The organism is Pseudomonas sp. c313, from assembly GCF_055407145.1.
Genome location: NZ_JBUZRD010000006.1, coordinates 1 through 112,348, shown reverse-complemented (window position 1 = coordinate 112,348; position 112,348 = coordinate 1). Strand labels below are relative to the sequence as shown.

Here is a 112,348-nt window from a genome sequence, read left to right as displayed (position 1 = left end):
CTTCCAGTTTGACCCCAAGGACCCGAATGCAGAGCCGTCCAACTGGGTGGTAGACATCGGCGCCATTGGTTTCGACAAGGGCCACGTTACCCTCGACGACCAAACCCTCAAGACCCAGCTCGATGTGTTGATCGACCTGCTGGGCAAACCGATTCCCTTCAGTGAAATCGTCGGTGATAGCGACACCAAAAAAGCCCAGGAGAAGGGCTCGGTGCCACAGGATTACGCCTTCGGCCTCAAGGTCAAAGGCCAATACCACGGTCAGAAACTAGCCGGCACTGGCAAGATCGGTGGCCTGCTGGCCTTGCAGGACGCGACCAAGCCGTTCCCGCTGCAAGCCCAGGTGAAGATCGCCGACACGAGCATTGCCCTGGCCGGCACCCTGACCGACCCGCGGAACCTCGGCGCCCTGGATCTACGCCTGAAACTGTCCGGCAGCAGCCTGGGCAACCTGTACCCGCTGACGGGCGTCACCCTGCCGGATTCGCCGGCCTATTCCACCGACGGCCACCTGATCGCCAAGCTGCATGAGGCGGGCGGTGCGTCGTTCCGCTACGAGAACTTCAACGGCAAGATCGGCAGCAGTGATATCCACGGCAACCTGGCGTACGTCGCCAGCCAGCCGCGGCCCAAGCTCAGCGGTGCGCTGGTGTCCAATCAACTGCTGCTGGCTGACCTTGCGCCCTTGATCGGCGCCGACTCCAACGCCAAGCAAAAAGCCCGGGGCGGGATGAGCAAGCAGCCGGCGACCAAGGTGCTGCCGGTGGAAGAGTTCCGCACCGAGCGCTGGCGCGACATGGACGCCGATGTTGAACTCACCGGCAAACGCATCGTCCACAGCGCCGACTTGCCGTTCACCGATCTCTACACGCATCTGGTGCTCAATGATGGCGAATTGAGCCTGGAACCCCTGCGTTTTGGCGTGGCCGGCGGCAAGCTCGACGCGCAGATTCGCCTCAATGGCCGCGTCACGCCTATGGACGGTCGGGCAAAACTGACGGCGCGCAACTTCAAGCTCAAGCAGCTGTTTCCCACTTTCGAACCGATGAAAACCAGCTTCGGTGAGCTCAACGGCGATGCCGATATCGCCGGGCGTGGTAACTCCGTGGCGGCGCTGCTGGGCAGTGCCAATGGCGATCTGAAGATGTTGATCAACGACGGCGCCATCAGTCGTAGCCTGATGGAAATCGCCGGGCTCAACGTGGGTAACTACGTGGTCGGCCGCCTGTTTGGCGACAAGGAAGTGAAGATCAACTGCGCGGCGGCGGACTTCGGCATCAAGACCGGCCTGGCCACCACTCGGCTGTTTGTGTTCGATACCGAGAACGCCATCATCTACGTTGATGGCACGGCGAATATGGCCAGCGAACAACTGGATCTGACCATTACACCCGAGTCCAAAGGCTTTCGGCTGTTTTCCCTGCGTTCGCCGCTGTACGTCGACGGGCCATTTATCAAGCCCAATGCCGGGGTGAAAGCGGTGCCGTTGATGTTGCGGGGGGCGGGGATGGTCGCACTGGGTGTGATCGCAGGTCCCGCTGCCGGCTTGCTGGCGCTGGTGGCGCCAAGTGGCGATGAGCCCAACCAGTGTGCACCGTTGCTGCAACAGATGAAGGAAGGCAAGGCCCCGAAGACGGTGAAAGGCTGAAGCGGTGGTGATCACTCCCACGCTCGGCGTGGGAATGATCGTGGGAAAGGTTTACAGGTCCTGCAGAATATCCGCCATGTCATCGGCGTGTTCTTCTTCCTGGGCCAGGATGTCTTCGAAGATCCGCCGGGTGGTCGGATCTTTATCGCCGATGTACTGGATGATCTCGCGGTAGCTGTCCACCGCGATCCGCTCGGCCACCAGGTCTTCGTAGACCATTTCCTTCAAGGTATTGCCCGCAACGTATTGCGCGTGGGAATTCTTCGACAGCAGGTCCGGGTTGAATTCCGGCTCGCCGCCCAACTGCACGATGCGCTCAGCCAGCTTGTCGGCGTGCTCCGCTTCCTGCTTGGCATGCTCCAGGAACTCCTCGGCGGCGACATGGGCTTTAATGCCGTTGGCCATAAAGTAATGACGCTTGTAGCGCAGCACGCAGACCAGTTCCGTGGCCAGCGACTCGTTGAGCAGGCGCAGGACTTCCTGGCGGTCGGCGTCGTAGCCTTCGGTTACGGCGCCGTTCTCGACGTTCTTGCGGGCGCGCGCTCGCAATGTGGCTACGTCAGACAAATGTGAGTCAGTCATCTCATTCTCCTCAGGGCGATATCCGGTTTGCGCCACGCTCTGACGGCGTGATCGCTCCAAGTTGTGAGTGCCGCGTCACACAAAAAGTTTTATCGGATGTCACTGCGCGTGCCCGGACAGCCGCGCCTCCTCCTGTAACCACTGGAAAAACGCCCTGACCGGTGGATGCCGCTCGCGTCCAGGTACGCACAGCGCGCTGTAACCCGCGCCGTCGACGCTGACCTGGGGCCTATAAGGCACCAGCAAACCGCTGGCCACGCTTTGTGAAACCAGGATGTTACTGGCCAACACCAGGCCCTGGCCGGCAATCGCCGCTTGAAGGGCGTAGTGCTCTTCGTCGTATTCGCGTATCGGTCTGGCTTGCTGCAGCCAATGCTCGCCGGCCTTGTCACACCAGGCTTGCCAGCCCAAGGCGTAGAGCTTGGAGTTGTGCCAGCGCACGCTGATCAGCGTCGGGGCCTGAGTGCTTGCCAATGCCACTTGTTCGGGTGAGCCATAGACCGCGAAACACTCATCGAACAGGCACAGGCTGTACAGGTTGAGGTAATTGTCGAGACTGTAGCGAATCACCAGGTCGATACTGGCGTCTTGTTGCAAATCCACCACGTCGCAGTGGGTGTCCAGGCGCAGGTTGATCCCCGGATGAGCGGCATAAAAACGCCCCAGCCGTGGCACCAGCCACAGGGCGGCGAAGGCCGGCGTCGTGGAAAGCGTGAGGTTGCCGACGCTGCGTTGCGGGCGCAGGGTGTCGACGCTTTGCGCTACCTCCAGCAGCGCGCCGTGCAGGCTGTGGAACAACCGCTCGCCACATTCGGTCAGCCTTACCTTGCGCGGCAGGCGTTCGAACAGCGCCACCCCCAGCCAGGTTTCCAGGGAGCGGATCTGATGGGACACCGCCGTCGGCGTCACTGACAGTTCCAGGGCTGCCGCCTTGAAGCTGAGCAGGCGCGATGCGGATTCAAAGGCGCGCAGGGCGGTGAGGGGCAGCGAGGCAAACATGGCGGGCTCCATGGATGATTTTATTTCATCCGGCGTAACTATTGCTCATTTGTTGGGTGGACTCGACAGCACTAGTTTGCTGGTAAGAAAGTCGACCATTCAGGTCGCCTGAGTCTATCCCGTGAAGGTCTTGCAGATGAATAGAATGCTTGCGATCCATGCCAGCCCCCGTGGCGAGCGCTCCCACTCCCGGCGCCTGGCGGAAGTGTTTCTCGACACCTGGCAAACCGCCAACCCTGATGCGCGGCTGACCCGACGCGAAGTCGGTCGGGCCTTTATCCCCCATGTCAGCGAAGCTTTCGTCGCGGCGAACTTCTACCCCGAACCCCATACGCGCCCCCTGGCCATGCAGGCAGACCTGCAATTGAGCGATGAACTGGTGGGCGAGTTGATCGGTCACGACCTGTTGGTGATTTCCACACCGATGTACAACTTCGGCCTGCCCAGCGGGCTCAAGGCCTGGATCGACCACATTGTGCGCATGGGTCTGACCTTCAACGTCACTCAGGACAGCCAGGGCATTGCCCAATACCAGCGTTTGCTGCTGGGCAAGAAGGCGCTGATCATCACCAGTCGCGGCGGCAGTGGGTTTGGCCCGGGGGGCGAGAACGAAGCGATGAATCACGCTGATCCACACCTGCGCACAGCCCTGGGCTTTGTTGGCATCGACGACATCACTGTGATTGCCGCCGAAGGTGAAGAGTCCGTCGTAGAGGCGTTCCGCCGCTCCAGTGATGAAGCCGAGCGCCAGTTGCGCGTGTTGGCGCGGGCGTTCTGAGGAGGCCTGGACTTTTCTACTGATCACCGCCGCAGTGGTGGGGCTCAAGTAATGTCATGAGTTGGTCGTTAATTCGTCATATTGGTTTGCCGGTGGTTCGTCTAGGATGGCGCTCATCGGCTCACTTTCAAGGACGTTCGCCCCATGCCACAGTCATTGGCAACACGTTATCCCCTGGTACTGGTGCCGGGCATGCTTGGGTTTGTGCGCCTGGTGGTGTACCCGTACTGGTACGGTATTGTCCCGGCGTTGCGCGCGGGCGGCGCGCAGGTCGTTGCGGTGCAGGTGGCGCCGCTCAACTCCAGCGAGGTGCGTGGCGAGCAGTTGCTGGCGCAGATCGAGACGATTCGCCGGGAGACTGGTGCCGATAAGGTCAACTTGATCGGCCATAGCCAGGGCTCGCTGACGGCGCGTTATGCGGCGGCAAAGCGTCCGGAGTGGGTGGCGTCGGTGACGTCGGTGGCCGGCCCCAATCATGGCTCGGAACTGGCGGATCACATCCATCGCCATTACCCGGCCAACAGCGCCAAGGGCCGAATCATGAGTGTGGTGCTACGGCTGATTGGTGCCGTGATGAGCCTGCTGGAAACCGGTTACCGCGGTCCGCGTTTTGCGGCGGATATCCACGCCTCTCATCAGTCGCTGACCAGTGAAGGCGTGGCCCTGTTCAATCGCCAGTATCCCCAGGGGCTGCCGGATACCTGGGGCGGGCAGGGCGCCGGGGAGGTCAACGGGGTGCGTTACTACTCCTGGTCCGGCACCTTGCAGCCGGGCAAGACCGATCGCGGGCGCAACCTGCTGGACGGCACGAACTGCAGTTGCCGGTTGTTTGCCCGCACATTTGTCCGGGAGAAAGGCCAGTGCGACGGCATGGTCGGGCGCTACAGTTCGCACCTGGGAACGGTGATCGGCGATAACTACCCGCTGGACCACTTCGATATCGTCAACCAGTCACTGGGGCTGGTGGGCAAGGGCGCGGAACCGATCCGGTTGTTTACCGAGCATGCCCAGCGGTTGAAGGCTGCCGGGATTTAGCCAGCAACCCTGACCTTGCCCCCAATCGGCGTGGTCCAGCGCTCCGACAAAATCACCCCACCCAAGGTCAGCACTCCGCCCACCAGGTGATACAGCGCCAACTGCTCCTTCAGCACCACCGCCGCAATCAGCGCGGTAATCAATGGCAATAGATTGAAAAACAATGTGGTGCGGCTTGGCCCCAGGGTCTTGACCGAATGCATCCAGGCCAAGGGCGCGATCATCGAGGCTAGCAGGCAGGCGTACAGCACCAGCGGGATATTCGACCAGCCCAGTCCGGTTTTTTCGGATACGAGGAATAGCGGAAACAGCACCACCACCGCCACCAGCACCTGCAAATACAGCAACACCAGCGGTGGCAGGCGCAACTGCCATTTTTTCAGCAGCGTGCTGTAGATCGCGTAGGCCAGTGTGGCCACCAGCATCATGCCGTCACCCAGGTTCAGCCCGTGTTGCAGGAGTGCGCCAAGGCTGCCGGACGAAACCACCACCAGCACCCCGGCGAACGACAGCACGGCACCGGTCAATGCACCCAATGTCAGGCGCTGGCCGAGGCTGATGATGGCGGCGGCGAGGGTCATCAGGGGCATCAGCGACAGGATGATGCCCATGTTGGTGGCCGTGGTCAGGGTTGCGGCGTAATACGCCAGGCTCTGATACACCGCCATGCCCAGCACACCGAGGATGAAAATCTTGCCCAGGTTGGGGCGAATCAACGGCCAGTTGGCAATGACCGGCTTGAGCATGAATGGGGTGAACAGAATTCCCGCCAGCAGCCAGCGGTAAAAGCCGATCTCGGCGGGGAAGATCGAACCCACCGCGAGCTTGTTGATCACGGTATTGCCAGCCCAGATAAAAATGGCCAGTAACGGATAAGCGTATTGCATCGAAAGGAACCAGAAACGTTAGTGAGCGATGATTATCCTTTGTCTGGATCGAAGCCTATACTTCGATCCGGCCATCCGACCTTTGAATCCAGACAATATGCGCAAGAAGTACATCAACCTTCCCGATTTCGCCGCGCTGCCGGCCCCGGTGTACTTCCGCTACTCCGAATTCGAGGCCGACACCCACGCCAGTGCTCACCAGCACGCCTGGGGCTCCCTGGATTACTCGGCCCGTGGCGTGATGCGCTTTGAAGTGGCCGGCAGCCGCTTCATGTCGCCGCCGCAATACGCAGTGTGGATTCCGCCGAACACCCAGCATAGTTCCTACAACGCCCAGGCAATTGTCTACCGCTCGGTGTATCTCGCGCCGGAACTCTGCGAACAACTGCCCAAAGCGCCGTGCACCTTGACCATCAGCGACATCCTCAAGGCGATCCTCAGTGATTTCGCCGAGCGCGACGTGAACATCCCTCAGAACGATGCCGACGTGCGCCTGGCCCAGGTTTTGGTGGATCAACTCAAGCAGGCGCCGGTGCATGATTGTTTCCTGCCTTACGCCAGCAACCCCGGCCTGCTCAGCGTGCTGGAAGGGATGCAGGCTGCGCCTGGCGACAACCGGCCGTTGGCGCAGTGGGCGGTCCAGGTGCATGTCAGTGAGCGCACCCTGGCCCGGCAATTTGTTCGCGAACTGGGCATGAGTTTCGGCGAGTGGCGCCAGCGCCTGCGTTTCCTGGCGGCCATCGAATTACTGGATAGCACCCGCAGCGTCCAGGAAGTGGCTTTTGACTTGGGCTACAGCACCGCGTCGGCCTTTATCGCCATGTTTCAGCGCCAGGCCGGCTGCACGCCGGAGCACTATCGACGGACGAATATACGTAGCAGGTGAAGGTGTAACAGGCTTTGTCTACACTGCAGGGGAGGCCGTGCTCCTCGGCACGGTAACAGGGAGAAAACTCCATGAAGATGTTGCGTATTCCGTTGTTGATGATGGGCTTGCTGATCTGTTCCCAGGGTTTTGCTGCAACTGCCCAGCAAAACAAAATGACCACCTGCAACGCCGAAGCCACCACCAAGACGCTCAAGGGTGATGAGCGCAAAGCCTACATGAGCACCTGCCTCAAGGCCGCCCCGGCTGCCAACGATGCCAAGACATTGACTCCCCAGCAGCAGAAGATGAAAGACTGCAATGCCACCGCCAAGACCAAAGCCCTGGCAGGTGATGCGCGCAAGACCTTTATGAGCACCTGCCTGAAGAAATAATAGCCTCGTGCCATAGAAGGCTGCGACACTCGCACACAGCCCTCTGTAGGCGCGAGCTTGCTCGCGATGAACGTAAGATCAGTGCGTTTATTCAGAATGAGCGCGTTATCGTTAACGCCCATCGCGAGCAAGCTCGCTCCTACAGCATCCTTTAATGCCGTTCGTTTTGAGGCTGTATGCCAACGTTTTCTCAGCGTCATGTGTTGTTACTGGCCAGCTACATCATCATTTTCGGCGGGTTATTGCTGGTACTGCCGTTGAAGCTGCTGCCCAGCCTCTTGGCCGGCCTGTTGGTCTTTGAACTGGTCAATATGCTCACCCCGCAGTTGCAGCGGTTGATCGAAGGTCGGCGCGCGCGCTGGCTGGCGGTGGCATTGCTGGGCACCTTGATCGTCAGCGTGCTGGCGCTGGTTTTTGCCGGCGCCATCAGTTTCCTGCTGCACGAAGCGGAAAATCCCGGGGCGTCCCTGGATAAATTCATGGGTGTGGTAGACCAGGCGCGTGGGCAACTGCCGCCGTTCCTCGATGCCTACCTGCCCGCCAGCGCCGCTGAATTTCGCATCGCCATCGGCGAATGGGTCAGTAAGCACCTGAGCGACTTGCAACTGGTGGGCAAGGACGCGGCGCACATGTTTGTGACGCTGCTGATCGGCATGGTCCTGGGGGCGATCATGGCCTTGCAGCGCGTGCCAGATCTGACCAAGCGCAAACCCCTGGCGGCGGCCTTGTTCGATCGCCTGCATTTGCTGGTCCAGGCCTTTCGCAACATCGTCTTCGCCCAGATCAAGATCGCCGCGCTCAACACGGTATTCACCGCCGTGTTCCTGGCCGTGGTCCTGCCGCTGTGCGGGATTCACCTGCCGCTGACCAAAACCTTGATCGTGCTGACCTTCCTGCTGGGCTTGCTGCCAGTGATTGGCAACCTGATGTCCAACACCCTGATCACCATCGTCGCGCTGTCGCTGTCGATTTGGGTCGCCGTGGCGGCGCTGGGTTACCTGATCGTGATCCACAAGGTGGAATACTTTCTCAACGCACGCATCGTCGGCGGGCAGATCAGTGCCAAGTCCTGGGAGTTGCTGTTGGCGATGCTGGTGTTCGAAGCAGCCTTCGGCCTGCCGGGGGTGGTGGCGGGGCCGATTTACTATGCGTACTTGAAGAGTGAGTTGAAGCTTGGGGGGATGGTTTAGGAGCAGCGGCACGCTGTAGGGGCGAGCTTGCTCGCGAAAAACTCGAGAGCGCCGCGGTTAACCAGCAAGCCCGCGTTAGCGTTCACCACCTTCGCGAGCAAGCTAGCTCCTACAGCTTGACGCTTGCTTCTAGTCAGTACCCGTAGCGCTTGCTCGCCTCAATCGCGAGACCACTGCCAATACTGCCAAAGATATTACCTTCCACATGCCGCGCGTTCGGCAGCATCGCCGACACACTGTGGCGCAGCGCCGGAATGCCGCTGGAACCGCCGGTAAAGAACACCGTGTCCACTTGGGCCACATCCACCGAGGCATCGTCCAGCAATTGGGTGACGCTGTTGCGGATGCGTTCGAGCAGGTTATCGATGGCCGACTCGAACAACGCCCGGCTCAATTCAACGCTCAGGCCCGGCTCGACCCGGTCGAGCAGCACATGGCGGCTCTCGTCGCGGGTCAGTTGGATCTTGGTTTCTTCCACTTCCATCGCCAGCCAGTGTCCTGCACGTTGCTCGATCAACTTGAACAGGCGGTCGATGCCGCCGGTGTCCTCGATGTCGTAGCGCATGCTGCCCAGGGCCAACTGGGTCTTTTGCGAGTACACCGAGTTGATGGTGTGCCAGGTCGCCAGGTTCATGTGATGGCTGGTGGGCATGTAGGCGCCGCTTTTCATGCGGCTGCCGTAGCCGAACAGCGGCATCATGCCCTGCAGGCTCAGTTGCTTGTCAAAGTCGGTACCGCCGATGTGCACGCCGCCGGTGGCGAGAATATCGTCGTGGCGGTTGTCCAGGTCGCGCCGCTCAGGCGACAGGCGCACCAGGGAGAAGTCAGAGGTACCGCCGCCGATATCGACAATCAGGACAAGCTCTTCTTTTTCGATGGTCGACTCATAGTCAAACGCAGCGGCAATCGGCTCGTACTGGAAGGAGACTTCCTTGAAACCGATCTTGCGGGCGACGTCCACCAGAGTGTCTTCGGCTTCCTTGTCGGCCATCGGGTCGTCGTCAACAAAAAACACCGGGCGGCCCAGCACCACTTCTTCGAACTCACGCCCGGCGGTGTTTTCGGCGCGCTGCTTCAACTGGCCGATAAACAGCGCCAACAGGTCCTTGAACGGCATGGCCGTGCCCAAAATGCTGGTGTCGTGTTTGATCAGCTTGGAACCCAGCAGGCTCTTGAGCGAGCGCATCAGGCGGCCTTCGTAACCTTCCAGGTACTCGTGCAGCGCAAGGCGGCCGTAGACAGGGCGGCGCTCTTCGAAGTTGAAGAACACCACCGAAGGCAGGGTGATTTTGTCGTCCTCCAGCGCGATAAGCGTTTCCATGCCGGGGCGGATCCAGCCGACAGTGGAGTTGGACGTGCCAAAGTCGATGCCACAGGCACGGGCTGGGGATAGGTTTTTCATGTCTTTCGGGTTCCGGTTGAAAAACGGCCGCGCAGTGTATGTCACCCACGTTCAGATGCGTAGGCCGACTATCCGCTAAATACAACGGACTTGTTACCTTGAAAGGTCAGCGTTTGCCCCCAAATCCCCTCCATACGGTTGGTGGCTGACGCATTTATCAAGATTGCTCGTCACGCCGCCGATAAACTTCTGACGCACCCCTCGGTCACAAGATTGAGATCGGCCAATCCAAACGCCGCAAACAGGCGCATGCTGTGCCGCTGGCAGTGCGATATCGATAACGGATGGTGATGCCCCCGATGGACTTCAAAGACTATTACAAGATTCTCGGCGTAGAGCCGACAGCGGACGACAAGGCGATCAAGGCGGCCTATCGCAAGCTGGCACGTAAATATCATCCCGACGTCAGCAAGGAAAAGGATGCCGAAGCCAAGTTCAAGGACGCGTCCGAAGCCTATGAAGCGCTGAAAAGCGCCGACAAGCGCGCCGAATACGACGATTTGCGCAAATACGGTCAGCATGGCCAGCCGTTCCAGGGCCCGCCAGGCTGGCAGAGCCGTGGCGGCTATGGCGGCAGTCAAGACACCGGCGATTTTTCGGATTTCTTCAGCTCGATCTTTGGCTCGCGTGGCAATGGTTTTGGTGGTGCCCAGGGCCATAGTGCCGGGCGTCGAGGACAAGATGTGGAAATGGAGTTGCCGATCTTCCTGGAAGAGACCCTGTCCAACGAGTCCAAGCCGATCAACTTCCAGGTGCCGCAGTACAACGCGGCGGGCCAGCACGTCAGCAACACCACCAAAAGCCTGAACGTGAAGATCCCGGCCGGTGTGGCCGACGGCGAACGCATCCGCCTCAAGGGCCAGGGCGCGCCGGGCATTGGCGGCGGTGCCAATGGCGATCTGTACTTGATCATCAAGTTTGCGCCTCATCCGAAATTCGATGTGGAAGGTGAAAACCTGATCATCACCCTGCCGCTGGCTCCGTGGGAGTTGGCGCTGGGCACGGAAGTCGCGGTACCGACCCTCACCGGCAAGATCAACCTGAAAGTGCCGGCCGGCAGCCAGAACGGCCAGCGCATGCGCGCCAAGGGCCACGGCTTGCTGAACAAGGCCGGGCAGCGCGGTTATCTGTTTGTGCAACTCAAGGCGGTCATGCCCAAAAGCGCCGACGACGAGGTCAAGGCGTTGTGGCAGGAACTGGCGAACAAGGCCGCTTTCGATCCGAGAGAATCATGGAGTAGCTAACGATGAGCAGTCCCCACGTGGTTCAAGTGAACATGACCGAGTTTTGTGAGGCCACCGATTTGTCGGTGGCCTATGTGATCGAGATCGTCGAGCACGGCATCCTTGAACCGGAGGGGGCGAGTCCCGAGTCCTGGCGTTTTACCGATTACGAGTTGGCCGTGGCCAAGCGAGCGTCGGCGTTGCGCAAGGATCTGGAACTGGAGTGGGAAGGCGTCGCCCTGGCGCTGGACCTGCTCGAAGAGGTCCAGCAACTGCGGTCCGAGAACCAGATGCTCAAGCAGCGGTTGGGGCGGTTGGTGCAAAACCCCTGACGCGGCTCACGTCTGCCGATGACCGGTCAGAACAGAAAATACCGCTGGGCCATCGGCAACACATCCGCCGGTTCACACCACAGCAGCACCCCGTCGGCCTTGACCTGATAGGTCTGCGGGTCGACTTCGATGTCTGGCAGGTAGTCGTTGTGGATCAGGTCGGTTTTCTGCACGTCCCGGCAGCCTTTGACCACCGCGATCTGCTTCTTCAATCCCAGTGCTTGTGGCAAGCCGTCCGCCAGTGCCGCCTGGCTGATAAAGGTCAGGCTGGTAGCGTGCAGCGAGCTGCCAAAGCTGGCGAACATCGGCCGGTAGTGAACCGGTTGCGGCGTGGGGATCGAGGCGTTGGCGTCGCCCATGAGGCTTGAGGCAATCGCTCCGCCCTTGAGGATCAGGGTCGGCTTGACGCCAAAAAACGCCGGGCGCCACAGCACAAGGTCGGCCCACTTGCCCACTTCGATGGAGCCCACTTCATGGCTGATACCGTGGGTGATCGCCGGGTTGATGGTGTACTTGGCGATGTAGCGCTTGGCGCGGAAGTTGTCGTTGCCCTCACCGTCGCCCGGCAGCGGGCCGCGCTGCTTTTTCATCTTGTCGGCGGTCTGCCAGGTTCGGGTGATGACCTCGCCGACGCGGCCCATGGCCTGGCTGTCGGAGCTGATCATCGAGAACGCGCCGAGGTCGTGGAGGATGTCTTCGGCGGCGATGGTTTCGCGGCGGATGCGGCTTTCGGCGAAGGCCACGTCTTCGGCAATGCTCGGGTCCAGGTGATGGCAGACCATCAACATGTCCAGGTGTTCGTCGATGGTGTTGCGGGTGAACGGCCGAGTCGGGTTGGTAGAGCTGGGCAGCACGTTGGGCAAGCCACAGGCCTTGATAATATCCGGCGCATGGCCGCCCCCGGCGCCTTCGGTGTGGTAGGTGTGAATGGTGCGGCCCTTGAAGGCGGCGAGGGTGGTTTCGACGAAGCCGGATTCGTTGAGGGTGTCGCTGTGGATCGCCACTTGCACGTCGTACTGGTCAGCGACCGTCAGGCAGTTGTCGATACTCGCCGGCGTCGTGCCCCAGTCTTCGTGCAGCTTCAAGCCAATGGCGCCGGCCTTGACCTGTTCGATCAATGGCTGCGGCAGGCTGGCGTTGCCCTTGCCGGTAAAACCGATGTTCATCGGGAACGAATCCGATGCCTGGAGCATCCGTGCCAGGTGCCACGGGCCCGAGGTGCAGGTGGTGGCATTGGTGCCGGTGGCTGGGCCAGTGCCGCCGCCGATCATCGTGGTGACGCCGCTGGTCAGCGCTTCCTCGATTTGCTGTGGGCAGATGAAGTGCACGTGGGTGTCGATACCGCCGGCGGTAAGGATCATGCCTTCGCCAGCAATCACCTCGGTGCTGGCGCCGACGCAGATGGTCACGCCGGGCTGGATATCCGGGTTGCCGGCCTTGCCGATGGCGGCGATGCGGCCGTTTTTCAGGCCAACGTCGGCCTTGACGATGCCCCAGTGGTCGATGATCAGCGCGTTGGTGATTAGGGTGTCGACCACTTCAGCGGCCAGCAGTTGGCTTTGGCCCATGCCATCGCGGATCACTTTGCCGCCGCCGAATTTCACTTCCTCGCCGTAGGTGGTGAAGTCTTTTTCCACTTCCACCCACAGCTCGGTGTCGGCCAGGCGGACCTTGTCACCGACGGTGGGGCCGAACATGTCTGCATAAGCTTGGCGGGAGATTTTCATTGGAAATCCTTGCGCATAGATGAGGTTCTACACTGATTTATTCTGGCAAACCGGCTTGTGTGGCGAACGGGCTTGCCACACAAGCCCGCTAGGCAAAACAAATCTGTTCAATCCAGGTCGCCCATGATCCGCCCGGCAAAGCCGTACACCCGGCGCAAGCCACTCAAGTCCACCAGCTCCACCTCGCGACTCTGCCCCGGCTCAAACCGCACCGCCGTGCCCGCCGCTATGTTCAGGCGCATGCCACGGCTGGCCGCACGATCAAATGTCAGCGCGTCGTTGGTCTCGAAAAAATGGTAATGCGAGCCAACCTGGATCGGCCGGTCGCCGCTGTTGGCCACACTCAGGCTGAGGGTGCGGCGGCCGACATTGAGTTCAATGTCGCCAGGCCGGATTCGGTATTCGCCAGGAATCATTCAGGTTGTCCCAGGGTCTTGAAGTAGATGGCGGTCGAGCTGTAGCGTCCGTCCGGGCTTTGGCAGTAGTTGGGCAGTTCCCCGATCTTGATGTAGGCCTGAGACTGGTAGAACGCTTCAGCCGGTGAGCCGACTTCGGTGTCCAGGTACAGCAGGCCGCGCTTGTACTGGCGGGCGCTTCGCTCCAGCGCATTCATCAATTGTTGGCCCAGGCCACGGCGTTGTGCCTCGTTGAGTACCAGCAACTTTTGCACCTCGGCGCGGTTCAGGCCGTTGGCTTTCTGGCACAGCGCCAGTTGCACGCTGGCCAGTACCTGTTCATCGCGAACCACCGCCCACAGCAACAGGCTGCCGTCTTCGATGCCGGCCTGCACGCTATTGAAATAGCTGCGGGCCTGGGCTTCGTCGAGGTCGGCCATGAAGCCGACCGATGCGCCGTGCTGCACGGCGTCCAGCAACAGCTCAATCAAGCCCTGGCGGTAATGGGCAAAACTTTCAGCATTGACGAGACGCAGGTGGGCGGCGTTCATCGGTTGTTACTCCTTGTCTACGGCTGGCGGCTCCGCGCCGGGGTTAAGCGTCAGTTGCATAAAGATCAGGTCCAGCCAGCGGCCGAATTTGGTGCCCACTTGCGGCATCTGCCCGGTGATGGTGAAGCCCTGGCGCTCATGCAGGCGGATCGACGCCTGGTTGCCGCTTTCGATGGCGGCGACCATTACGTGTTTGTTGCAGGTTTTCGCCCGCTCGATCAGGGTTTCCATCAGGCGTGGACCGAGGCCCTTGCCGCGCTGGTCGTTGCGCACGTACACCGAGTGCTCGACGGTGTGGCGAAATCCCTCGAAGGGCCGCCAATCGCCGAATGAAGCGTAGCCGAGCACCTGATTGTCTTCGACCGCCACCAGGATCGGGTAGAACTGCGCCTGGCGCGCACTGAACCAGGCCTGGCGATTGCTCAGGTCCACCAGTTGCTCGTTCCAGATCGCCATGGTGTTGAGCACGGCATCGTTGTAGATATCGCGGATTGCCGGGAGGTCGCTGTGTACTGCATCACGAATCAGCATAGACATGGCCGGGCCTCAGGCGATGGGCTGGTGGACGGTCACCAGTTTGGTGCCGTCGGGGAAGGTGGCTTCTACCTGGATATCCGGGATCATTTCCGGGATGCCTTCCATCACTTGCTCACGGCTGAGCAGGGTGGTGCCGAAATACATCAAGTCGGCCACGGTCCGGCCATCGCGGGCGCCTTCCAGCAGTGCTGCCGAGATATACGCCATGGCTTCCGGGTAGTTGAGCTTCACACCGCGCGCCAATCGCCGCTCGGCCACCAGGCCTGCGGTGAAGATCAGCAGTTTGTCTTTTTCCCGAGGGGTCAGGTCCATCGTTCGAAGTCCGTTTTTGGGCAATTTAAAGGATGCGTGTTGTTCATGTGTTCCAGATCCTCGGCTCCAACGCCTCATGCCCAAGCAATGCCGGGCGTAGCAAGCGCCACAACTCAATCAGCCAGCCCCGCGCCAGCAATGCTTCGCTGGCCAGGCAGCGTGCCACCAGCAAGCCGGGCAATTGCGTCAGGTCGCCGCGCACCGCATGGGGCAGCGAGCGACACTGTTCCAATAAGTCACTGTCAATTTCACCGGTCACCAACAACGTGGCAAACACCGATTTCCCATCCAGGCCAATCGGCGAGTCGAGCAAACCGTCGCCGCCCACAATGCGCTGGCGTTCGTGCCAGAGCAACTGGCCGTCGCGGCGGATATCCAGGTGGGACTGGAAGTGCCCAAGGTCGAAGCGCTCGCCGCTGGCCGGTCGCCCCAGCGCCACCACGTCCCAGTAGAACAGCCGGGCGTCGCCTTGCAGGGCAATGCGCGTGGTGAGTTCGGCCTGGGCGGCGCTGAACACGATAGTTTCCTGGGGTAGCCATTCCAGGGTAGCGCCGGCTTCGACCGATAATTCCAGCTGTTGATAGGCCGGGCCGCCAGCGCGGTACCACTTGGCGGCCCCGGGGCTGGTCAGTTGCGCCCAGGCGCCTTCGCCGACATGGACGCTGATGTCCAGCCGGTCACCCCCGGCAATTCCGCCCGGCGGGTGGACGATAATGTGCTGGCACACCTCGGGGCCTTCGGCGTACAGGTGCTTTTGCACCCGCAGTGGGCCCTTGTGGCGGCGCAGGACCGGGCGCGTAGTGTCGCCAAAGCGCGCGTAGGCCAGTGTAAGCTCGGCATGCCAGTTGGGGGTGAACAGGGCGGGGGAGACAGGCAGGTTCATGGTCAGTGCTTATCGTCAGGACGCTACAGATTAGATGGTAACCAGGCCGCGTACACCGTCGGCTTCCATATTTTCTCCACGGCCCTGTTGGACGATTTCACCCCGTGACATCACCAGATACTGATCAGCCAGTTCGGCGGCAAAATCGTAGAACTGCTCCACCAGCAGGATCGCCATGTCGCCACGGGCGGCGAGCTTTTTGATCACCACGCCGATTTCCTTGATCACCGACGGCTGGATGCCTTCGGTGGGCTCATCCAGAATCAACAGGCGCGGACGACTGGCCAGCGCTCGGCCAATCGCCAGTTGCTGTTGCTGGCCCCCAGACAAGTCGCCGCCCCGGCGTTGTTTCATTTGCAGCAGCACCGGGAACAATTCGTAGATAAAAGCCGGGACTTCCTTGGCTTCGGCGCCAGGGAAGCGGGACAGGCCCATCAACAGGTTTTCTTCCACGGTCAGTCGCCCGAAAATCTCCCGGCCCTGGGGTACGTAGGCGATCCCCGCGTGCACCCGTTGGTGCGGCTTGAAGCCGGTGATGGTCTTGCCTTCCCAGTTCACTGCGCCCTCTTTTGCCGGCAGCAGGCCCATCAGGCACTTGAGCAACGTGGTCTTGCCCACGCCGTTGCGGCCCAGTAGGCAGGTGACTTCGCCGACGTTCACGTCAAACGAAAGGCCCCGCAGGATATGGCTACCGCCGTAGTATTGGTGCAGCTTGTCGACTTGCAGCATGTTCAAAACCTCCTTAATTCCAGAGCCTATTGTGGCAAGCCCGCTCGCCACAAACAGCGCCGGTCAGCGACCGAGATACACCTCGATCACCCGCTCATTTTCCTGCACCTGTGCAAGCGACCCTTCGGCCAACACGCTGCCTTGGTGCAATACGGTGACGTGGTCGGCAATCGAGCCGACAAAGCCCATGTCGTGCTCCACCACCATCAACGAATGCTTGTCCGCCAGGCGCTTGAACAGTTCTGCGGTGAATTCGGTTTCGGCGTCGGTCATGCCCGCCACCGGTTCGTCCAGCAGCAACAGTTGCGGGTCTTGCATCAGCAACATGCCGATTTCCAGGAACTGCTTCTGACCGTGGGACAACAAGCCGGCCGGGCGATGGACCGAGGCGGTGAGGCGAATGGTGTCCAGCACTTCGTCGATGCGATCCTTCTGTTCACCACTCAGGCGCGCCCGCAGGCTGGCCCATACCGACTTGTCGGTCTTCTGCGCCAGCTCCAGGTTTTCGAAAACGCTCAGGGCTTCGAACACCGTAGGCTTTTGGAACTTGCGCCCGATCCCGGCCTGGGCGATCTGCACTTCGCTCAGCGCCGTCAGGTCCAGGGTTTCGCCAAACCAGGCCTTGCCGTGGCTGGGTCGGGTCTTGCCGGTGATCACGTCCATTAGCGTGGTCTTGCCCGCGCCATTGGGGCCGATAATGCAGCGCAGTTCACCGACGCCGATGTACAGGTTCAGGTCGTTGAGGGCCTTGAATCCGTCGAAGCTGACGCTGATATCTTCCAGGGTCAGGATGGTGCCGTGGCGGGTATTGAGGCCCTTGCCAGCCGCCTGGCCGAGGCCGATGGCGTCGCGGCTGGTGCCTTGGTCCTTGTTGGGTTCCAGGATCGGTTCGAGCATGAATTCAGCCGTTGCAGTGACTCTCATGATTCGCCCCTCTTCTTCAGCAGACCGATTACACCCTTGGGCAAGTACAGGGTCACGATGATGAACAGCGCTCCAAGGAAGAACAGCCAGTACTCGGGGAAGGCCACGGTAAACCAGCTCTTCATGCCGTTGACCACACCTGCGCCCAGCAGCGGACCGATCAGCGTGCCGCGCCCGCCCAGTGCCACCCACACGGCAGCTTCAATGGAGTTGGTCGGTGACATTTCGCTGGGGTTGATGATCCCCACTTGCGGCACATACAACGCACCCGCCAGGCCACACAGCACCGCACTCAAGACCCAGACAAACAACTTGAATCCGCGCGGGTCGTAGCCACAGAACATCAGGCGGTTCTCGGCATCGCGCAGCGCCGTCAGTACCCGGCCGAACTTGCTTTGCGCCAGGCGCCAGCCGATGTACAGGCTCGCTACCAGCAACAGCACGGTGGCGAAAAACAGCACTGCCCGCGTTCCCGGTTCGGTGATGCCAAAGCCAAGGATGCTGCGAAAATTGGTAAAGCCGTTATTGCCGCCAAATCCGGTCTCGTTGCGAAAGAACAGCAGCATTCCGGCGAAGGTCAAAGCCTGGGTCATGATCGAAAAATACACGCCCTTGATCCGCGAGCGGAAGGCGAAGAAACCGAACACCAGCGCCAACAACCCCGGCGCCAACACCACCAGGCACATCGCCCAGAGGAAGTGATTGGTACCGACCCAGTACCACGGCAACTCAGTCCATGACAGGAAGGTCATGAACGCCGGCAATTCATCACCAGAGGCCTGACGCATCAGGTACATGCCCATGGCGTAACCACCGAGGGCAAAGAACAAACCGTGGCCCAGGGACAACATCCCGGCGTAACCCCAGACTAGGTCCAGGGCCAGCGCGACGATGGCGTAGCAGAGGATCTTGCCCACCAGCGTCAGGGTATAAGCCGAGACGTGCAGCGGGTTTTCCGGCGACAGCAGGGAGCACAGCGGTAAGGCCAGCAGCAGGATCAGGATCACCACACCGACGGCAATCGTCACCTTGGGCCCGGCCTTTTGCGCGGCAGTCAGCATCAATGGCTGGTTCATCAGTCGATCACCCGTCCTTTCAGTGCGAAGAGTCCTTGCGGGCGTTTCTGGATAAACAGAATGATCAGCGCGAGGATCAGGATCTTGCCGAGCACGGCGCCGATCTGCGGCTCAAGAATCTTGTTGGCGATGCCCAAACCGAAAGCGGCCATGACGCTGCCGGCCAACTGGCCGACGCCGCCGAGCACCACCACCAGGAACGAGTCGATGATGTAGCTCTGGCCCAGGTCCGGGCCGACGTTGCCAATTTGACTCAAGGCCACGCCACCCAAGCCTGCGATGCCGGAACCGAGGCCAAAGGCGAGCATGTCGACGCGCCCGGTGGGCACGCCGCAGCAGGCGGCCATGTTGCGGTTCTGGGTCACCGCTCGCACATTGAGGCCCAGGCGGGTTTTGTTCAGCAGCAGCCAGGTCAGCACCACCACACACAGGGCGAAGGCGATGATGACGATGCGGTTGTACGGCAGCACCAGGTTGGGCAGCACTTGAATCCCGCCCGACAACCAGGCCGGGTTGGCCACTTCAACGTTCTGCGCACCGAACACCAGGCGCACCAGTTGGATCAGCATCAGGCTGATGCCCCAGGTGGCGAGCAGTGTTTCCAAGGGCCGGCCGTAGAGGTGACGAATCACCGTGCGCTCCAGGGCCATGCCGATGGCGGCGGTGACAAAAAACGCCACCGGCAGCGCGATCAGCGGATAGAACTCGATGGCCTGGGGCACGTAGCGCTGCATCAGCAACTGCACCACATAGGTGGAGTAAGCGCCGAGCATCAGCATCTCGCCGTGGGCCATGTTGATCACCCCGAGCAAACCGAAGGTGATCGCCAAACCGAGAGCCGCCAGCAGCAGGATCGAACCCAGTGACATGCCACTGAAGGCCTGGCCGAGGATCTCGCCCACCAGCAGTTTGCGCTTGACCTGGGCCAGGCTGGTTTCGGCGGCGGTGTGCACGGCAGAGTCGGTTTCCACGCCTGGGGCCAGCAGAGCTTCCAGGCGGGTGCGGGCCAGCGGGTCGCCGGTGTTGCCGAGTAGGCGCACGGCGGCCAGGCGTACAGCCGGGTCGGTGTCCACCAGTTGCAGATTGGCCAAGGCCAGGCTCAGGGCGGCGTGGACGTCGTCGTTGGTCTCAGCGGCGAGTTGCTGGTCGAGGAATTTCAGCTGCGCAGGTTGGGCGCTTTTTTGTAGGGTTTGCGCTGCTGCCTGGCGAATCCTGGGATCGGCGGCAAGCAGTTTCTGGCTAGCTTGCACGTTGTCGATCAGGCCGCGCAGGCGGTTGTTCAGGCGTACGGTTTTGGTTTCGCCATTGACCGTGAGTTGGCCTTGTTGCAGGGCGTTGACCAACTCGATGCGGGCCAGATCGGGCTGGGCGGCCCAGTCTTGCAGCAGCTTGGCTTGTTGGGTCGGGTTGGCGGCCAGGAAATCGTCGGCATCGCCTGCGTGTGCGGCCACGGGCAGCACAAGCAGGACGGCCAGGATGAAGCGGTAGAGGGCAGTAGGCATATCAGTGGGCCTTGCGCGGACAATGTGGGAGCCGGGCTGTTGTGGCGAGGGAGCAAGTGCCCTCGCCACAGGTTATTGACCAGCCTTCTTGGCTCAGTTGCTCTTCACGGCATAGTCAGGCTTCTTGTCATTGCCCTGAATGTACGGGCTCCACGGCTGGGCACGGACTGGCTCGCTGGTCTGCCACACCACAGAGAACTGACCGTCAGCCTGGATCTCGCCGATCATCACCGGCTTGTGCAGGTGGTGGTTGGTCTTGTCCATGGTCAGAGTGAAACCCGATGGTGCGGCGAAGGTCTGGCCGGCGAGGGCTTCGCGGACCTTGTCGACGTCGGTGGATTTGGCTTTTTCAGCAGCCTGGGCCCACATATGGATGCCGACGTAGGTGGCTTCCATCGGGTCGTTGGTCACGGCTTTGTCCGCGCCCGGCAGGTTGTGAGCCTTGGCGTAGGCTTTCCAATCAGCCACGAATTTCTTGTTCACCGGGTTTTCCACCGACTGGAAGTAGTTCCACGCCGCGAGGTTGCCCACCAACGGCTTGGTGTCGATGCCGCGCAACTCTTCTTCGCCCACGGAGAAGGCCACCACTGGAACGTCGGTGGCTTTCAGGCCCTGGTTGGCCAGTTCTTTATAGAACGGAACGTTGGAGTCGCCATTCACGGTGGAGATCACCGCAGTCTTGCCGCCGGCGGAGAACTTCTTGATGTTGGCGACGATGGTCTGGTAATCGGCATGACCGAACGGGGTGTAGACCTCTTCGATGTCCTTGTCGGCCACGCCTTTGGAATGCAGGAACGAACGCAGGATTTTATTGGTGGTGCGTGGGTACACATAGTCAGTGCCCAGCAGGAAGAAGCGCTTGGCGCTGCCACCTTCTTCGCTCATCAGGTATTCCACCGCAGGGATCGCCTGCTGGTTAGGCGCGGCACCGGTGTAGAACACGTTGGGCGACATTTCTTCGCCTTCGTATTGCACTGGGTAGAACAGCAGGCCGTTGAGTTCTTCGAACACCGGCAGTACCGATTTGCGCGACACCGAAGTCCAGCAACCAAACACCACCGCGACCTTGTCCTGGGTCAGCAACTGCCGGCCTTTCTCGGCGAACAGCGGCCAGTTCGATGCCGGGTCCACCACCACCGCTTCCAGCATCTTGCCGTTCACGCCACCCTTGGCGTTGATCTCGTCGATGGTCATCAACGCCATGTCCTTGAGGGACGTTTCGGAGATGGCCATGGTCCCGGACAGCGAGTGCAGGATACCGATCTTGATGGTCTCGGCGGCCTGGACAGTCCAGGTCATGCCCATGGCGGCGATGGATGCCGACAGAGTGAAAGCCTTGATCAAGCTGCGACGCTTCATTGTGCAATCTCCATGACTCAACGTTGTTATGTGGGGGCAGATACGGGCATTGAGTGGGTAGTTGCAAGGGGTGTGCCTAGTCGGCAAAAGGCAGGAAATAGTCGGTTTTGCACAGTGGCGGCCGGCAGCGGCGCACCATGAGCAGGCAGGGGAGGAGTGTTGGTGCGCAAGCGTGCGCTACAACGGGGCGGTAGCTGCCGGGTGTCAGCGCTTGCGCATCAACCCTATGAAAAACAGCCCGCCGATGGCCGCGGTGGCCACGCCAATGGGCAAGTCCTCCGGGGCAATCATTGTGCGTGCCGCGACATCGACCCACACCAGGAAGATGCTGCCCAGAAGCACGCACACCGGCAGCAAGCGCCGATGCTCGGCGCCTACAAGACGCCGGGCAATGTGCGGCACCATCAGCCCGACAAAACCGATGGAGCCGCTGATGGACACCAGCACGCCGGTCATCAGCGAGGCGATCAGGAACACCTTGAGCCGCACATTGCGTGCGTTCAAGCCCAGGGTCACGGCAGTCTGTTCGCCGGCCATCAGGGCATTCAGCGGGCGAGCCATCCCCAGCAGCAACACCAGCCCCAACAGTACGGTGGCGAAGGGAACCGCCAGCAACTCCCAGCGCGCCAGCCCCAGGCCGCCGAGCATCCAGAACATCACCGCCGACGCCGCGCGGTGATCGCCCATGAACAGCAGCAGGTTGGCCACCGCCATCATCACGAACGACACCGCCACTCCGCACAGCAGCAGGCGATCGCTTTCCAGGCGACCGTTGCGGCTGGCCACTGCCAGCACCACGATCATGCTTAGCAGCGCGCCGATAAAGGCGGCGATGGGCAGGGTCAGCAGGCCGACGATTTCACCGACATGCAGCACCACGATCACCGCGCCGAGGGTGGCGCCGGAGGTCACGCCCAGCAGGTGCGGGTCGGCCAGGGGGTTGCGCGTTACCGCCTGCAACACCGCGCCGATCAACGCCAGGCCGGCGCCCACCAACGCACCGAGCAACATGCGCGGCACCCGGATCAGCCAGACGATATGTTCCTGGCCGACGCTCCAGTTCATCTCACCGATACCGAAGGCCTTGTGCAGCAAAATCCGCCACACCACGTCCACCGGTACCCGCGCCGAGCCGAACCCCAGCGAGACCACGCAGGAGACCAGCAACAACGCACCAAGGGCACTGAGCAACAAGGCGTAGCGACGGTTGGTCATTCGCCGTGGAATCCCTTGGCCAGGGTTTCAACCGCCAGCACGTTGTCGATTCCCGGCGTGGCTTGCACGTAAGGGATGACGATAAAGCGCTGGTTCTTGATGGCGTCCACCGATTGCAGCGCCGGATTGTTCAGCAGGAATTGCTCTTTCTGCTCGGCGGTGGTTTCGCTGTAGTCGACGATCACGATGACCTGCGGATTGCGCTCCACCACGGTTTCCCAGTTGATGCGGGTCCAGCTGGCTTCGACGTCATCGAGGATATTGCGCCCACCGGCCGCATCGATCAGTGCTTGCGGCATGCCCAGGCGCCCGGAGGTCATGGCACGGTCTTCGCCGCTGTCGTAAAGGAAGACGCGAGGTTTGTCAGCGGGCAGGCTTTTTTGCACCTCGGCGACTTGCTCCTGCATCTGTGCGATTAGCGTGTTGGCGCGGTCTTGCACGTCGAAAATCTTGCCCAGGTTGCGCAGGTCGTTGTAGGTGTCTGCAAGAGTGGCCGCCGGGCGCTTCATGACAAATGCGCAGGATTCGGTCAGCTCATAGACGTTGATGCCCAAGGGTTGCAGGGTTTGCGGGGTGAGGTCACCGCCCACGCGCATACCGTAGTCCCAGCCAGCGAAGAAGAAATCGACGTTGGCGTTGAGCAGGGTTTCCACTGACGGATACTTGCTCGCCAGCTCCGGCAGGCCGTCGAGGATCTGCGCCATTTGTGGGGTTACCGACTTCCAGCCGGTGACGCCGCTGTAGCCGGCCATATGTGGCTTGAGGCCTAGGGCGAGCATCATCTGGGTCATGTTGATGTCGTGGCTGACCGCATGTTTGGGGGCTTCCTTGAAGGTCACTTCGCGGTTGCAACTCTGGATTTTCAGCGGGTAATGGATCGCTTCGGCGAAGGTCTGGGAAGCGCTGAACAACAAAGCGATGGACAGCAGGGAGCGCAGGATCATGGTTGGGTTATCCAGGTGATTCGGGGGTAGCCGGACAGGGGGTGAGTGTCGATCAGCGCCTCGACGCCGAATACCTCGCGCAACAGTTCGACGGTCAGCACTTCGTGAGGCGTGCCGCTGGCGACGATGCGCCCGTGGTTGATTACATACAGGCGATCACAAAACGCGGCGGCCAGGTTCAGGTCGTGAATACTGGCCAGGGTACCGATCTTCAGGCGTTTGACCAGCTTCAAAAGCTCAAGTTGGTAGCGCGGGTCGAGGTGGTTGGTCGGTTCGTCGAGGATCAGCAGTTGCGGTTGTTGGGCCAGGGCACGGGCGAGAATAACCCGTTGCTTTTCGCCGCCGGAGAGGGTGGCAAAGGCATGGTCTTCAAAGCCCAGCAGGCCAACGGATTCGAGGGCCTGTTGAATCAGTTTTTGGTCTTCAATGGTGTCGCTGTCGAACAATCCCTTATGGGGCGTGCGGCCCATGGCGACCACCTCGTCCACCCGCAAACCGAAGGCATCGGGAAACTCCTGAAGCACCACGGCGATGCGCTGGGCGCACCAGCGCGAGGATTGCTTCCAGACGTTCTGGTGGTCGAGCAGTACCTCGCCGCTTTCTGGTTTGCTGAACCGATAGGCGCAGCGCAACAAGCTGGTCTTGCCGCTGCCATTGGGGCCGATCAACCCGACAAACTCCCCGGCACCTACCTGCAAACTGGCGTCACGCAATTGGAACTGGTGATGACAGTGGCCGTGACCCAGAGGGGTCCAGGCGAGTTGGGTGAGGTTGAGTGAGGTCATTGGTTTCTTATCGGTTGTACACATTCAAGACAGATTTTTTTGGCGAACGGAGATCACGCAGCAAGTGTTATAAGTTAACACTTGTTGCGTAGGGGGCGAAAGCCTGCGTAAGGCTACACAGTGCTTCTATGTAGGACGTCTCGACTGCTTCATAGCGAAGGTGAAGCAGATTCACGCTGGCCAAAAAAACGCGCCAGCACCAGGCGATCCAACACCCAGACCACGATCAGAGACGCCCCCACCAGGGGAAAGACAATCGCCAGGCCCAGCATGATCACCATGGCGGCTTTCCACTTCGGCAGGTCATGGCGCAACGGCGGAACCCCGAGGCCGCCCTGTGGCCGGCGCTTCCACCAGATCACTACGCCGCTGACCGCGCTCAGCAGAATCATCAGGCAGATCAGCAGCACCAGGATCTGATTGACCACGCCGAACATCTTGCCTTCGTGGAGCATCACTCCGGTTTCAGTGGCCCGAGCTACGGTGTTGTAGTGTTCCCAGCGCACATCGGCCAGGACCTTGCCGGTGTATTGGTCGACATGCAGGGTGGCGTCGTTGCGCGGGTCGTTGGCGAACACCGCGATGGTGAATACGCCCTCGGCGGTGGTGGGGAAGGTGATGCTGTAGCCCGGTTCAACCTTGCGGGCGGTGGCCAGGTCCACGAGCTGTTGCAGGCGCAGGGTTGGCGCTGCCGGGCCGGTGCTCATGCCAGCGTGGTTCATGTGTTCGGCATGATCGCCGGACATCGGCATCGGCGTGTTTTCCATGGCCCAGGGCACGGTCTGTTGTGTGGCGGTATTGAGGATGCGCGCTTGTTGGTCGGACTGCGGCACGTTGTTCCACATCGCCGCCGGGAAGCGGTTCCACAGGTCGGCGTATTGCTTGCCCCAGAAGCCGGTCCAGGTCATGCCGCTAAGGATCATCACCAGCAAAAACGCTGCGCCCCAGAAACCGGTGACCGCATGCAGGTCGCGCCAGAACAGCCGCCCGCGACTGCCCAACCGTGGCCACAAGATCCCGGCTGGCGACTTGCCGCGCGGCCACCACAGGTACAGGCCAGAGACCACCAGCATCACACCCCAACCGGCCGCCAGCTCTACCAGGCGGTCGCCCACGGTGCCGATCATCAGCTCGCCGTGAAGCGCGCGGGCGATGGCTTGCAGGTTGCTTTTCGCGTCCTGCTCGCCCAGCACTGTCCCGCGATAAGGGTCGACGAATACCGTCACCTCGTGACCTTCGTTGAGCACGACAAATTGCGCGCTGCTGGTGGCGTCCACCGGCGGCAGGTATTTGCTGATGGTGCCCAGGGGATAGGCCGCCTTGGCTCGTTGCAGTTGTTCATCGGCGCTCAGTACATACTCGGCGCTTTGCACCTTGAGCAAGTCGCCATACATCAGTGGGTCGAGCTGGGGTTTGAACAGGTAGATGATGCCGGTTACAGCCAGCAGCACCATGAAGGGGGCGACAAACAGCCCGGCGTAGAAATGCCAGCGCCAGGCCAGGTTGTAGAAGGAAATCTTTGGAGGGTTCATCGGGGTTGCTCCGCAAGGCTTGTTATTTATCTGGCCGATCAAATTATTTGTTGTGGCAAGCAGGCTCGCCACAACAATGGTGTTCGCTGTCAGAAACTCATATCCACCTTGGTCCAGAGCGTGCGCCCCGGTTCGTTGATGGCTTGCGGGTCATTGGCTGGGTAGCCGAACCCGGCGTTGCCGGCGAGGTTCAGGTGCTCGGCGTAGGCTTTGCCGAACAGGTTGTCGACGCCGGTGCTGACCTTGAAGTTTTTATTGATGCGATACGCCGCGTTCAGGGAGAACACGCCAAAGCCCGAACTCTTGTCGAAGTCTTTGCCAACCACGTTGCCTTTGTTCTGGTCGATGCGGTTTTGCTCCGCGACCACTCGCCACAGAGCGCCGGCGCTCCAGTTGTCCTCGCTGTAGGTCAGGCCGAAGCGAGCATCCAGCGGTGGCATTTGCGGCAGAGCCTTGCCGTCGCTGCTGTTTTTACCCCAGGCATAGGCGAGAGTGGCGTCGGCTTTCCAGTTGGAGGTGAGTTTGTACGCCGCGCCCAATTCGCCGCCCATGATTCGTGCATCGATGTTCTGTGCCTGGGAAGTCGTGCCCATCATCCCTGGGGTGTAATTGAACAAAATATAGTCGCGCACCTGGCCGACATAGCCCGAAGCCCAGGCCTCCATATCAGCGGTTTTGTATTGCAGGCCGAAGTCCAGCTGGGTGGTTTTTTCCGGTTTGACCGCGTCGAAGGCATTCACCGAGCCCGACGGCCCTGATTTTGGGGAAAATAACTCCCAGTAATCGGGGAATCGTTCAGCGTGGCCGAGGCCTGCGTACAGCGTGGTGGGGCTGTCGGACAGGTCGTGTTCATAACGCACGAAGCCGGAAGGCAGCGTGTCGGCGCGGGTGTTGTTGGCGGTGGGGTTGGCCCGAGCCATCATCCCGGAGCCGGTGCGCTGGCGAAAATCCTTGGCCGAGGCGCGGTCCAGGCGGGCGCCGGTGATCACGCGGTCATTGTCGGCGGCGTACCAGGTCAGCTCGCCGAACACGCCGTAGTTGTGGAAGTCGGCGTCCTTGTTGCGCGGCACGTCCTTGTAGGTATCGATACCCATGCCGCTGCGCTGGCGATGCTCGTTGGTCTGCGCGTCGATGCCGCTGATCAGTTGCACATCAGCCCAGCGCCAGGTGGCCTTGATCCGCGCGCCGAGGGTGCGGCGGTCGACGTTGGAAGCCATGGGACCTGCCATCATCCCGGTGCCCGACGGGGTGCGCAGGCTGTAGTTGTCCATCACATGGTCGGCGTAGTTGTAGTAGACCTGGGCCTCGACCTTGTCCAACACCTCGCCGATGTTGGATTTCTCGAAGCGCAGGCCCAGGCTTTCGCGCAGGAATTGCGAGCCGTCCATGCCGCGCCCGGCGTAGCGAGCCTCGCCATCGCCACGGCCTGCGGTCAACTCCAGCAGGGTGTCGGCGTCCGGGGTCCAGCCGAGGGCGACGTCACCGTTCCACTTGTCGTAGCGCGAGGCGACGGTGTTGTTGTTGCCGTCCTTGTAGTCGTCGGCGTGGGCCTGGTTACCGATCACTCGGACATAGCCCAAAGAACCGCCAGCGGCAGCGTCGATGACTTTATCGAAACGCCCGTTGGAACCGGCCAGCACACTGGCGTTGACCCGCGTGCCCAACTCGCCGAACTGCTCCGGCTCGCGGTCGAACAGCACCGTGCCCGCCGAGGCGCCAGGTCCCCAGAGTACGGTTTGCGGGCCTTTGATCACCGTCAGCTTGTCGTAGGTTTCCGGGGAGATGTAGGAGGTTGGTGCGTCCATTCGCCCAGGGCAGGCGCCGAGCATCATGCTGCCGTTGGTGAGGATGTTCAGGCGCGAGCCGAACATGCCCCGCAGCACCGGGTCGCCGTTGGTACCGCCGTTGCGCACCAGGGCGAAGCCGGGGATGGTCTTGAGGTAATCGCCGCCATCACTGGCCGGCACCGGCTGGCGTGGGTCCTTGGGGTTGGTGATGATCGTCAGCGGCGAACTGGGGGCGATGGCGGTGATTACCGTCGGGCTCAGCTCATTGTTGTGCTCGGCGTGGTCGTCGGCGTGAGCCTGTGGCGCCAGTAGTGCGCCACACAGAACGGCAAGAACGGGGGTACATCCCATACGGGTGTCAGCAGAAAACCTGGACATGAAAAATTCCATCTATCAATCGTAAACAACACGGCCAGCAGCCTGTGGCTGTCTGTCTAAAGTCGGCCGGGCGTGGTTTCAGGGTGTGGGTATTTACGAAGCGATGGGCGGTGCGCGGCTGCGGGCGCCGGGGAAAATGCTCTGCCGGGCATGGCCCAGGCGCGGGGAAGGGGTGATGGCGTTAGCGGGTGACGGGGCGCTGAGGGCGACGAACGACACGCTGCCAGGCAGCGCCGGGCAACTGAACAGCAGGCTGCAATAGCCGCACTTTTCCCACAGCACAGGGTCGGCAGTGGGAGGCTTGCCGTGTTCGGGCGAGTGTTGACGTTCGCCATGGCAACTGGCGTCCATGCTCATCGGCATGGACATGCCGGCGTGATGATCCATCGGCATCGCTTGGGAAATCAGCGGTCCGATAAAGATCATCAGCATGGCAAACAGGCTGATCCAGCTGCCGCGAGCAAGGCTTACGGGCTTGGTGGATAACCTGTTGTCCGGAGCGCCCATGATGGGGCCGGTCTTGGGTGGTTACTGAGCGTGCATGTGCTCGTGGGTGACCATTGGCGGCACTTTTTGCACCGACACTTGTACGTTTACCGGCCCTGCGTTTTCGAAGTGCAGGGTCAGCGGGAAATGCTTGCCGTCTTGCAAGACACTGCGGTCCTTCAGGCCCAGCAGCATCACGTGGTAGGCCATGGGGGCGAACTTCAGGTCCCCGCCAGCCGGAACGGCGACACTGGGCACCAGTTGCATCTTCATCAAGTCACCCTGCATCACATGCTCATGCAGTTCGGCCTTGGCCGCCACTGGCGTATCGACGCTGAGCAGGCGATCAGGTTTGTCGCCCTGGTTATGAATCACAAAATACGCCGCGACGGTCGGCGCGTTGGGGGGCAGTTCCTGTGACCAGGGATCGCTTACCAGAAGGTCGCCGGCCTTGTAGTCATCGGCATTGGCGGCACACACCGGCAGCAACAACGCAGCCAGGAGCAGGGAAGATTTAAGCATGGCAGTTCTCCAGAACGGTTCAAAACGCAGGTCAATTGCGAAGTGATCAGGCCGTCGGAGAGGCGCGGGGATTAAGGCTCGGCCATTGCTGGCGCGGCGTGGGGGATTGCAGTGACGGCAGCGGCAGGCTCTGCGCGGCGTCGAATCGAGTGACATACAACTGCGGCACATGCCCCGGCAGCGCCACCAACGGCGCCGAGCCCGAACAGCACCAGCAATGCTGCATGGTGGAGTGCTCGTCCTGCTGCGGCTCCTCTTGCTCCAGCGTTCCCAGGGAAATCGCCACCAGCTTGGTACCGCTTGAGGAGCAGAAGCTGCCCCACAGCAATTGTTCGCCAGGGCTCTTGGCCTGCTGCATCGCCCCGGCCATCGGCATGGCAAACGCATTGAACAGCACTGCAAAACAGGCGATCCAGGCAAATGCAAAGCGTTGACGGGCCATGGCGGACAATCCGTAGGGTTTAAACGATCAGATGGGTATTTAGCCTGATCGGGGTGGATAAGTAAAAACCGGGTGTGCGGTTTGGTGTCGCAGGGCTATCAGGCTAGGCCGCAGGCACTCCATGAACTTGCATATCGACGCCTAGCGCCTTCCTGACCACTGCGAATATCGCAGCCAGGTTGTCCATGCTTGGATTGCCTTTGGCTGAAAGCATGCGATGAAGGCTTTTACTGGGTTTTGCTGTCTCTTTCGCCAAGCCTTCGAAGCCAACTGTGGCATTGACCAAATCACGCAGGATCACGCGCGAGATTTCTGGTTCGCCGTTGAGAAATAGCGTAGCAGCCTCATCCAGAAGAGCTTGGGCAAATTCAGGATCACGCTGTGCGCGTTCGGCAATGGTGTGTTTATAACTGCGGGTGAGCGCCATGTCGGCTACCTCTGGTGTTCCGATTTTTTGCAACGCTGATACTCGTTGATCAGCGACTTTGCTGCTTTGACATCTCTTTTTTGGCTGGACTTGTCGCCACCGCCAAACAGGATGATCAGCCGATGGCCTTCCTGTATCAGATAAATCCGGTAACCCGGCCCCCAGTTAATGCGGTATTCACCGAGCCCATCGAACCATTTGATATTGCTGGTATTGCCCATTTCAAGCCGAACCAATGCGTTTGAAACCTTAAGTGCCGCCTGCACACTCAAGGAAGAGAACCATTGACCGAATGGGCTGATCTGGTTTTCACGTTGGTATTCTTCGATCTCGATCATTGGCGACCCTGAAGGTAACAAATAGGTTACTGTTCAAGCAAGCGAATGATCCTGACTTATCGGGCGAAGTTTTCCAACGCAGCGAGTGTTTCTTCCAGCGACAAAAACTCCCGATCCACCCCCGCCAACACCGGCCGCTTCAACACCAACACCGGCACCCCACGCTCGCGCGCCACTTCCAGCTTCGGTTCGGTCGCACTGCTGCCGCTGTTCTTGCTGATCAGCACATCAATCTGCCTGCGTTCGAACAAGGCCCGTTCAGCCTCGATCAAAAACGGCCCCCGTGCGCCGATCACTTCGCAGCGTTTGTTGCCGGGATACCTATCCAGCGCCCGCAAGGTCCAGAACTGCTCGGCGGGGATTTCGTCGAGGTGTTGCAGCGGTTCGCGGCCCAGGGTGAACAGCGGGCGCTTGAAGGGCTTCAGCGCGACGATCAGCTCGGCCCAGTCGCCGACTTCCCTCCAGTCATCACCGGCCTGCGGCTGCCACGCCGGTCGGCGCAAGGCCCAGCAGGGAATAGCACACAGTTGCGCCGCACGAGCAGCGTTCTGGCTGATCTGCGCGGCGTAGGGATGGGTTGCGTCCAGCAGCAGGTCGATGCCTTGGTCGCGGATAAATTGCGCCAGGCCTTCAGCGCCGCCGTAGCCGCCGACGCGAACCTGGCAGGTGAGGTCGGTGGGCACCCGGCCGATGCCGGCCAGGCTGTAGATATGCTGAGGGCCGAGGGTGCGGGCGATGGCCAGGGCGTCAGTGACGCCGCCCAGCAGGAGGATGCGCTTCATTGTGGTTTGATCACTTCCAGCAAGGTGATCGGCAGTGCCTGGCGCCAGGTGTCGAAGTCACCCAAAGGCTGGGCCTGGGCAACATGGATGCGGGTCAGCTCACCGCCGTGTTGTTCGCGCCAGGCCATCAGGGTCATTTCGCTTTGCAGGGTGACGGCGTTGGCGACAAGCCGGCCACCGGGGCGCAGGTGTTGCCAGCAGGTGTCCAGCACGCCGGCGCGGGTCACGCCGCCGCCGATGAAGATGGCGTCGGGAGCTTCAAGGCCATCGAGGGCTTGAGGCGCGCTGCCGCGTATCAATTGCAGGCCCGGCACGCCGAGGGCATCGCGGTTATGTTCGATCAAAAGCTGACGGCCTTCGTCCGCTTCGATGGCCAGCGCCCGACAGCTGGTGTGCGCGCGCATCCATTCGATGCCGATGGAGCCGCTGCCGGCGCCGACGTCCCACAGCAGTTCGCCGGGAGTGGGCGCGAGACGGGCCAGGGTCATGGCGCGCACGTCGCGCTTGGTCAGTTGGCCGTCGTGCCTGAAAGCGGCGTCTGGCAACCCAGCCAACCGTGACAGACGTGCCGTACCCGGTGCAGCCAGGCAGTCGATGGCTACCAGGTTCAACGCGGCAAACGGCGAGTCTTGCCAATCCTCGGCAACGCCGTCGATGCGACGTTCAGCCGCGCCACCCAGGTGCTCGAACACACTTAAACGACTCGGGCCGAAACCACTTGAACACAACACGGCAGCGATGGCCGCCGGGCTCTGGCCGTCGTTGCTCAGCACCAGTACGCGCACTCCGCTGGACAGGTGGGCATTGAGCGTAGCCAACGGGCGGGCGACCACCGACAACGTCAGCACATCCTGTAATGGCCAACCCAGGCGCGCCGCCGCCAGCGAAACAGAGGAGGGCGCCGGCAGGATCAGCAGCTCATTGGCCGCCACTTGCCGTGCCAGACTGGCGCCGACGCCGTAGAACATTGGATCACCGCTGGCCAGCACACACACCGGTTCACCACGCCGGGCCAACAGCGGTTCGAGGGAAAACGGGCTGGGCCACAGCTCCCGGTCACCGCGAATGCACACCGGTAACAAGTCCAGCTGGCGCTGGCCGCCAATGATCCTGGAGGCGTGCAGCAGAGCGTGCCGGGCATTCCTGCCCAGGCCTTTGAAACCGTCTTCACCGATGCCTACTACCGTCAGCCAGGGCGACATATTGATTCCTTGAACGACATCCGACGGGCAGGCTTTTCATGCCGTCGGACAAAGCAGGCATAATACCGCGCCTTTACCTGTGAACCGGTAGCCCGTTGAGTAGCCCCGTGAAGCCATTCCCACTGTCCAGTACCCTACGCCCCTCGGCTTGTCCGGGGCTGCTGCGTATTGTCCAGGCACTGGATGGCGGGATCTGCCGGATCAAGTTGGCGGGCGGTTCTATTCGCGCCGAACAGGCGGTAGCCGTGGCGGACGCGGCCCGGACCTATGCCGGTGGAGTGATCGAGGCAACCAACCGCGCCAACTTGCAGATTCGCGGGATCGGCGCCGAACACGACGCGCTGATCGCCTGTCTGCTGGCTGTCGGCCTGGGACCGACCACCGCCGCCGGTGATGATGTGCGCAACGTGATGCTCAGCCCCAGCGCTGGCATCGACCGGGACATGCTGTTCGACACCCGGCCCTTGGCGGACCAGATACTCGCTACCCTGCAAACCCACCCGCGTTTCCATGAGCTATCGGCCAAGTTCGCCGTGCAACTGGATGGCGGCGAAGTGTTGGCAATGCTCGAACACCACCATGACCTGTGGTTGTCGGCCTGGGACGTTGACGGTCAGACGCTGCTGGCCTTCGGTCTGGCCGGCTGCCCTGGTCACGATGCGCCACTGGCCGCCGTACCGCTGTCCCAAGGGCATGCACTGGTGGTGGCGGTGTTGGAGCTATTTCTCGACCTGGCCCGCCCTGAACAGATCCGCATGCGTCACCTGCTGGCCGAAACGCCTGTGGATAACTTCATGGGGCAACTGGCGGCGCGTTTGAGTGTGCCTTTGCGGGCTGTCGACGGCTTTTCCCGCCGCCTCGGCCAGGCAGCGCTGCACGTGGGAACTTATCCACAGCGTCAAAAAAACCGGGTCCATGTCGTCGCCGTCGCACCTTTGGGGCGCCTGGATTCGAATATGCTCCAGGGCGCCGCGCAGTTGGCCGCTGCCTATGGCGATGGCAGCCTGCGTCTCACCCCGTGGCAAGGCGTGCTGCTGCCCAATCTGCGGGCACAAGATGCCGATGTTGTCAGCGAGAGCCTGGCGCAACTGGGCTTCCTCTGCTCGGCAGACCAGGCCCTGGCGCGGATGATCGCCTGTACCGGCTCCAGCGGCTGCGGCAAAGGACTGGCCGACACCAAGGCCGACGCCCTGTACCTGGCGACGCTGCTGCAAGCCAGTGGTCACGCGTTGAATGTTCACTTGTCAGGCTGCTCACGCTCCTGCGCTGCTGCCCATACCGCGCAGGTCACGTTGCTGGCGGTAAGCCCCGGTCACTACGACCTCTATTTTCGCGAAGCAGGCCAGCCGGGTTTCGGCCGTCTGCACGCGCGCACTCTTTCTATTGAAGCGACGGGCGCCCTGCTGCGCGCCCGCCCACGGAGCAACACCGATGATTGATTACATCCGCGACGGTCAGGAGATCTATCGCAACTCCTTTGCGATCATTCGCGCAGAGGCCAAGTTGGATCGCATCCCGGCCGACCTGGAAAAACTGGCCGTGAGGGTGATTCATGCCTGCGGCATGGTCGAGGCCATAGACGGTTTGCAGTTCTCCGAAGGTGCCGGCAAGGCTGGCCGCGAAGCCCTGGCCGCGGGTGCGCCGATCTTGTGTGATGCGCGGATGCTGTCCGAAGGCGTGACCCGTACCCGCCTGCCGGCCAACAACCAGGTGATCTGCACCCTGCGTGATGACAGCGTGCCGGCCCTGGCGCAGGAACTGGGTAACACCCGCTCCGCTGCCGCCCTTGAACTGTGGCGCCCGCACCTGGAAGGCAGCGTGGTGGTGATTGGCAATGCGCCCACCGCCTTGTTCTACCTGCTGGAAATGCTCGACGCCGGCGCACCAAAGCCGGCACTGATCCTCGGTTTTCCGGTGGGATTTGTCGGCGCCGCCGAGTCCAAAGCCATGCTTGCCGCTGACAGCCGTGGCGTGCCGTTTGTGATCATGCAAGGCCGTCTGGGCGGCAGCGCCATGGCTGCTGCTGCCGTCAACGCCCTGGCCACGGAGATCGAATAATGCAGGCACGCGGACGTTTGATTGGCCTGGGCGTTGGCCCCGGTGATCCGGAGCTGATTACCCTCAAGGCCCTGCGCCTGTTGCGCGAATCGCCGGTGGTGGCGTACTTCGTCGCCAAGGGCAAAAAGGGCAACGCCTTCGGCATTATCGAAGAGCACCTGGTGTCTGAGCAGACCCTGATGCCGCTGGTTTATCCCGTGACCACCGAAGCCTTGCCAGCACCGTTGTCCTACGAGCAAGTGATCAGCGACTTCTATGACGACGCCAGCGTTAAGGTAGCCGCGCACCTGGATGCGGGGCGCGACGTGGCGGTGATCTGTGAAGGGGACCCGTTCTTCTACGGCTCCTACATGTATTTGCACGACCGCCTTGCCGAGCGCTACGACGCCCAGGTTGTCCCGGGAGTGTGCTCGATGCTCGGTGGTGCGTCGGTGCTCGGCGCACCGTTGGTGTATCGCAATCAGAGCCTGTCGGTGCTCTCTGGCGTATTGCCCCATGACGAACTCAAGCGTCGCCTGGCGGATGCCGATGCGGCGGTGATCATGAAGCTGGGGCGCAACTTCACCAAGGTGCGTCAGGTGCTGGAAGAGTTGGGTCTGGCCGGGCGGGCGCTGTATGTCGAGCGTGCAACCATGGCCAACCAGAAAATCGTCGCCCTGGATCAGGTCGAGCCGATGTCTTCGCCGTACTTCTCGTTGATCATCGTTCCCGGTGAAAGGTGGCAAGGCTGATGACTCGTCCCGCGCCCGCGATTGTCATTCTGGGCAATGGCAGCCTCGCCACTGCTCGCAACATTCAGAAGTTGTACCCCGACGCGTTGATCCACGGCCTGGCCGAGCGGGTTGATGGCGCCGACCGGTTGTACAGCGAATTCGGCGCTACGCTGCGCCAGCTCTACCAGCGGGGCACGCCCATTATCGCCCTGTGCGCCGCCGGGATTGTCATCCGTACCCTGGCGCCGTTGTTGCTGGAAAAAGGCGAGGAACCGGCGGTGCTGGCCGTGGCCGAGGATGGCAGCGCCGTCGTGCCGCTGCTCGGCGGCCTGGGCGGGGTGAATGGGCTGGCGCGGGAAATCGCTGCGGCATTGGGTGTTGCCGCTGCGATCACCACCAGTGGTGAACTGCGTTTTGGTACGTGCCTGCTCAATCCGCCCAGCGGCTATCAGCTCGCTGATCTCGAGTTGGGCAAGCGTTTTGTCTCTGATCTGCTGGCCGGTGAAAGCGTACGCATCGAAGGCGTGGCGCCCTGGCTGGACCAGGCCAACCTGGCGCAGGATCAGCAGGCGCGCCTGGCGATTCATGTGGGCAGTGCCGAGCGCACGCCTGCGGCCAATGAGCTGCTGATCTACCCGAAGAGTGTGTGGGTAACGTGCCGTCCGGGAACGGGGTTGGCTTCGCGTATTCGTGTTGCCTTGCAAGAGGCCAGGATTGCCGTGCAGTCCCTGGCGTGCCTGCTGGCCAGTGACAGCGACATGGCCAATCCCGAACTGCATGAAGCGGCGATGGAACTTGCCGTGCCACTGCGCTTCGCCGACGTGGTGACGAATGCCGACATCGTCATCACGGTGGCCGACGAACCTTTGGACCTGTCGCGCATTGGCCGTCCCCGTGGCCGTCTGGCGGTGATCGGCCTGGGCCCCGGCGCTGCCGAGCTGATGGTGCCAGCGGTCAAGGCCGAGCTGGCCCGCTGCACCGATGTGCTGGGCTACGAAACCTACGTGCGCATGGCCGGGCCGTTTCGGGCCGACCAGATCCAGCACTGCACCGACAACCGTGAAGAAATGCAGCGCGCGCGCCATGCCTTTGAACTGGCGGCCCAGGGGCGCTCGGTGGTGGTGGTGTCGTCCGGCGACCCCGGCGTGTTCGCCATGGCCGCTGCGGTACTGGAAGCCTTGCACGAATCCAGCGACCCAGCATGGCAGCGTGTCGACCTGGAGATCCTGCCGGGCGTTTCGGCCTCGCTGGCCACGGCCGCTCAGGCGGGTGCGCCGCTGGGGCATGACTTCTGCGTGATGTCGCTGTCGGACAACCTCAAGCCTTGGTCGATCATCGAGAAACGCCTGGACCTGGCAGCCCAGGCCGACCTGGCCCTGGCGTTCTACAACCCGATCTCCCGTGCCCGGCCTTGGCAGTTGGGCCGTGCCCTGGAGATCGTCGCGCAGCATCGTACGGCCGAGACGCCTGTGGTGCTGGGCCGCGACATTGGTCGTCCGGGCCAGACCCTGCGCACCACCACCCTTGGGCAACTGACGCCAGACCAGGTGGACATGCGTACCATGGTGCTGATTGGCTCGTCCACTACGTGCACGTTCCCTCGGGCGGGTGGCGGCGAATGGGTGTACACGCCGCGCTGGTATGGCGAAAAACCGCTCTCCTGAAACAACGGCGGCCCCGCAATGGGGCCGCTGAAGTGCAAGCATGCCTGGTGCTGAATACATCTGTGGCCAACGAAGCCACGATCAAACTGCTGCGTGAGCGTGCGGGAGACAAAGTACTGATGTCCATCGCCAAATACAGAATCTGACGGGGTGCCCTAGGGCACCAGATAACCGCGCACGCCGGTAAAGATGATTTGCGCCGCCAGCGCGCATACAAACAAACCCATCAGCCGGCTGACAATCTGCAAGCCCTGATCGCCGAGGATGCTTTCGATACGGTTGGACAGGTAAAGCACCACGCCCACAGTGAGGCTGGCCAGGGCAATGCTGAGGATTGCTATGATCTTGTCATCCCAATGGGGTTGGCTGACGCCCATCACCAGCAACGCACCGATAGTGCCGGGGCCGACCGTCAGTGGGATGGTCAGCGGGACGATGGTCACGTCCTGCTGCACGTTATCGGTCTGCACTGCTGATTTACCCTGGGCCATGCCCAGGGCCGAGATGAACAGCACACTACCGGCGCCGATACGAAAGGCATCCACGGTGATGCCGAACACGCTGAAAATCACCCGCCCGAACAGATAGAGCAGGACACTCGACACCAGGGTTGCCAGCCCCACCTTCCAGGCCAGGCGCCGGCGCTCCTTGCTGGAATAACCACGGGTCAGACTGATAAAGCAGGACAGTACGAAGAAGGGGCTGTACAGCACCAGCATCTTCAAATAAACACTGAACAACACGTGGAGCATGGTGGGAGCTCACAACGAAGGAGGGCGAGCGTGAGTTTACCCGCGATGAAGGCTGCTTGTCCTGTGGCGATCTGACAAGCTCGCTCGCCACAAAAACAAACTCGCCAGGCCAATGGCGTCAGGAAGTAGGGACGTGCTCAGGCCGTTGTGCGCGCTGTGCCACCCAGTACTCCACCAGCTCGCGCAGTTGCGACAGCTCCACCGGCTTGGCCATGTGCCCGTCCATCCCGGCCTGGCGTGCGCGTTCCTTGTGTTCCGAAAGGATGTGCGCCGTGAGCGCCACCACCGGCGTGCGGATGCGCTGGTTGCTGACTTCCCAGACTCGCAATTGCTGGGTGGCGGAGAAACCGTCGAGGATCGGCATCTCACAGTCCATCAGCACCAGGTCATAACGCTGGGCCTTCATCGCTTGCAACGCTTCTTCGCCGTTGCTGGCCGTGTCCGGCTGCAGGTTGAGCTTGCCGAGCATGCCGCGAATCACCTTGGTGGAGATGCTGTTGTCTTCGGCCACCAGGATGCGGAAGTCGCTGGGCACCGTTACCGCTGCCGGTGCGCTCGGGGCCGCCTGGCGCGGTTGGGTGATGCCTTTGCTGCGCTGGGTCAGTTCGTCGGCCAAGGTGGTCTTGAGGGTATAGCCGGCCACTGGCTTGGCCAGGATGCGTTTGATCCCGCAGTTGCGCGCGATGATCTTGCTCGGTGCATTGCTGATGCCGGTGAGCATGATCAGCAGGATGTCGTGATTCAGGCTTGGGTCTTCCTTGATCTTCGCCGCCAACTGCATGCCGGTCATGCCGGGCATGTTCTGGTCCAGCAGGACCACGTCGAAGTAGTCCCGCAGGTGCGCCTTGGTGCGCAGCAGGGCCAGGGCTTCCTTGCCCGACGGTACGGCGCTGACATTCAGGCCCCAGGCCGTGCATTGCTGCACCAGCACCTTGCGGCAGGTGTCGTTGTCGTCTACCACCAGTACCCGTGCGCCCTGGAGCGGGCCATCGAGGTCCGAGGTCGGGTGTTCCAGGCGTTCCGGGTCCAGCGGCAAGGTCAGCCACAAGGTGCTGCCCTGTTGGCTGCCACTCTTGATACCGAACTCGCCGTGCATCAACAGGATCAACTGACGGGCGATAACCAGGCCCAGGTGGCCGCTCAAGCGCGTGGCAGAGAGGAAATTCTTGCTGTGCAGTTCGCTGTGCAGCAGGGCGTCGCGCTCGGCGGGCTCCATCGGCAGGCCGCTGTCCTGTACGGCAATGCGCAGGCGCGGTTTGCTGCTGCGTTCATCCAGGGCAACAACGATCAGTACTTCACCTTCATCGGTCTTGTGCAGGGCGTTTTCCAGCAGGCTCAACAGCGCCTGGCGCAGGCGTGTCGGATCGCCGCTGACGACCCGAGGTACCTGAGGCTGGATAAAACTGATCAGCTCGACGTTCTGCTGTTCGGCCTTGGCGCGGAAGATACTCAGGCAATCTTCGATCAGCGCGTTGAGGTCGAACTGCACGTCATCCAGTTCGATTTGCCCGGATTCGAGCTTGGAGATGTCGAGAATCTCGTTGATCAGGGTCAGCAGTTCGTTGCCGGCGGTGTGGATGGTCTGCACATAGTCGCGCTGCTTGACCGACAAGGGGGTGCCCAGCAGCAGCTCGGTCATGCCCAGCACGCCGTTCATGGGGGTGCGAATTTCGTGGCTGATTTTCGCCAGGAACTCGGCCTTGGCGGCGATTTCCGCGTTGCTGGCGGCCAGGTCGCGACTGAGGCTGAAGCGGTCTTCGATGATGCTGCGTTGGCGCTCGCCCAGGGCCAGGCTCATCAATAGGCCGCTGATACAGATAAAACCGAGCAGGGTGACGATCAACCCTTGCGGCGCCACCAGTGTCAGGCCCAGCAATGCTGGCAGGATAATCAGCGTGCCGATATTGAAAATCACCATGGCAAGCATGAACAGCCGCGCCGGCCGGTAGCCTTTCTGCCAGTGATACGCCGAGACGAACAACATGCTCAGGCCGGCCAGCGCCACCAGCGCGTAGGTAATGATGTTCAGCGGCAGGGTGTTGACGAACAGCAGCAACAACCCGCAGAGGATGATCAGCAGGATATCCCCCATCAGCAGCTTGTTCAGCGGATGGGGGCCCAGCGGCGCGAAGAAGCGATAGGCGAACATCAGCCCGCACGGTGCGGTCAGCAGCAAGGCCAGGTAGGCGCCGGGGGTTTGAGTCGCGTGCCAGTTCGGCAGCCACGGGCCGAGCAGGTTGAGCAACAGCATCAGGCTGAGCAACAACAACCCTTCGCACGCCGCCAGCCACAGGCTGCTGCGTGAGCGATGGTAGGCGTAGCGGGTCAGGTTGTGCAGGATCAGCATCACCAGGCAGCCGAAGAGCAGTCCATATACCAGCGTCTGGTTCTGGTTGGCGGCAGCAATGACCGCCGGTTCCAGGGTGATGTAAGGGCGCAGTTCATGTTCCGAGACCAGGCGCACGTAGACGTCCAGAGGCTTCTGGATTTGCGGCAGGGGTAGCATGAAGTCGCTGCTGGGTAGCGGGCGTTCGGCCTGGGGTTGGCGGGTGCCGGAGTTCAGTTGCTCCACCAGCGTATCGCCGTCCAGCACGTACAGGTTCAGGTGCGCCAGGTCCGGAGCGAAGACCCGCAGCACTTGCTCGTGCTTGCCGGGTTGCAGCTTGAAACGTATCCACAACGCACTGTTGGGCTCGGCTGCGGTGATCAGGTCCAGTTCGATGGGGCTGAATTGATTGGTGTAGCGGGGGGAGCGAATGTCGCTCAGTTGCAGATCGGCCTGTTCATCAAGCAATACGGCCCAGCCACTGCCTTGCGTGGCGGCCTGGGCCGAGAGCATGCAGAGCAGGGTCAGCAGACTGACAGTGAAACCTATGGCGATCCTGAGCCAGCGCACGGCGAAATCCCTTCGTAGGTTGATACACGGGTTTAACTATGCGCGGGGCCGCAATAGTACGGCAAGGGCCAAGGGCCCCTGCCTAACCGAACGGCTAGCTGGTTACTGATCTTCGCCACGCTCACGGGCAATGGCGCGATAGCCAATGTCCTTGCGGTAGAAGCAGCCCTGCCAGTTGATTTTAGCTGCCAATTTGTAAGCCTGCTGCTGGGCAGCATCGACACTGGCGCCCATTGCGGTGGCGCACAATACGCGTCCGCCTGCGGTCACCACGTTGCCATCCTTGAGCGCGGTGCCGGCGTGGAACACTTTACCTTCCAGAGAAGCAGCTGCGTCCAGGCCTTGAATCACATCGCCCTTGGCGTAATCGGCAGGATAACCGCCGGCCGCCAGCACAATACCAACGCTGGGGCGTGGGTCCCACTGGGCTTCAACCTTGTCCAGGGCTTGGGCGAGGGCAGCCTCCACCAGCAGCACCAGGCTCGATTGCAGGCGCAGCATCACCGGTTGGGTTTCCGGATCACCGAAGCGGCAGTTGAACTCGATAACCTTCGGGTTGCCGGCCTTGTCGATCATCAAGCCAGCGTACAGGAAGCCGGTGTAGACGTTGCCTTCGTCGGCCATGCCGCGCACGGTCGGCCAGATCACCAGGTCCATCACACGCTTGTGAACCTCGGCGGTGACCACCGGGGCAGGGGAGTAGGCGCCCATGCCTCCCGTGTTCGGGCCAGTGTCGCCGTCGCCGACGCGTTTGTGGTCTTGGCTGGTGGCCATCGGCAGGACGTTCTTGCCGTCGACCATGACGATAAAGCTGGCTTCTTCGCCGTCGAGGAATTCCTCGATCACCACACGCGAACCGGCCTCACCAAAGGCGTTGCCGGCGAGCATGTCGCGCACAGCGTCTTCGGCTTCGGTCAGGGTCATGGCGACGATCACGCCTTTACCGGCGGCCAGGCCGTCGGCCTTGATCACGATTGGCGCGCCTTTTTCACGCAGATAAGCCAGGGCTGGCTCGATCTCGGTGAAGTTCTGGTAGTCGGCGGTCGGGATCTTGTGGCGGGCCAGGAAGTCCTTGGCGAAGGCTTTCGAACCTTCCAGCTGGGCGGCGCCGGCGGTAGGACCGAAGCAATCCAGGCCGCGGGCGCGGAACAGGTCCACGACGCCGGCTACCAATGGGACTTCCGGACCGACGATGGTCAGGGAGACGTTTTTCTCGGCGAAATCGGCCAACTGCTCAATGGCCAATACGTCGATGGCAACGTTTTCGCACTTGGCTTCAATGGCGGTACCGGCGTTGCCGGGCGCGACGAAAACTTTCTGGATACGCGGGTCCTGGGCAACTTTCCAGGCCAGGGCGTGTTCACGGCCACCGCTGCCAATGATCAAAACATTCATTTCAAAAACCTCGGATGACGCAAATCTGGGAAACACAGTGATTTTCTGTAGGAGCGAGCTTGCTCGCGATGGTGGCTAACGATAACGCGGGGTCTCTGAAACAGCGCGGCGCGTTATCGTTCTTCGCGAGCAAGCTCGCTCCTACAGGTGAAAGCAGTGCTGTTAGTGACGGAAGTGGCGCATGCCGGTGAAGACCATGGCGATACCAGCTTCATCAGCGGCAGCAATCACTTCGTTATCACGCATCGAGCCGCCCGGCTGGATCACCGCAGTGACGCCCGCTTTGGCGGCATTGTCCAGGCCATCACGGAACGGGAAGAACGCATCCGATGCCATGACCGAACCCTGTACCTGCAAGCCTGCATGTTCAGCCTTGATCGCGGCAATGCGCGCCGAGTTCACGCGGCTCATCTGGCCTGCGCCGACGCCGATGGTCTGGCGGTTCTTGGCGTAGACGATGGCGTTGGACTTAACGTACTTGGCCACTTTCCAGGCGAAAATCAGGTCGTTGATTTCCTGCTCGGTCGGGGCGCGCTTGGTCACTACCTTGAGGTCTTCGCTGCCGATCATGCCGATGTCGCGGCTCTGTACCAGCAAGCCGCCGTTGACGCGCTTGTAGTCCCAGGCAGCGGCACGGTCCGTCGACCACTCGCCGCAGGTCAGCAGGCGCACGTTGGCCTTGGCGGCAACGATGGCGCGGGCTTCTTCGCTAACGGAAGGCGCGATGATCACTTCAACAAACTGACGCTCGACGATGGCCTTGGCCGTTTCGGCATCCAGCTCACGGTTGAAGGCGATGATGCCGCCGAACGCCGACTCGGTGTCGGTGGCGTAGGCCAATTCATAGGCCTGGCGGATACCGCCTTCAGCGTCCGGGCTCACGGCCACGCCGCACGGGTTGGCATGCTTGACGATCACGCAGGCTGGTTTGACGAAGCTTTTCACACATTCCAGCGCGGCGTCGGTGTCGGCTACGTTGTTGTAGGACAGCTCCTTGCCTTGCAGTTGGGTCGCGGTGGCGATGCCGACTTCGGCAGGCGTCGCTTCCACGTAGAACGCCGCGCTCTGGTGCGGGTTCTCGCCGTAGCGCATTTCCTGGGTCTTGATGAACTGGCTGTTGAAAGTGCGCGGGAATTGGCTGCGATCGGAGGTCGAGAGGGTTTCGGCGGCCTGGTTCACGGTGCCCATGTAGTTGGCGATCATGCCGTCGTAGGCAGCGGTGTGTTCGAAGGCCTTGAGCATCAGGTCGAAGCGCTGAGCGTAGGTCAGGCCGCCGGCCTTGAGGCTTTCCAGGACTTGGCCGTAATCGCTGGCGTTGACCACGATGGCCACGTCCTTGTGATTCTTGGCTGCCGAGCGAACCATGGTCGGTCCGCCGATATCGATGTTCTCGATGGCGGTCGGCAGGTCGCAACCTGGCTTGTTGATGGTGGCTTGGAACGGGTAGAGGTTGACGGCCACCAGGTCGATCGGCTTGATGCCGTGTTCGGTCATGATGGCGTCGTCGATACCGCGACGACCGAGGATCCCGCCGTGGATTTTCGGGTGCAGGGTCTTGACCCGACCGTCCATCATTTCTGCGAAACCGGTGTAGTCCGCCACTTCCACTGCGGCCACGCCGTTGTCCTGCAGCAGTTTGAAGGTCCCGCCGGTGGAGAGAATCTCCACGCCCAGGGCTTCCAGCCCCCGGGCAAATTCGAGGATGCCGGTCTTGTCGGAGACGCTGATCAAGGCACGGCGGATCGGCAGGCGGGTAGTCTGGTCGGTCATTTCAATTTCCATCAAAAGCAAAGGAGTCAGCAAAAAAGGCGACCGTTTTTACGCGGGCGCCTTTCTGGTTTGATTGAATGCTTACAGCAAATCGTACTGCTTGAGCTTCTTGCGCAGCGTGCCACGGTTGAGACCGAGCAGCTCGCTGGCCTTGGTCTGGTTGCCCTTGACGTAGTTCATCACGCTTTCGAGCAAGGGCGCCTCGACTTCGGAGAGCACCAGGTTGTACACGTCCGTGACGGCAGCGCCCTCAAGGTGGGCGAAATAATTGTGCAGCGCCTTCTCGACACTCCCGCGAAGGGTCTGGCCTTCTTCGCTCGGCGTGTTGAGGTGCTGTTTCAAATTGACGTTGTCGCTCACGGGTGTTGTTCCACTCACTAAAGTCTCGGTCATCATCGTCATGCGGCCACCCCTTCTCCGTCCCCTGTCACCAGGCTCTTGTAACGTTCGGCGAAAAACTCACGAACGTTGGCGACCTGTGCTTGCGTATCATCCAAACGATTGAAGTGGGCGCGAAACTCCCTGGCGCCCGGCAAGGTTGCGAGATACCAGCCGACATGCTTGCGAGCAATGCGTACTCCCATCACGTCTCCGTAGAAGGCGTGCAGGGCGGCCAGATGCTCTAGCAGAATACGTTCCACCTCGATCAACTCCGGTGCCGGCAAAATTTCGCCGGTACGCAGAAAATGATCGATTTCACGAAAAATCCATGGCCGCCCTTGGGCAGCCCGGCCAATCAACAGACCGTCGGCCCCGGTCGCGTGCAGCACGCGCCGGGCTTTCTCGGCCGAGTCGATGTCGCCGTTGGCAAAGACCGGAATCGACACTGCCTGCTTGATCGCGGCAATGGTGTCGTATTCGGCTTCACCGGTATAAAGGTCGGCGCGGGTGCGGCCATGTACCGCCAGCGCTGTAATGCCGGCCTGTTCGGCGATCTTCGCCACCGTCAGGCCGTTCTTGTTCTCCCGGTCCCACCCGGTGCGAATCTTCAGGGTGACCGGCACATCCACTGCAGCGACAACGGCATGCAGGATCTCGCGCACCAACGCTTCATCCTTGAGCAAAGCAGAACCGGCAGCTTTGTTGCAGACTTTTTTTGCCGGGCAGCCCATGTTGATATCAATAATCTGCGCCCCCAGTTCAACATTGGCCCGGGCGGCATCCGCCAGCATTTGCGCATCACCACCGGCGATCTGTACCGAGCGGGGCTCGGGATCACCTTCGTGGATCATGCGCATCCGCGACTTGCGGGTATTCCACAAACTCATGTCGCTGGTGACCATTTCCGAGACTACAAGTCCTGCACCCAGTCGTTTGCACAGCTGACGAAAGGGCTGGTCGGTGACGCCCGCCATAGGGGCGAGAATCAAGCCGTTGTGCAATGTGTATGGGCCGATGCGTACCGCCGACATAGGACTTCCCTGTTGTGGGGCCGGATCATTAGAGTTCGAAAAAGGGTTGGCATGATACCCGCTCTCGATGACTGGATAAAGGCTGAATTGGATAAAATCTGAACAGTTATTTTCTTATCGCTGCCGGTTTGGTAGCGAACGGCGTAGTCAATAATCTGCCGTCAAACCCTGGTGCCTGAACCGATTCATTCGGGGGAGTGGAAGCTCAGGCTGTAATTCACGGCCTTGTTGCCGGGATCGAGGATGTCCAGGGCGATGTGAATCGGAGTCTGGGATGGCATCTCGGTCACGCCCGCCAGCTCGCCGCTGAGGTATTCGGCGGGTTTGAAGCGTCGGCTGGCGATCATCTGCCCGTTAAGGTCAGCAAAGCGTAGTTCCAGCAGCGGAAATGGTTGGGAGAACGTCGCACGGTTATAGATGATTGCGTCGACCACCAGGGCGCTGGCGAACTCCGGGTGGCTGCGTACCACCAGGTTACTGCTCTTGATGTGGGCGATATCGACCCTGGAAGGTACGGTGCAGCCCAGTTTCGGGCACAGCTCCTGGAACCAGGGCCGGTATTTATCCTGGCGCGCCAGGTCGTCGAACTGGTAGGCAATGTATTGGCCGGCCAGGGCGGCAGCGGCCAGCAGCACCAGCAGAATCCAGAGCAGGCGACGCCCCCAGCCGGAAGGGCGCTTCTGGGTGTAGAGGTGCAGGGGGTCGTCTTCCAGCTCCTGCAGCATTTCATCGTGAGCGCTTGTGGCGGGATGGGGTCGCTTGCGGCGTGACTGCGGCTGTTCTTGAGGCTCGTCGGTTACCGGTGGCTCGGGCGGGTCGAGGTCGTCATCGGCTTTTCTGGTGTGCAGCGTTGGCTCATCGTCTGCCTCCAGGGTGTCGAACGACATCGAGGGTTCGGTTCGCTTGGGTTTTCCTGCTACAGCCTTTGCCGGTTCAGGTTCATTGTCCGCCGCTTGTGGCGCTGGAGTCCGCTCATCAGCCGGATCACTGAACAGGCTGGCAGCCCATTGTTCTTCTTCAGTCTTGGCTGTATCGCGGCTGGCGCTGAGGGACTCTTCATTTTGCCGACGGTCGGAGCCTGGTTGCCGGCGGTCTGCACCCAGAGGCTGGGTGTGCTGAATCTCGCGACGCTCCAGCTTGGCGAGTTCTTCGTCCAGGTCCAGGTTGTCCAGGTCCAGCTCTTCAGCGGTCCATTGTTTCTGGCTGACGGCGCGCGGTGCTGCTTCTGCCGTTGCCGCAGCTTGAGGCTCAGGCGCGCTGGCGCGCTGCTCCAGCAATTGCCGGGCGGCATTGAACACTTGCAGGCAAGAGCCACAACGAACCACACCACGGGCCACGCTCAGTTGTGCGTGGCTTACGCGAAAGCGGGCGTGGCAATGCGGGCACTGGGTGACGAAACTGTCGGTCATGCGGCCATCCGATTCATGCAGGCGCTCATTCTAGCGCCGACGACCACTGATGCGTACCCAGCCGTCACGGTTGGCGATCGGGTCCAGCTCGAAATTCTGGGCGTAAGCGGCGGCGACGTCTTCGCCCTGCTCGGCGAGGATGCCTGACAGCGCCAGGCGGCCACCCGGCTTGACCAGGCTGGACAGCTGCGGGGCCAGCGACACCAGTGGGCCGGCCAGAATGTTGGCCACCAGCACGTCGGCCTGTACCTGTGGCAGTTGCTCCGGCAGGTACAGGGGGAATTTATCTTCGGCGATGTTATTACGCCCGGCGTTATCGCGGGAGGCTTCCAGGGCTTGCACGTCGATGTCGGTACCGACCGCTTCCTTCGCGCCCAGCAGCAGGGCAGCGATGGCCAGGATTCCCGAGCCGCAGCCGAAGTCCAGTACGTTGCAGTCCTGCAAATCCTGTCCATCGAGCCATTCCAGGCACAGGGCGGTGGTCGGGTGGGTGCCGGTGCCAAATGCCAGGCCAGGGTCCAGCAGCAGATTCACCGCGTCAGGCTCGGGGGCGGCGTGCCAGCTTGGCACGATCCACAGGCGCTGGCCGAAACGCATGGGATGGAAATTGTCCATCCAACTGCGTTCCCAGTCCTGGTCTTCGATGATTTCGCTGTGGTGCTCGGGCAGCGGGCTGCCGGTCAATAGCTCCATATGGGCCAGCACGCTGGCGGCCTCGGTGCCGTCTTCGAACAGCGCCAACAGATGGGTGTGGGACCACAGCGGGGTGGTGTTCAGCTCGGGTTCGAAGATGGGTTGATCTTCGGCGTCCATGAAGGTCACCGACACCGCGCCTACTTCAAGGAACGCGTCTTCGTAGGTTTCGGCTTGTTCTGGGCTGATGGCGAGACGGACTTGCAGCCAAGGCATGGCGGGCACCTTTGAAAAAATGAGTGTGCAGCGGGTGGGGCTGCGGGAAGCGCGCCAGTTTACGCGAGGTGGGGGCAGAAGACGACACCGCTGGACGCACGCAGATCAATGTGTGAGACGGGTAAGCCCTGCTCCCACATTGATCATGCGTTGTTCCTGATACCTCAGAGACAACAAAGCCGCCCGAAGGCGGCCTTGTTGGGTGGATCACTTCGCTTACTGATTAGCCAGCTTGTGTTCCAGGTAGTGAATGTTCACACCACCTTCGCAGAAGCCTTCATCGCGAACCAGGTCCCGATGCAACGGGATGTTGGTCTTGATGCCGTCAACCACGATTTCGTCCAGGGCATTGCGCATGCGTGCCATGGCTTCGTCGCGAGTCGAGCCCCAAGTGATCAGCTTGCCGATCAGGGAGTCGTAGTTCGACGGGACCTTGTAGCCGCTGTACAGGTGCGAATCGACGCGAACGCCGTTGCCACCTGGTGCATGGAAGTGCTTGACCATGCCAGGGCTCGGCATAAAGGTTTTCGGGTCTTCGGCGTTGATCCGGCACTCCAGCGAGTGGCCGTGGATCTTCACGTCATCCTGGGTAAACGACAGCGCGTTACCAGCGGCGATGCTGAGCATCTCCTTGACGATGTCGATGCCAGTGACCATTTCCGATACTGGATGCTCTACCTGCACACGAGTGTTCATCTCGATGAAGTAGAAACTGCCGTTCTCGTAGAGGAACTCGAAGGTACCAGCGCCACGGTAGTTGATGTCGATGCACGCCTTGACGCAGCGCGCCAGGACTTCTGCACGGGCGGTTTCATCCAGGCCAGGTGCGGGTGCTTCTTCCAGAACCTTCTGGTGACGGCGCTGCAGCGAGCAATCGCGGTCGCCCAGGTGAATGGCGTGGCCCTGGCCGTCGGAAAGCACCTGAACTTCCACGTGACGTGGGTTGGTCAGGTATTTTTCGAGGTAGACCATCGGGTTGCTGAACCAGGCGCCTGCTTCTTCGCGGGTCTGCTTGGCTGCTTCAATCAGGTCTTCTTCGCGATGCACCACACGCATGCCGCGACCACCACCGCCGCCAGCGGCCTTGATGATCACTGGGTAACCGACTTCGCGACCAATGCGCAGGGCAGTTTCCGGGTCTTCCGGCAACGGGCCGTCAGAGCCTGGAACGGTCGGCACGCCGGCAGCGATCATGGCGTGCTTGGCCGAAACCTTGTCGCCCATCAGGCGAATGGTGTCAGCTTTCGGGCCGATGAAGGCAAAACCGGATTTTTCCACCTGTTCGGCGAAATCGGCGTTTTCCGCAAGGAAACCGTAGCCTGGGTGAATGGCGGTAGCGCCGGTCACTTCAGCCGCTGCGATGATCGCCGGGATGTGCAGGTAAGACAGGCTGGCAGGCGCAGGGCCTATGCAAACCGTCTCGTCCGCCAGGCCCAGGTGCATCAGCTCTTTGTCGGCAGTCGAGTACACCGCGACGGTCTTGATACCCATTTCCTTGCAAGCGCGCAAGATCCGCAGGGCGATTTCGCCGCGGTTGGCGATCAGGACTTTTTCCAGCTTCGCAGGTTTCAACATCGTTGGTTCTCCGCGGTTCAAACGATGGTGAACAGCGGTTGGTCGAATTCAACCGGCTGACCGTTTTCTACCAGGATGGATTCGATCACACCGGCTTTTTCAGCCTGGATGTGGTTCATCATCTTCATCGCTTCAACGATGCAGATGGTGTCGCCCACTTTGACGGTCTGGCCGATTTCAGCAAAGGCTGGCGAGGTCGGTGCCGGGGTGCGGTAGAACGTACCGACCATTGGCGACTTGACCACGAAACCGTTCAGTTTCGGTGCTGCAGGGGCTTCAGCGACAGTAGCAACCGGAGTAGCGGCCACTGGGGCAGGTGCCGGTGCTTGCATCTGTGGTGCGTAGAACTGTTGGGCCGGGGTCTTGCTGTGACGGCTGATCCGTACGGATTCCTCGCCTTCCTTGATTTCCAGCTCGTCGATACCGGATTCTTCCAGCAGTTCGATCAGTTTCTTAACTTTACGGATATCCATGAATCGTCAACTCCCAAGGGTCGGTCAGGGGCGCTTGGCCTGTTCTTCAAGCTGTTCCAGGGCGGCCTCCAGGGCCAGTCGGTAACCGCTGGCGCCAAGGCCGCAGATCACTCCTACCGCAACGTCGGAGAAGTAAGAGTGATGGCGGAAAGGTTCGCGTTTGTGCACGTTCGATAAATGCACTTCGATGAATGGGATGCTCACCGCCAGCAGCGCGTCACGTAATGCAACGCTTGTGTGCGTAAAAGCGGCGGGGTTGATCAGGATGAAATCCACGCCTTCGCTGCGCGCGGCGTGAATGCGATCAATCAATTCATACTCGGCATTGCTTTGCAGGTAGAGCAAATGGTGGCCGGCATCACGGGCCCGTCGCTCCAGATCGAGGTTGATCTGTTCGAGGGTCACTGCACCGTAGACGCCCGGTTCACGGGTGCCGAGCAGGTTCAGGTTGGGTCCGTGCAGAACCAGTAAGGTCGCCATCGGCTGTTCCTTGTTATTGGTGTGGGTGCGGCAGAACTCGGCGACTATGCCGCAAAGCCTTTGTGACTGTCCAGTTCCCTGCAATAGGCAGCACGATTAGCGAGGATTACGCAAAATATGTGACTGGAGTGTCGTATCCGGTCATTTGCAGGGAGTAGGTCGCTCCTGGAATCGAGTTAGACGCGAAAGGCCTGCACGGCGGTATTGAGTTGCCCTCCGAGCACCAGCAAATGCTCGCCCTGGCTGCGACCCTGGCCAATACGCAGCAAGTTATCCTCACCTAACTGATGAATCCGCTCACTGTTATCCCGGATCTCACTGACTGCGCCGCTTTGCTGGGCGGTGACATCAGCAATGCGTACAGCAGTGTCGGAAATGGTCTGGATCGCGCCGACGATTTCATCCAGCGCACCGTCGGCGGCCTGGGCTTGCTGGGCGGTGGCTTCGGCGTGTTCGACCTGGGCGCGCATGCCTTCCACCGATTGCCGGGCGGCGGTTTGCAAGTTGGCAATCAGGGTCTGGATTTGTGCAGTGGCAGCCGCTGTGCGCTGGGCCAGTGATCGGACTTCGTCAGCGACCACGGCAAACCCGCGACCGGCCTCACCGGCACGGGCCGCTTCGATCGCAGCGTTGAGGGCCAGCAGGTTAGTCTGGTCGGCAATCGAGCGGATCACCGTCAATACACCGCCAATGGTGGCGGATTCTTCGGCCAGCTTTTCGATCATCTGCGCGTTCTCCTGGACCTCCCCGACCAGCGCGTACAGTCCGGTCAGGCTCAAGCCAATCACCCGTTGGCCTTGCTCCACGGCTTGGCCGGCACTACGGCTGGCCCCGGCGGCCTGGCTGGCATCGCCTGCCACTTGTTGAATGGTGGCTTCCAGCTCCCCAAGGGAATCACGAATCTGCGCGGTATCACCGGCCTGGCGCTCGGCACCGTCATGCAGGCCACCGCTCAGTTCGGCGAGGGCCCGGCTGCTGCCGGCTACTTGTTCGGCGTTTTCGCGAATGGTGCCCACCAGGTTCACCAGATAAACCCGTAAACGATTGAGAGAGGCCTCGATATCGTGCAGTTCGCGGTTGGTCGCGCCCAATACGATCGCCTGGCTGAAATCACCTTCGGCCCAGTTCGACAACGCCGGCGCCAGATTGGTCAGCACCCGCGCCAGGCGCCGCTGCAAGGTGTCGATCAGCAGGGCGATCAACAGGATCAAGCCAATCATCACACCCTGTATTACCCGCACTTCACCCTGGATTTGCCCATGCTGGGCCCGCACCAAGGGCTCCAGTGCGGCGATGGCTTGTTGCACTGCGTCGATTTTCAGGCGAGTGGCAGCGGCCAGTTCACCCCGTTGGCGGATTTGCTCGCGGGTACGTTTCAGCTCTGCCGGATAGCGGGTCAGCAGGCTGTTGAGCTCGCGCTTGAGGTCGACACCGGTGTCCTGGGCCACGGTTTTTTCGCTGCTTTGCAAACCCATCATCGCCGAGAAGTCGTCGCTATTGGACTCGCTGTTGCCCGTCACGCCCAGCAATGGCAGTTGTTCCAGCAAGTCAGCCTGGCTGTGGATGCTGGCCACTTCCCGCTCGACATCGTTGGCCAGTTCACTGCGTCCACTGCTGACCAGCTTGTTCCTGGCCAGGGACAGTTTGGCCAAGTGTTGGGATGCCACCAGCAAGGGCGGTAGATAACGTGCCGCCTCAGGGGTATTGACGCCTGCGGCGTACTGACTCAGTTGCTCCAGGTTAGCCCCCAGCTCCCGCTCGGCTTGCAGCAGCAGGGCTTGCGGATCGCCCGCCAGCTTGCCGGCGGCCAGCAGCTCGGTCTTGCTGAAACCATCCAGGTCGGCAAGGCTGGGGCGAAGGTTGTGGGCGAGGTCAGGAGGCAAATCGTCGAGGTGTTGCAGCAGGTTTTCCAGGCTCTGGCTGGCGCTGCTCAGGCGCAGTGCATCGCCGCTGGCCAGGTAGTCGTCGATATTGCGTGCGGCCTGATTCTGGAAGGTCTGAGACAGGCCCAGATAGCGTTCCATCAATAGGTAAGGGCGCTCCAGCGCCCGTTGCGACCACCAGAGCGTAGCGCCTAGGGCCAGGCAAACGGCGACCAGCAGAAGGGTGTTCAGGTTCGTCAGCAGCTTCAGGCGCATGCGTGGTTTCAACCAACGGCAGAAGGATAAGTGCCTGAAGTTATTGCGCTTTCGTTACAGCGTTATGACGGACTGAGTAGAATCCGATGAAAAGGTGGCACTTTGCCGTGATGGTTCGGCGGCCTGCACACGATTGCGCCCGGCATGCTTGGCGCGGTACAGCGCTTCATCGGCCTGGGCGGCCATCATCAGGCTGTCGGAGCCATCGCACAGTTCAACTACCCCGGCGCTGAAGGTGCACCACAGGTCCTGGGGTTGGGCCGGGTAATGGATTTCAGCAAAGCGCCCACGAATTTCATCGAGTACTTTGCAGGCCGAGTCCATGTCGGTGTCGGGCATGACGATGGCGAACTCTTCGCCGCCATAGCGACCGATAAAGTCGGTCTTGCGCAGTCGCTGCTTGAGAAACAGCGCCAGGCTCTTGATCACGCGGTCGCCCATGGGATGGCCGTGGCTGTCGTTGACCCGCTTGAAGTGGTCAATGTCGAGCATGGCAAAACTCAACGGCTTGTCCTCGCGACGGGCGCGGAAGCTGCAGTCTTCCAGCAGTTGCAGGATATGGGTGTGGTTGTACAGCCCGGTCAGGCTGTCGCGCACCATCCGCGCCTTGAGATGCCGGGCCCTTGCTGCGCGGTTGCGTACGGTGGTGATCAGGTGCCGTGGCTTGATCGGTTTGGTGAGGAAGTCGTCGCCGCCTTCACTCATGGCGTCCAGTTGCTTGTCCAGGTCGTCTTCGGCCGACAGGTAAATAATCGGCACGCTGACATAGCGGTCGTTGTGGCGAATGACCTTGGCCAGTTCGGTGCCGGTACAGGCGGGCATGTACATGTCGAGGATGATCAGGTCAGGCTGGAAATCCGCCAGCTCGGCCATGGCCTGGATCGGTTCGATCAGGGTGCGGGTGACGATGCCGGCACTGTTGAGCAGGCGCTCGGTGTGCATGGCCTGGGCGCGGGAGTCGTCGATGATCAGCACTTTATAGGGCTCGTACTGGGCGACGCAGGTCAGTACCTCGATTTTTTCCAGCAGACTCGATGCTTCCAGCGTGCCGGTCAGAAACTCCTGACCCCCGGCGCGCACGGCGGCCAGGCGAGTCGGGGTGTCGGTTTCGTGGAGGCTGAAAAACAGCAGCGGCAGTTTCTGCTCCAGGCCTTCCTGGGCTTCGGCCGCCAATAGCAGGCCCAGGCCTGTACCGCAGAAGTCCACGTCGATCACAATCGCCGCCGGCAAGCGCTCTGCCATGGATGAGCGAAATGCCGCCACGCTGTCCAGGGATTGTGCGCTTAAGCCGAAGAACTCCAGCTGCTTGGCCAGGCGCTCGGCGCGGTCGTGATCGGCCAGCATCACGTAGATCGGTTTGCGCATCGGGGGCAGCGAGGTTTGTTCCAACTGGTCGCCCTGGCGCAAACCGGTGCGAGACAGACGTTGCATCAAGCGGTTGAGTTCGCTGATCAGGTTGCTGCTCAGGCGGCCGCGATTATCGTCTACAGCCTTGAGTGATTCGATGATGTGCCGCGCCAGTTGGCCGTGTTCCGGCTGTTCGAAGCGCTCGGCGAAACGCAGCAGGCGCAGGTTGGCTTCGCTGAGTTCGGATAAATCGGCGCTCGACCATTCGCTGCGTTGCAGGCGCTGCCAGATCTCAAGGATTTGACGCGCCTGATGAATTACCCGCTGGGCAAAATGGTGCTTGAGGCGCTCACGGCTGGGGTCTTCTGGCTCGGTCATATCCTGACTACTAGTAAGGGTGCATGCTGAGGTCGACTGATGGCTCCATGCTATCATCTCTTTCCATTCGCACGAGTGTCATACGTCAATTAACTGCAAGGTCATGCTTATTCATTTACTGACCGCGGGGTCGCAGGGACAGATAGGCGCATAGGCGCAAAAGCGCCCATCCTTTATAGTTGAGCGCCGCCCAAGCGCCACCTTGATTTAAAAGCACCGCACAGACTGGCACGATGGGGTAGGGTTGTGGTCGTAGCTATTGAACGCACGCCATCGACTCAAGTGCATGAACTCAAGTGATTGAAAGGATATCGCCATGCTGGACTGGAAAAACCGTGCAGGCAGCGCACCGGGCCCAAGCCCTGCGCCCAAGTCAGCTCCCCGCAGCTATTTGCGTGGCCTGCTGATGAGCCGCGCCTTGCTCACCCTGGTGGCCCTTTACCTGCTGGTCAGCGGTGGCCTGGGCTGGTATTGGAGCCAGGAGCCGGCCTTGTTTCCGGTCCAGCAGAACGCCCAGATTGCCGCCGAGAAAGACGGCAAGCAAATGGTGTTGGGCTTCACCACCGTCGAAACCCTCAAGACCGTCGTTGGCACGTTGCTCAACAAACCGGGCGGCTATATCTCCAATGACCGATTCCCGCCGGGCCTGTGGATGGACAACACGCCGAGTTGGGAATATGGCGTGCTGGTCCAGGTCCGTGACCTGACCCGCGCCCTGCGCAAGGACTTCGCCCGGTCCCAGTCGCAGTCGGCGGAAGATGCGGACTTGGCCAAGGCTGAGCCGCGCTTCAACTTCGACAACAGGAGTTGGGTGCTGCCGTCCAGCGAATCGGAATACCAGGATGGCATCAACTCCCTGAGCCGCTATGAAGCACGGTTGTCGGACCCTAATCAGAAAGGCGCGCTGTTCTATGCCCGCGCCGACAACCTGAATAACTGGCTCGGCGATGTTGCCACTCGCCTGGGGTCGTTGTCGCAACGGCTGTCGGCCAGCGTCGGCCGGGTCAAGCTCAACACTGCACTGAAAACCGAAGCCCTGGCACCGGGTGAAGTACCGCAGGTCGATGAAGAAGTGGTGGAAACCCCATGGATGCAGATCGACAACGTGTTCTATGAGGCGCGCGGCCAGGCCTGGGCGCTGTCTCATTTGTTGCGTGCCATCGAAGTCGACTTCGCCGACGTACTGGCCAAGAAGAACGCCACGGTCAGCGTGCGTCAGATCATTCGTGAACTGGAAGCCTCGCAAGAGCCGGTGTGGAGCCCAATGATCCTCAATGGCAGCGGCTTCGGCGTGTTGGCTAACCACTCGCTGGTGATGGCCAACTACATTTCCCGGGCCAACGCAGCGGTGATCGATTTGCGTCAACTGCTAAACCAGGGTTGAGTCATGGTCGATAGTTCCCAAGAGGCCGCCCACCGTGCGGCCTCGGATGCCGAACAGATTGCCTGGGTCGACGAGCAGGACAACCTGCTCGGCGCTCTGGTGCGCTCCGATTTACGCGAGCGTGGCCTGATCGGGCGAGGCACCTACATCATGCTGTTCAATTCTGCCGGTGAGCTGTGCGTGCATCGGCGCACTCTGAGCAAGGCTATTTACCCCGGTTACTGGGATGTGGCCGCGGGCGGCATGGTTGCTGCCGGAGAGACCTACGCCGATTCGGCGGCCCGTGAGCTGGAAGAGGAGTTGGGCGTCAGCGGCGTTGAACTGACCGCCCATGACCACTTCTTCTTTGAAGACACCGGCAACCGGCTGTGGTGTTCGGCGTTCTCGGCGGTGTGGGACGGGCCTTTGCATCTGCAGCCTGAAGAAGTGCTGGAAGCGCGCTTCATGCCTGTCGAAGCGGTGCTCAAAGATATCGAAGAAAAGCCCTACTGCCCGGACTCCCTGGCCGCGCTGCATCGTTATCTGGCCTCACATCGCTAAGGTTGCATAAAATTGCGCTATTTGACTCTTAGCAAGTGGGCTTTTTGTCGTTACACTGCGCGACTTTTCAAGCTGAACCGCCTTTGCTTCATCATGTAGGAGCGAGCTTGCTCGCGAAGGACGTCAACGATAACGCGGGCTGCCAGACAGCACGCACCGTCCTCAGGTTTTTCGCGAGCAAGCTCGCTCCTACAGGTTTTTGAAGTGTTTGCGGTTCAGTAGCGCTGCCCCTGCCTGAGTGGGGCTTCGCGGTCGGTGACCCTTTTGCGGGCGCTGATCAGTCTTTGTCCTCCCAAGAGGATTGCCGGTGGCCAAAAAAGCCGCATCCTTCGCCGCCCTTGGTGGCCTGGTATTTTCCACCGACGCAGGTCGACATTGCCCGGACTGTCGCCAGCCCGTGGACGCCTGTACCTGCAAACAAACCCTGATCGCTGAAGGCGATGGCATTGCCCGCGTACGTCGCGAGAGCAAGGGCCGCGGCGGCAAGACGGTGACGACCATCACCGGCGTACCGTTGGCCGAGGATGCGCTCAAGGAGTTGGCCACCACGCTGAAGAAGCGTTGTGGCACCGGTGGCGCCCTGAAAGACGGGATCATCGAAATCCAGGGCGATCACGTCGAATTGCTGTTAGCCGAGCTGATCAAGCTCGGTTACAAGGCGAAGAAGTCCGGCGGCTAGCAGCCTCTGTGAAAACCACCTCCCCGATGAGCCCGATGCCTTGCAGTTCAAGGCCAGGCCGTCGCTCTCATGGTTTTCACAGAGCCTGTTTCTGACTGGTGTCTAAACTCTGTCCTGCAAGCGGGGTCTACCCCTCTCACAGGCAAATCGTCATTTTCACTCTTTAGACTGCGCCAGCCTCTGAATTGGGTGGCGCTCTTCGACTTTATATAGGGGACTTCGATGTCCGTACGACGCACACGCAAAGACGATGGTAGCCAATGGACAGTTGCGGACAGCCGTAGTGTTTACGGAATTCGCCATTGGGGGGCCGGGTATTTCGCGATCAATGACGCCGGTCGCGTCGAGGTTCGTCCGAACGGCCCCAGCAGTTCACCCATCGATTTGTACGAGCAAGTGGAGCAGTTGCGCAAAAGCGGCCTGTCCTTGCCTCTGTTGGTGCGCTTCCCGGACATTCTGCAAGACCGCGTGCGTCAGTTGACCGGTGCCTTCGACGCCAATATCGAGCGCCTGGAATACCAGAGCAAATACACCGCGCTGTACCCGATCAAGGTCAACCAGCAGGAAGCGGTGATTGAAAACATCATCGCTACCCAGGACGTGTCCATTGGCCTGGAAGCCGGCTCCAAGCCGGAACTGCTGGCAGTCCTGGCCCTGGCGCCGAAGGGCGGCACCATCGTCTGCAACGGCTACAAGGACCGCGAATTCATCCGCCTGGCGCTGATGGGCCAGAAGCTGGGCCACAACGTCTTTATCGTGATCGAGAAAGAGTCCGAAGTCAGCCTGGTGATCGAAGAAGCCGCCAACCTCAAGGTCAAGCCTCAGATCGGGCTGCGAGTGCGTCTGTCGTCGCTGGCGTCGAGCAAGTGGGCGGACACCGGTGGCGAGAAATCCAAGTTCGGCTTGTCGGCCGCGCAGTTGTTGTCGGTGGTTGAGCGTTTCCGCGCCGCCAGCCTGGACCAGGGCATTCGCCTGCTGCACTTCCATATGGGCTCGCAGATCGCCAACCTGGCGGACTACCAGCACGGGTTCAAGGAAGCCATTCGTTACTACGGCGAACTGCGCAACCTCGGCCTGCCGGTGGACCACATCGACGTCGGCGGCGGCCTGGGTGTTGACTACGACGGTACTCATTCGCGCAACGCCAGTTCGATCAACTACGACATGGACGATTACGCCGGTGTCGTGGTCGGCATGCTCAAGGAATTTTGCGACGCCCAGAACCTGCCGCACCCGAACATTTTCTCCGAGAGCGGCCGTTCCCTGACCGCCCACCACGCCATACTGGTGGTGCAAGTCACCGACGTCGAAAAACACAACGACGACGTGCCGGCGATCGAGAACAAGGAAAGTCTGCCGGAGACCGTGCAATGGCTGGTGGACCTGCTGGGTCCGACCGACATTGAAATGGTCACCGAAACCTACTGGCGCGCCACCCACTACATGAGCGACGTGGCCTCCCAGTACGCCGATGGCAAACTGACCCTGGCAGAAAAAGCCCTGGCCGAGCAGTGCTACTTCGCGGTGTGCCGCCGTCTGCACAACTCGTTGAAGGCTCGTCAGCGCTCCCATCGCCAAGTGTTGGACGAACTCAACGACAAGCTCGCCGACAAGTACATCTGCAACTTCTCGGTGTTCCAGAGCCTGCCGGACACCTGGGCCATCGGCCAGGTGCTGCCGATCCTGCCGTTGCACCGTCTCGACGAAGAGCCGATGCGCCGCGCCGTGCTGCAAGACCTGACCTGCGACTCCGACGGCAAGATCAAGCAATACGTCGACGAGCAGAGCATTGAAACCAGCCTGCCGGTCCATGCTTTGAACGACGGAGAGGATTACCTGCTGGGGATTTTCCTGGTGGGCGCCTACCAGGAAATTCTCGGTGACATGCACAACCTGTTCGGTGACACCGACTCGGTGAACCTCTACCAGAAGGAGGACGGTTCGGTGTACAGCGCTGGGATCGAAACCCACGACACCATCGAAGACATGCTGCGCTATGTGCACTTGTCGCCGGAAGAGTTGATGACTCACTACCGTGACAAGTGCGCCAGCGCCAAGATCACGGCGGCGGAGCGGACCCAGTTCCTCGATGCATTACGTCTGGGGCTGACGCGCTCTTCGTACCTGTCGTCTTGAGTCGTTAGCGGCTAAACAAAACCCACCGTTGCTGGTGGGTTTTTTTATGTTCGCTCGGCGGATTCAACCTTGGGAGAACCATCGATCCTGGTGGCTCAAGTGCCAGGCGAAGGCGGCCAGGATCACGCTGCGCAGGACCATGAACAACAGGAAGGTCAGCCACAGTCCGTGATTGCCAAAACCTTGCAGCGCCCAGGCAAGCGGTAGCAAAAGGGCGACACTCAGCAGCATGCCGTTGCGCATTTCGCGCGCGCGGGTGGCACCGATGAACAGCCCATCCAGCAGATAACTCCACACCGCAACCAGCGGCAGTACCGCCAGGTACGGTAAGTAGATGAACGCCGTTTCGCGCACGCTGGGAATGTCGGTCTGCATGGCAATAAACAAGTGGCCGGCAACGGCGAAGAGCAGGGCGAAGGCGGCGCTGGCCAGCAGTGACCAACCGCAGGCGACCACCAGCGTGCGGCGCAAGGCCTGACGGTCGTGGGCGCCGATGGCATGGCCGCACAGCGCTTCGACGGCGTGGGCCAGTCCGTCCAGTGCGTGGGCGGTGAGCAACAGGCCGTTGAGTAGTAACGCATTAGCTGCCACGGTGGCATCGCCCAAACGAGCACCTTGCACGGTGATCATGAAAAACACCGATTGCAAGGCCAGGCTGCGGATAAAGATGTCGCGGTTGACCGCCAGCAAAGGGCGCCAGCTTGCCCAAATCGTCAAGGCCGCCCAGGCGATATGGCCGGGGTAAGCGCGCAGGGCTTTTTGCGTCAGCGCCAGGCCCAGCAGGGCGCCGGTCCATTCGGCGATTACCGAGGCGCGAGCCGAACCCACCACGCCCCAATCCAGGCCCATGACGAACCACAGGTTCAGGGCGATGTTCACCAGATTGGTGGTCAACAGGATTGCCAGCGGTGCGCGGGCGTTCTGGGTGCCGAGGAACCAGCCAACCAAGGCATAACTGGCCAGGGCGGCAGGCAGGCCGAACAGACGGGTGTGGAAAAATTCGCGGGTCAGCTGACTCAGCTCAGGCGAAGGTTGCATCCAGTCCAGTACCAGGCCGCTCAGTGGAACCCCAATGGTCCCCAGCACCATCGCCAATCCCAGCGCCAGCAGCAAACCCTGCAACAGAATCTGCCGCAACGCCGCACCATCCCCGCGCCCGGCAGCCTGGGCGGCAAACCCGGTGGAACCCATGCGCAGAAACCCCATGGCCCAGGCCAGGAAGGTATACAGGCTGGCGCCGACGGCTACGGCACCGAGTTGATGAGCATGGGGTAGATGGCCGATGACCATGCTGTCCACCAGCGCCACCAGCGGCACCGAGATATTCGACAGAATCATTGGCGCCGCCAGGGCCCAGACGCGGCGATGGGTGGGGCGGTGGCGCCAGTCGGTAAGTAGGGTGGACATGCAGGCTCCTTTGGGGAGCGGCATTGTAACTGGGCCTGTGGCATACGCGACTTGATCATTCCCACGCGGAGCATGGGAACGATAAGTGCCCTCCGTCGGTCAATGTGAGCAGCGCCACAGCCGGTTCGGTGCCACTGATATATAGTTCACCCCTCAGACACCCCTGACAACGAGTGCCCCATGCTTAACAAAGGACTGTTCCTGGCTTGCACGCTGGCCCTGCTGAGCGCCTGCGATTCATCTGATAAACCGGTTGCTCCTCCCGTACCTGCGGCGGCGACAGCACCGAAACAGGTCAAGCCAGCGGTAGACGTGGCGGCGCTCAAGCAGCGCTACGCCGGTCGTGAATTAAGTGTGGTGGACGTGTCCGAAGTCCAACTGGACGGCGCGAGCACCTTGTCGGTGAGTTTCTCGATCCCGCTGGACCCCGAGCAGAAGTTCGAAGGCAAACTGCATTTGGTGGACAGCAAGGATGGCAAGGTCGATGGGGCCTGGGAGCTGTCGGACAACCTCATGGAACTGCGCCTGCGCCACCTTGAGCCCCAGCGCAAACTGGTGCTGACCGTGGACGCCGGCCTGCGTGGGGTCAACGACGCCAAGCTCGCCGCCGAGTACGTCAGCCGCCTGGAAACCCGTGACCTGCAAGCCACCGTCGGTTTCGCCAGTCGTGGCACCTTGTTGCCGACTCGCTTGGCCGAAGGCCTGCCGGTGATTGCGCTGAACGTCGACAAGATCGACGTCGAATTCTTCCGCATCAAGCCCGAGTCCCTGCCGGCGTTCCTCGCCCAGTGGGGCCGCAACACCAGCCTGCAAAGCTATGAGTCCCGCGAACTGCTGCCCATGGCCGACCTGGTGTATGGCGGCCGCTTTGACCTCAATCCAGCGCGCAATACCCGTGAAACCCTGTTGCTGCCGATTGCCGGCCTCAAGCAGTTGCAAGAGCCCGGCGTCTACCTCGCGGTCATGCGCGCCTCGGGCACCTACAACTATTCGCAACCGGCCACGCTGTTCACCTTGAGTGACATCGGCCTGTCGGTGCACCGCTACCAGAATCGCCTGGACGTCTTCACCCAGGCCCTGGAAGGCGGCAAGGCCCTGGACGGTGTCGAGCTGGAAATCCTCGACGCCGAAGGCCGCGTGCTCGGCCAGGGTAAAACCGAGAAGGGCGGCCATGCCCAGTTGCCGTTGCCGAAAAAGGCCCAGGTGCTGCTGGCCAAGCAGGGCGAGCAAACCAGCCTGCTGCGTCTGGACAGTGCGGCTCTGGACCTGGCGGAGTTCGACATCGGCGGCCAGCCGGCACACCCGCTGCAATTCTTTGTATTTGGCCCCCGTGACCTGTATCGCCCCGGCGAAACCGTGCTGCTCAATGCCTTGCTCCGGGACAAGGACGGTCAGGCCGTCAAGCCTCAGCCGGTGAGTGTGGAAGTACGTCGCCCCGATGAGCAGGTCAGCCGCAAGTTTGTCTGGGACGCTGACGCTTCCGGTCTGTATCAATACCAACTGCAACTGGCCGGTGAAGCGCCGACCGGGCGCTGGCAGTTGGTGTTCGACCTGGGTGATGGCAAGCCGCAACTCTATGAATTCCTCGTCGAAGACTTCCTGCCCGAACGCCTGGCCCTGGAACTCAAGGGTAGCGACACACCGCTGAGCCCTGCTGACAACGCCACCATTCACGTCAATGGCCGCTACCTGTATGGCGCGCCGGCGTCCGGCAATCGGGTCAGTGGGCAAGTCTATGTGCGACCGCTGCGCGAGGCGGTCAAGTCGCTGCCGGGTTATCAGTTTGGTTCGGTGACCGAAGAAGAACTAAGCCAGGATTTTGAACTGGATGAAAGCGTACTCGACGCCAAGGGCGAAGAGCTGCTGACCCTGGAAAGCAAATGGAGTGATGCCAAGTCGCCGCTGCAACTAATCGTCCAGGCCAGCCTGCAAGAGTCAGGCGGTCGCCCGATCACTCGCCGGTTGGTGCAACCGATATGGCCAGCCGAGCAACTGCCGGGCTTGCGCGGCTTGTTCGACGGCACTGAGACCAATGGCGATGGCCCGGCGGAATTCGAAGTACTGGTGGCCAATCAGGAAGGCCAGAAACTCGCCGCCGAGAACCTCAAGGTGCGACTGGTGCGCGAGCGTCGCGACTATTACTGGAACTACTCGGACAATGACGGCTGGAGCTATCACTACAACGAGAAATTTCTCAACCTCGACGAACAGACCGTCAACATCAAGGCCGGCGATACCGCTAAGGTCAGCTTCCAGGTGGAGTGGGGCCCGTACCGTGTCGAGGTCGAAGACCCGCAGACCGGGCTGATCAGCAGCGTGCGTTTCTGGGCTGGCTACCAGGCCCAGGACAACACCGAAGGCGGCGCCGTGCGTCCGGATCAGGTCAAGCTGGCGCTGGATAAACCGGCCTATGGCGACGGCGACACCGCCAACGTTACGGTCACGCCACCGGCTGCGGGCAAAGGTTACTTGCTGGTGGAATCCAGCGAAGGGCCGTTGTGGTGGCAGGAAATCGACGTGCCGGCCGAAGGCAAAAGCTTTGCGGTGAAGCTCGATCCGAAATGGTCACGTCATGATCTGTACGTCAGCGCCCTGGTGATTCGCCCCGGCGAGCGCAAGGCCAATATCACGCCAAAACGTGCGGTGGGCTTGCTCCATCTGCCACTTGATCGCACCCAGCGCAAGCTTGGCCTGACGCTTACAACACCGGAAAAAATGCGTCCCAAGCAGCCACTGACGGTGAAGATTACGGCAAAAAATGCCGACGGCAGCGTGCCGAAACAAGTCCATGTGCTGCTGGCGGCGGTGGACGTGGGCATTCTCAATATCACTGAATACCCGACGCCGGACCCGTACTCCAGCCTGTTTGGCCGCAAGGCTTACGGCGTGGACCAGTTCGACATTTATGGCCAACTGATCGAAGCCGGGCAGGGCCGTCTGGCCAGTCTGGCGTTCGGTGGCGATGCGGCGCTGGCCAAAGGCGGCAAGCGCCCGGACACCAGCGTGACCATCGTCGCGTTGCAGAGCGCGCCGGTCACGTTGAACGAGAAAGGCGAGGGCGAAGTCAGCGTCAATATCCCCGACTTCAACGGTGAACTACGCCTGATGGCCCAAGCCTGGAGTGACGATCGCTACGGTATGGCCGAAGGCAAGACGGTGATTGCCGCGCCACTGATTGCCGAGCTATCGGCGCCGCGCTTCCTGGCTGGCGGTGACCAGACACGTCTGGCCCTGGACTTGTCTAACCTGTCGGGCAAGGCGCAGAAGCTGGATGTGCAATTGACTGCCGAAGGGCAGTTGACCCTGCTCGGCGAGCCATCCCACAGCGTGCAACTGACTCAAGGCCAGCGCACCACCTTGCAGATTCCCGTGCGGGCGTTGGGTGGGTTTGGCCAGGGCAAGGTCAAGGTCACCGTCAATGGCCTCGACTTGCCGGGTGAGAACCTGCCGCCGTTTACCCGCGAATGGACCCTGGGCGTGCGTCCGGCTTATCCGGCGCTGCTCAAGCAATACCGCGCGGTGCTCAAGGATGAAACCTGGAGCTTGCCAGACGCCGAACTGGCGCTGTTCGAACCGGCCGGGCGCGAAGCGTTACTGAGCCTGTCGAGCCGTCCGCCGTTGAACCTCGGTGAACAGATTCGAGCGCTCAAGGCTTACCCCTATGGTTGCCTGGAGCAAACCGCCAGCGGTCTGTACCCGTCGTTGTATGCCGATGCGGCGGTGCTCACGCGCCTGGGCCTCAAGGGTGAGCCGGATGTCGAGCGCAAGCGCAAGATCGAGATAGGCATCGAGCGCCTGCTGGGCATGCAGCGCTACAACGGCAGCTTCGGTCTGTGGGGCGCCGATGGTGAGGAAGAGTACTGGCTGACGGCTTATGTCACCGACTTCCTGCTGCGGGCTCGCGAGCAAGGTTTTGCCGTGCCGCCTGAAGCACTCAAAAAGGCCAGCGAGCGACTGCTGCGTTATGTACAGGAACGCAACCTGATCGAAGTCGACTACAGCGACAACGCCGACCACACCCGCTTTGCAGTGCAGGCCTACGCAGGCATGGTCCTGGCCCGCAGTCAGCAGGCGCCGCTGGGGGCGTTGCGCAGCTTGTTCGAACGGCGTACCGATGCCCGTTCTGGTTTGCCGTTGGTGCAACTGTCCATCGCCCTGCAAAAAATGGGCGATCAGCCCCGTGCCGATCAAGCCTTGGTGGCTGGGCTGGCAGCTACCCGTAAAGGTAATGAGTGGCTGGCCGACTACGGCAGCCCGCTGCGGGACCAGGCGATGATTCTGGCGTTGCTGGAAGAGAATGACTTGGCCAAGGGCAAGCGCGAGGAGCGGCTGTTCGACCTGTCGGACCAGATGGCCGCCAATCAGTGGCTGTCGACCCAGGAGCGTAATTCGCTGTTCCTCGCTGGTCGTGGCCTGCTGGGCAAGCCGGAATCCAACTGGACCGCCCAGTTCACCAGCGGCGGCGAAACCCGCGAGCTGAACAACGGGCAATCGGGCTTGAAGTTGGAAGGCGCGTTGCTGACCTCGCCGCTGACCTTGCGTAACGAGGGCAGCGAGCCGGTCTACCAGCAACTGAGCATTTCCGGTTACCCACTGCAGCCACCGGCCGCTGGTGGTGAGAACCTGAGTATTCGTCGTGAATACCTGGGGATGAATGGCCAGCCGCTGAACCTGCGCAATCTCAACAGTGGTGATCTGGTGCTGGTGCACCTGGCAGTCAGTGCCAATAAGCAGCGGGTGCCGGATGCCCTGGTGGTGGACTTGTTGCCAGCCGGCCTGGAGCTGGAAAACCAGAACCTGGCACAAAGTGCCGCCAGCCTGGAAAACGCCAGCAGCCAGGTCAAGGAATGGCGCGAGTCGATGCAGAACGCGTCCCTCAAGCATCAGGAGTTCCGCGATGACCGCTACGTGGCGGCGCTGAATCTGGACGGCTACGGCACCACACACCTGCTGTACCTGGCCCGTGCGGTGACGCCCGGCACCTATCGTGTGCCGCCGCCGCAAGTGGAGTCGATGTATCGGCCGAACTGGCAGGCAGTGGGGGAAACCCCGGCGGACATGGTGATCAAGGGGCGTTGATATACACCTCCTGTAGGCGCGAGCAAGCTCGCTCCTACAGGAGGTGGGGTCGTTAGTGAACCACCCAACTCAACAGCCACAACCCGAGCATCAGCCAGATAATGCCCATGATGATCGAGGCCCGCATAAAGGCGCGAACCGCCGAGTACAACAGCATCAGGCCGATGATCAGGGTGATGATGCTGATGATCGAGGTATCCATGCCCAGGGTGCGGGACAGGCCTTCGATAAAGTTGCCGCCAGCATGAGTCAACGCGTTGAACAACCCACTGAGCCCATCGACGATAAACCGGATGACGGAACCGAGCGCCTGGCCCAGCCATTCGAAAAAGCTTTCTACCTGCATGTGTGTGTCCTGATAAAAAGGTGGGCGTATCTGCCGGACCTGAGCCTTTGGTCGTTAATCCCACGGGCTAGTTCCCTTGAAGCATAGAGGTTTGCAGGTTTGAGTTTGCGATTAGTTGCGCGTTGGACGCTGGGCAGTGTGGTGCTGGTGATTGCCTTGTTATGGCTCGCCGACCGTCTCTGGCCGTTGCCGCTGCCCAAGGACGACCTGGCCCGCGTGGTGCTGGCTGAAGACGGTACGCCGCTGTGGCGCTTTGCCGATGCCAATGGCGTATGGCGCTACCCGGTGGAAAACAGCGAAGTCTCGCCGTACTACCTTGACGCCCTGCTGACCTACGAAGACCGCTGGTTTTATCAGCATCCTGGCGTAAACCCGCTCGCGTTGGTACGCGCCACCTGGCAGAACCTCACCGGTGCGCGGGTGGTGTCCGGCGGCAGCACCTTGTCGATGCAAGTGGCGCGCTTGCTCGATCCCCACTCGCGGACTTTCCACGGCAAGCTGCGGCAACTGTGGCGCACGGCCCAGTTGGAGTGGCACCTGTCCAAGGAGCAGATCCTCAACCTCTACCTCAATCGCGCGCCCTTCGGCGGCACCTTGCAGGGTGTGGCTGCTGCCAGTTGGGCTTATCTGGGCAAGTCGCCACAGCAACTGACCCACGCCGAAGCCGCCTTGCTCGCGGTGTTGCCCCAGGCGCCAAGTCGCTTGCGCCCGGATCGTCATCCGTTGCGTGCCCAGCAAGCGCGGGACAAGGTGTTACGCCGGCTGGCTGAGTTTCAGGTGTGGCCGCAATCTGCCGTCGACGAAGCTCTTGAAGAACCGTTGTTGCTGGCTCCACGCCTGGAGCCGAGCCTCGCGCCGTTGCTGGCCCGCCGGCTAAACCGTCCCGATAGCCCACCGCTGATTCGCACCACCCTGGATGCCACCCTGCAACGTCGCCTCGAAGACCTGCTGCTAGGCTGGCGTGCGCGCCTGCCAGAGCACACGTCGGCGGCGATTCTGGTGGTAGAAGAGGAAACCATGGCGGTGCGCGCCTATCTGGGCTCAGTGGACATCAACGACGCCCGGCGCTTTGGCCATGTCGACATGATCAGCGCCATGCGCTCGCCGGGGTCGACGCTCAAACCCTTCCTTTATGGCATGGCGCTGGACGCCGGGTTGATTCATTCCGAGTCCTTGTTGCAGGACGTGCCACGGCGTTACGGTGATTACCGGCCGGGCAACTTTTCCATGGGCTTCAGCGGTGCGGTACCGGCCAGTACAGCGTTGTCCAGCTCCTTGAACCTGCCGGCGGTGCAATTGCTGGAAGCCTATGGACCGAAGCGCTTTGCCGCGCAAATGCGCATCGGCGGCATGCCCCTGGCGCTGCCGGCCCTGGCCGAACCGAATCTGGCACTGATCCTTGGCGGCGCCGGCAGCCGTCTGGAAGATCTGGTCAGTGGCTACAGCGCCTTCGCCCGGGACGGCAAGAGCGCCAACATTCGTTTGCAGCCGGACGATGTGCTAAGAGAGCGGCCATTACTGTCGCCAGGGGCCGCCTGGATTGTGCGGCGCATCCTCAGCGGCCAGGCGCGACCGGACCGTGACCCTCGGGCCGAGCTGGTGCAGCGGCCGGTGTTGGCCTGGAAAACCGGGACCAGTTATGGCTTTCGCGATGCCTGGGCCATTGGCGTTGGGCCGCGTTACTTGATCGGTGTGTGGATCGGCCGCCCGGATGGCACGCCGGTGCCGGGCCAGTTCGGCCTGGCCTCGGCGGCGCCCTTGATGCTGCAAGTGCATGATGTGCTGACCAATCGCGACAGCCAGCGTGGTATCAGTGCGCCCGTTAAACCGGTGCCGATGAACGTCGGCGTCGCGGCGATCTGCTGGCCGTTGGGTCAACCGATGAGCCGTAGCGATCCCAACTGCCGCCGCCAACGCTTCGCCTGGACGCTGGACAAGACCACGCCGCCGACCTTGCAGGCATTGGATCAGCCGTTGGGTGTCGGGTTGATGGAGACAATCTGGGTCAATGCCAAGGGCCTGCGGGTAGCCGCTAATTGTCCTGGCGCGGTATCTCGGGACGTTGCGCTGTGGCCGGCACCGCTGGAGCCGTGGCTGCCCAGGGTCGAGCGCCGGGAAGCGCGAATTCCCGCAGCTGATCCCGATTGCCCGCCACCCGCGCTGGCGGCGTCGTCGCCGTTGTCCATCGTTGGTGTACGCGAGGGCGATCAACTGCGTCTTCCGTCCGCCAGCCTGCAACGCCTAAGCCTGAAAATCTCCGCCCTGGGCGGCAGCGGCCGGCGCTGGTGGTTTCTCAACGGCGCACCGCTGGGAGACAGCGCCAACCAGGACAGCATCAACGCCAGCTTCGAACGACTGGGCCGCTATCAATTGAGTGTGCTCGATGAGGCAGGGCAGACGGCCAGGGTTGAGTTCAGCGTGGTGGATTAGAGCCGCCACCATTCACTTGCCTTCGCCGGTTATCCGCCCGAAGCTATACACCTTCAGGAGCCCCCCATGAACCTCGAACACCTCACCGAACGCCTGCATCGCATCCGCGATAACAACGACTGGAAGCCATTCCACAGTCCGAAAAACCTGGCCATGGCCGCCAGCGTGGAAATGTCCGAACTGGTGGAGATTTTCCAGTGGCTGAGCGAAGACCAATCGCGCCAGCTACCCGCAGACAAACTCGCCCATGCCGGCCAGGAAGTCGGTGACATCGTGCTGTATCTACTGCTGCTGTGCAGTGAGCTGGGGCTGGACATGGATCAAGTGGTACGCGCCAAGCTGGCCGACAGCGAGCGGCGGTTTGCCCATGAGTGATCGCCATTTCGACCAGCTTGCCACCCGGTTTGCCGAAAAAATCTACGGTGGCGCCAAGGGTGCTATTCGCCTGGCGGTGTTGCAGGCCGACTTGATCGAAACCCTGCCGGACCGCCCGCTGCGGGTGCTGGATATCGGCGCGGGCCTTGGTCATATGTCGCTGTGGCTGGCCGAGCGCGGTCATCAGGTGACTCTGGCCGAGCCCGCCGAGCCGATGCTTGACGGCGCCCGCCAGCGCTTTGCCGAAGCCGGTCAGAGCGCCACCTTTATCCAGGCGCCCTGGCAGGACCTGCTGGGCCAACTCACCGAACCTTACGACCTGGTGTTGTGCCACGCCGTGCTGGAGTGGCTGGCCGAGCCCCATGGGATCCTGCCGGTGCTGCACCAACTGACGGCGCCCGGTGGCTGGTTGTCCCTGGCCTTTTACAACCGCGATGCGCTGATTTACCGCAACCTGCTCAAAGGCCACTTCCGCAAAATGCGCAAGAACGACATGGCCGGCGAAAAGCAGAGCCTGACGCCGCAGCAACCCCTTGATCCCCGGGAGTTGGCGGCGCAACTAGATGGCCTGTGGCAGGTCGAAAGCCAGAGTGGCGTGCGGGTGTTCCACGACTATATGCCGGTGGAGTTCCAGGCCCGCGTCAATTTGCAGGATTTAGTCGAGATGGAGCTCGCTCACCGTCGACACCCAAGCTTTGCCGGACTTGGGCGTTATTTGCACTGGATCTGCCGTCCGGTTTAAACGGCCCAGTCTGCGGAGGTTGAAATGAAGCGCCGTGTCGGATTTATCCTGCTCTGCCTGGGGCTTGGCGCCTGCCAGAGCAACAACCCTTATGTAGCTGCCTCCAGCCCCATTCCTGCGGCGCCTGCCCAGGCAGCCAATACCTTTGATGCCAGCGCCTACCCGGCGCCGGTGCGCGACTATGGCGCCTACCGCAATTGGGCCTGGCGCAACGGCCAGTTGCCGGCGGGCTCGGCTTGGGCCGACTCGGCGCAGATTGCCGAAGCGGTCAGTGGCGCCCTGGATCAACGCGGCTTGCGCCCGATGCATGACAACCGCGCGCCCGACCTGTTGGTCAGCGCTGATGTGCACCAGGAAAAACGCCTGCGTCAGGTCCAGGACAACTATGGCTACGGCGGCTACAACCGCTATGGCAACGGTTACGGCATGTACAACTCGGTGCCTATGGTGCGCACCTATGAAGTGCAGGTCGTGGTGGTGCGGGTCAATTTGTTTGATGCCCGCAGCGGCCAGCCAGTCTGGAGCGCCAGCGCTGAAACCAGCAGCCAGGGAAGTCTGAGTGAACGCGGTGATGCCTTGCGCCAGGCTGTGCAAAAGGCAATGACGGCGTATCCTCCAAGTTAACAACTATTCTCATCTCAGACTCAGATAGCGCCTCAAATAGCCTCTTGGAGAACAATCATGTTGCGTCGTATCGCTTTGCTTGCTTTTGCCGTGCTGCTGGGCGGCTGCCAGACGAGTCAGGTCAACCACGACTTTGATGCCAGCCGCGATTTTGGTGCCTACCGCAGCTGGAGCTGGAAAGACCCCGCGTTGCAGTACCGTCCCGATGATCCGCGGATCAAGAGCGACCTCACCGAACAGCGCATCCGCCAGGCGGTAGGCGAGCAACTGGAACAGCGTGGCTTGCGTCCTGCCGCTGCGGGCACCAAGGCTGACCTGAACGTGCAGACTTACCTGATCGTCGAGGATCGCCAGCAACAAGTCACCACTAACTACGGTGGCGCCTGGGGCGGGCCGTGGAACGGATACTGGGGCGCGCCGATGTACAACGAAACCCGCAACATCACCTACAAAGTCGCGACCATCCAGATCGACCTGCTGGACGGCAAGGACGGCAAGCTGGTGTGGCGCGGCAGCGATGAGCAAATGATGAGCGGCACGCCTAACCCACAGGACCGTAGTGCGGCTGTTCGGGCGACGGTGGCCAAGGTTCTTTCCAACTATCCACCGCGCTGATTGCCTGAATCGGTCCTGAAAACATCGCAGCGATCCCATCGCAGCCTCGCTGGGGCTCGATAGTGCCTACGCAAATTTTAGTTCGCGCCACTCCAGGAGTCGGCAAAAGTGGCGACATGCCAGCGCACTTCCCAACCCTTGTCTACACTGCTGTTCAACACAGGAGAGTAAGCGCTCGGCAGTTCGCCGGCAAAGGAGTGCTCGATGTCTCCCCGACTTCGTTCTGGCCGCCTGGCCGGTTATTCCGGGCAACGTGGTGCGATTGGCCTGATTGCCGTTTGCGTAATGGCGTTGGCCTTGGTGTGCACGCTGCTGGTGGTTGATAGCGGACGCTTGTACCTGGAAAAACGCAAGTTACAGTCGATTGCCGATACCGCGGCCCTGGAAGCAGCCGGTCGCGGCGGACAATGCGCGCCCAGTACCACGGCCACCGATTACGCCAAGCAAAACGCCACACGCAACGGCTTCACCGTCATTGCCAACGACAACAGCCGCGGGCTTGCCGTGACGTGTGGCACCTTGGCGACCAACGCCAGCAATATCCGCGTCTTCAGCGCCGACGCCAGTAAAAACGATGCAATTCGTGTGGTGGCCTCGCACACGGTGACCAGCAGCATCGCCAATGGGGTATGGAACCTCTTCAGCGGCACGCCTCAAACCACTACGACGTTGTCGGCGACGGCGGTAGGGGCACTGGCGCCGCCAGTGGCGCAACTGACCATTCGAAGCTCATTGGGTACGATCAACTCCGCCAAGTCAGAGATTTTGAATAAGACAATCGGCGGTTTACTTGGCGGTAGCCTTGCTCTCACTGCTGTCGGCTGGGATGGGTTGGCCAATACTGATGTCAATCTGCTCAGTTATCTGGATCAGTTGGCCATTAAATTAAATGTAACAGCAGGGGACTATCAGGCGTTGTTGAACGCCGCCGTATCCCCGACTCAATTGATCAATGCTGCGGTCAAGGTCTTGCAAACAAACGGTACGGTGGCAGCGGCCATCATTAACAATGCAATTTCGATTGAGGCAATTGCCCCGAATACACAACTGTTGAAAGTTGGGGACTTATTGAAGATAGCGACCGGAACACCGGCCACGGCCCTGAACACCAACGTGAAGTTGTTCGAATTGATCCAGGGTGTGGCCCAGCTCTCGAGTAGCAAGAGTGCTGTGAGTGCCGCGTTTCAATTGAATATTCCATTGGTGGGCAATGCTTCGATAACAACGAAAGTCATCGAGCCGCCGCAGCTTTCGGCTATCGGAAACCCAGCCTTGGCAAAGGCAGGCCTGCTGACGGGGGCTAATCAGATTTTCGTGCGTACTGCACAAGTCAGGACCTTGATATCTCTCGATATTCCCGTACTAAAGGGCGTTTCTTCGATCGCGTCGGCGCTTGTCGGGCTTACGGATCCGGTTACGAAAGTGGTTAAAGGTCTTTTGAACCTGAATATTCCAGAGGTGGTAGGGGGGCTTCTATGTCTTCTTTCGTGCGAGGTCACTGATGTTGATATCACTCAAAAACTGGATATTTACATAGAGGCTGCCAGTGCGGAAAGTCATGTCACCGATTTCAGTTGTACGACTCCCGCTACAAAATCGTTGACCGTCCAGGCCAGCAGTTCACTCGTCACTATTGCCATCGGGAGTATCGATGCGGCTGCAGCTTTCTCTTCATCTGCATCGGTAATCGCACAACCAGTCAGGTTGGTTGATTTTGGTAAGAGGCTTTGTTTCGTGGCGACATTACTGTGCAGTCCTTCACGCACCGCTGGTGTCGGCGGTGGCCTGCTATTGAAATCGCAATCCACCGTGGGGCAGCGAACTGAAAGCTTGTTCTACTCTCCGGTAGCTGAAATGAACTTGCCGCCGACCTATAAAAGTATTTCCAGCGTCAACATCATCAATAGTCTTGGCGCGACGTTGAGTGGCCTTCAAGTGACCTATGCACCTCCTACAGGCACCGTATCAAGTGGCGCGCTTGCTTCAGTCGCGGGGTTGCTCACGACGATTACCAATATTCTTGTGGGAGCGATTCAGGGTCTTCTGGCACCGCTACTGGATCCAATCGTCAATACCCTGCTGAGCGCTCTGGGTATCAGCCTGGGAAATGCCGAAATTGGCGCCAACCTAAGTTGTCATATGGGACAGGCCTACCTGGTGATCTAACCCTCCACCACCGGTAACTCCACACAAAACCTCGCTCCATGCTCACTGTTGGCAACGCTCAGCCGTCCGCCCATGTTTTCTACAATTCCGTAGCTCACTGACAACCCCAATCCGGTGCCCACGCCAATCGGCTTGGTGGTAAAAAATGGCTCGAAAATCCGCTCGAGCAACCGTGGGTCAATCCCGCCGCCGTTGTCTTCCACCCAGATCCGCACATGGCGGCTGTCGTGTTCGCAGTGCAACGAGATCCAGGGTTTGAAGTCGCGGTCCTGCTCGTGCTTGCTCAGCAGGGCGTCGCGGGCATTGACCATCAGGTTGATCAGCACCTGTTCCAACTGGTCGACGTAGCCTTTGACTTGCACCGTGAAATCGACTGGGGTGACACGCAGGTCCAGGCCTTTGCCGCGCAGGCCTTCGCTGAGTAGGGACAGCGTGCCGTCCACTGCTTGGGCCGGGTCGAAGGGTTGTTGCTCAATTTCCGAGCGGCGCCCGAACACCCGCATGTGGTCCACCACCCTGGCTGCTCGCTGGACCTGGGAGTCGATGCGCTGGAGTTTTTCCGTCAGGTAATCGATCTGCGCATCGCCGTTGCCCAGGCGTTTGAGCATGTTGACGATGGCCATGCGCATGACGTTCAGCGGCTGGTTGATTTCATGGGCAAGGCCGGTGGCCATCTCGCCAAGGGTGGCCATTTTTGCGCTTTGGGTCAGTTGTTGTTGTGAACGGCGCACTTCGGTGTTGTCGCGTCCGACGGCCTGGACTTCTTGCAACTGGCCCTGTTCGTCGAACACGCCACGGTCGGACCAGACCCACCAGGCATGTTCGCGTCCGGGCAGTTGCAGGCTGATCTCGGCAGTGCTGACGGGAAACTCCGGGGTCAATTGAGTGATGCGCTGGATAAACGCGATGCGTTGTTCTTCCGATAGCCACTGGCTCAGATTCAGCCCCGGCAGTTGTGCCGGCGAACACTCCATGTAGTTGGCCAGCGGCGTGTTGCCGAAGGTCAGGGTCAGGTCTGGACGGTAGCGGCAGATCATCGCCGGCGAGTCCTCCACCAGAATCCGGTAGCGCTCCTCGCTCTGCTTGACCCGCTCTGCGGCCAGGGTCGCCTCGGTAATATCCAGCCACAGGCCGACGGCCTCCACCGGCAGACCGAGGTCGTCGCGCAGCAGCTTGGCTTCGTCCAGCAGCCAGTGGTAATCACCTTGTTTGTCCCGCACCCGATAGCGGCTGCGCACGTTGCCTTCGCGCAGCAGGTGACGGGTGCGTTCAAAGTAGAGGTCGCGGTCTTCGGGGTGGATTAACGAAGCCAGCGTGTCGTGGGTGCATTCGGCCAGGGTCCAGCCCAAAAGCGGCAACAGGCTGTCGCTGAAAAACGCTGGGTGCAAGGCGCCGCTGGCATAGCGCTGGACGTAGATCACCGCTGGTGAACTGGCGATCAGGTTATCCAGGCGGGCGTGGGCGGCGGCGGCTTGCAGTTGCTGGTTCTTGATATCGCTGATGTCGAGCATGAAGCCGATCCAGCGCCGGTTGTCGCCAACGCCCAGCACCTGGCCCTGGACGCGGTACCAGATGGGGTTATGTTCGGCGTCGGTACGGTGCAGGCGCACGCTGGTCAACAAGGGTTTGCTCAACTGTTGCAAATCCTGCAGGCGGCTGTTCAATTCCTGGCGGTCGGCCGGATGGATCAAGTCCAGCCAGTTGGCCAGGTCCAGTCGCGTGGGGCCGTCCTCAAGGCTCAGGCTGCGCATGAGCTGTGGTGCGAGCTGGATCTCCTGGCTTGCTGGCTGCAGCTCCCACCAACCGGTACCGAGCAGGCCTTGCAAGGCTTCCAGGCGCTCCAGTTGCTGATGGTGACGTTGCTCGCGCAGGCGGCTGAGCAGGGCGGCGGCGAGGGCGGCGGTGAGGTTCAGCCAGTCACGGTCACCGATATCCGCCTGGCCGCTGTAAAACCCGCACAACAACCACGCCGCAACGCCTTGGCCATCGCGGTACGGCACCAGGAAACCGTCGGCATTGCCAAACACGCTGTGCAGGCGCGGGTGTTCACTGCGGCCCTGGCCGACCGCGAGGCTCAGTGGCGTATTACCGTTGACGCTGTCTAGGCTGGTGCCCAGACGTTGCCCGGTTTGCCATAGCGCCGGGGCGTCATGAGCCACGTATTGGCTGTAGACCAGCCAGCCCTGATCCTGTTCATCCAGCAAGGCGAGGGCCACACAGGGGATTTTCCAGCGCTGGGCCAGGCTGCGCAGGTGTTCGTTGAACACTTCCGGCAGTCGCGCCAGGCTGCAGACCCGCAATTGCTCGCTCATCTTGCAGGCCAGTTGATGGTTTTGTTCGCGGTGTTGCGCCAGCTGCCGCCCGGCCAGCAAGTCGCCGATATCCAGCAGTCGCAGGATCCAGCCATCGCCGTCCGGCTCGATCCAGCCTCTGGTCTGCAGGGTTTGCCCGGCGGCACCGTGGAAGTCCAGGTCCAGGCTGTGGTGCTGCCAGTCGGCAGGGGTTCCTTCGACACTCAGTTCACTGCTGGTACACAGCAGATCACGCAGCAGCGGCTGGGGGGCGCTCGTCAGGTGTTGGGCAAGTTGTTGGCGCAAGGTGCCGTTGATGTGCAGCACGTGGCCTTGATGGTCCAATTGCACTTGCAAGCCCGTGGTGGGCTGGCGAGTAGGCGTGTTGAGGCGCAGGGGGCTGCTGCGGCCGAGCAAGCGCCCGAAGAGTTTGTCCCCCGAGGTCAAAATTGCAGGCTCGATTGGGCATGGAGCATGGTGGGCAGTTTGGGCACGTCACCAATACCCGGCAGGACGATAAACGGCAGCACGCCCTTGAGATTGGTCGAGGGGTAATTGATCTCGACCTTGAGCACGCCACCGATGAATGTCCCGGTGACGTGTCCGGGCAGAAATTGAAAGGCGGAGGGAATCCAATCCAACTGCTTGCGCGCGAACTCTGCTGCTGCCGGCCCGACGCTTGCGGTGTAGCCCGGTGAGTTCGGGTCTATCGCCACACTGCGCCGGACCGCCTCAGCCGTGGCCTGGTTGAACGACTGCATCAGCAGCAACGGCAGGCTGTAGCTGATCATTCCGTAGAACACGGCAAAAAAAACCACAAAGACCAGGGCGAACTCGATCGCCACCGCGCCTTTTTGCTTTCTAGGGAGGCCTGTTTTCATCACTGCGTCTACCCTGACTGCTACTACCTGATATCAGCATAGAATCATTCAGCAAAAAGGGATGTTTTTTACGTGATCCAAAGCATCGTGGTGTTCTTCTGGTTGGTGGTGTGTGCGGTGCAGGATATTCGTCGGCGTCAGATCGCCAATTGGCTGACTCTGGGCGCGGCGCTATTGGCGCTGGTCTATTTATTGTGGAGTGGCACGACGTGGCTGGGTGCGTCCGGTACTCAAGGCTTGTGGGCATTTGCCCTGGCGCTTTTATTGACGTTACCGGGTTATGCGTTGGGGCGTCTGGGGGCAGGCGATGTGAAGTTGCTGGCTGCCCTGGGCCTGGGGTCGAATTCGACCTATTTGCTGTGGTCGCTGATCGGCGCAGGCGTGGCCAATGTCCTGTGGCTGATACTTGCGCCCCGGCTCTGGCCACATATAAGTCAAGGGCTTAGAGGGCGACTTGGATACCTGGCACCTGATCCGTCAAAAAAACTGCCTTTTGCGCCGTTTCTGCTGGTGGGGTTTTCCTTCACCTGGTTGTGTATTCATTAGTCATCGCCTCCGGGTATCGCTATGTACATAGTCGGAAAGTACGTCTAGATTTATTGAGGTAGGTGTGTAGGAAAGATCCTCGGAACGGATAGGTCATCTTTGGCTTGCCAGGCATGGAGTAGCGCGTGAACAAGCTTACCTCTGCGGTAAAAGTGCTCGTGGTCGACGATCAACCACTGATCGTGGAAGAGCTTTGTGAATTTCTTGAAAGCAGCGGTTATCGCTGCGTCCCTTGCCTGTCGAGCCAGCAGGCGTTGCAGCGTTTCACCGAAGACGCAGAGATTGGCCTGGTGCTGTGTGACCTGCATATGCCGGAGATGGATGGCATTGAACTAGTCCAGGCCCTGCAGCGGGTGGCTGGCAAGCAGCGGGCATTCGAAGCCATCATGTTGACCGGTCGCGCTGACAAGCAGGACGTGATCAAGGCCCTACGCGCCGGGATCGCTGATTATTATCAGAAGCCGATCAACCTTGATGAACTGCTTGAAGGGCTGCAGCGCCAGGAGGCCGCGCTGCAAGAGCGGCAAAAGAGCGTGCACCTGGGCCATCTGAATCAGAAGCTGCAAACGCTTTCCGAGTCCATTAATGATCTGTACCAGGACCTGGACAAGGCCCGTCGCAGCCCCGCGTCGCAGAGCGAGGGCGAAGTGTCTGCCGAAGATGCCGAACGGTTGGAAATACCGGCGATCTTCAACCCGTTGTCACCGCGCCAACTGGACGTCGCCCGGCTGGTGGGCAAGGGCCAGACCAACTACCAGATCGCCTGTGAATTGGGCATCACAGAGAACACGGTCAAGCTCTATGTGTCCCAGGTGTTGCGCCTGACCCATATGCACAACCGTACGCAGTTGGCCCTGGCGCTCTCGCCCAACAACTCGGCGATGCGCCAGCGGGTGACCGCACACTGAAGTAATAAACGCGACCCAGTGTGTGCTTGCCTGCGATGGGCATAGGTAAGCCACATTGGGTTCTCATTGTTGTGCCGGTCGCGCTCTTCACTTACCTCCAGGCGAACTCCCTCCGGTTTTCTGGTCAAAAAACTCCGGTATCGCATGCTTGTTACTGTCCAGCCAACGCTGCAAGGCCTGCTCGCGTTCGGCAGCGGTGGCTTTCTGCGGTACCGATGATGCGAGTTGCCCGCTGCGTTGCAACGTCATCCAGTTTTCGGTTTCTTCCTGCTGTGGGGAGGACGGCCCTGGCTCAATGGCCAGAGCCGACAAGGGCAGGGCCAGCAGTGTCAGGCTGGCGAGGTAATGGAATTTCATCATCAACTCCTTGAACCACTTACTTGATTGTTGGCGGCGGCGCATCGCTGACCGCCGCTACCTGATCCTTGGCCGCTGTTACGCTTGCCCCCTTGAGCCTCTCGGCCCTGGCCTGGGCCTCGGTGACTTGCTCCGGGCTCAGGTTCATCTGGCTGACCAACTGCGCCGCTTGCCCCCAGTTGTCCTGGTAGATGAACAATGTCACCAGATTGACGGCGGCCAGTTGATCACTCTGCTTTAACTCCATGGCCGTGAGGAATTCGAAGCGGGCGTCTTCCATGCGCAGTTGGTTGAGGTACACCACGCCCAGGTCATTGCGGATTTTTTCGTCGGTGGGTGCCAATCGCGCCGCACGTTGCATGTGGGCCATGGCCTGACCGTTATCTCCCTTGGCCGCGGCCAATTGCCCGAGGCCGTGCTCACCGTCGGCGGCCATGCAGCTGCCCAGCAGGCTGCGGTACAACGGTTCGGCTTCACTGCGGCCCAATAAACGGTAAACCTTGGCTTTGCGCTGGCGTACCTGGGGCAGGGTGTCGGGCAAGTTTTGCAGGTTGGCCAGGCTGGCGTGCAGCTTGCCCTCGTTGGCCATGTCGTCGGCCAGGTTCAGCGACAGTTCCTGTTCGGAGCCGGGTTTGGCGCAGCTGCCTGGCGACATCAGGGCTGCCCAGGGCGCCTGGCCGTTGCTGGCGCAACCACCGAGCATCAGCAAGCCCAGTGCGGCAATCAATGCTTTCATCAAGCGCTCCTCAAAAGTTATTCAGGGCTCGGGCGATGGCGATAAACGCTGGGCCCCCGAGGACGATCAGCAAGGCAGGAAACAGGAAGACCATCATCACCACCGACATCTTGGCCGACATCTTCGAGATGTATTCCTGCAAGCGGGTCAGGCGGCGGTCATCGAGCAGTTGCTTGAGCGCCAGCAACGACTTCATCGCGCCGCCGCCCTGTTGGATCAATTGCTGAAGGATGACGCAGGTGTCAGTGAATTCATCCACTGCCAGCACCTTGGCGGCCTTGCCCAATTCTTCACCCAGCTCCAGGCCGGAATCGACCCGCGACAGGACCAGGCGCAGTTCATGGGTCAGGGCGGGCAGCAAGCGTTGCGCTTCAGTACTCAAGACTCGCAGTGATTGCTCCACCGCCATGCCGGACTCGAACAGGATCCGCAGCAGCGGAATGAACGTCGATATTTCGCGGGCTATGCGTTGCTGCCGGTGTTTTGCGGCAGCGGCCAGAATACGCTTGGGCAACAGATAGCCTAGCCCCAGGGCCAGCAGGGACGGGATCCACGGGAACTCGACCTCACGGAAGAACAACTGCTGCCCCATTGCGGTAATGCCCAGTAGTACCACGGGCGTCCCGATCTGAAAGGCGGCAAACATTGAGCGTTGGCTGGCCTTTCTCCAGCCGACCCGGTTGAGCAGTATTTGCGTTTCGTTGTCCAGGCTGACCGAACGTTGGGCAATCGGGCTGCTACCCAGTTGGCGCATGAACGTGCCGAGCTTGTCTTCACGGGCCATTTGCCCTTGCAGACGCTGGGTAACCAGGCGCTGGCGTCGACGCTGCTCCATCAGGTTGCCGAGGACCAGCACAAGTGCGGCGAGAAACAGCAAGGCACTGATCAGTAGGGCCATCTCAAATACTCCGCAACATGCGCCACATGACCAGGCTGCCCGCCAGCTCCATGGCGAGGGCAATGAACAGCAGGTAGCGCCCCGTGCCATCGTTCCACATGGTCATCAAATACCCCGGGTTGACCATCATGAAATAACCCACCATGGCAATCGGCAGACCCGCCAGTACATAGGCCGTCATACGGGTTTCACCGGTCATGGCTTTCAGTTGGCGGGCACCCTGTTCCCGTTCGCGGATCATCTTGATCAGGTTTTCCAGCAGCTCACTGGCGTTGCCGCCATACCGAAGGTTGACCTTCAGGCCGAGGGCGAACAGACGGAATTCGTCCTGTTCATAGAATTCGGCGAAGTCATGGGCGGACTCCGGAAGGCTGACACCCATTTGCACATTGCGCTGAATGCGGCTCATGGCTTGTTTGAGCGGGTCCTCGGCAGCCTCGATACCGCCCAGCACGGCGTCCGCCAGGGTGCGGCCGGATTTTAGGCTGCGTACGGTGTGGTCCAGCAACTGCGGTAGTTGCTCGGTCATCCGGTGCAGGCGTCGCTGATAGCGCCAGGCGATGTACAGGTGCAGGCACAGCGGCGGTACGACAATCATCACCAGCAAACCGAGCCAACTGGCGGCAATAAAACCTATCAGTATGCCCAGGGCCCAGGACGTCAGCCACAGCCCCAGGCTGTCAGTGGGTTTGCCCAGGCCTGCGCGCAGGAACATGCGTTCAAGGCCCGTCCAGTGACCATGTTCTTCTGCCAGCAGAGGTTGCCCTTGTGCGAGTCTCTCCAGTACCCGGTCAGTTTTTGCACGACGCAGTCCGTTCTGAAACAGCCCTATCGACAGGCCGATCAGGATCACGCACATGAACATCAGAATGGGGCCGGTCATGATTGCGCTCCTATAAAGGCAGCGCCGACTCACGGCGCAGTTTGTCACCGGCAGGGTTGACCGCCTCGCGCAGGAAACCGAAGCCGGTACGCCGGTCAAGCCGGAACAGCGTGTTGGTGACGTAGACGTCGTCGCGCACGCCCACTATTTCCACTACTTCACTGACGCAGCGGCGGCCATCGGGCAAGCGGGTCAGCTGGATCACCACATCCAGCGCGGCGCAGATCATTTGCCGCAGGGTTTTTTCAGCCACCACCCGCCCGGTCAGACCCACCAGGGTTTCCAGGCGCAGCAGGGCGTCCTGGGCATTGTTAGCGTGCACGGTGCTCATGGAGCCGTCGTGGCCGGTGTTCATTGCTGTCATCACGTCGAGCACTTCCACACCGCGAATCTCACCAAGGATGATGCGGTCTGGGCGCATCCGCAGGGCGTTACGAATCAGGTCGCTGGCCTTGACCTCACCATGGCCCTCGGCATTGGGCGGGCGGGTTTCCAGGCGCACCACGTGGGGATGGCCCAGTTGCAACTCGGCCACGTCTTCGATGGTGACCAGGCGTTCATGAGGGTTGATCAGTTGGCTGAGAATATTCAGCATCGTGGTCTTGCCGGTGCCGGTGCCGCCGCTGATGAGTATGTTGCAGCGCTTGCCCACCGCCTCCTGGAAAAACTCGAAAATCCCCTGGTCGATACTCTGCATGGCCACCAGGTCGCTGCTCTTGAGCATGTCCTTGCGAAACTTTCGAATCGACAGGCACGGGCCATCCAGGGCAATCGGCGGAATGATGGCGTTGACCCGGCTGCCATCGGGCAGTCGGGCATCGACCATCGGCGATGATTCGTCCAGGCGCCGGCCCAGCGGTGCAAGGATGCGTTGCATGACCCGCTCCACGTGGTGGGCATCGATAAAACGCAGGTCGCTCTGGTGCAGCACGCCGTCCCGTTCGACGAACACCTTGTGCGGGCCGTTGACCAGGATTTCGGTGACCGATGGGTCGCGCAGGAGCACTTCCAGCGGGCCGAAGCCGGTCAGCTCGTCGACGATTTCTTCGGCCAGACGCTCCATTTCATAACGGGAAATCGCCAGGTGCATGCGGGTGATGTACTCGGCGACCTTGTCGATGACAAATTGCGCCAGGGATTGGCGAGTGCCTTCCAGCAGGTTTCCCCCAGCCTCCTCAATGGCATCGATGATGTAGCGATGCAGCACCAGTTTCAGGCCGTCGTGATCAGTATTGCCGCCGGTACCACGGGCGGGGGCGCCGAAGAGTTTTTCGCCGCTCATTTGTTTGCCCCCCGCAGCCGCTCAAACCAGCGGGTGGCGGGTTTTTCCAGGCCCTCGGAACGTTTTGCCAGACGCTCGCCCAGGGTCCGCAGGCCTTGGGTCAGACTTTCCCTGGGCGCCAGGGTGAACAGGGTTTGGCCCTGGTTTTTTGCATTCAGGCGTACTTCGGGACTCAATGGCAGCACTGCGATGGCTTCCAGGCCAAAGCTTTTTTCCAGCGCCCCGACGTCCGGTGCGGCGCCTTTGAGGTAGCGGTCGATCAGTAGCCGTGCGTGTTCGAGCCTCATGCCTTTTTCCCGCCACAGGTTCAGTACCGCCAGGTTGCGACGGCAGTCCAGTACGCTCTGGTCGGTGCACCACAAGAGCTTGTCGCAGTGGCTGACAAAGGTGCGAAGGGCTTCGCTGTCCGGTTGCCCGGTGAGGTTTACCACGATGTGTTGGAAGTGTTGGCGCAACGCGCTGAGCAACATGTACAGCTCGGCGGCGCTGGTCAGCTCCAAAGGCTCGTCGCTGGCGGCATAGGCGAGGATTCGTAAACCGGCTTCGGCCGAAGTGAACGCACTATTGATCAGTGTGGTGTCCAGGCGCCGCAAGTGACGCAGGGCATCGCCAAAGTTGAACGAACTTTCCAGCCCCAGCAGCGCCAGGCTGTCGCCACGGGGCAGGCCCAGGTCCAGCAGCAGCGTTTGTTGCCCGCTCTTTTGCACCACCAACGCCAAGTGACTGGCCAGCAGCGCCCCGTCGGCGTTGCCTTGGGTGCCATAAAGCACCGTGAGGCCGCCCAGGTGAGCACTTGGAGTCACCGGCGGCAAGCGCTTGCCCAGGCGCCGTACCAGCCCGGCCACTTCGCTGGAGCGTGAACCATAGGCGACAAAATCCCTGGCACCTGCACGCATGGCGTTCAGCACCAGTTGATTGTCCATGCCGTCCCCGAGGGCAACGATGGCCAGCATCGGTTTGGCTTCCAGGGCACTTTCGATCAGCGCGCTTTGGGCCACTACGTGTTCGCGGTCCAGGCCCACGAACACCAGGCTGGCGAAGGTTACGTCCACCAGCGCGAGCAATTCGTCCAGGCTGCCACCACCGGCGCTGACCACCTGGCCAAGTGGCGCCAGAGCGCCCTGGAGCCATTCCAGGTCGGTGGTGTTGCGGGTGATTGCCAGGAAGGTCTGGCTCAGGCTATCGCTCATTGGGAGAGTCCCGTGCGCTTGTCGAAATTACCGTTTTCCAGGAAGTACAGGCGGTACCAGTTCGGGTCATAGTTGCGCAGTTTTTCACCGGGCAAGGACGGCAATTGCGCGTTGGCGGCCAAGGGTTGGACCAGGTGCGGGGTAACAATCATCAGCAGCTCTTTTTCCTCGCGGCTGATGTTGGAGTCGCGGAAAAACGCGCCGAGGATCGGGATGTCCCCAAGGCCTGGAAACTTGCTGATGGTCGAGCGATTGTTAGTGCTGATCAGGCCGCTGATCACGAAGCTTTCGCCATCGGCCAGTGACACGCTGGTGTCGGTACGGCGCACGGTCAGGGCCGGCACCTGGATGCCTTCGATCTGCACGGCATTGCTGTAGTCCAGCTCGCTGACTTCCGGCGCCACCTTGAGGGTGATGCGGTTGCGGTCGATGACGGTCGGAGTGAGGGTCAGGCGAATCCCGAACTCCTTGTACTCGATGGAGATGCTGTCGCTGCCACTGCTGGGGACCGGAACCGGGACCTCGCCGCCCGCCAGGAAGGTTGCGCTCTGCCCGCTCATGGCCACCAGGCTGGGACGGGCCAGGGTGTAGGCAAATCCGCTGCGTTCGAGGGCGTTGATCAGCGCCGAAAACCGCCCACCGCCAAAGCCGATATTGAAGCTGCCGTTGTCCAGCGGCAGTAATGCAGACGCGCTGGTGCCGGGACTACCGAACAGAAAGTTGCGGGTGCCGCCAAAGATCGAAGTGCTGGCCTCCTTGAGCTTGGTACGGCTGACCTCGACAAAGCGGATATCGGTCTGTACCTGGCTGGGCAGTGTGGGGTCATCGGAGGGCGACAGCGCCAGGCTGGTCAACGCTGAAGTAGCCTTGCCCTTGACGAACACCATGCTCTGCCTGGGAGCTGTGGAGCAGCGGGTCCAGATCATCAGGCTGGTGGTGCCGGAGGTGATGCCCGTGAGCAGAAAGCCCCGATCACCGTTGAGGTGAACATCGGCAACTTTCGGGTCGCCAATGGCCAGGCGGGTAATGGCCACTGGGGATTGCAGCTCTTGTTGCAAGCCTTCGCCCACCGAGATGGCGGCAGGCAATTGGCCCAGGTTGGTGCAGCTGTCCGAGGCAGCGAAAGCCAGGCCGACAGGCAGGCCGACAGGCAGGCTCGACAGCATCAGGGCCCAGGCCATTTGAGTGAACACTGGTGCGTAGCGATGGCTCATGCAAGACGTCCTTGCTCAATCAGGGGGTTTGTTGGGTCGATTGATTACCGCGTATCACCTCGATGCCGGAGCGATGAGGCGCACCTGCGTATCCGCCTTGGCTTATCTTTTTCGGAGCACCCCCCAGGGCCAGTTGAGTGAATTGGTACAGTTCGCGGTTGGCGCTTTGCAGTTTGGCCGGGGCATCGTTTTCACCGGCTCAGTACTGGCTCAGCAGTTGTTCGTCGGCGCTGCGTACTGCCAGGCGCAAGGTGCCGGTGCTCGTTGCCAGCATCAGTCGGCTCAGCAATTGCTCCGGTACAGCCAGTATCACGGTGCGTGCTGCTGCCCGGCGTTGTGCCTGCTGGGCTTTTTCTTCGGCGGTGGCGGGCGGCGGGACGGCGGGCTTGCCGTCGTTGTCCAGGCCTAGTTGATCGCCGATGCCGAGCACGCGCATGGCGGGAATGATGATTTGTGCCGACTGTTCCTCGTTGCCGGCGTCCTGGCGCAGGAACAGCAGCACATCGACATAGTCTCCAGGGCTCAGTTGGCCACCGGCGCCGACAACCTCGTCAACGGCCAGGGCCAGGGCGCGCTCGTCTGGGCGAATCATCCGCGCCAGCGGGCCGCCGGACGTGAAACTGGTGTCGTCCAGCCAGGTACCGGCGGGCAGCGCTCGCCATGGGGTGCGACCGATAGCCTGGTCAAGGCTGGTGAAGCTGCCAGCGGGTGCCGTGCGCAGTTTTTCCAGGGTCAGGTCAGCGGCCGTGAGGGTGACAAAAGGAGGAACAGCATGGGCCAGGACGACCACCGATTGGCGGGTCTGGTCTTCGACGGCGGCTACGGTTTTTTCCACAGTGGCAGATTGGGGAACTGGCTCGATAACCGGTTCTGGCGCACGGCTCAGGACCAACCCCCAATAGCCTGCAAACAAGGCTCCAACCAAAAGTAACCCGGCCACTATCATGCTTACACGGCTGTTCATGACGGCTCTCCCTTTCCTGTTGCACTACGTGCTCGTCTATCCCAACGAGTTAATTTCGCAACCAGGTAGCTATGAACATCTAACTATTTCGCTATTTGAAGGTAGCCCAGCTAGGACAAAATGCCATTACCCGCCTGAAAATTTATCCGAGTGATGGTAAGTGGGCTGTTAAGGCACGGTTTTATGGCGCCAAACTTACGACTAATACTTTGTGATTAATCAGTTCTTACAGTTGTGGGGAAGGGGTTTGTTGACAATGCTCTAGTGGCATACAGTAATCATCGTGCAGCCCAGCGATACCCGCGCAAAATCGCGCAAAGGAGAAGTCATATGTTCCTTGACCTGATGTTGAAGATTTATATTCAGACCCAGTTGTTTTTTCGGCGCAAGGACGGGGCGTCTGCGATTGAATACGTGATTATTGTTTCGATAGTTGCTTTGGTCATTGTTGGATTTGGAACCGGGCTCGGCACTAAAATCAAAGGCGTATTCCAAGCGGTACAAGACGGTATTATCACTACTTCTTGATGCCATAAAATTCAAGCGAGTACGGATCACTCTTGGCGATCGATTAACTTTCAGGTATTACCCATGACACCCTCTTCGTCCCCACGCCAACAAATCCTTCTGGTGGATGACGAAGAGGACGCTCTTGTCGAACTGGCGGAGTCGCTGGAGAACGAAGGTTTTGTTTGCTTTACCGCCACCACGGTCACGTTCGCCTTACAAGAGCTGACCCTGCACCCCGATATCGCCCTGGTCATCACCGACCTGCGCATGCCTGAGGAAAGTGGTATTTCCTTGATCAAGCGCTTGCGCGAACACACCGCCCGCCAACACCTGCCCGTGATTGTCATGTCCGGTCATGCCGATATGGATGACGTCAGCGACCTGCTGCGCCTGCAGGTCCTGGACCTGTTCCGCAAGCCCATCTACCTGGTGCGCTTGCTGGATACCTTGAACAACCTGTTCCCGTTGCCGAAGGTGAAATTGGTCAACCCTTGAGGCTGGAAACTTCTACATGCTTAGTAGGAATACTCGGTAGGAGAGAGTCTGTTTCCGTGGCGAGGAGGCAAGCCCAATGCCGGTAAGTTAAGGAAATGGAGCGCCTAACATGGGGCTGCTGCGCAGCCCAACGCGGGCAAGCCTGCTCGCCACAGGGTAGTCGCCAGATCTTACAGCTGATAACTGAAACTCAATGTGTACCGCGGCCGCCGATTGAAGCTGTCCAGGGCCATGTCGGACATTGGCTTGGCCGCTTCCAGAGCGATGTTGTAGTACTTGGCATCACCAAAGCGCAGCCCCACCGCGGCGGATGACATGTCGCTGCCCTTGACCGGCAGGTCGTTGAACCAGGCTTTGGCGCGATCGAGCACCACATAAGGCTGCAGGACTTTTACCCAGTTGCCGCTGCGGTTGAAGCTGTAGTTGACCTCATAGGCCATGCCCCACCCCTTGTCGCCCGAGCCTTGGTCATCGGGGTAGCCACGGCCGAAATTCTGCCCGCCGAACACGGCGCGTTCGCTGTCGGGCAAGGTGTCGTTACTCCAGTACAGCGCGGCTGAAAGCACGCCCTGCCAGTTGCCTGCGAACTTGTCGCTCTGCACGCCGGACAGGCGCAGGCGGAAAAAATCCAGGTCGGCTTTTATCCCTCCCAGGTCACTGCGGGTCTTGGCACCCAGGCCGTCGATGCCCTGGTAGAGCCCGGCGCTGAGGATGCGTAGTTGGCGGTTGTCGGCCTTGCTCCAGTCACCTTCGAAGGCCAGGGCACGCATGTCGGTTTCCACGTCAAAGCGCTGGGGAAAACCCACCAGTTGGTAGCGAGTCTTGTCGTTCACGCCATACAAGCGCGAGCCGACGGTCAGGGACTCGGCAGGAGAGGCGATCAGCGGGTGGTTCAGCCCAATGGAGAAGCGGTCGTTTTCCCGATGCGGCTTGAGTTCCAGGCCGCCGTCCAGTTGGATATGGGTGCTCGGGTCGCTGCGATAGTGGGCGCCATACAGGCTAAGTTGTGTGCCTTCGGCATTGAGGAATTGGCTGTAGTCCAGTCGGTAGTAATGTTCTTTGTCGTTGCCGGGTGGGAACAGGCCACTGAGGCTCAGTTGCTCGCCCATTGATGTCTGGGAGTTGCTGGTGCCGGCGATCAGGGCCTGCAAGCCACCACGGCTGTCGTCGGTCATGCTCATGCTGCTGGTGAAGGGTTTGCGGCTGGCCTGGATCTGCATGTGCGCGCCGCCGTCTGTGGTGCCGGGTGGTGGCACTTGCGCCTGCAAGGTGACGCCGGGAATGCGGCCCATCAGGGTGGTGTAGCGCTCAAACGTCTTGCGAGTGAGCGGGCGTTCGGCCTTGAGTTTTTCCGCCAGTTTATCGACATAGGCCGAGACCGCGCCGATATCGCCTTGCACCTGGTAGTCCCGGATATAGCCCTCCACCAACACCACGCGTACCAGACCCTGGTCGAAGCGTTGTTCGGGCAGGAAGGCGTAAGACAACAGATAGCCGTCCTGTTGATAGCGGCGGGTGATGCTGCGGGTGGCTTCGATCAGTTGGGCGAGGTTGGTTTCCTGGCCAATCAGCGGTTCGAACACCTTGGCCACTTCTGCGAGGGGGTAGATCGTCCCGCCTTCAATTTGCAGTTTGCGGATGGTCACTTTGGTGTCCATCAACAGCGGTTGGGCCTGGGCGCTCGGCGTGTCGGGCAACTGCGTTTGTGGCGTGACCGGGCGATAGGCGTCAGCAGGCAGGTTGGGTACGGGCAGGTTGCGGATGGTGTCGTTGCTGTTGAGAAAGCTGGGCAGGGTTTCGGCCTGGATACAAACACTGATGGACAGCAAAAGCAGGGGAGTCAAAACGCGCATAGGACACTCCGTGGTCAAAACTGCAGCGGTGTTTTGCTTGGCTTTGCCGGACTATTGAAGGCGGCTGGGGGCTAGATATAAAAAGACGAGAGACTCATCTGAATCTCTCGTCTCAACCAAGCGTAGGCGCTGTAGGGGAGGCCGTCTATTCGGCCAGGTGCAATTCTATTTTTTGCCGGTCAGGCCGTTGAGCAGGCCTCCTACTCCCACGCTTCCGCTGGTTGTACCGGAAGTACTGGTGCCCACATTCAAGCCACCGAGCAGACCACCACCACTGGTGCCGCCGGTAACCAAACCGCCGACCGAGGACACCAGACCTCCTGCTGCGGTGACTGTCTGGCCAAGGGTGTTGGTGATGGGGTTGGCATTCGCGGCGGTGATGTTCGCGCCGAGGCCGCCGACCGCTGCGCCTACTTGTGTCACCAGGCCGTTGACGGGTGCGCCGATGCCGGTGGCGGTGCCGACGTTTTGGGTCAGGCTGGTGATCCCCGATGTCACAGGGTTCAGCGCTGCGCCGACGTTGGCGGTCAATGCGGCGACCGGGGCGCCCGCTGCGGTATTGGCGACACCATTACCACCGGTGAGCGTGCCGAGGGAGGCGACGGTGTTGCCCAAGGCGCCACCGGTTACACCGGCCGCGCTGACCGTACCATTGGTATTGCCGGCATTCAGACCTGTGCCGGCACCGGCTACGATGCCGCCGACGGTTTCCAGCAGGCCCGATCCTGCTGCGCCACCACCGGTGCCCGGTGCTGGAGCGACATAACCGCCCGAGGTATTGGCCACGGTTCCGACACCCGTCAGCAGGCCACCCAGTGCGCCTGTCACAGGGTTGCCGGTACCGCCGGTGCTGGCGACTTTGCCGCCCAGGCCAGTGACCGTGGAGCCTACTTTATCCAGCAAGCCATTGACCGGACTTCCCAGGCCAGTGGTGCTGCCGACTTTGCCAGTCACGCCTTCGACCAAAGACACCACAGGCACCAGCACTTTGCTGCCGAGGGTGTTGGTCACCGAACCCAGTGGACCGGTGGTGCTGGCGGTGCTCAAGGTGTCACCGAGCATGGTGACTTTCTGGCCGACGCCATCGACGAGGTTACCTGCTGCGCCGACGACGGTGCCGACGATTGGGATTTGCCCCAATTGTGTGTTGGTGGTCAGGGATTTGCCGGTGGCCGAAAGGCCGGTGCCCAGGTCGCCGACGCCGTTGGCCACACCGGCCACGGTTATGCCGAGGGCGTTGCTGTTAGTGCCTAGGGTACCCAGGCCATCGCTCACGCCATCGCCGATGCTGGTGACTGCGTTGCCAGCGCCAATGACCAGCCCGCCTGCCGTTACGCCCACTACCGGTACGCCACCAACGGTTGTGCCGATGCCGCCGATGGCAGTGCCGACGCCGCTAAGGGTGTCGCCCAGGTTGGCTGCAATCTGACCGGTGGTCAGCGGGCTGGTGGTAGAACCGGTTCCGCCACCCGTGCCACCGCCGGTTCCGCCACCAGTACCTCCGCCCGTGCCACCGCCGGTTCCGCCACCAGTACCTCCGCCCGTGCCACCGCCGGTTCCGCCACCAGTACCGCCACCCGTGCCACCGCCGGTACCACCACCAGTGCCCGTACCAGCGTCCGGGGAGGACGCCGCTACGCTGCTTTTATGACCGCCACCACCGCTGCTGCAGCCTGCGAGGCTCATTGCCAGAATCAGGGCCAGCGCGGTACTTGCTTTCCATAATACGATTTGAGTTTTCATGATTGAGTTCCTTGCACCTGGTACAGCCTTTATTGTTTTCGAAAGTTCGTCACTTCTAGAGGTGGCGATACTTTCGTCCGTTAAGGCTATAACAAACTCTGAGGCTCTTTCACGCAACGCTCAACTTGGTATTAACAATTTATATACACGAGCTCGACTGTTACTTAGCGACTAATGCCAAGGGTGTAAGTCAATAAGGTATGAATATTTTTATCTATTGAAAACAGCGGCTTGAATAAGTTAGCAGGCTATCGATAGCCTGCTATAACTTAAGGTGTATATATATAATTAATCAGCGAAAGTTCGTTGCCTCAGGCAACCGGTCGCCATTGGCCGATCATGTGCTCGATGTCCCCCGAGCCCTTCAATTGCAATTCACCGCTGGGCCCCGCCGCACTGACCAACAAGACAATCTCACTGGGCAGCCGGACGGGCTTCTTGAACTCAACGTCTATCTCGATATTGGCAGGGGGCAAGTACTCGCTCAGCGCCGCCAGCGTACGGGCCTTGTTCCACAGACCATGGGCGATGGCCTGAGGGAAGCCGAATAACTTGGCAGTCAACGCGCTCAAGTGAATCGGGTTGTAATCGCCGGATACCCTGGCATAACGGCGGCCGATATCGACGGGCGCCTTCCAGTGGGTCAACTCGTTGACATTGGAAGGTAGCGGTATGGATTGATCCGTCACGTCGCCGGCAAGCTTCACTGCGCGACAAAGCATTCGGCTTTCGGCTTCCCACAACAAGCCCAGGGAGTCTTCGACGGTGGTGATCAGGTCAAAGGTGGCGCCCTTGGCATGAGGTTGCAGGTTTTGCGTGCGTACGCTGAGCTGCACATCATTGACCCCGCCAAGGGGGCGCAGGATACGGATGCGGTTGCGTAGATGAACCAGGCCCAGCAGCGGGAACGGAAAGTCCTTGGCAGTCAGCAATTGCATTTGCAGGCCGAACGCCAGGATGTGCGGATAGGTGGCCGGCAACACCGGGCTTTCGGCAAACCCGCAGACCTTGCGATAGGCCGCCACCTCCCTGGGGTTCACCGTCACCTGGCAGCGCAGCCCCTGTTCTGGCAGTGTCGTGCCGCTGATCTTGCGCTTGAGGGCCGCCCGCCAATACAGCGGCGGCAGTGAGGGAGTGCTGTCCAACGTGTGCCAATCCATGCTTATGCTCCCAAGAGACTTTGCCCACAGACCCGCAGCGCCTGACCGCTGACCGCCCCCGAACCCGGCTGGCCGAGCCACGCCACGGCTTCGGCGACATCCTGGGGGATGCCGCCCTGGCCGAGGGAACTCATGCGTCGCCCGGCTTCACGCAGGGCGAAGGGAATATGTGCAGTCATCTGGGTCTCGATAAAACCAGGGGCCACGGCGTTGATGCTGATCCCACGGTCACCCAACAACGGTGCCCAGGCCTGGGCCAGGCCAATCAGCCCGGCCTTGCTCGCGGCATAGTTGGTCTGCCCGCGATTGCCGGCGATGCCGCTGATGGACGCCAGCAACACGACGCGGCCGTTGTCATGCAAGGTGCCACTGTCGAGCAGGGCCTTGGTCAGCACTTGTGGCGCGTTGAGGTTGACCGCCAGCACCGCGTCCCAATATTCCGGGGTCATGTTGGCCAGGGTCTTGTCGCGGGTGATGCCGGCGTTATGGACGACGATGTCGATGCCGTCCGGCAACTGTTCGATCAGTTGCGTGGTGGCGTCTTCGGCGCAGATATCCAGGGCGATGCTACGTGCGCCCAGGCGTGCGGCGAGAGCATCCAGATCCGCCTTGGCCTGTGGCACGTCCAGCAGGATGACCTCGGCACCGTCCCGGGCCAGGGTTTCGGCGATTGAGGCGCCGATACCGCGCGCGGCGCCGGTCACCAGGGCCTTGTGCCCGGCCAGGGGGCGAGTCCAGTCTTGGACTTGCGTGGTGCAGGTCTCCAGGCGAATCACCTGGCCCGAGATGTAGGCGCTTTTGGGCGAGAGGAAAAAGCGCAACGCGCCTTCCAGCTGATCTTCAGCGCCGTCACCCACATACAGCAGTTGCAGGGTGCCGCCGTTGCGCAGTTCCTTGGCCAGTGACCGACTGAAGCCTTCAAGGGCGCGCTGGGCACTGGCGGCGAAAGGATCATTAAGGCTTTGCGGCGCTCGGCCGAGGATCACCAGGTGCGCGCTGTGATCGAGGTTTTTCAGCAGCGGCTGGAAAAATTCCCGCAACTGTTTCAACTGATCAGTGTGCGCCAAGGCGCTGGCGTCGAACACCACCGCCTTGAGCTTGGGGCCATGGCCAGGAATCCAGGCCGGCGCCACCAAAGGTTCGGGGCCGTAGCTGAAAATCGCTTCAGTGAGTTTGTTGGCAAACGCCAAGACCTTCGCCGCCAGCGGCCCGCCGCCGATCAGCAGGGCGCCGTCTACCGGGCGCAGGCGTCCGGCCTGCCAGCGCTCCAGACGTACCGGCGACGGCAGGCCAATGGCCGCGACCAGACGATGGCCGAGGCTTGAGTTGGCGAAGTCGATATAACGATCAGACATGGAACGCTCTCCGATTGCTGGGGTTCAAACGGTGGACCACCCATGGGTGGCAGTCGTTCGATTGAGCCTAGGCTAGGCTCAAAGATTGAGCCCACAACCAACAGGGAGCTTTCCATGACTCAATTGCGCCGTGTAGCGATCATTGGCGGTAACCGCATTCCCTTCGCCCGTTCCAATGGCCCTTATGCCACGGCGAGTAACCAGGCGATGCTGACCGCGGCCCTGGAAGGCCTGATTGAACGCTACAACCTGCACGGCCTGCGCATGGGCGAGGTGGCCGCCGGCGCGGTGCTCAAGCATTCCCGTGACTTCAACCTGACCCGCGAATGCGTGCTGGGCTCGCGGTTGTCGCCGCAAACACCCGCCTATGACATTCAACAGGCCTGCGGCACCGGCCTGGAAGCGGCGTTGCTGGTGGCCAACAAGATCGCCCTGGGGCAGATCGAATGCGGCATTGCTGGTGGCGTCGACACCACGTCCGACGCACCCATCGGCGTCAATGAAGGGTTGAGAAAAATCCTGCTGCAAGCCAACCGCAGCAAAAGCATGGCCGATAAGTTAAAAGTCTTGTTACAGCTTCGCCCCCGTCACCTCAAGCCGGAACTGCCGCGCAACGGCGAACCGCGCACCGGTTTGTCCATGGGGCAGCATTGTGAATTGATGGCGCAGAGCTGGAACATTCCCCGGGCCGAGCAGGACCAACTGGCCCTGGAAAGCCATCAAAAAATGGCTGCGTCCTACGCCGAAGGTTGGCACAACGATTTGCTCACGCCGTTTCTCGGCCTGACCCGCGACAACAACCTGCGCCCCGACCTGACCCTGGAAAAACTCGCCAGCCTCAAGCCCGCCTTTGAGCGCAGCGAAAAGGGCACCCTGACCGCCGGTAACTCCACGCCGCTGACCGATGGTGCCTCCCTGGTATTGCTGGGCAGCGAAGCCTGGGCCAAGGAACGTGGCTTACCGATCCTGGCTTACCTGCGAGATGGCGAAGCGGCGGCGGTGGATTTCGTCAACGGGGCCGAAGGGCTGTTGATGGCGCCGGCTTATGCCGTCCCACGCTTGCTGGCAAGGAATGGTCTGACGCTGCAGGACTTCGATTACTACGAAATCCACGAAGCCTTCGCCGCCCAAGTGTTGTGCACCCTTAAAGCCTGGGAGGATGCGGATTACTGCAAGACCCGCCTGGGGCTGGACGCACCGCTGGGCTCTATCGACCGCAGCCGCTTGAACGTCAAGGGCAGTTCGTTGGCGGCCGGGCACCCGTTTGCCGCCACCGGCGGGCGCATCGTTGCCAACCTGGCCAAGCTGCTGGACGCGGCGGGCCGGGGGCGCGGGCTGATCTCGATCTGTGCTGCCGGCGGCCAGGGTGTGACGGCGATTATTGAACGCTGATCTCAGCTATCATCCGCAAGCCTGGGGACAAAGCCGGCCTTGTCAGATTAATCTGGCATATTGGATGCATTCTTAAGTGGTCAAAGGTCGGTATCCTCTCCCCGCAGGGAGAGGATTGCCGTATAACGAGTGGCATACGCGTATTTGGTAATAAAGGACCCACAATAAAAGCTGATGAAGACTCCTAAACGCATTGAACCCCTGATCGAGGACGGTCTGGTCGACGAAGTGCTGCGCCCACTCATGAGTGGTAAAGAAGCAGCTGTTTATGTGGTGCGCTGTGGCAACGAGTTACGTTGCGCCAAGGTCTACAAGGAGGCGAATAAACGAAGTTTTCGTCAGGCGGCCGAATACCAGGAAGGCCGCAAGGTCCGTAATAGCCGCCAGGCCCGGGCCATGGCCAAGGGCTCCAAGTTCGGCAAGAAAGAAACCGAAGACGCTTGGCAGAACGCCGAAGTGGCTGCGCTGTTTCGTCTGGCGGGCGCTGGCGTTCGAGTTCCCAAACCCTACGACTTCCTTGAAGGCGTGCTGTTGATGGAACTGGTGGCCGATGAGTACGGCGACGCGGCGCCACGACTTAACGACGTGACGCTGGAGCCGGATCAGGCCCGTGAATATCACGCCTTCCTGATTTCCCAGATCGTGCTGATGTTGTGTACCGGTCTGGTGCACGGTGACCTTTCCGAGTTCAACGTGCTGCTGACGCCAACGGGCCCGGTGATCATCGACTTGCCCCAGGCAGTGGATGCGGCGGGTAACAACCATGCGTTCAGCATGCTGGAACGGGACGTGGGCAACATGGCCTCTTACTTCGGGCGTTTTGCCCCGGAGTTGAAGACGACCAAGTACGCCAAGGAAATGTGGGCGCTGTACGAAGCCGGCACCTTGCACCCGGCCAGCGTCTTGACCGGCGAGTTTGATGAGCCGGAAGAGTTGGCGGACGTTGGCGGTGTCATTCGTGAGATCGAAGCGGCGCGGCTGGATGACGAGCGTCGCCAGGCGATACGTGCGGCAGACGACGCACCTGTGGGCAAAACGGCGGAAGAGCCTCCTCCGCCGTGGATGCAATAAACCCCTGACAAAAAATCCGGCACATGCCGGATTTTTTTTACCTAGTGATCGTCAGGCGATTTTTTTCTCACAACACCCACCCGACGCCAACTCCTTGAGAATCGGGCAGTCCGGTCGGTGATCGCCCTGGCAGTGCTCCACCAAGTCCTGCAACGTATCGCGCAATTGCCCCAATTCAAGAATCTTCTGGTTCAGCTCCTCGATATGCTGGCGTGCCAGCGCCTTGACGTCCGCACTGGCACGCTGGCGGTCCTGCCACAGCGTCAGCAACTTGCCGACTTCCTCCAACGAAAACCCCAGGTCACGCGATCGCTTGATAAACGCCAGGGTGTGCAGGTCATCGGCGCCATACACACGATAACCGCTGTCGGTGCGCTGGGCGGGTTTGAGCAGGCTGATGGACTCGTAGTAGCGGATCATCTTGGCGCTCAGGCCACTGTGACGCGCTGCTTGGCCGATATTCATGAATGGTCCTCCAGATCCTTGGGTTTCCAGGTTTTCAACAGCAGGGTTTTACTCACCGCACTCACACTGGACATTGGCATTGCCGCGCCTGCCAGCACTGGATTGAGCAGGCCGAACGCTGCAAGGGGAATGCCGATCAGGTTATACACAGAGGCCAGGACAGATTCTGTCGGTCATGCTGGCAGTCGCCAGGTCGAAGGTGGTAGATCCGTTCACGGGCAGTACTCCAGGAGAAGTTGCCCATAGGATCAGCCTTGACCTGAGGGGAAGGTCAAGGCTTCAGATCAATGTTTCAGTAACCCAGCGTCGCCGGCTTGAGGTACATGCCGCCCTGGCCTTGAGCAATGCGCCACTTGCGCACGTCTCCGGCTTTCAAGTTGACCTCCTGTGCCTTGGGCGCCAGCATCCCCGGCAAGCACCCGGCGGCTTGGCCTGGCAGTAACTTGAGGCGCAGCGACACCTTGCCCTCCGGCAAGTTGAACGAGGTGGCTTGTTCCTGAAACAGCCTTCCTGCCAACTGATCATCGATGTATAAGCCAATCTCGCAGTTGGTCGGCACTTCCAGGCGCTCCCGGGAAATAATCAGCACGGCATAGTCTTCGGCGGCACTGGCCATTGGCGCAGCGGCGAACAAGCTCATCAGGCTGACAAGGCCAAAAAACGACAAGCGCATGGCGAATTCTCCGAATTTCAAATCATCAATAGATGCAGCTTGGCCGAGGGCGCCGATGAATACCAGCCCGGCTGATGTTTTCAGCGCTTGACCTTGCCATCGTGGCAAGGTCAAAACTGCCGTCATCCTCATTAAAGGAGTCATGTCATGCAAGTATTCAGCGTTGAAGGAATGACCTGTGGTCATTGCGTCCGGGCGGTGACCCAGGCGGTGCAGAGAAAGGACCCGGCGGCCAGCGTGCGGGTCGATCTGGCAGCCAAGGAGGTCGGGGTTGAAAGTAGTCTGACAGCCGATGAAGTCATCAGCCTGATCAGCGAAGAAGGCTACAGCACTAAGCTCGTCTGATTATTTAATAGTTAGTGAGCTAACATAATGCCCAAGGCACCCAAGCGCGGCTAGACTGTCGAGCTGCCGACTCACCTGGGTGCCTGATGAACCTTCGCATAATCCTGATTCTTGCGTCTTTGAGCGCCTTTGCGCCGCTGGCGATCGATTTTTACCTGCCGGGCTTCCCGGCCATGGCCGCAGCGTTCGGCACCGACGAAAAACATATCCAGCTGACGTTGGCCGTGTACTTCATCGGCCTGGCAATCGGTCAACTGGCCTATGGCCCGGTGGCAGACCGTTTCGGCCGGCGGATCCCGTTGTTGACCGGTGTCGGCCTGTTTACCGTGGCGTCACTGGCCTGTGCCTATGCGCCGTCCCTGGAATGGTTGATCGGTGCGCGCTTCGTCCAGGCCCTGGGCGGTTGTGCGGGGATGGTGATTTCCCGCGCGGTGGTCAGTGACAAATGCGATGCAGTGGGCTCGGCCAAGGTCTTCTCGCAGCTGATGCTGGTGGTCGGCTTGGCGCCGATCCTCGCACCAATGTTGGGTGGGGTGATGGTCAGTCTGTATGGTTGGCAGTCGATATTCCTGGCGCTGACGGTGTTCAGTGTCATGGCCGCCATTGCAGTGGCGGTCGGCTTGCCGGAAAGCTTGCCGGCCAATCAACCCCGTCAACCGTTGTCCGGGGCGTTGCACCAGTACGGTCGCTTGCTGGCGGACCGGGTGTTCCTCGGTTATGCCCTGACCGGGGGCATTGCGATTGCCGGGATGTTTGCCTACATCGCTGGTTCACCTTTCGTCTTTATCAAGCTCTACGGCGTACCGGCCGAGCATTACGGTTGGCTGTTCGGCACCAACGCCGCGGGCTTTATCCTGGTGGCGCAGGTCAATGCGCGCTTGCTGTCCAAGCGTGGCCCGGCGTTTTTGTTGACCCGCGCCGTGTGGGTTTACCTGGCGGCAGCTCTGGCATTGTTGGCGGTCAGCGCTTTGCACACTGAAGCCTTGTGGCCGTTATTGGTGCCGCTGTTTATCTGTATTGCCAGCCTGGGCTGCATCCTGCCCAACACCTCCGCCTGCGCCATGAACGGGCAGGGCGCACGGGCCGGCAGCGCTTCGGCGTTGCTCGGTTGCATCCAGTTCGGTGTGGCCGCCGGTGCGGCGTCGTTGGTGGGGTTGCTGCACGATGGCAGCGCCATGCCGATGGCGATCGTCATCAGCGTGTGCGGTGTATTGGCGGTGACCGTGGCCATGACGACTCGGCGCTTTGTAGGCGCTGCTGAGCCTGCGGGGCTGCGATCGAGGGCGTAGCCCTCGCAGGGCTGCAGTGCAGCCGAACACAGCCTCGGCAGCGCCTACGGAGTTCAGCCGGCTGAGCGGTGTTGTTGCTCGGGAAAGTGGTGCGGGGCCTGAATTCGGTTTTGTAGGGTGTTGGCAAAGGCGCGGGCTTCGGCCTCACTGCGGAAGGTGAAGCTGTTCTGGCCCAAGCGAACCTGCCATTTGTGGTCTTGGGATTTTGCTAACGCGTTTATCAGGATCTTCATTGCTGATTTCCTCACGTAAAAGATTGCGTGGCAAAGGCGGACAATATAAACCCGAACACGCTCACAAATATGACAAGGATCAAATCTCTGACTAGTGGTGTCTTCTGTTACCTGTATGGATAACGGAAGACACTGACAGATATTTTACCTAGAACCCTTCCAGCACGATCTTGCCCTTGGCCTTGCCGCTTTCGAGCAGTTCGTGGGCACGACGCAGGTTGGCCGCGTTGATCACGCCGAAGTGCTCGCCCAACGTGGTTTTCAGGGTGCCGGCGTCGATCAGCTCGGCCACGCGGTTGAGCAAGTTGTGTTGCTCAATCATGTCGGCGGTCTCGAACATCGAACGGGTGTACATGAACTCCCAGTGCAGCGACAGGCTCTTGCGCTTGAGCTTGCTGATATCCAGCGCCTTGGGATCGTCGATCAGCGCCAGCTTACCTTGGGGGGCGAGGGCTTCCACCAGTTGATCGAGGTGCTGGTCGGTCTGGGTCAGGCTGGCGACGTGGGTCACTTGTGGTACGCCTGCGCGTTTGAGCTCTTCGCTCAGTGGCTGGCTATGGTCGATCACCAGGTCGGCGCCCAGCTCCTTGGCCCAGGCTTGGGTTTCGGGACGTGAAGCGGTGCCGATGACTTTCAGTGCAGTGAGCTGGCTGGCCAGTTGGGTGAGGATCGATCCGACGCCACCGGAAGCGCCGACAATCAGTAGGCTCTGGCCTTCATCGACCTTGCTTTCACTGACTTGCAGGCGCTCGAACAGCAACTCCCACGCGGTGATGGCGGTTAGCGGCAGCGCGGCGGCTTCGGCAAAGCCCAGGCTTTTTGGCATATGGCCGACAATTCGCTCATCCACAGTGTGCAGTTCACTGTTGCCGCCGGGGCGCACCAGGGAACCGGCGTAGAACACCTTGTCGCCGGCCTTGAACAGGGTCACTTCACTGCCCACCGCTTTGACCACGCCGGCCACATCCCAGCCTAGCACTTTGGCCGCGCCGTTTTCCGGGGCGACGCTCTGGCGCACCTTGGTGTCTACCGGGTTGACCGAGATGGCTTTGACTTCCACCAGCAGGTCTCGTGGGCCGGCGACGGGTTCGGGCAACTCGATGTCCTGCAGGGATTTTGGATCGTTGATGGGCAGTGACGCGTAGTAAGCGATGGCTTTCATGGAGAACTCCAAAAGGTTGTCAGGGCTATTCAAGCGAAACGCTTCAGGCCAGGAACTTCAGGCGCTTGAGGTCGAAATGTTCAAGCACGTCAGTAGCCTTGGCGCGAAAATTCTGGATATGCGCGCTCTGATCGTGGTCGGCCAGCGCCGCGTCGTCATTCCAGCGTTCGAGCATGTAGAAGGTCTCGGGGTGTTGCAGGTCCTGGTGCAGGTCGTACTGCTGGCAGCCTGCTTCGGCGCGGGTGGGTTCCAGCAGCGCGCGCAGCAATTGCTCTAGGGTGTCTTGTTGACCGGGTTTGGCGATCAGCGTGGCAATGACATTAAACGCACTGGGCATATTCGACTCCTGATAGGGGATGAGCGGCATGAACAGATCATTGGCTATTTCTCTGCAAGATAAAACCCGCTAAAAGAGCAGTCTCTTTCAATATTTTATTGATAATCAGCCGGGACGATCGCCATGCTGCGTTTTGATGACTTGCAGTTGTTTGTCCGTGCAGCGGACTTGGGCAGCCTCTCGGCGGCGGCCCGTGTGATGGATATGTCGGCAGCCGTGGCCAGTGCCGCGCTCAAGCGCATCGAGCAGCAACTGGGCGCGCGTCTGCTGGCCCGCTCGACACGTAGCCTGCGCTTGACCGCCGAGGGCGAGGGGTTCCTGGAGTACGCCCGCGCCGCCTTGAGCAATCTGGATGAAGGTCGCCGATTGCTGGCCAGCGGTCAGGATCAGGTTAGCGGTGTGCTGCAACTCTCGGCGCCTTCGGACTTTGGCCGTAACCTGCTGCTGCCCTGGCTCGACGAATTCCAGCGTGAGCACCCGAAGCTGACCGTGCGCTTGCTGTTGGGCGACCGGATCGCCGACCTGTTCCGCCAACCCGTGGACATTGCCTTGCGCTACGGCGAACCGGAAGACTCCAGCCTGATTGCCTTGCCCATCGCCGCGCAGAACTTTCGGGTGCTGTGTGCTGCCCCCGACTACCTCGCGCGCTATGGTGAGCCGCGTCACCTGGAGCAGTTGGCCCAGCACAACTGCCTGCTTTATATGCTTGGCAGTCGCATCCATGACCATTGGAGTTTTCACGACGGCAAGCGTGAGGTCAGCCTGACGGTGACAGGCGACCGCTTCAGTGACGACGCCGATGTGGTTCGTCGGTGGGCATTGGCCGGTGTCGGCATTGCCTATAAATCCTGGCTGGACGTCAGCGCTGATGTTTTGGCCGGGCGCTTGCGGTTGATCCTGCCGGAGCTGCGTTGTGAACGCGCTCCGCTCAATCTGCTGTGCGCCCATCGCGCGCAGCTGAGTAAGCCGATCAACCTTCTGCGTGAAATGCTCGTGTCCCGTTGTGCGAAATTGACTGCGCAGTTTCCGGCGCGAGTGGTCTCTACACCATAACCCCGGGAATGCCGGGGCAATGTAGCGTTGCACCTATACAGCCTGAGCTGTATCCGACGTCGGCGCAGGCCCGGGGTTCGGGCTTTGCGCCTACGGCAGTTCGGAGTTAAGGCTTCACCAGCCGTGCGTCCAGGCTGTTCTGCGCCAGGCGTTTGGCCTGGTCCTGGGTCATGCCCAGAGATGTGTGCAGTGCATGGAAGTTCTCGGTGACATAACCGCCGAAGTACGCCGGATCGTCCGAGTTGACTGTGACCTTTACGCCACGCTCCAGCATGTCGAGGATGTTGTGCTGGGACATATCGTCGAATACGCGAAGCTTGGTGTTGGACAGCGGGCACACCGTCAGTGGGATCTGCTCGTCGATGATCCGCTGCATCAAGCGCTCGTCTTCGATGGCGCGCACACCATGGTCGATGCGCTCAATCTTCAACAGGTCGAGGGCTTGCCAGATGTATTCCGGCGGACCTTCTTCGCCAGCATGGGCGACGGTCAGGAAACCTTCATGGCGGGCGCGATCGAACACCCGCACAAACTTGCTCGGCGGGTGACCCATTTCCGAACTGTCCAGGCCAACGGCGACAAATGCATCACGGAATGGCAGTGCCTGGTCGAGGGTTTTCTCGGCTTCGTCTTCGCTCAGGTGGCGCAGAAAGCTGAGGATCAAACCGCTGGTGATGCCCAGCTGTTGCTCGCCATCTTTGAGTGCTGCGGCAATGCCGTTGAGTACAACTTCGAAGGGCACGCCACGGTCGGTGTGGGTCTGAGGGTCGAAAAAGGGTTCGGTGTGGATCACGTTCTGCGCCTTGCAGCGCAGCAGGTAGGCCCAGGTCAGGTCGTAGAAGTCCTGGGAGGTGCGCAACACATCGGCGCCCTTGTAATAGAGGTCGAGAAACTCTTGCAGGTTGTTGAAGGCGTAGGCCTTGCGCAGGGTTTCGACGTCGTTCCACGGCAGCGCGATCTTGTTGCGTTCGGCCAGTGCGAACAGCAGCTCAGGCTCCAGCGAGCCTTCCAGGTGCAGGTGCAATTCAGCCTTGGGCAGGGCGTTGAGCCAGTCGTACATTTATAAAATCTCATCAGGTGCAATGGCGGCATTCTACAGGTGCAATGCGAAATAATCGGCAAAACCTGACCAGACGATGGGTATTCGGGTTGCAGGGTTCATGCCTCGTGCAAGCAGTGAGTGAACTAAGGTGTAACGAAACGTTAGCGACGTGGCGCAGTCTGTACCCCATCAGTGACTGATTTACTGCTCGAAAAGGCCCGTGATGCTCACATCCCTCAAGCAAGAAAAATTTATGCTGCTGGCGCTGATTGCCGCCATTGCCGCCTACCCTCTGGAGCACTGGTTGCTGCACAGCGGGCAGAGGGTTGCGCTGCTTGGTGGCGTGGCGTTGATCGGCTTTATCGTGATTGCTTCAATGCGCGTGGCTCATCACGCCGAGCAGTTGGCGGAAAAGGTCGGCGATCCGTACGGCACGATGATCCTGACCCTGGCCGCCGTGCTGGTGGAAGTGGTGATCCTGGCAATCATGATGAGTAACGAACCATCGCCAACCCTGGTGCGCGACACCATCTACTCGGCTGTAATGCTCGACATCAACGGCATTCTCGGCCTGGCCGCGCTGATGGGCGGCATCAAGCATGGTGAACAGTCCTACAACGATGATTCGGCGCGGACCTACAGCGTGATGATCCTCACCGCCATGGGCGTGTCGATGGTGGTGCCGGAATTTATCCCCGAGTCTGACTGGAAAATTTACTCGGCCTTCACCATTGGTGCGATGGTGGTGCTGTACACCCTGTTCCTGCGAATGCAGGTCGGGCCCCACAGTTATTTCTTCAGCTACAGCTACCCGGAAAAACGCGGCAAGAAACAGCCGGAAGATGAGGCGCCGTCGATCAATCTGGCGTTCTCAATCGGCACTCTGGTGTTCGGTGTGGTGGTGATTGGCGCGCTGGCCGAGGTGATGTCCAAGACATTGGACCTTGGGTTGGAAGGGACAGGTGCTCCGCCTGTGATCACGGCAATCGTGGTGGCGGCAATTTCCGCCGCGCCGGAAATTTTGACTGCGTTGCGCGCCGCTCTGGCCAATCGCATGCAGTCGGTGGTCAACATTGCGCTTGGTGCGTCATTGTCGACGGTGATTTTGACGGTGCCGGTAATGGAGGCCATGGCGCTTTACACCGGCCAGCCGTTTCAGATGGCGATGACCCCGGTGCAAACAGTGATGGTCTTTATCACGCTGATTGTCAGCGCGATCAACCTCAACGATGGCGAAACCAACGCCATCGAAGGGATGACCCATTTTGTGTTGTTTGCGACCTTTATCCTGTTGTCGTTGTTGGGGGTGTAGCGTCAGCCGCTGATCAGCTGCCGTGCCGCCTGGCTGTGATCGGCAATCAGGCCTTTCAGGTCGAGGCCTTCGACCTGCCCATCGATCACGCGCCACTTGCCGCCCACCATCACCCGATCCGCCCGGTCGGCGCCGCACAGCAGCAGCGCCGAAATCGGATCATGGCTGCCGGAGAAGCGCAGCTCATCGAGCTTGAACAGCGCCAGGTCAGCTTGCTTGCCCACTGCCAGCTCACCGATGTCACTGCGGCCGAGCAATTGTGCGGAGCCTTTGGTAGCCCAACCCAGGACCAACTCAGGGGTGATTTTTTCCGCCCCGTAACGTAGGCGCTGGATGTACAGGGCCTGGCGGGTTTCGAGGATCATGTTCGAGGCGTCGTTGGAGGCCGAGCCGTCCACGCCCAGGCCCAGCGGCGCGCCAGCGGCAATCAGGTCCAGGGTCGGGCAGATGCCGGAGGCCAGGCGCATGTTGGAACTTGGGCAATGGCAGACGCCGGTGCCGGCCGCGCCCAGGCGGGCGATTTCCTCGGGGTTGAAGTGAATGCCGTGGGCCAGCCAGGTGCGTGGGCCGAGCCAGCCGACGCTGTCCAGGTAATCCACGGTGCGCAGGCCGAAACGTTGCAGGCAGAAGTCTTCTTCGTCGAGGGTTTCCGCCAGGTGGGTGTGCAGGCGCACGTCAAGGCTGTTAGCCAGTTCGGCGCTGGCGGACATGATTTGCGGCGTGACGGAGAACGGTGAGCAGGGCGCGAGGGCGATCTGGATTTGGGCGCCGTCGCCACGCTCGTGATAGTTGCCGATCAGTCGCTGGCTGTCTTCGAGGATCACTTCGCCTTGTTGTACGGTCTGTTGCGGTGGCAGGCCGCCATCAGCTTCACCCAGGCTCATGGAACCACGGGTCAGCATGGCGCGCATGCCCAGTTCACGCACGCTCTCGACTTGCACGTCGATGGCATGTTCCAAGCCATCGGGAAACAGGTAGTGATGGTCCGCCGCCGTGGTGCAGCCAGAGAGCAACAGTTCAGCGAGGGCCACTTTGGTAGCCAGTGCCAGTTTCTCCGGGGTCAGGCGAGCCCATACCGGATACAGGGTTTTCAGCCACGGGAACAACGGCTGGTTGACCACCGGCGCCCAGGCGCGGGTCAGGGTTTGATAGAAGTGATGATGGGTGTTGATCAGGCCGGGAAGGATCACATGCTCGCGGGCATCGAAGACTTGTCCACAGGCTGTGGCGGGTTGTTGCCCGAGGCCGAGGACTTCAACGATCACACCGTCTTGCAGCACCAGGCCGCCACGGGCGTCGAGGGCATTGGCGGTGAAGATCGCGAGAGGGTTTTTTAACCAGATACGGGTCGCAGGCATTGGCCGGCTCCTCTGAATGATGGGTTCAGGTTTGCCAGCTCAGTGTTGCCCTGTCTGCTGATCCAGGGTCGCCGGGGAGGGCGAGGTGGGCAGTTTACGTGTAGTCCACAGCCGGGTCTATCGCCGGCAATCGGCGATAGACCTGTATGACGTTTACCAGGGGATGGTCTGGCCCTTGTAGTTTACAAAGTGGTGGCCGCCCTTGCCGGTGTAGGCATTGACTTGGTCGATCAAGCCGCGAACGCTGGTCTGGACGTCAATCTGCGCGTCTTCTCCGCCCATAGCGGTTTTGACCCAGCCCGGATGGAGCGATAGGACGGTCAGTTTCTGATCACCCAACTGCGTGACAAAGCTGTTGGTCATGGAGTTGAGCGCGGCCTTGCTTGCTTTGTACAGCGCCAAGTCCGCGCCGTCGGGGATGGTCACGCTGCCCAGCACCGAACTCATGAAGGCCAGCACGCCGCTGTCTGCACGGATCTGCCCGGCAAACCGTTGCGCCAGGTTGATCGGCGCCACGGCGTTGGTGAAAAACAGTTGGCCCACTTCGGCCTGAGTGGCGTGGCCGGGCGTCTGATTGACGGGACCTTTGACGCCAGCGTTGACGAACAGCAGGTCGAAGATTTTCCCCTTGAGGCGTTGGCTCAGGGCGTTTATGGCTAGCTGGTCGTCCATGTCCAATTGTTCGATTTGCACTTGGCCGAGGGCTTTCAGGGCGTCGGCCTTTTGCGGATCACGCACGGTGGCGGTGACTTGCCAGCCGTCGGCCAGCAGTTGGTTGACCAGGCCAAGGCCCAGGCCTCGGGAGGCGCCGATGATCAGTGCGGTTTTTGGCGTAGACATGAGTAGCTTCCTTTGTGGTGCAAGTTCATGGGTTCAATGGACAACGCTGGCCGAGTCTTTGCTGCAACTCTTGGCGCAGGTGGCTGAGTTCGACGATGCGGGTTTCGATCAGGTTGAGCTTGTCTTGCAACAGTTGGGTCACGGCGCTGTCGGGGTCGGCCGCTTTCCATAGCGCCGCGACGCTACTGCCGATTTCGCCGAGGCTGAATCCCAGGCGCTGAGCGGTCTTGATATACAGGACCAGTTGCACCATTTCCGCCGGATAGTCGCGGTAACCGTTGGCGCTGCGTTGGGCGGCAATCAACCCACGCTGCTCGTAGAAACGCAGGGTGTCGCGGCTCACGCTGCTGGCCAGGGCCAATTCGCCGATGCGCATAAGATGGGCTCGATAGGGCTTGACCTTGGAGCATACTCCAGGCTTTAGCCTGCTTGCTTCTTGAATCGAAGGAGCTTGCTGATATGTGGACTGCACACCAATACCGCCAACTGGTGCGTGCCAGCGGCTGGTACGACCTGATCGTCACCGCTGCGTTTGTCACGCCTTGGACTTTTCTTTTGCTTCACAACGCTTTGCTGGCTTTGAACCTGCCAGGCGAACTGCCGCCCTTTGCGCCTATTCATGTGCTGATGGCCAACCTGATGGGGTCGATTGTCTGTGTGTGGGCGGTGTTGCGGATCCGCGATCCCCAGGTAATTTTTGGACGCTATGACGCGGTGGGCCGGATACTGTTTGCCACTTGGCAGATTTATGCGCTGGTTCACGGCGCCAGTTCGGCGTTGTTGATCGTCCTGGTGTTTGAAGTGCTCTGGTTGGTGGCGCAGTTAATGCCGGTGCGCCAGGTAGCAGACTGATCAAAAAACGTTCAATTTCAGCGGGGCGTTGCTGCCTATGCTGCCCGGACACTCTTGCACGGGTTATCCACAGGTTGTTCCACAGTAATTGTGCGCAAGCGTCATCGGTGGGTATAAGCGCTGCACCCCTTTGTTCTAAAGGCGATAACCAGTCTAACTGACTGTTTTTTAGCTGGATTAATAGTTTAGTGTGGTTGCTTGAGCAAAAACTGAACAACGGCCGCAAACCCTTGTGACAGAAGGGTTACAGGGGAGTGTGCTCAGGTTATCCACAGGCGGGTGCACCGTAGATGTGGGTAATTTCAGCGTTGCAGGCGGATGCGCCCACGGCTCAGGTCGGCGAGCTGATTCTGTAACGTGTCGATGTGCGCCTCTTCCAGCATAAGCTGCAGTTCGACGCCATTGGCGGTGAAGGTTTCCTCCACCACTAGTCCGCCCAGCTCGGCGACACGAAGTTTCACCAGTATCAGCTCGGCAAAACCACAGGCACAGCTCAGTGGCACGCGTTTGATCAGTTCAACGCGCTCGGCGCCTTGCAGGCATTTATTGGCACCGCCGCCATAGGCGCGGGCCAAACCGCCAGTGCCCAACTGGATGCCGCCGTACCAGCGGATCACCAGCACCACGACGTGGTCGCAGTCTTGTGCTTCGATCGCTGCCAGGATCGGTCGCCCGGCAGTACCGCCGGGTTCGCCATCATCGTTGCTGCGGTATTGATCGCCCAGCTTCCAGGCCCAGCAGTTGTGCGTGGCGTTCAGGTCGCTGTGTTGGTCGATGAAGGCCTGGGCGTCCTGGGGGCTGGCGATAGGGGTGGCGAGGGTAATGAAGCGGCTTTTGCGTATTTCTTCGCGAAATTCGCAAAGGCCAGTAAGGGTGAAAGGCATGAGTCGCTTCGTTTAGAGGGCTGGCTTGATGCCGCAGCCTTTGAGAATGATGTGGATAAGGTTGGTGCCAGCGTCTTCCATGTCTTGTTTGGTCAGCTTGGTGCGACCGGTGACACGGCAGATCTGCGTGGCGAAGTCGGCGTAGTGCTGGGTACTGCCCCACAGCAGGAAGATCAGGTGTACGGGGTCGACCGGGTCCATTTTGCCCGCGTCGATCCAGGCCTGTAACACCGCCGCGCGGCCGCTGAACCAGGCGCGATAGTCCTGGCCGAAATATTCGCTCAGGCATTCGCCACCGCTGATGATCTCCATGGCGAAGATCCGCGAGGCTTGGGGCTGGCGGCGGGAAAACTCCATCTTGGTGCGGATATAGCGAGTCAGCGCTTCGGCTGGATCATCTTCGGCGGTCAGCGTATTGAAGGTGCTGTCCCACAGTTCGAGGATGTTGCTGAGCACGGCGATGTACAGCCCCAGCTTGTTGGTGAAGTAGTAATGCAGGTTGGCCTTTGGCAGCCCGGCGCTCGACGCGATGGTGTTCATGCTGGTGCCTTTGTAACCATGGCGAGCGAACTCGTCTTCGGCGGCCTGGATGATTGCTTGTTCGTTCTTTTGCCGAATGCGGCTTGCAGGTTTTCCGGCGTGGTTGCTGTGGGCAGGAACTTCGAGGCTCATGGAGGTTTCCGTGCAGATCGATAAATGCGACGTGTGCACAGATAACCCACCCTCAAGCCTCAGACAAGTCCCGATACGATAAAAGCGTCAAAGCGGTTCCAGGGTGTCGCTTTCCAGGGCCTGGTTTGCGGCAGGTGTCGTTGCCTTGGCTTCCGGTAATAGCAGGCACAATACAATTGCCGTCAGGCCGCCGCTGGTGATGGCGGAGTCGAACAGGTTTTGTACTAGCGTTGGCATCAGATGCAACAAATTCGGTTGGGCTGCGATGCCCAGGCCGACACCGAACGAGGTGGCAATGATCAGCATGCTGCGCCGATCCAGTGGCGCTTGTGCAAGGATGCGCACGCCGGCGGCGGCCACACTGCCGAACATCACCAGGGTCGCGCCGCCCAGCACCGGCTTGGGGATCTGCTGCAACACGGCGCCAATCAGTGGGAACAGCCCGAGACAAAACAGCACCACGCCGATGTACAGGCCGACATAGCGGCTGGTGACGCCGGTCAACTGGATGACGCCATTGTTCTGGGCGAAGGTGGTGTTGGGGAAAGCACTGAAGGTAGCGGCGATCATGCAGCTGATGCCATCACCCAGAACGCCGCCCTTGAGCCTGCTTATATAAGAAGGGCCGCTGATAGGTTGGCGGGCAATCATGCAATTGGCGGTGAGGTCGCCGACGGTTTCGATGGTGCTGATCAGATAAATCAGCGCAATGGGTAGGAACGCTGTCCAGTCGAAATTGAAACCAAAGCGGAACGGGGTCGGCAGGCTTACCAATGGCAAGTCCGGCAAGGCGTGCGGTACCAGAGTGCCACTGAACCAGGCGGCGAGACTGCCCAGAGCCAGGCCGATGATGATGGCCGAGAGGCGCACCCACGGTGTGTTCGAGCGGTTGAGCAGGATGATAGTCAACACCACGAACAGGCCTAGCGCCAGGTTGGTGGGCGCGCCGAAATCGGGGGCGTTGAAACCGCCACCCAGATCAGTGATGCCGACCTTGATCAGGCTGATGCCGATCAAGGTGATGACAATGCCTGTCACCAGTGGCGTGATTACCCGCCGTAGTTGGCCGATAAAACGGCTCAACACTACTTGCACCGCCGCGCCGAAAAAGCACACCCCGAAAATCATTGCGAGGATGTCTTCCGGGCTGCCGCCCCGTTGCTTGACCAGAAACCCTGCTGATAACACCGCGCCGAGAAAGGCGAAGCTGGTGCCTTGCAGGCAGATCATCCCGGCGCCAATGCCAAACGGCCTACGAGCCTGAATGAAAGTACCGACACCCGAGACCATCAACGCCATGCTGATCAGGTAGGGCAGGTGGGCGGTCAGGCCCAAGGTGGAACCAATGATCAGCGGCGGGGTGATGATACCGACGAAGCTGGCGAGTACGTGTTGCAGTGCGGCAAGTAAGGCGGGCAATGGTTTCGGGCGGTCGTTGAGGCCGTAGATCAGGTCGCTGGAGCTGGAAGATTCTGGTGGCATGGCGTTGGAACTCAAGGCTGACGATTCAAGGTCCTCATGCCTTGCAAAAAGCTGTCCAGTTGCTCAGGTTTTATGTGGGCGCCGTGTTAGCGGGTGGCAGCCAGGCTTTCGAGGAAACTTTCCAGCACCAAATGAGGGCGACGACCCTTGCGCGTGACCGAAGCGAGGCTCAAATCATAAAAGCGTGCGGCGGGTTTCAGGGCGCGCAAGCGGCCTTGTTGCACCCAGAGGCTGGCGTAGTGATCCGGCAGGTAGCCGATGTAGCGGCCGGTGAGGATCAGGAATGCCATGCCTTCACGGTCCGAAGCACTGGCGGTGCAGTTGAGGACTTGATAGTGAGCCTGGATTTCGGCGGGCAAGCGGAAGGTTGGCGCAATGGCGTCCTGTGAGTTGATGCGTTCGTCGTTGAGTTGCTTGTCGTCTGCATAAAACAGCGGATGACCGACCGCGCAGTAGAGCAGCGAGCGTTCACTGTAAAGCGGCTGATATTCGAGGCCCGACAGCGCGCTGGCCTGGGGCACGACGCCGACATGCAAGCGCCCGTCGAGCACCCCTTGCTCCACTTCGTTAGGGGCGATCATACGGATTTGGATCTGTACGTCTGGGCCGCGTTCTTTCAATTGCGCCAAGGCGTGGGTGATACGCATGTGGGGCAGGGTGACCAGGTTGTCGGTCAGGCCGATGGTCAGTTCGCCGCGCAAGTGTTGGTGCAGGCCGTTGACCTCGGTGCGGAAACTTTCCAGGGCGCTGAGCAGTTGCAGTGCCGATTGATAAACCTCGCGTCCTTCTTCCGTCAGGGAAAATCCGGCGCGACCACGCTGACACAGACGCAGGCCCAAGCGTTGTTCGAGATCACTCATCTGCTGGCTGATAGCTGAACGGCCAATCCCCAGCACGGTTTCTGCCGCCGAGAAGCCACCGCACTCCACCACGCTGCGAAAGATGCGCAGCAAGCGAATATCGAAGTCGCTGACTTGGGCCAGGGGATCGGGTCGACGGCTACTCATAGTTTAGTGAAGGCCTGACTGAAGGTTAGAAGAGTTGGATTTCACCGACTTTATCCTCGTGGCAATTTAGCTGCAACTACGCTTTTCGATCCCTACGCCGCCTATAGCCTTGCGAGGATTTTGCAGATGAACATGCCCGAAAACGCTCCGTCGTCCCTGGCCAGCCAATTGAAGCTGGACGCTCACTGGATGCCGTACACCGCCAACCGCAACTTTCACCGTGACCCGCGCCTGATTGTGGCTGCCGAAGGCAGTTGGTTGATCGATGACAAGGGGCGCAAGGTCTATGACTCGTTGTCTGGCCTGTGGACGTGTGGTGCCGGGCATACCCGCAAGGAAATCCAGGAAGCCGTCGCCAAGCAGCTCGGCACTTTGGACTACTCGCCAGGCTTTCAATACGGTCATCCCTTGTCTTTTCAGTTGGCAGAAAAGATCACCGATCTGACACCGGGCAACCTGAACCATGTGTTCTTCACCGACTCCGGTTCCGAGTGTGCCGATACCGCTGTGAAGATGGTTCGTGCTTACTGGCGCCTGAAAGGCCAGGCGACCAAGACCAAGATGATCGGCCGTGCCCGTGGTTATCACGGTGTGAACATTGCCGGTACCAGCCTGGGTGGTGTTAACGGCAACCGTAAAATGTTTGGTCAGGCGATGATGGATGTTGATCACTTGCCTCACACATTGTTGGCGAGCAATGCCTTCTCCCGTGGTATGCCAGAGCTGGGCGGTATCGCTTTGGCCGACGAACTGCTCAAGCTGATCGAGTTGCACGACGCATCCAACATCGCTGCCGTGTTTGTTGAGCCGATGGCCGGTTCCGCCGGCGTGTTGGTACCGCCACAGGGTTACCTCAAGCGTCTGCGTGAGATCTGTGATCAGCACAACATTCTGTTGGTGTTCGATGAAGTGATCACTGGCTTCGGCCGTACCGGCTCTATGTTCGGCGCCGACAGCTTTGGCGTGACACCGGACTTGATGTGCATCGCCAAGCAAGTCACCAACGGCGCGATTCCGATGGGCGCGGTGATTGCCAGCTCGGAGATCTACCAGACCTTCATGAACCAGGCGACGCCTGAGTACGCGGTGGAATTTCCCCACGGTTACACCTACTCGGCGCACCCGGTGGCTTGCGCTGCGGGCCTGGCGGCACTGGACCTGCTGCAAAAGGAAAACCTGGTGCAGAGCGTGGCCGAAATCGCCCCGCACTTTGAAAATGCGCTGCACGGTCTGAAGGGCAGCAAGAATGTCATCGACATTCGTAACTACGGGCTGGCCGGTGCGATTCAGATCGCCCCGCGTGATGGTGATGCCATCGTGCGGCCATTCGAAGCAGGTATGGCGTTGTGGAAAGCGGGCTTCTACGTGCGCTTCGGCGGCGACACTCTGCAATTCGGGCCAACCTTCAACAGCAAGGCGCAGGACTTGGATCGCTTGTTCGATGCGGTCGGCGAAGTGCTGAACAAGATCGACTGATTTCTCCTTCTATATAGAACAACTACCAGGTGCGGCGAGAGTCGCGCCTGTGGACAACTTTTCAGGAGCCCTGCATGAGCCTTATCCAGCATTTGATCAACGGCGAACTGGTGACCGAGAACGGTCGCAGTGCTGATGTTTACAACCCGTCCACCGGCAAAGTGATTCATCAAGTACCACTGGCCAGCCGGGAAACCATTCAAAGCGCTATCGACTCGGCAAAGGCGGCATTCCCGGCATGGCGCAACACACCGCCGGCCAAGCGTGCCCAGGTGATGTTTCGTTTCAAGCAATTGCTGGAACAGAACGAAGCGCGTATCTCGCAATTGATCAGCGAAGAGCATGGCAAGACTCTGGAAGATGCGGCAGGTGAGTTGAAGCGCGGTATCGAGAACGTCGAATACGCGTGCTCGGCGCCGGAAATCCTCAAGGGTGAATACAGCCGTAACGTTGGTCCGAACATTGATGCGTGGTCCGATTTCCAGCCGCTGGGTGTGGTCGCCGGTATTACGCCGTTCAACTTCCCGGCGATGGTGCCGCTGTGGATGTATCCATTGGCGATCGTTTGCGGTAACTGCTTCATTCTTAAGCCTTCGGAGCGTGATCCAAGCTCGACATTGCTGATTGCTCAACTGCTGCAGGAGGCCGGCTTGCCTAAAGGCGTGATGAGCGTGGTGCATGGTGACAAGGGCGCGGTGGATGCGTTGATCGAGGCGCCGGAAGTTAAAGCGCTGAGTTTTGTCGGTTCGACGCCGATTGCCGAGTACATCTATTCCGAAGCCACCAAGCGCGGCAAGCGTGTACAGGCTTTGGGCGGGGCGAAGAACCATGCAGTGCTAATGCCGGATGCGGACTTGGACAATGCGGTCAGTGCTCTGATGGGCGCGGCTTATGGTTCCTGTGGTGAGCGCTGCATGGCAATCTCGGTGGCTGTCTGCGTGGGCGATCAGGTGGCTGATGCGTTGATCGCCAAGCTGGTGCCGCAGATCAAGGCGTTGAAGATTGGTGCGGGTACCTCTTGCGGCCTGGACATGGGGCCGCTGGTGTCTGGTCAGGCGCGAGATAAAGTCAGTGGCTATATAGAAGACGGTGTTTCTTCTGGTGCCGAGTTGGTGGTCGATGGTCGCGGCTTGAGTGTTGCCGGTCATGAAGACGGCTTCTTCCTGGGCGGCTGCCTGTTTGATCGCGTGACCCCTGAGATGCGCATCTATAAAGAAGAGATCTTTGGGCCGGTACTGTGTGTGGTTCGGGTGAACAGCCTGGAAGCGGCGATGCAACTGATCAATGATCACGAGTATGGCAATGGCACCTGCATCTTCACCCGCGATGGAGAGGCGGCGCGGCTGTTCTGTGACGAGATTGAAGTGGGCATGGTTGGTGTCAACGTGCCGCTACCGGTTCCGGTGGCTTATCACAGCTTCGGTGGCTGGAAGCGTTCGCTGTTTGGCGACCTGCATGCCTATGGGCCGGACGGGGTGCGTTTCTATACCCGTCGCAAGGCGATTACCCAGCGCTGGCCGCAGCGGGCCAGCCATGAAGCCTCGCAGTTTGCTTTTCCTAGCTTGTAAGTAGGAGGCAGAAGGTCGACCCGTAGGGGTTGGCCTTCGCGTTTTCGGGCTTTTTTGACTGATATGACAGAATTGTGAAAGTAGGGGTTGACGGCAGATTCTGGAAGTCTATAATTCGCCCCACTTCCGGCGCAGTCGAAACGGAAAACTCCTTGGTAAACAAAGAGTTATGTAGGTTTCGATAGCGAGTTGCTTCAGTTCACCGAAGCCCAGAAAGAGTTGATAAGGTCGTGTTGTTTGACCCTGTTAACGGTTCGATCTTCTCGGTCGAAAGCGGAGAAAAAGAGGTGTTGACAGCAGCGAGTAACGCTGTAGAATTCGCCTCCCGCTAACGAGAGATCGGAAGCGCAAGTGGTTGAAGTTGCAGAGGAAACTTTGAAAACTTCTTAAAATAACCGCTTGACAGTAACAGAGGCTGCTGTAGAATGCGCCGCTCGGTTGAGACGAAAGATCTTAACCAACCGCTCTTTAACAACTGAATCAAGCAATTCGTGTGGGTGCTTGTG

At 60.6% G+C, this 112,348-nt stretch carries 104 protein-coding genes and 2 pseudogenes (1 of these 106 cut by a window edge); 36 read left to right on the top strand and 70 right to left on the bottom strand.

All coding sequences use genetic code 11. The features are described from left to right. On the top strand, window positions 1-1,648 hold the 3' portion of the coding sequence (locus ACZRKZ_RS18435) for an AsmA family protein (RefSeq protein WP_463982374.1). Its footprint begins 422 nt before the window's first position; the window shows 1,648 of its 2,070 coding nt (coding positions 423-2,070); the start codon falls outside the window, past its left edge; it ends in the stop codon at window positions 1,646-1,648. A 51-nt stretch (window positions 1,649-1,699) separates the two neighbouring features. On the opposite strand, the gene ACZRKZ_RS18430 is transcribed toward ACZRKZ_RS18435, so the two are convergent. Continuing rightward, a complete protein-coding gene (locus ACZRKZ_RS18430) occupies window positions 1,700-2,230 on the bottom strand; it encodes a ferritin-like domain-containing protein (RefSeq protein WP_149411123.1) in 531 nt (176 codons plus the stop codon). 99 nt (window positions 2,231-2,329) lie between these two features. Then, window positions 2,330-3,241: a LysR substrate-binding domain-containing protein gene (locus tag ACZRKZ_RS18425; protein ID WP_463969141.1), complete on the bottom strand. Its 912-nt coding sequence runs from the start codon at window positions 3,239-3,241 to the stop codon at window positions 2,330-2,332. Window positions 3,242-3,365: 124 nt separating this feature from the next. Here ACZRKZ_RS18425 and ACZRKZ_RS18420 point away from each other — a divergent pair, with 124 nt between their 5' ends. Together ACZRKZ_RS18420 and ACZRKZ_RS18415 are read left to right on the top strand one after the other, a co-directional pair. Beyond that, complete coding sequence (locus tag ACZRKZ_RS18420) at window positions 3,366-4,007, top strand: FMN-dependent NADH-azoreductase (RefSeq protein ID WP_463982373.1); 642 nt, start codon at window positions 3,366-3,368, stop codon at window positions 4,005-4,007. Between the two features lie 144 nt (window positions 4,008-4,151). Continuing rightward, window positions 4,152-5,042, top strand: a complete 891-nt coding sequence (locus ACZRKZ_RS18415) for an esterase/lipase family protein (RefSeq protein ID WP_463982372.1) — start codon at window positions 4,152-4,154, stop codon at window positions 5,040-5,042. Here ACZRKZ_RS18415 and ACZRKZ_RS18410 read toward each other — a convergent pair. Then, the gene (locus tag ACZRKZ_RS18410; RefSeq protein ID WP_463969144.1) at window positions 5,039-5,929 is read right to left on the bottom strand and encodes a DMT family transporter; all 891 of its coding nucleotides are present in this window, start codon (window positions 5,927-5,929) and stop codon (window positions 5,039-5,041) included. The two genes, ACZRKZ_RS18415 and ACZRKZ_RS18410, sit on opposite strands and share 4 nt — an antisense overlap. Before the next feature lie 97 nt (window positions 5,930-6,026). Here ACZRKZ_RS18410 and ACZRKZ_RS18405 point away from each other — a divergent pair, with 97 nt between their 5' ends. The 3 genes from ACZRKZ_RS18405 (at window position 6,027) to ACZRKZ_RS18395 (ending at window position 8,379) form a co-directional block, all read left to right on the top strand. Further along, the gene (locus ACZRKZ_RS18405; protein WP_463969229.1) at window positions 6,027-6,815 is read left to right on the top strand and encodes an AraC family transcriptional regulator; all 789 of its coding nucleotides are present in this window, start codon (window positions 6,027-6,029) and stop codon (window positions 6,813-6,815) included. A 71-nt stretch (window positions 6,816-6,886) separates the two neighbouring features. After that, window positions 6,887-7,189 (top strand): PsiF family protein, encoded by a 303-nt coding sequence (locus ACZRKZ_RS18400; RefSeq protein WP_133101470.1) that lies wholly within the window; start codon window positions 6,887-6,889, stop codon window positions 7,187-7,189. Window positions 7,190-7,365: 176 nt separating this feature from the next. Further along, window positions 7,366-8,379, top strand: coding sequence for an AI-2E family transporter (locus ACZRKZ_RS18395; protein ID WP_133101471.1), 1,014 nt, complete (start codon window positions 7,366-7,368; stop codon window positions 8,377-8,379). Window positions 8,380-8,512: 133 nt separating this feature from the next. Here the strand turns inward: ACZRKZ_RS18395 and ACZRKZ_RS18390 are convergent, their stop codons facing one another. Next, the gene (locus ACZRKZ_RS18390; RefSeq protein WP_463982371.1) at window positions 8,513-9,781 is read right to left on the bottom strand and encodes an Hsp70 family protein; all 1,269 of its coding nucleotides are present in this window, start codon (window positions 9,779-9,781) and stop codon (window positions 8,513-8,515) included. A 299-nt stretch (window positions 9,782-10,080) separates the two neighbouring features. Here ACZRKZ_RS18390 and ACZRKZ_RS18385 point away from each other — a divergent pair, with 299 nt between their 5' ends. Together ACZRKZ_RS18385 and ACZRKZ_RS18380 are read left to right on the top strand one after the other, a co-directional pair. Continuing rightward, window positions 10,081-11,025: a DnaJ C-terminal domain-containing protein gene (locus ACZRKZ_RS18385; RefSeq protein WP_463969146.1), complete on the top strand. Its 945-nt coding sequence runs from the start codon at window positions 10,081-10,083 to the stop codon at window positions 11,023-11,025. Between the two features lie 2 nt (window positions 11,026-11,027). After that, window positions 11,028-11,336: a chaperone modulator CbpM gene (locus tag ACZRKZ_RS18380; protein WP_133101474.1), complete on the top strand. Its 309-nt coding sequence runs from the start codon at window positions 11,028-11,030 to the stop codon at window positions 11,334-11,336. A 26-nt stretch (window positions 11,337-11,362) separates the two neighbouring features. Here the strand turns inward: ACZRKZ_RS18380 and ureC are convergent, their stop codons facing one another. The 23 genes from ureC to cbiE form a co-directional block, all read right to left on the bottom strand. Further along, window positions 11,363-13,063, bottom strand: coding sequence for an urease subunit alpha (gene ureC, locus ACZRKZ_RS18375; protein WP_463982370.1), 1,701 nt, complete (start codon window positions 13,061-13,063; stop codon window positions 11,363-11,365). A 107-nt stretch (window positions 13,064-13,170) separates the two neighbouring features. Next, window positions 13,171-13,479: an urease subunit beta gene (locus ACZRKZ_RS18370; protein WP_149411111.1), complete on the bottom strand. Its 309-nt coding sequence runs from the start codon at window positions 13,477-13,479 to the stop codon at window positions 13,171-13,173. Then, complete coding sequence (locus tag ACZRKZ_RS18365) at window positions 13,476-14,009, bottom strand: GNAT family N-acetyltransferase (RefSeq protein ID WP_463982369.1); 534 nt, start codon at window positions 14,007-14,009, stop codon at window positions 13,476-13,478. Before ACZRKZ_RS18365 ends, ACZRKZ_RS18370 begins: the two co-directional genes overlap by 4 nt. Window positions 14,010-14,015: 6 nt before the next feature. Next, window positions 14,016-14,546, bottom strand: a complete 531-nt coding sequence (locus ACZRKZ_RS18360) for an N-acetyltransferase family protein (RefSeq protein ID WP_463982368.1) — start codon at window positions 14,544-14,546, stop codon at window positions 14,016-14,018. A gap of 9 nt (window positions 14,547-14,555) precedes the next feature. Continuing rightward, the gene (locus ACZRKZ_RS18355; RefSeq protein ID WP_133101479.1) at window positions 14,556-14,858 is read right to left on the bottom strand and encodes an urease subunit gamma; all 303 of its coding nucleotides are present in this window, start codon (window positions 14,856-14,858) and stop codon (window positions 14,556-14,558) included. 43 nt (window positions 14,859-14,901) lie between these two features. Further along, the gene (locus ACZRKZ_RS18350) at window positions 14,902-15,741 is read right to left on the bottom strand and encodes an urease accessory protein UreD (protein ID WP_463982367.1); all 840 of its coding nucleotides are present in this window, start codon (window positions 15,739-15,741) and stop codon (window positions 14,902-14,904) included. Between the two features lie 30 nt (window positions 15,742-15,771). Then, window positions 15,772-16,470, bottom strand: coding sequence for an urea ABC transporter ATP-binding subunit UrtE (urtE, locus tag ACZRKZ_RS18345; protein ID WP_133101481.1), 699 nt, complete (start codon window positions 16,468-16,470; stop codon window positions 15,772-15,774). Window positions 16,471-16,533: 63 nt separating this feature from the next. Further along, the gene (gene urtD, locus ACZRKZ_RS18340) at window positions 16,534-17,394 is read right to left on the bottom strand and encodes an urea ABC transporter ATP-binding protein UrtD (RefSeq protein ID WP_463969152.1); all 861 of its coding nucleotides are present in this window, start codon (window positions 17,392-17,394) and stop codon (window positions 16,534-16,536) included. Continuing rightward, window positions 17,391-18,470 carry an urea ABC transporter permease subunit UrtC gene (gene urtC / locus ACZRKZ_RS18335; RefSeq protein WP_463969153.1) on the bottom strand — a complete coding sequence of 360 codons (1,080 nt, stop codon included), beginning with the start codon at window positions 18,468-18,470 and terminating at the stop codon, window positions 17,391-17,393. Before urtC ends, urtD begins: the two co-directional genes overlap by 4 nt. Then, a complete protein-coding gene (urtB, locus tag ACZRKZ_RS18330; protein WP_463982366.1) occupies window positions 18,470-19,972 on the bottom strand; it encodes an urea ABC transporter permease subunit UrtB in 1,503 nt (500 codons plus the stop codon). Before urtB ends, urtC begins: the two co-directional genes overlap by 1 nt. Window positions 19,973-20,065: 93 nt before the next feature. Beyond that, on the bottom strand, window positions 20,066-21,331 hold the full coding sequence (gene urtA / locus ACZRKZ_RS18325; RefSeq protein WP_463969155.1) for an urea ABC transporter substrate-binding protein: 1,266 nt from the start codon (window positions 21,329-21,331) through the stop codon (window positions 20,066-20,068). Window positions 21,332-21,535: 204 nt separating this feature from the next. Then, entirely contained in the window at window positions 21,536-22,546 is a 1,011-nt protein-coding gene (locus tag ACZRKZ_RS18320) for a FecCD family ABC transporter permease (protein WP_463982365.1), read from the bottom strand. Then, the gene (locus ACZRKZ_RS18315; protein WP_463982364.1) at window positions 22,543-23,490 is read right to left on the bottom strand and encodes an ABC transporter substrate-binding protein; all 948 of its coding nucleotides are present in this window, start codon (window positions 23,488-23,490) and stop codon (window positions 22,543-22,545) included. The genes ACZRKZ_RS18320 and ACZRKZ_RS18315 overlap by 4 nt, the downstream gene beginning before the upstream one ends. Continuing rightward, window positions 23,487-24,275 carry an ABC transporter ATP-binding protein gene (locus tag ACZRKZ_RS18310; protein ID WP_463982363.1) on the bottom strand — a complete coding sequence of 263 codons (789 nt, stop codon included), beginning with the start codon at window positions 24,273-24,275 and terminating at the stop codon, window positions 23,487-23,489. Before ACZRKZ_RS18310 ends, ACZRKZ_RS18315 begins: the two co-directional genes overlap by 4 nt. A gap of 149 nt (window positions 24,276-24,424) precedes the next feature. Further along, entirely contained in the window at window positions 24,425-25,807 is a 1,383-nt protein-coding gene (locus ACZRKZ_RS18305; RefSeq protein WP_463982362.1) for a PepSY-associated TM helix domain-containing protein, read from the bottom strand. Between the two features lie 89 nt (window positions 25,808-25,896). Next, window positions 25,897-27,972 carry a TonB-dependent copper receptor gene (locus ACZRKZ_RS18300; RefSeq protein WP_463982361.1) on the bottom strand — a complete coding sequence of 692 codons (2,076 nt, stop codon included), beginning with the start codon at window positions 27,970-27,972 and terminating at the stop codon, window positions 25,897-25,899. A gap of 93 nt (window positions 27,973-28,065) precedes the next feature. Continuing rightward, complete coding sequence (locus tag ACZRKZ_RS18295; RefSeq protein WP_463982360.1) at window positions 28,066-28,479, bottom strand: DUF2946 domain-containing protein; 414 nt, start codon at window positions 28,477-28,479, stop codon at window positions 28,066-28,068. 21 nt (window positions 28,480-28,500) lie between these two features. Next, the gene (locus ACZRKZ_RS18290; RefSeq protein ID WP_463969162.1) at window positions 28,501-28,980 is read right to left on the bottom strand and encodes a copper chaperone PCu(A)C; all 480 of its coding nucleotides are present in this window, start codon (window positions 28,978-28,980) and stop codon (window positions 28,501-28,503) included. 46 nt (window positions 28,981-29,026) lie between these two features. Continuing rightward, window positions 29,027-29,422, bottom strand: a complete 396-nt coding sequence (locus ACZRKZ_RS18285; protein ID WP_463982359.1) for a DUF2946 domain-containing protein — start codon at window positions 29,420-29,422, stop codon at window positions 29,027-29,029. Between the two features lie 103 nt (window positions 29,423-29,525). Then, window positions 29,526-29,849, bottom strand: a complete 324-nt coding sequence (locus tag ACZRKZ_RS18280; RefSeq protein WP_149411094.1) for a helix-turn-helix domain-containing transcriptional regulator — start codon at window positions 29,847-29,849, stop codon at window positions 29,526-29,528. A 5-nt stretch (window positions 29,850-29,854) separates the two neighbouring features. Further along, window positions 29,855-30,187, bottom strand: coding sequence for a type II toxin-antitoxin system RelE/ParE family toxin (locus ACZRKZ_RS18275; protein WP_463969164.1), 333 nt, complete (start codon window positions 30,185-30,187; stop codon window positions 29,855-29,857). A gap of 56 nt (window positions 30,188-30,243) precedes the next feature. Then, window positions 30,244-30,969: a cobalt-precorrin-6A reductase gene (locus ACZRKZ_RS18270; protein ID WP_463982358.1), complete on the bottom strand. Its 726-nt coding sequence runs from the start codon at window positions 30,967-30,969 to the stop codon at window positions 30,244-30,246. Then, window positions 30,966-32,171, bottom strand: a complete 1,206-nt coding sequence (cbiE, locus tag ACZRKZ_RS18265) for a precorrin-6y C5,15-methyltransferase (decarboxylating) subunit CbiE (protein WP_463982357.1) — start codon at window positions 32,169-32,171, stop codon at window positions 30,966-30,968. Before cbiE ends, ACZRKZ_RS18270 begins: the two co-directional genes overlap by 4 nt. Window positions 32,172-32,293: 122 nt before the next feature. On the opposite strand from cbiE, the gene cobG reads away from it, so the two are divergent. Genes cobG through cobJ form a run of 4 tightly spaced genes read left to right on the top strand, consistent with a single transcriptional unit; the run spans window position 32,294 to window position 36,606 of the window. Next, a complete protein-coding gene (gene cobG, locus ACZRKZ_RS18260) occupies window positions 32,294-33,610 on the top strand; it encodes a precorrin-3B synthase (protein ID WP_463982431.1) in 1,317 nt (438 codons plus the stop codon). Then, complete coding sequence (locus ACZRKZ_RS18255; protein ID WP_463982356.1) at window positions 33,603-34,229, top strand: precorrin-8X methylmutase; 627 nt, start codon at window positions 33,603-33,605, stop codon at window positions 34,227-34,229. Before cobG ends, ACZRKZ_RS18255 begins: the two co-directional genes overlap by 8 nt. Continuing rightward, the gene (locus ACZRKZ_RS18250) at window positions 34,229-34,960 is read left to right on the top strand and encodes a precorrin-2 C(20)-methyltransferase (RefSeq protein WP_463982355.1); all 732 of its coding nucleotides are present in this window, start codon (window positions 34,229-34,231) and stop codon (window positions 34,958-34,960) included. Before ACZRKZ_RS18255 ends, ACZRKZ_RS18250 begins: the two co-directional genes overlap by 1 nt. After that, a complete protein-coding gene (gene cobJ / locus ACZRKZ_RS18245; RefSeq protein ID WP_463982354.1) occupies window positions 34,960-36,606 on the top strand; it encodes a precorrin-3B C(17)-methyltransferase in 1,647 nt (548 codons plus the stop codon). The genes ACZRKZ_RS18250 and cobJ overlap by 1 nt, the downstream gene beginning before the upstream one ends. Before the next feature lie 155 nt (window positions 36,607-36,761). On the opposite strand, the gene ACZRKZ_RS18240 is transcribed toward cobJ, so the two are convergent. The 13 genes from ACZRKZ_RS18240 to ACZRKZ_RS18180 form a co-directional block, all read right to left on the bottom strand. Next, window positions 36,762-37,358: a MarC family protein gene (locus ACZRKZ_RS18240; RefSeq protein WP_463969170.1), complete on the bottom strand. Its 597-nt coding sequence runs from the start codon at window positions 37,356-37,358 to the stop codon at window positions 36,762-36,764. 118 nt (window positions 37,359-37,476) lie between these two features. Continuing rightward, window positions 37,477-40,254 (bottom strand): hybrid sensor histidine kinase/response regulator, encoded by a 2,778-nt coding sequence (locus ACZRKZ_RS18235; RefSeq protein ID WP_463982353.1) that lies wholly within the window; start codon window positions 40,252-40,254, stop codon window positions 37,477-37,479. A gap of 102 nt (window positions 40,255-40,356) precedes the next feature. After that, window positions 40,357-41,649 carry a phosphoribosylamine--glycine ligase gene (gene purD / locus ACZRKZ_RS18230; protein ID WP_463969172.1) on the bottom strand — a complete coding sequence of 431 codons (1,293 nt, stop codon included), beginning with the start codon at window positions 41,647-41,649 and terminating at the stop codon, window positions 40,357-40,359. Between the two features lie 162 nt (window positions 41,650-41,811). After that, window positions 41,812-43,419 carry a bifunctional phosphoribosylaminoimidazolecarboxamide formyltransferase/IMP cyclohydrolase gene (purH, locus tag ACZRKZ_RS18225; RefSeq protein WP_463969173.1) on the bottom strand — a complete coding sequence of 536 codons (1,608 nt, stop codon included), beginning with the start codon at window positions 43,417-43,419 and terminating at the stop codon, window positions 41,812-41,814. A gap of 81 nt (window positions 43,420-43,500) precedes the next feature. Continuing rightward, window positions 43,501-43,821: a DNA-binding transcriptional regulator Fis gene (fis, locus tag ACZRKZ_RS18220; protein WP_003186237.1), complete on the bottom strand. Its 321-nt coding sequence runs from the start codon at window positions 43,819-43,821 to the stop codon at window positions 43,501-43,503. Further along, window positions 43,818-44,831 (bottom strand): tRNA dihydrouridine synthase DusB, encoded by a 1,014-nt coding sequence (gene dusB, locus ACZRKZ_RS18215; RefSeq protein ID WP_463982352.1) that lies wholly within the window; start codon window positions 44,829-44,831, stop codon window positions 43,818-43,820. The genes fis and dusB overlap by 4 nt, the downstream gene beginning before the upstream one ends. A 185-nt stretch (window positions 44,832-45,016) precedes the next feature. Continuing rightward, the gene (locus tag ACZRKZ_RS18210) at window positions 45,017-46,240 is read right to left on the bottom strand and encodes a DUF3426 domain-containing protein (RefSeq protein WP_463982351.1); all 1,224 of its coding nucleotides are present in this window, start codon (window positions 46,238-46,240) and stop codon (window positions 45,017-45,019) included. 30 nt (window positions 46,241-46,270) lie between these two features. Next, the gene (prmA, locus tag ACZRKZ_RS18205) at window positions 46,271-47,149 is read right to left on the bottom strand and encodes a 50S ribosomal protein L11 methyltransferase (RefSeq protein WP_463982350.1); all 879 of its coding nucleotides are present in this window, start codon (window positions 47,147-47,149) and stop codon (window positions 46,271-46,273) included. A gap of 216 nt (window positions 47,150-47,365) precedes the next feature. Continuing rightward, a complete protein-coding gene (accC, locus tag ACZRKZ_RS18200) occupies window positions 47,366-48,724 on the bottom strand; it encodes an acetyl-CoA carboxylase biotin carboxylase subunit (protein WP_149411080.1) in 1,359 nt (452 codons plus the stop codon). 17 nt (window positions 48,725-48,741) lie between these two features. Continuing rightward, window positions 48,742-49,197: an acetyl-CoA carboxylase biotin carboxyl carrier protein gene (gene accB / locus ACZRKZ_RS18195; RefSeq protein ID WP_463969177.1), complete on the bottom strand. Its 456-nt coding sequence runs from the start codon at window positions 49,195-49,197 to the stop codon at window positions 48,742-48,744. A 24-nt stretch (window positions 49,198-49,221) separates the two neighbouring features. Beyond that, window positions 49,222-49,677: a type II 3-dehydroquinate dehydratase gene (aroQ, locus tag ACZRKZ_RS18190; protein ID WP_133101509.1), complete on the bottom strand. Its 456-nt coding sequence runs from the start codon at window positions 49,675-49,677 to the stop codon at window positions 49,222-49,224. A 176-nt stretch (window positions 49,678-49,853) separates the two neighbouring features. Continuing rightward, on the bottom strand, window positions 49,854-51,815 hold the full coding sequence (locus ACZRKZ_RS18185) for a methyl-accepting chemotaxis protein (protein WP_463982349.1): 1,962 nt from the start codon (window positions 51,813-51,815) through the stop codon (window positions 49,854-49,856). A gap of 54 nt (window positions 51,816-51,869) precedes the next feature. Beyond that, window positions 51,870-53,540 carry a diguanylate cyclase gene (locus ACZRKZ_RS18180; RefSeq protein WP_463982348.1) on the bottom strand — a complete coding sequence of 557 codons (1,671 nt, stop codon included), beginning with the start codon at window positions 53,538-53,540 and terminating at the stop codon, window positions 51,870-51,872. Window positions 53,541-53,856: 316 nt separating this feature from the next. Here ACZRKZ_RS18180 and ACZRKZ_RS18175 point away from each other — a divergent pair, with 316 nt between their 5' ends. From ACZRKZ_RS18175 to speA, 4 genes are all read left to right on the top strand, one after another. Then, the gene (locus ACZRKZ_RS18175) at window positions 53,857-54,924 is read left to right on the top strand and encodes a DUF2333 family protein (RefSeq protein WP_149411077.1); all 1,068 of its coding nucleotides are present in this window, start codon (window positions 53,857-53,859) and stop codon (window positions 54,922-54,924) included. 3 nt (window positions 54,925-54,927) lie between these two features. Next, window positions 54,928-55,464: an NUDIX hydrolase gene (locus tag ACZRKZ_RS18170; RefSeq protein WP_463982347.1), complete on the top strand. Its 537-nt coding sequence runs from the start codon at window positions 54,928-54,930 to the stop codon at window positions 55,462-55,464. Window positions 55,465-55,771: 307 nt separating this feature from the next. After that, window positions 55,772-56,143: a translation initiation factor Sui1 gene (locus tag ACZRKZ_RS18165; protein ID WP_463982346.1), complete on the top strand. Its 372-nt coding sequence runs from the start codon at window positions 55,772-55,774 to the stop codon at window positions 56,141-56,143. A 222-nt stretch (window positions 56,144-56,365) separates the two neighbouring features. After that, complete coding sequence (gene speA, locus ACZRKZ_RS18160; RefSeq protein WP_463982345.1) at window positions 56,366-58,279, top strand: arginine decarboxylase; 1,914 nt, start codon at window positions 56,366-56,368, stop codon at window positions 58,277-58,279. Window positions 58,280-58,342: 63 nt separating this feature from the next. Here speA and ACZRKZ_RS18155 read toward each other — a convergent pair whose 3' ends face one another. Then, window positions 58,343-59,686, bottom strand: a complete 1,344-nt coding sequence (locus ACZRKZ_RS18155) for an MATE family efflux transporter (RefSeq protein ID WP_463982344.1) — start codon at window positions 59,684-59,686, stop codon at window positions 58,343-58,345. A 180-nt stretch (window positions 59,687-59,866) separates the two neighbouring features. On the opposite strand from ACZRKZ_RS18155, the gene ACZRKZ_RS18150 reads away from it, so the two are divergent. Next, on the top strand, window positions 59,867-64,765 hold the full coding sequence (locus ACZRKZ_RS18150) for an alpha-2-macroglobulin family protein (RefSeq protein WP_463982343.1): 4,899 nt from the start codon (window positions 59,867-59,869) through the stop codon (window positions 64,763-64,765). A 52-nt stretch (window positions 64,766-64,817) separates the two neighbouring features. Here ACZRKZ_RS18150 and ACZRKZ_RS18145 read toward each other — a convergent pair whose 3' ends face one another. After that, complete coding sequence (locus ACZRKZ_RS18145) at window positions 64,818-65,111, bottom strand: hypothetical protein (RefSeq protein ID WP_133101518.1); 294 nt, start codon at window positions 65,109-65,111, stop codon at window positions 64,818-64,820. A 99-nt stretch (window positions 65,112-65,210) separates the two neighbouring features. Between ACZRKZ_RS18145 and pbpC the strand changes: the two genes are divergently transcribed. The 6 genes from pbpC (at window position 65,211) to ACZRKZ_RS18115 (ending at window position 72,063) form a co-directional block, all read left to right on the top strand. Further along, window positions 65,211-67,541, top strand: coding sequence for a peptidoglycan glycosyltransferase PbpC (gene pbpC, locus ACZRKZ_RS18140; protein ID WP_463982342.1), 2,331 nt, complete (start codon window positions 65,211-65,213; stop codon window positions 67,539-67,541). Window positions 67,542-67,607: 66 nt separating this feature from the next. Then, window positions 67,608-67,916 (top strand): MazG-like family protein, encoded by a 309-nt coding sequence (locus ACZRKZ_RS18135; RefSeq protein WP_149411070.1) that lies wholly within the window; start codon window positions 67,608-67,610, stop codon window positions 67,914-67,916. Next, on the top strand, window positions 67,909-68,658 hold the full coding sequence (locus tag ACZRKZ_RS18130) for a methyltransferase (protein WP_463982341.1): 750 nt from the start codon (window positions 67,909-67,911) through the stop codon (window positions 68,656-68,658). The genes ACZRKZ_RS18135 and ACZRKZ_RS18130 overlap by 8 nt, the downstream gene beginning before the upstream one ends. Window positions 68,659-68,682: 24 nt before the next feature. After that, window positions 68,683-69,282, top strand: a complete 600-nt coding sequence (locus tag ACZRKZ_RS18125) for a DUF4136 domain-containing protein (RefSeq protein WP_463969187.1) — start codon at window positions 68,683-68,685, stop codon at window positions 69,280-69,282. A gap of 57 nt (window positions 69,283-69,339) precedes the next feature. Continuing rightward, window positions 69,340-69,897 (top strand): DUF4136 domain-containing protein, encoded by a 558-nt coding sequence (locus ACZRKZ_RS18120; RefSeq protein WP_463969188.1) that lies wholly within the window; start codon window positions 69,340-69,342, stop codon window positions 69,895-69,897. Between the two features lie 204 nt (window positions 69,898-70,101). After that, on the top strand, window positions 70,102-72,063 hold the full coding sequence (locus tag ACZRKZ_RS18115) for a pilus assembly protein TadG-related protein (RefSeq protein ID WP_463982340.1): 1,962 nt from the start codon (window positions 70,102-70,104) through the stop codon (window positions 72,061-72,063). Here the strand turns inward: ACZRKZ_RS18115 and ACZRKZ_RS18110 are convergent. Then, window positions 72,060-74,801: a PAS domain-containing sensor histidine kinase gene (locus ACZRKZ_RS18110; protein ID WP_463982339.1), complete on the bottom strand. Its 2,742-nt coding sequence runs from the start codon at window positions 74,799-74,801 to the stop codon at window positions 72,060-72,062. The two genes, ACZRKZ_RS18115 and ACZRKZ_RS18110, sit on opposite strands and share 4 nt — an antisense overlap. Continuing rightward, window positions 74,798-75,235 (bottom strand): TadE/TadG family type IV pilus assembly protein, encoded by a 438-nt coding sequence (locus tag ACZRKZ_RS18105; protein WP_463982338.1) that lies wholly within the window; start codon window positions 75,233-75,235, stop codon window positions 74,798-74,800. Before ACZRKZ_RS18105 ends, ACZRKZ_RS18110 begins: the two co-directional genes overlap by 4 nt. A gap of 75 nt (window positions 75,236-75,310) precedes the next feature. On the opposite strand from ACZRKZ_RS18105, the gene ACZRKZ_RS18100 reads away from it, so the two are divergent. Next, on the top strand, window positions 75,311-75,781 hold the full coding sequence (locus ACZRKZ_RS18100; RefSeq protein WP_463982430.1) for a prepilin peptidase: 471 nt from the start codon (window positions 75,311-75,313) through the stop codon (window positions 75,779-75,781). Between the two features lie 125 nt (window positions 75,782-75,906). Further along, window positions 75,907-76,689, top strand: a complete 783-nt coding sequence (locus tag ACZRKZ_RS18095; protein ID WP_463982337.1) for a response regulator transcription factor — start codon at window positions 75,907-75,909, stop codon at window positions 76,687-76,689. Between the two features lie 87 nt (window positions 76,690-76,776). Here ACZRKZ_RS18095 and ACZRKZ_RS18090 read toward each other — a convergent pair whose 3' ends face one another. The 8 genes and pseudogenes from ACZRKZ_RS18090 to cpaB form a co-directional block, all read right to left on the bottom strand. Continuing rightward, window positions 76,777-77,046, bottom strand: coding sequence for a DUF3613 domain-containing protein (locus ACZRKZ_RS18090; RefSeq protein ID WP_463982336.1), 270 nt, complete (start codon window positions 77,044-77,046; stop codon window positions 76,777-76,779). Between the two features lie 19 nt (window positions 77,047-77,065). Continuing rightward, a complete protein-coding gene (locus ACZRKZ_RS18085; protein WP_463982335.1) occupies window positions 77,066-77,782 on the bottom strand; it encodes a hypothetical protein in 717 nt (238 codons plus the stop codon). A gap of 10 nt (window positions 77,783-77,792) precedes the next feature. Beyond that, window positions 77,793-78,680 (bottom strand): type II secretion system F family protein, encoded by an 888-nt coding sequence (locus ACZRKZ_RS18080; RefSeq protein WP_463982334.1) that lies wholly within the window; start codon window positions 78,678-78,680, stop codon window positions 77,793-77,795. Between the two features lies 1 nt (window position 78,681). Further along, the gene (locus tag ACZRKZ_RS18075; RefSeq protein ID WP_463982333.1) at window positions 78,682-79,563 is read right to left on the bottom strand and encodes a type II secretion system F family protein; all 882 of its coding nucleotides are present in this window, start codon (window positions 79,561-79,563) and stop codon (window positions 78,682-78,684) included. Between the two features lie 10 nt (window positions 79,564-79,573). Continuing rightward, window positions 79,574-80,845 carry a CpaF family protein gene (locus ACZRKZ_RS18070; RefSeq protein WP_463982332.1) on the bottom strand — a complete coding sequence of 424 codons (1,272 nt, stop codon included), beginning with the start codon at window positions 80,843-80,845 and terminating at the stop codon, window positions 79,574-79,576. Further along, a complete protein-coding gene (locus ACZRKZ_RS18065; RefSeq protein ID WP_463982331.1) occupies window positions 80,842-82,035 on the bottom strand; it encodes an AAA family ATPase in 1,194 nt (397 codons plus the stop codon). The genes ACZRKZ_RS18070 and ACZRKZ_RS18065 overlap by 4 nt, the downstream gene beginning before the upstream one ends. Further along, window positions 82,032-83,249 carry a type II and III secretion system protein family protein gene (locus ACZRKZ_RS18060; RefSeq protein WP_463982330.1) on the bottom strand — a complete coding sequence of 406 codons (1,218 nt, stop codon included), beginning with the start codon at window positions 83,247-83,249 and terminating at the stop codon, window positions 82,032-82,034. Before ACZRKZ_RS18060 ends, ACZRKZ_RS18065 begins: the two co-directional genes overlap by 4 nt. 19 nt (window positions 83,250-83,268) lie before the next feature. After that, a pseudogene (cpaB, locus tag ACZRKZ_RS18055) lies at window positions 83,269-84,213 on the bottom strand (Flp pilus assembly protein CpaB). A 330-nt stretch (window positions 84,214-84,543) separates the two neighbouring features. On the opposite strand from cpaB, the gene ACZRKZ_RS18050 reads away from it, so the two are divergent. Both ACZRKZ_RS18050 and ACZRKZ_RS18045 read left to right on the top strand, forming a co-directional pair. Continuing rightward, window positions 84,544-84,741: a Flp family type IVb pilin gene (locus tag ACZRKZ_RS18050; protein WP_463982329.1), complete on the top strand. Its 198-nt coding sequence runs from the start codon at window positions 84,544-84,546 to the stop codon at window positions 84,739-84,741. Between the two features lie 63 nt (window positions 84,742-84,804). Then, a complete protein-coding gene (locus tag ACZRKZ_RS18045) occupies window positions 84,805-85,218 on the top strand; it encodes a response regulator (protein WP_463969201.1) in 414 nt (137 codons plus the stop codon). Window positions 85,219-85,388: 170 nt separating this feature from the next. Here ACZRKZ_RS18045 and ACZRKZ_RS18040 read toward each other — a convergent pair whose 3' ends face one another. The 4 genes from ACZRKZ_RS18040 to ACZRKZ_RS18025 form a co-directional block, all read right to left on the bottom strand. Further along, window positions 85,389-87,071: a ShlB/FhaC/HecB family hemolysin secretion/activation protein gene (locus ACZRKZ_RS18040; RefSeq protein WP_463982328.1), complete on the bottom strand. Its 1,683-nt coding sequence runs from the start codon at window positions 87,069-87,071 to the stop codon at window positions 85,389-85,391. A gap of 165 nt (window positions 87,072-87,236) precedes the next feature. Next, complete coding sequence (locus ACZRKZ_RS18035; RefSeq protein WP_463982327.1) at window positions 87,237-88,814, bottom strand: collagen-like triple helix repeat-containing protein; 1,578 nt, start codon at window positions 88,812-88,814, stop codon at window positions 87,237-87,239. Window positions 88,815-89,125: 311 nt separating this feature from the next. Beyond that, on the bottom strand, window positions 89,126-89,974 hold the full coding sequence (locus ACZRKZ_RS18030; protein ID WP_463982326.1) for a MaoC family dehydratase: 849 nt from the start codon (window positions 89,972-89,974) through the stop codon (window positions 89,126-89,128). A 2-nt stretch (window positions 89,975-89,976) separates the two neighbouring features. Beyond that, complete coding sequence (locus ACZRKZ_RS18025; protein WP_463982325.1) at window positions 89,977-91,329, bottom strand: 3-oxoacyl-ACP reductase; 1,353 nt, start codon at window positions 91,327-91,329, stop codon at window positions 89,977-89,979. A gap of 114 nt (window positions 91,330-91,443) precedes the next feature. Between ACZRKZ_RS18025 and ACZRKZ_RS18020 the strand changes: the two genes are divergently transcribed. Continuing rightward, window positions 91,444-92,721: an acetyl-CoA C-acetyltransferase gene (locus tag ACZRKZ_RS18020; RefSeq protein ID WP_463969206.1), complete on the top strand. Its 1,278-nt coding sequence runs from the start codon at window positions 91,444-91,446 to the stop codon at window positions 92,719-92,721. Between the two features lie 174 nt (window positions 92,722-92,895). After that, on the top strand, window positions 92,896-93,792 hold the full coding sequence (locus tag ACZRKZ_RS18015) for a PA4780 family RIO1-like protein kinase (protein WP_463969207.1): 897 nt from the start codon (window positions 92,896-92,898) through the stop codon (window positions 93,790-93,792). Window positions 93,793-93,843: 51 nt separating this feature from the next. Here ACZRKZ_RS18015 and cueR read toward each other — a convergent pair whose 3' ends face one another. The 3 genes and pseudogenes from cueR to ACZRKZ_RS18000 form a co-directional block, all read right to left on the bottom strand. Next, window positions 93,844-94,257, bottom strand: coding sequence for a Cu(I)-responsive transcriptional regulator (gene cueR / locus ACZRKZ_RS18010; RefSeq protein ID WP_463982324.1), 414 nt, complete (start codon window positions 94,255-94,257; stop codon window positions 93,844-93,846). Continuing rightward, a pseudogene (locus ACZRKZ_RS18005) lies at window positions 94,254-94,429 on the bottom strand (hypothetical protein); the annotation flags it as partial. The gene cueR and the pseudogene ACZRKZ_RS18005, both read right to left, overlap by 4 nt. Before the next feature lie 120 nt (window positions 94,430-94,549). Next, window positions 94,550-94,930, bottom strand: coding sequence for a hypothetical protein (locus tag ACZRKZ_RS18000; RefSeq protein ID WP_149414835.1), 381 nt, complete (start codon window positions 94,928-94,930; stop codon window positions 94,550-94,552). Between the two features lie 147 nt (window positions 94,931-95,077). Between ACZRKZ_RS18000 and ACZRKZ_RS17995 the strand changes: the two genes are divergently transcribed. Together ACZRKZ_RS17995 and ACZRKZ_RS17990 are read left to right on the top strand one after the other, a co-directional pair. Next, window positions 95,078-95,275, top strand: coding sequence for a heavy-metal-associated domain-containing protein (locus ACZRKZ_RS17995; RefSeq protein ID WP_463969209.1), 198 nt, complete (start codon window positions 95,078-95,080; stop codon window positions 95,273-95,275). An 86-nt stretch (window positions 95,276-95,361) separates the two neighbouring features. After that, window positions 95,362-96,564, top strand: a complete 1,203-nt coding sequence (locus tag ACZRKZ_RS17990; protein WP_463982323.1) for a multidrug effflux MFS transporter — start codon at window positions 95,362-95,364, stop codon at window positions 96,562-96,564. Window positions 96,565-96,617: 53 nt separating this feature from the next. Here ACZRKZ_RS17990 and ACZRKZ_RS17985 read toward each other — a convergent pair whose 3' ends face one another. The 3 genes from ACZRKZ_RS17985 to ACZRKZ_RS17975 all read right to left on the bottom strand — a co-directional run bounded on the left by ACZRKZ_RS17985 (window position 96,618) and on the right by ACZRKZ_RS17975 (window position 98,296). Further along, window positions 96,618-96,797: a hypothetical protein gene (locus ACZRKZ_RS17985; protein WP_463982322.1), complete on the bottom strand. Its 180-nt coding sequence runs from the start codon at window positions 96,795-96,797 to the stop codon at window positions 96,618-96,620. Between the two features lie 148 nt (window positions 96,798-96,945). Further along, window positions 96,946-97,959 carry a zinc-binding alcohol dehydrogenase family protein gene (locus ACZRKZ_RS17980; protein WP_463982321.1) on the bottom strand — a complete coding sequence of 338 codons (1,014 nt, stop codon included), beginning with the start codon at window positions 97,957-97,959 and terminating at the stop codon, window positions 96,946-96,948. Window positions 97,960-98,002: 43 nt separating this feature from the next. Then, window positions 98,003-98,296, bottom strand: coding sequence for a putative quinol monooxygenase (locus ACZRKZ_RS17975; protein ID WP_463982320.1), 294 nt, complete (start codon window positions 98,294-98,296; stop codon window positions 98,003-98,005). Window positions 98,297-98,419: 123 nt separating this feature from the next. On the opposite strand from ACZRKZ_RS17975, the gene ACZRKZ_RS17970 reads away from it, so the two are divergent. Then, window positions 98,420-99,349: a LysR family transcriptional regulator gene (locus ACZRKZ_RS17970; RefSeq protein WP_463982319.1), complete on the top strand. Its 930-nt coding sequence runs from the start codon at window positions 98,420-98,422 to the stop codon at window positions 99,347-99,349. A 106-nt stretch (window positions 99,350-99,455) separates the two neighbouring features. Here ACZRKZ_RS17970 and ACZRKZ_RS17965 read toward each other — a convergent pair whose 3' ends face one another. Continuing rightward, the gene (locus ACZRKZ_RS17965) at window positions 99,456-100,409 is read right to left on the bottom strand and encodes an adenosine deaminase (protein ID WP_463982318.1); all 954 of its coding nucleotides are present in this window, start codon (window positions 100,407-100,409) and stop codon (window positions 99,456-99,458) included. 205 nt (window positions 100,410-100,614) lie between these two features. On the opposite strand from ACZRKZ_RS17965, the gene ACZRKZ_RS17960 reads away from it, so the two are divergent. Continuing rightward, window positions 100,615-101,703, top strand: coding sequence for a calcium:cation antiporter (locus ACZRKZ_RS17960; protein WP_463982429.1), 1,089 nt, complete (start codon window positions 100,615-100,617; stop codon window positions 101,701-101,703). A 2-nt stretch (window positions 101,704-101,705) separates the two neighbouring features. Here ACZRKZ_RS17960 and ACZRKZ_RS17955 read toward each other — a convergent pair whose 3' ends face one another. From ACZRKZ_RS17955 to ACZRKZ_RS17945, 3 genes are all read right to left on the bottom strand, one after another. Then, window positions 101,706-103,061 carry an 8-oxoguanine deaminase gene (locus tag ACZRKZ_RS17955; RefSeq protein WP_463969215.1) on the bottom strand — a complete coding sequence of 452 codons (1,356 nt, stop codon included), beginning with the start codon at window positions 103,059-103,061 and terminating at the stop codon, window positions 101,706-101,708. Window positions 103,062-103,214: 153 nt separating this feature from the next. Beyond that, window positions 103,215-103,901 (bottom strand): SDR family oxidoreductase, encoded by a 687-nt coding sequence (locus tag ACZRKZ_RS17950; RefSeq protein ID WP_463982317.1) that lies wholly within the window; start codon window positions 103,899-103,901, stop codon window positions 103,215-103,217. A 25-nt stretch (window positions 103,902-103,926) separates the two neighbouring features. Further along, window positions 103,927-104,277 carry a MerR family transcriptional regulator gene (locus ACZRKZ_RS17945; RefSeq protein WP_463982316.1) on the bottom strand — a complete coding sequence of 117 codons (351 nt, stop codon included), beginning with the start codon at window positions 104,275-104,277 and terminating at the stop codon, window positions 103,927-103,929. A gap of 83 nt (window positions 104,278-104,360) precedes the next feature. Here ACZRKZ_RS17945 and ACZRKZ_RS17940 point away from each other — a divergent pair, with 83 nt between their 5' ends. Next, a complete protein-coding gene (locus tag ACZRKZ_RS17940) occupies window positions 104,361-104,753 on the top strand; it encodes a hypothetical protein (RefSeq protein ID WP_463982315.1) in 393 nt (130 codons plus the stop codon). 302 nt (window positions 104,754-105,055) lie between these two features. On the opposite strand, the gene ACZRKZ_RS17935 is transcribed toward ACZRKZ_RS17940, so the two are convergent. The 4 genes from ACZRKZ_RS17935 to ACZRKZ_RS17920 all read right to left on the bottom strand — a co-directional run bounded on the left by ACZRKZ_RS17935 (window position 105,056) and on the right by ACZRKZ_RS17920 (window position 108,798). Beyond that, window positions 105,056-105,637, bottom strand: coding sequence for an IMPACT family protein (locus tag ACZRKZ_RS17935; protein WP_463982314.1), 582 nt, complete (start codon window positions 105,635-105,637; stop codon window positions 105,056-105,058). Window positions 105,638-105,649: 12 nt separating this feature from the next. Continuing rightward, window positions 105,650-106,309 carry a TetR/AcrR family transcriptional regulator gene (locus tag ACZRKZ_RS17930; RefSeq protein ID WP_149414830.1) on the bottom strand — a complete coding sequence of 220 codons (660 nt, stop codon included), beginning with the start codon at window positions 106,307-106,309 and terminating at the stop codon, window positions 105,650-105,652. A gap of 87 nt (window positions 106,310-106,396) precedes the next feature. Continuing rightward, entirely contained in the window at window positions 106,397-107,791 is a 1,395-nt protein-coding gene (locus ACZRKZ_RS17925) for a uracil-xanthine permease family protein (RefSeq protein WP_463982313.1), read from the bottom strand. Window positions 107,792-107,877: 86 nt separating this feature from the next. Next, window positions 107,878-108,798, bottom strand: a complete 921-nt coding sequence (locus ACZRKZ_RS17920) for a LysR family transcriptional regulator (protein ID WP_463982312.1) — start codon at window positions 108,796-108,798, stop codon at window positions 107,878-107,880. 126 nt (window positions 108,799-108,924) lie between these two features. Between ACZRKZ_RS17920 and aptA the strand changes: the two genes are divergently transcribed. Then, window positions 108,925-110,274, top strand: coding sequence for an omega-aminotransferase AptA (aptA, locus tag ACZRKZ_RS17915; RefSeq protein WP_463982311.1), 1,350 nt, complete (start codon window positions 108,925-108,927; stop codon window positions 110,272-110,274). A 74-nt stretch (window positions 110,275-110,348) separates the two neighbouring features. Next, the gene (locus tag ACZRKZ_RS17910) at window positions 110,349-111,842 is read left to right on the top strand and encodes a CoA-acylating methylmalonate-semialdehyde dehydrogenase (protein ID WP_149414834.1); all 1,494 of its coding nucleotides are present in this window, start codon (window positions 110,349-110,351) and stop codon (window positions 111,840-111,842) included. Window positions 111,843-112,348 lie beyond the last annotated feature (506 nt).

Bases quoted from the DNA above. Each gene is read 5' to 3' on its own strand.
- ACZRKZ_RS18155 (WP_463982344.1), bottom strand. From the start codon at position 59,686: ATGTCCACCCTACTTACCGACTGGCGCCACCGCCCCACCCATCGCCGC.
- ACZRKZ_RS17970 (WP_463982319.1), top strand. From the start codon at position 98,420: ATGCTGCGTTTTGATGACTTGCAGTTGTTTGTCCGTGCAGCGGACTTG.
- cobJ (WP_463982354.1), top strand. From the start codon at position 34,960: ATGACTCGTCCCGCGCCCGCGATTGTCATTCTGGGCAATGGCAGCCTC.
- ACZRKZ_RS17965 (WP_463982318.1), bottom strand. From the start codon at position 100,409: ATGTACGACTGGCTCAACGCCCTGCCCAAGGCTGAATTGCACCTGCAC.
- ACZRKZ_RS17960 (WP_463982429.1), top strand. From the start codon at position 100,615: ATGCTCACATCCCTCAAGCAAGAAAAATTTATGCTGCTGGCGCTGATT.
- ACZRKZ_RS18385 (WP_463969146.1), top strand. From the start codon at position 10,081: ATGGACTTCAAAGACTATTACAAGATTCTCGGCGTAGAGCCGACAGCG.
- ACZRKZ_RS18270 (WP_463982358.1), bottom strand. From the start codon at position 30,969: ATGAAGCGCATCCTCCTGCTGGGCGGCGTCACTGACGCCCTGGCCATC.
- ACZRKZ_RS18105 (WP_463982338.1), bottom strand. From the start codon at position 75,235: ATGAAAACAGGCCTCCCTAGAAAGCAAAAAGGCGCGGTGGCGATCGAG.
- ACZRKZ_RS18175 (WP_149411077.1), top strand. From the start codon at position 53,857: ATGCTGGACTGGAAAAACCGTGCAGGCAGCGCACCGGGCCCAAGCCCT.
- ACZRKZ_RS18085 (WP_463982335.1), bottom strand. From the start codon at position 77,782: ATGAAAGCATTGATTGCCGCACTGGGCTTGCTGATGCTCGGTGGTTGC.
- ACZRKZ_RS18015 (WP_463969207.1), top strand. From the start codon at position 92,896: ATGAAGACTCCTAAACGCATTGAACCCCTGATCGAGGACGGTCTGGTC.
- ACZRKZ_RS18050 (WP_463982329.1), top strand. From the start codon at position 84,544: ATGTTCCTTGACCTGATGTTGAAGATTTATATTCAGACCCAGTTGTTT.
- urtD (WP_463969152.1), bottom strand. From the start codon at position 17,394: ATGAGAGTCACTGCAACGGCTGAATTCATGCTCGAACCGATCCTGGAA.
- ACZRKZ_RS18290 (WP_463969162.1), bottom strand. From the start codon at position 28,980: ATGCTTAAATCTTCCCTGCTCCTGGCTGCGTTGTTGCTGCCGGTGTGT.
- speA (WP_463982345.1), top strand. From the start codon at position 56,366: ATGTCCGTACGACGCACACGCAAAGACGATGGTAGCCAATGGACAGTT.
- ACZRKZ_RS17930 (WP_149414830.1), bottom strand. From the start codon at position 106,309: ATGAGCCTCGAAGTTCCTGCCCACAGCAACCACGCCGGAAAACCTGCA.
- ACZRKZ_RS18380 (WP_133101474.1), top strand. From the start codon at position 11,028: ATGAGCAGTCCCCACGTGGTTCAAGTGAACATGACCGAGTTTTGTGAG.
- cueR (WP_463982324.1), bottom strand. From the start codon at position 94,257: ATGAATATCGGCCAAGCAGCGCGTCACAGTGGCCTGAGCGCCAAGATG.
- ureC (WP_463982370.1), bottom strand. From the start codon at position 13,063: ATGAAAATCTCCCGCCAAGCTTATGCAGACATGTTCGGCCCCACCGTC.
- ACZRKZ_RS18135 (WP_149411070.1), top strand. From the start codon at position 67,608: ATGAACCTCGAACACCTCACCGAACGCCTGCATCGCATCCGCGATAAC.
- ACZRKZ_RS18090 (WP_463982336.1), bottom strand. From the start codon at position 77,046: ATGAAATTCCATTACCTCGCCAGCCTGACACTGCTGGCCCTGCCCTTG.
- ACZRKZ_RS18275 (WP_463969164.1), bottom strand. From the start codon at position 30,187: ATGATCGAGATCGAAGAATACCAACGTGAAAACCAGATCAGCCCATTC.
- purD (WP_463969172.1), bottom strand. From the start codon at position 41,649: ATGAATGTTTTGATCATTGGCAGCGGTGGCCGTGAACACGCCCTGGCC.
- purH (WP_463969173.1), bottom strand. From the start codon at position 43,419: ATGACCGACCAGACTACCCGCCTGCCGATCCGCCGTGCCTTGATCAGC.
- ACZRKZ_RS18115 (WP_463982340.1), top strand. From the start codon at position 70,102: ATGTCTCCCCGACTTCGTTCTGGCCGCCTGGCCGGTTATTCCGGGCAA.
- ACZRKZ_RS18320 (WP_463982365.1), bottom strand. From the start codon at position 22,546: ATGACCAACCGTCGCTACGCCTTGTTGCTCAGTGCCCTTGGTGCGTTG.
- ACZRKZ_RS17955 (WP_463969215.1), bottom strand. From the start codon at position 103,061: ATGCCTGCGACCCGTATCTGGTTAAAAAACCCTCTCGCGATCTTCACC.
- fis (WP_003186237.1), bottom strand. From the start codon at position 43,821: ATGACGATGATGACCGAGACTTTAGTGAGTGGAACAACACCCGTGAGC.
- ACZRKZ_RS18060 (WP_463982330.1), bottom strand. From the start codon at position 83,249: ATGAGCCATCGCTACGCACCAGTGTTCACTCAAATGGCCTGGGCCCTG.
- ACZRKZ_RS18355 (WP_133101479.1), bottom strand. From the start codon at position 14,858: ATGGACCTGACCCCTCGGGAAAAAGACAAACTGCTGATCTTCACCGCA.
- ACZRKZ_RS17950 (WP_463982317.1), bottom strand. From the start codon at position 103,901: ATGTCTACGCCAAAAACCGCACTGATCATCGGCGCCTCCCGAGGCCTG.
- ACZRKZ_RS18420 (WP_463982373.1), top strand. From the start codon at position 3,366: ATGAATAGAATGCTTGCGATCCATGCCAGCCCCCGTGGCGAGCGCTCC.
- urtE (WP_133101481.1), bottom strand. From the start codon at position 16,470: ATGCTGCAAGTCGACAAGCTGCACCAATACTACGGCGGTAGCCATATC.
- ACZRKZ_RS17945 (WP_463982316.1), bottom strand. From the start codon at position 104,277: ATGCGCATCGGCGAATTGGCCCTGGCCAGCAGCGTGAGCCGCGACACC.
- ACZRKZ_RS18280 (WP_149411094.1), bottom strand. From the start codon at position 29,849: ATGGCGCTCACCCGCAGTTATAAACACACCATTGCCGAACGCGCACAG.
- dusB (WP_463982352.1), bottom strand. From the start codon at position 44,831: ATGTCGGCGGTACGCATCGGCCCATACACATTGCACAACGGCTTGATT.
- ACZRKZ_RS18210 (WP_463982351.1), bottom strand. From the start codon at position 46,240: ATGACCGACAGTTTCGTCACCCAGTGCCCGCATTGCCACGCCCGCTTT.
- ACZRKZ_RS17935 (WP_463982314.1), bottom strand. From the start codon at position 105,637: ATGCCTTTCACCCTTACTGGCCTTTGCGAATTTCGCGAAGAAATACGC.
- ACZRKZ_RS18030 (WP_463982326.1), bottom strand. From the start codon at position 89,974: ATGGATTGGCACACGTTGGACAGCACTCCCTCACTGCCGCCGCTGTAT.
- ACZRKZ_RS18370 (WP_149411111.1), bottom strand. From the start codon at position 13,479: ATGATTCCTGGCGAATACCGAATCCGGCCTGGCGACATTGAACTCAAT.
- ACZRKZ_RS18080 (WP_463982334.1), bottom strand. From the start codon at position 78,680: ATGGCCCTACTGATCAGTGCCTTGCTGTTTCTCGCCGCACTTGTGCTG.
- ACZRKZ_RS18125 (WP_463969187.1), top strand. From the start codon at position 68,683: ATGAAGCGCCGTGTCGGATTTATCCTGCTCTGCCTGGGGCTTGGCGCC.
- ACZRKZ_RS18020 (WP_463969206.1), top strand. From the start codon at position 91,444: ATGACTCAATTGCGCCGTGTAGCGATCATTGGCGGTAACCGCATTCCC.
- ACZRKZ_RS18075 (WP_463982333.1), bottom strand. From the start codon at position 79,563: ATGACCGGCCCCATTCTGATGTTCATGTGCGTGATCCTGATCGGCCTG.
- ACZRKZ_RS18310 (WP_463982363.1), bottom strand. From the start codon at position 24,275: ATGACCTCACTCAACCTCACCCAACTCGCCTGGACCCCTCTGGGTCAC.
- ACZRKZ_RS18025 (WP_463982325.1), bottom strand. From the start codon at position 91,329: ATGTCTGATCGTTATATCGACTTCGCCAACTCAAGCCTCGGCCATCGT.
- cbiE (WP_463982357.1), bottom strand. From the start codon at position 32,171: ATGTCGCCCTGGCTGACGGTAGTAGGCATCGGTGAAGACGGTTTCAAA.
- urtC (WP_463969153.1), bottom strand. From the start codon at position 18,470: ATGAACCAGCCATTGATGCTGACTGCCGCGCAAAAGGCCGGGCCCAAG.
- ACZRKZ_RS18405 (WP_463969229.1), top strand. From the start codon at position 6,027: ATGCGCAAGAAGTACATCAACCTTCCCGATTTCGCCGCGCTGCCGGCC.
- ACZRKZ_RS18390 (WP_463982371.1), bottom strand. From the start codon at position 9,781: ATGAAAAACCTATCCCCAGCCCGTGCCTGTGGCATCGACTTTGGCACG.
- ACZRKZ_RS17975 (WP_463982320.1), bottom strand. From the start codon at position 98,296: ATGCCCAGTGCGTTTAATGTCATTGCCACGCTGATCGCCAAACCCGGT.
- ACZRKZ_RS17940 (WP_463982315.1), top strand. From the start codon at position 104,361: ATGTGGACTGCACACCAATACCGCCAACTGGTGCGTGCCAGCGGCTGG.
- ACZRKZ_RS17985 (WP_463982322.1), bottom strand. From the start codon at position 96,797: ATGAAGATCCTGATAAACGCGTTAGCAAAATCCCAAGACCACAAATGG.
- aroQ (WP_133101509.1), bottom strand. From the start codon at position 49,677: ATGGCGACCTTACTGGTTCTGCACGGACCCAACCTGAACCTGCTCGGC.
- ACZRKZ_RS18130 (WP_463982341.1), top strand. From the start codon at position 67,909: ATGAGTGATCGCCATTTCGACCAGCTTGCCACCCGGTTTGCCGAAAAA.
- ACZRKZ_RS17925 (WP_463982313.1), bottom strand. From the start codon at position 107,791: ATGCCACCAGAATCTTCCAGCTCCAGCGACCTGATCTACGGCCTCAAC.
- ACZRKZ_RS17920 (WP_463982312.1), bottom strand. From the start codon at position 108,798: ATGAGTAGCCGTCGACCCGATCCCCTGGCCCAAGTCAGCGACTTCGAT.
- accC (WP_149411080.1), bottom strand. From the start codon at position 48,724: ATGTTGAAACCTGCGAAGCTGGAAAAAGTCCTGATCGCCAACCGCGGC.
- ACZRKZ_RS18305 (WP_463982362.1), bottom strand. From the start codon at position 25,807: ATGAACCCTCCAAAGATTTCCTTCTACAACCTGGCCTGGCGCTGGCAT.
- ACZRKZ_RS18430 (WP_149411123.1), bottom strand. From the start codon at position 2,230: ATGACTGACTCACATTTGTCTGACGTAGCCACATTGCGAGCGCGCGCC.
- ACZRKZ_RS18400 (WP_133101470.1), top strand. From the start codon at position 6,887: ATGAAGATGTTGCGTATTCCGTTGTTGATGATGGGCTTGCTGATCTGT.
- ACZRKZ_RS18185 (WP_463982349.1), bottom strand. From the start codon at position 51,815: ATGCGCCTGAAGCTGCTGACGAACCTGAACACCCTTCTGCTGGTCGCC.
- ACZRKZ_RS17990 (WP_463982323.1), top strand. From the start codon at position 95,362: ATGAACCTTCGCATAATCCTGATTCTTGCGTCTTTGAGCGCCTTTGCG.
- ACZRKZ_RS18395 (WP_133101471.1), top strand. From the start codon at position 7,366: ATGCCAACGTTTTCTCAGCGTCATGTGTTGTTACTGGCCAGCTACATC.
- ACZRKZ_RS18250 (WP_463982355.1), top strand. From the start codon at position 34,229: ATGCAGGCACGCGGACGTTTGATTGGCCTGGGCGTTGGCCCCGGTGAT.
- ACZRKZ_RS18285 (WP_463982359.1), bottom strand. From the start codon at position 29,422: ATGGCCCGTCAACGCTTTGCATTTGCCTGGATCGCCTGTTTTGCAGTG.
- ACZRKZ_RS18365 (WP_463982369.1), bottom strand. From the start codon at position 14,009: ATGAACGCCGCCCACCTGCGTCTCGTCAATGCTGAAAGTTTTGCCCAT.
- ACZRKZ_RS18410 (WP_463969144.1), bottom strand. From the start codon at position 5,929: ATGCAATACGCTTATCCGTTACTGGCCATTTTTATCTGGGCTGGCAAT.
- ACZRKZ_RS18035 (WP_463982327.1), bottom strand. From the start codon at position 88,814: ATGAAAACTCAAATCGTATTATGGAAAGCAAGTACCGCGCTGGCCCTG.
- ACZRKZ_RS18350 (WP_463982367.1), bottom strand. From the start codon at position 15,741: ATGAACCTGCCTGTCTCCCCCGCCCTGTTCACCCCCAACTGGCATGCC.
- ACZRKZ_RS18295 (WP_463982360.1), bottom strand. From the start codon at position 28,479: ATGGGCGCTCCGGACAACAGGTTATCCACCAAGCCCGTAAGCCTTGCT.
- ACZRKZ_RS17995 (WP_463969209.1), top strand. From the start codon at position 95,078: ATGCAAGTATTCAGCGTTGAAGGAATGACCTGTGGTCATTGCGTCCGG.
- aptA (WP_463982311.1), top strand. From the start codon at position 108,925: ATGAACATGCCCGAAAACGCTCCGTCGTCCCTGGCCAGCCAATTGAAG.
- ACZRKZ_RS18070 (WP_463982332.1), bottom strand. From the start codon at position 80,845: ATGAGCGGCGAAAAACTCTTCGGCGCCCCCGCCCGTGGTACCGGCGGC.
- ACZRKZ_RS18425 (WP_463969141.1), bottom strand. From the start codon at position 3,241: ATGGAGCCCGCCATGTTTGCCTCGCTGCCCCTCACCGCCCTGCGCGCC.
- ACZRKZ_RS18315 (WP_463982364.1), bottom strand. From the start codon at position 23,490: ATGATCCTGCGCTCCCTGCTGTCCATCGCTTTGTTGTTCAGCGCTTCC.
- ACZRKZ_RS18120 (WP_463969188.1), top strand. From the start codon at position 69,340: ATGTTGCGTCGTATCGCTTTGCTTGCTTTTGCCGTGCTGCTGGGCGGC.
- ACZRKZ_RS18180 (WP_463982348.1), bottom strand. From the start codon at position 53,540: ATGACCGAGCCAGAAGACCCCAGCCGTGAGCGCCTCAAGCACCATTTT.
- ACZRKZ_RS18170 (WP_463982347.1), top strand. From the start codon at position 54,928: ATGGTCGATAGTTCCCAAGAGGCCGCCCACCGTGCGGCCTCGGATGCC.
- ACZRKZ_RS18255 (WP_463982356.1), top strand. From the start codon at position 33,603: ATGATTGATTACATCCGCGACGGTCAGGAGATCTATCGCAACTCCTTT.
- ACZRKZ_RS18000 (WP_149414835.1), bottom strand. From the start codon at position 94,930: ATGCGCTTGTCGTTTTTTGGCCTTGTCAGCCTGATGAGCTTGTTCGCC.
- ACZRKZ_RS18360 (WP_463982368.1), bottom strand. From the start codon at position 14,546: ATGTCTATGCTGATTCGTGATGCAGTACACAGCGACCTCCCGGCAATC.
- ACZRKZ_RS18415 (WP_463982372.1), top strand. From the start codon at position 4,152: ATGCCACAGTCATTGGCAACACGTTATCCCCTGGTACTGGTGCCGGGC.
- ACZRKZ_RS17910 (WP_149414834.1), top strand. From the start codon at position 110,349: ATGAGCCTTATCCAGCATTTGATCAACGGCGAACTGGTGACCGAGAAC.
- ACZRKZ_RS17980 (WP_463982321.1), bottom strand. From the start codon at position 97,959: ATGAAAGCCATCGCTTACTACGCGTCACTGCCCATCAACGATCCAAAA.
- ACZRKZ_RS18300 (WP_463982361.1), bottom strand. From the start codon at position 27,972: ATGTCCAGGTTTTCTGCTGACACCCGTATGGGATGTACCCCCGTTCTT.
- ACZRKZ_RS18150 (WP_463982343.1), top strand. From the start codon at position 59,867: ATGCTTAACAAAGGACTGTTCCTGGCTTGCACGCTGGCCCTGCTGAGC.
- ACZRKZ_RS18040 (WP_463982328.1), bottom strand. From the start codon at position 87,071: ATGCGCGTTTTGACTCCCCTGCTTTTGCTGTCCATCAGTGTTTGTATC.
- urtB (WP_463982366.1), bottom strand. From the start codon at position 19,972: ATGCCTACTGCCCTCTACCGCTTCATCCTGGCCGTCCTGCTTGTGCTG.
- urtA (WP_463969155.1), bottom strand. From the start codon at position 21,331: ATGAAGCGTCGCAGCTTGATCAAGGCTTTCACTCTGTCGGCATCCATC.
- ACZRKZ_RS18240 (WP_463969170.1), bottom strand. From the start codon at position 37,358: ATGCTCCACGTGTTGTTCAGTGTTTATTTGAAGATGCTGGTGCTGTAC.
- accB (WP_463969177.1), bottom strand. From the start codon at position 49,197: ATGGATATCCGTAAAGTTAAGAAACTGATCGAACTGCTGGAAGAATCC.
- ACZRKZ_RS18145 (WP_133101518.1), bottom strand. From the start codon at position 65,111: ATGCAGGTAGAAAGCTTTTTCGAATGGCTGGGCCAGGCGCTCGGTTCC.
- prmA (WP_463982350.1), bottom strand. From the start codon at position 47,149: ATGCCTTGGCTGCAAGTCCGTCTCGCCATCAGCCCAGAACAAGCCGAA.
- ACZRKZ_RS18065 (WP_463982331.1), bottom strand. From the start codon at position 82,035: ATGAGCGATAGCCTGAGCCAGACCTTCCTGGCAATCACCCGCAACACC.
- ACZRKZ_RS18045 (WP_463969201.1), top strand. From the start codon at position 84,805: ATGACACCCTCTTCGTCCCCACGCCAACAAATCCTTCTGGTGGATGAC.